Below are 114,134 nucleotides of genomic sequence, written 5' to 3' on the forward strand. Positions count from 1 at the left end.
TGTCCGAGCTGAGCCGTGGGTCGTGGAGCAGGGCGACGATCTCCCGGTAGGTGCTCACGACATAGCTCCCGTCCTCCACCCGTACCACGGGTGTCTTGCGCAGCTCGGCGTAGAGCGGGTACGGGTCGGCGCGGTGGGAGTAGTCAAGGATCTGCTGCCAGATGCTGGTCTGCGACATGGGTGCATCTCCCGCAACTCGGAGGTCCGGACGTGCAGTGGCTCGGGCAGGGGTCACAGGTACGTTCTGCGGATCAAGGTGGCCCGCCGCTCGCTGGGCCCGTGACCGGTCACCACGACGGTGGCGTGAGGGGTGGGCCTGTCGGGGACCTCGGCCGCGACCGGCCGTGCGTCGGTGGGCTGGTCGGTGGTGCGGAAGGACGGCGGGAACGGCGCCGCCCGGTCGATCAACCCCGCGTAGAACTCCAGCCACTTGGACTGGTTGAAGCCGACCGCGGCGGTGATGCGCCCGTGGTAGCCGTAGACGGCGACGAACCTGCGCTGGGCCACCGATCCCTGGGCGATGACGAGCTGGTCGGCGTAGGTCGGAACGCCGACCGATTTGATCTCGGTGCCGAACTGGGTCGACCAGAACTCCGGCAGTGCCAGGTGCGGCCATCGTTCGCCCTCGGCGCTGATCATGTTGTGTGCGGCGATCTGCGCCTGGGCGACGGCGTTGCCCCAGTGCTCCAGGGAGAGGTACTGGTAGTCGTAGACGGGGTGCGGGCAGCGGGCCACGTCGCCCGCGACGAACACATCGTCGGTGACGATGCCGTTGACGTCGACAGCGCGGCAGCCCGCATCGCACGCCACACCCCATACACCTGCCGCCAGTCCCGAGCCTTCCAGCCATTCGACGTTGCGGACGCTGCCGAGCGCGGCCACCGCCACGTCGACGTCCAGGACGCTGCCGTCGGACAGCCGGGCCTGCCGCAGCCGCCCGGCCCCATCGCCTTCCAGCGCCTCGACCTGAACCCCGCACCGCAGATCGACCCCGTGGTCACGCTGCATCTGCGCCGCGACGCCGCCGATCACCGCGCCCAGCGCCCCGACCAGCGGGGTCGAGCCCCGCTCCGCGACCGTCACCGGCACATCCAGCTCACGGCAGGCGGAGGCGATCTCACAGCCGGTGAAGCCGCCACCGATGACCAGCACCCGGCCGGGTCGTGCTTCCAGCCGCTGCCGCAGCCCTTCCGCGTCGGCCGGGGTGTGCAGCACGAACAGTCCGTCGAGCCCGGCCTCTGCCTCGTTCGGCCACGGGCGGGCCCGCACCCCGGTGGCGATGAGCAACCGGTCGAACCCCACCCTCTCGCCGTCGGCCAGAACCACCTGCTTGTCGCCCAGGTCAAGCCCCGTGGCCGCGACCCCCAACCGCCAGTGTGCGTCGAGCTCCTCGCGGCGGGGAAGTACGGTCCGACGCGCATCAACCTGCCCCATGAGGGCCTGTTTGGACAGCGGCGGCCGGTCATAGGGGGGATCAGGCTCGTCCCCGATCACGGTCAGCGAGCCGGTGAAGCCCTCGCGGCGCAGCGTGAAGCCGGCCCGCAGCCCAGCCAGTGATGCCCCGACAATGACGATGCGCCGCGTACGTTTGAACGCCTCCTCGGAGCCGGGAACGGGCACGTGAGCCGCAGGCCCGGGCTGCCGGTGCCCGGCGTCCTCACGGTCGAGGAAGATGGCCTGGACCGGGCAGGCAGCCGCTGCTCGCGCGATCTTCTCCCGCTGCGCGTCGTCCGGATCCGGGTCGTACAGCAGCGCCTCGTCTCCGCGTATCGCGAACACATCCGGCGCGGCAAAAGCACACTGGGCGTATCCCTGGCACCGCGTAAGATCCACGACGATCTTCATGTGGACGCCCCTTCCGACACCCTGCGGGTCGGCTGCTTCGTCCCACGTCCTCGCACGGACGCCGCCAGGTCTGCTCTTTCAGTGGATCACGGCACACCCGAGACCGCATCCCGCCGCAGACCGGCAGTCACGTTCCGTAGTCGTTGCGCACCAATCCCGGATTTGCGTATCCAGTGCGGATCGAGCACCGGCAAAGCGCATCAGATCGCGGACCCTGCACCGGCCGCACCGGGCGTGCGCGCATCGCCTACTTGCCGTCGATGCCGATGATCGTGCCGAACGGGTCGCGGAGCTGCGCGATGCGCCGGCCCGGCTCGATCGTCAGGGGGCCGCGGTGGTGCTCGCAGCCGGCGGCCAGCAACCGCTCCCGGACTCCGTCGACGTCGTCCACGCTCCAGTACACGACCGGACTGCCGCCTCTCGGGTTGCGCGCGTCGTCGGCGGGGTGGAAGCCGAACTCGACTCCGTCGGTCTCCACCCAGGCGTAGACCGCGCCCGTGTCGCTGACATCGACCTGCACAGGGACGTCGAGCAGTTCGCCGTACCACCGCGCGGAAGCCTCGGGGCTGTCCGCGAAAACCATCACGGTACGTACGCCTTTGAACATGATCCACCCCCAAAAGGGCTCACCCTACGGTGTGCACACCGGGAGGGCATGGGGCGTCCGCGGTCGATCTCGCCGGGCGCGCGTTCGCGCCGGTGTACGGCGGAGCGCCGCGGCCTCCGGTGCGGGCTTCGAGCGCCCCCGTTTCCGCCTGTCTGCGCAGGTCGCAGCCGTGCCAGGCTGCTGGTGATCAGGGAGCAGAACCCTGATCACCGTCAGGAAATGAGGTTTCCGTCATGAAACGCTTCACCGCGCTCGCCGTCACCTCGATCGCCTTGGCCCTGGGATTCGGCGCCGGACCCGCCACCGCCGGTGCCGCCGAGAATTCCGCCGTCGAGAGCGCCAGGGCCTCCTACAGCTGCAGCCCCGGCTACTTCTGTATCTACAGCGACTGGAACGGAGGTGGTACCCGCTGCCAGTGGTCGGACAAGAAGCGGGCGAACACCGCCGACGACTGCTCCTTCATCCAGCGGGGCCAGAACGTCCGCTCCGTGTGGAACGCGACCGGGCACCGCGTTCAGTACTACACCCAGACCAACTACAACGCCCGGGTCGGATCCACCCCTGCCGGAAACGGCGGCAACCTCCAGGGGAGCTACCAGATCCGCTCCTTCAAGCCCCAGTAGGGGAGACAGTGCGAGAGCCCTTCCCGGCCGGTGGCCGGGAAGGGCTCCTGGGCTCCTGGGCGTCTGCGGTCGGACGATCGGCGCGGGCGTGCTGAGCATCACCCTGGACAGCTTCGGTGACCGCCGGGTAACTTTCAACCAGGACTGAGCAAGCGCTTAGCCAGTCCGGCCGAAACCCGCCCGAAGCTGACCAAGGAGGCACCCCCGTGCGCCGTACGGTATTCAACGAGGACCACGAGGCGTTCCGGGAGACCATCCGCGCCTTCATCGAGGCAGAGGTCGCCCCCGTCTACGACGAGTGGTTCGCGGCCGGCCAGGTGCCCCGCGACTTCTACTACAAGCTCGCCGAGCTGGGCATATTCGGCATCGAGGTGCCGGAGGAGTTCGGCGGCGCCGGGGTCGAGTCCTTCAAGTTCGAGGCGATCATCTCCGAGGAGTGCGCCCGCGCAGCCGTCAACTTCGGCGGTTCCGGCGTGCACGTGCTGCTCTGCCTTCCGTACCTCAAGGCCTACGCCACCGATGAGCAGAAGAAGCGCTGGCTGCCGGACTTCGTCACCGGCAAGTCGATGTACGCCATCGCCATGACCGAGCCGGGCACCGGTTCCGACCTGGCCGGCATGAAGACCACGGCCAAGCTCTCCGAGGACGGCACGCACTACATCCTCAACGGCGCCAAGACGTTCATCACCGGTGGCGTCCACGCCGACCGTGTGATCGTCTGCGCCCGTACGGACGCGCCCAAGGCCGATGACCGCCGGCACGGCATCTCGCTCCTCGTCGTCGACACCAAGGCCGAGGGCTACTCGGTCGGCCGCAAGCTCGACAAGCTGGGCCTGCGTACCTCCGACACCGCCGAGCTCGCCTTCGTCGACGTCAAGGTGCCGGTCGAGGACCTCCTCGGCGAGGAGAACAAGGGCTTCTCCTACCTCGGCCAGAACCTGCCGCAGGAGCGCCTCGGCATCGCCGTCGGCGCGTACTCCCAGGCCAAGGCCGCCGTCCGGTTCGCCCAGCAGTATGTCTCGGAGCGCACCGTCTTCGGCAAGACCGTCGCGTCGTTCCAGAACACCAAGTTCGAGCTGGCCGCCTGCCAGGCCGAGGTGGACGCAGCCGAGGCCGTCGTCGACCGCGCCATCGAGGCCCACGACGCCGGTGAACTCACCGCCGCCGAGGCCGCGTCCGCGAAGCTGTTCTGCACCGAGGTCGCACACCGCGTGATCGACAAGTGCCTCCAGCTGCACGGCGGCTACGGCTACATGAACGAGTACCCGATCGCCCGCCTGTACGCGGACAACCGGGTCAACCGCATCTACGGCGGCACCAGCGAGGTCATGAAGTCGATCATCGCCAAGTCCATGGGCCTGTAAGAGCGGCTACGTTCCCTCCATGAGCTCAGCACTTGACTCCCTGCTCGATCTGCTCGACCTGGAGCAGATCGAGCGGGACATCTTCCGGGGTACGAGCCGTTCGGCGGTCGTGCCCCGCGTCTTCGGCGGCCAGGTCGCGGCCCAGGCCCTGGTCGCCGCAGGCCGTACCGTCCCGGCCGACTTTCCCCGAGCTCTCGGCTCCGCTCGAGCAGGGGAGACCCCATCCGCCCACTCCCTGCACTCGTACTTCCTGCGGATGGGCGACCCGGGTGCGCCGATCGTCTACAGCGTCGACCGCATCCGTGACGGCCGGTCCTTCACCACCCGCCGGGTCGTCGCCGTCCAGCACGGCCAGCCGATCTTCCATCTCTCGGCGTCCTTCCAGACGTACGAGGAGGGCCTGGAGCACCAGGCGGACATGCCGTCCGCCCCGGACCCGGAGACGCTGCCCACGGCCGCGCAGATGCTGCCCCTGTACGCGGACCGCTTCAGCGACCCGGGTGTCGTGGACCGGCTGATCGAGGCGCGGGCCGCGGTCGACCTGCGGTACGTGGACGCCCCGCCCTTCGGCACGGTCGGCGAGCCGCGCGAGCCCCGCTCCCAGGTGTGGTTCCGCACCAACGGCAAGCTCGCGGACGACCCGCTGCTGCATGTCTGCATGGCGACGTACGTCTCCGACATGACGCTGCTCGACTCGGTACTCCTCGCCCATGGGCGCGGGGGCTGGGCGGTCGGCGATGTGGTCGGGGCGAGCCTGGACCACGCGATGTGGTTCCACCGCCCCTTCCGGGCCGACGAATGGCTGCTGTACGACCAGGAGTCGCCGTCGGCGTCCGGCGGGCGCGGGCTCGGCCAGGCCCGTATCTACACGCAGGACGGCCGGCTGGCGATCACTGTCATCCAGGAGGGCGTGGTCCGCGTCCCCCGGGACTGACACATCCCCCGGGGCCGAACAGGCCACGGACCGTCAATTCGGACATACTCCCCACCATGAGCGACGAGAAAACTGGTGGTGGGGGGTCCATGTTCACGGTCGTCGTCGCGGCGGCCGCCAATCTCGGCATCGCCGTGGCGAAGGCCGTCGCCGGACTGATCAGCGGATCGAGCGCGATGCTCTCCGAGGCGGCGCACTCGGTCGCCGACACGGTCACCGAGCTGATGCTGTTCACCGCCCTGAAACGCAGTGAGAAGCCCGCCGACGAGGAACACCCGCTGGGCTACGGCCCCGAGCGCTACATCTGGGCGATGCTCGCCTCCGTGGCCACGTTCGTCGGCGGTGCGGTCTTCTCCGTCTACGACGGAGTCCACACCCTCGCGACGGGCGAGGAGCTCGGCGATCCGCTCGTCTCGTACATCGTGCTCGGCGTGGCCTTCCTGCTGGAGGGCTACTCGTTGCGTACCGGGCTCCGGCAGGTCCGCGGCGAGGCCGCTCGGCTGGGGGCGCCCGCCACCCACTACTTCCGTCACACCCCCGACACCGCGGTCAAGGCCGTGGTGATGGAGGACTCGGCGGCACTGGCCGGTCTGCTACTCGCCGCGGGCGGGCTGCTCGGCGGCCAGCTGACCGGCTCCGGGGTCTGGGACGGCATCGCGTCGATCCTGATCGGTGTGCTGCTGGTGTACGTCGCCTGGGTGCTCGGCCGGTCCAACGCCCAACTGCTGATCGGCCGGCCGGTGCCGCAGGCGATGCGTGCCGGTATCCGCGAGGAACTGCTCTCCGTCCCGCACATCATCGGCGTACTGGAACTCACCACGCTGATCCAGGGCCCGACCGAGATCCTGATCGCCGCGAAGATCGACTTCCGGGACGTGTCGAGCGCGGAGCAGATCGAGTGGGCCTGCGAGGAGGCCGAGGAGCAGCTGCGGGAGCGGTATCCGTCGATCCGCCGGGTCTATCTGGACCCGACGCCGGGGCTGGGCCAGCGGCGCCCGGCAGCCGGTTCGCGCCCGCCCGGCGCATGAGCACCGGGCCTCAGATCCGCAGATCCACCGGCCTCAGATCAGCCCCGCCGCGTCCAGCAGATAGTCCGTCAGCGGGTCGTAGAACCGCGGGTCCAGCACATGGTCGTCCAGCGGTACGGCCACCTGGAGCGTCCCCTCCGCCTCGCCGAGAAACAGCGCCGGGTCGTTGCAGTCCGCGTACCCCACCGCGTCCAGCCCGCGCTGCGCCGCGCACCCCGCCCACCCGTGGTCGGCGACCACCAGGTCCGGCAGCGGCCGGCCCTCCCGCTCCAGACCGTTCAGGATCGCGGCCATCGGGGCGGGCGAGTGCGTGTGCCAGAGCGTCGCGCCGCGCTCCTGCACCGCGACGTCCGCGAACTGGAACACCATGCCCTCGTCGGCCACCAGCCCCGAGGGAATCCGTACGATCTCGCATCCGGCCGCCCGCAGCGCCTGCGCGGTCTGCCGGTGCACATCGAGGAGTCCGCCCGGGTGCCCGGTCGCGAACAGCACCCGCTCCGCCCCCGCCGCCGCCTTCCGCAGCCGTGCCGCCATCCGCTCCAGGGCGTCGACCGTCAGCTCCGGGTCGATGGTGTCCTGCCCGAACCGGTGCTCCGGGTCGTCGCTGACCCCGCAGCGCTCGGCCATCACGGCCAGCACATCCTGCTCGTCGCGCCACCGGTCCCCGAGCTCCAGGCCCAGCCAGTAGTGCCGGTCGCCGTTGGCGAGCTTGCGGTAGTGGGAGAGGTTGTTGTCGCGGGGTGTGGCGACGTCTCCGGCGATACGCGTACGGACGAGATGTTCGACGAGGGCGGCACGGCTGGGTATCGGCATGAACCCATTGTGCCGTCAGGTGTGCGCAGTGTGCCGGGTGTCTTGCACGACGGACGGGCCGGCCGCTGGGCGAAACGCACGGACCGGCCCGCCGGCGCCTCAGGGAAGCCGGGTCGAGTACGTGATCTTCTTGAGATGGTAGTACTGGGCGACGCACTGCCCCGGCCACAGCTTCTTGCCGTGATTGCCGAACGGTTCCCCCATTCCGCTGACCGATACCGGTGTGTACGGGAGCACTTGGGCACCGCGCGCCGCCTGGGTCCTCAGTGAGCGGTCCTGGCGGTCCCAGCGCTGGGCGCGCACGTCCATCTTCTGCCCCAGCTGGAGCAGCGGGACGGCGAGGCCGACACAGGCCACGGCGCATACGACACCGGCGGCCACCGCCGTCGCCGCGCGGATCCCCCACCTGCGGGCGCGCAACGCCCGTCCCAGCAGGGCGCCGACACTGACCAGGAGCATCACGAACAGCAGGAGGAAGTCGCCCCAGATACGCGGCGCGTACATCACGCTCGCCCCGAAGGCGGGGTAGGCGATGACGGTGCAGAGGTATCCGGAGACCAGGAAGGCGAGAAACCCGACGAGGACCGCGCGGAGGGGCCTGCGCCGCAGGGACCCGTCCGGCCCGCCCGTTCCCTGCTCGCCACCGCGTACCAGCAGGCCCAGCAGTACGCCGACGGCGACCGCTCCCAGGTACTGCCAGGTCGTGAAGATCACCCCCAGGATGTGCTCGAACGCCCGCAGTGCCGTGGTCAGTGCCTCCGGGCCGAACGCGGAGGCACTGTCGGCGCCGAACCGTTCACGCCGGGCGCGTGCGCCGGGCGACATGTACAGGATGGCCGATCCCACCGCGACCCCGGCGAAGGCGAACGCGCACCAGATGCGCGCATGGGTCCGGCCGGCCCCGGGAAGGGCCCAGCAGCTGATCAGCAGCGCGGCGGCGAGCACGACGAACGCGACGACCGCCGTCTCCTCCGACAGCGTGCCGATGAAGGCTCCGGCCACGAATGCGATGCCCACCGCGAAGTCGCGTCCCCGGCCGGTCCGTGCGCGCAGCAGGGGAATCACGGCGGCGCAGGCCAGTACCGGTGCGACGGTGTGCGACACGGAGGAGGCGGGCCAGTAGAACGTCTTGTACGTGTTGGACGTCGCGAGAAGGAAGACTGCCGCCATCATCGCCGCCACCAGCAGCGCGAGCCCGCGCGGCCCGGTCAGTCCGGCCCTCTTGAGCGCCGAGGCGGTCAGCAGCCAGAGGAAGCCCAGCATGAGCACCCCGCTGACGAGGGCGAACCACCGGTGGCCCGCGACGCCGAAGGACCCGTACGCGACGACCAGCAGCGCGTTGGCCACGCGTCCGTTGTCGTGGAAGAAGAACTTCGCGATCATTCCGGAGGCGCCCTCGTCGCGTACGACCGGGAGGAAGCACCAGTCGTCCCCTCCCGGGCGGACCAGGCGGCCGATCCAGAAGGCCGCGCCGAGCAGGGCGAGCGGCAGCAGGGTGAGGGCCGCCGTCCAGATCGCCGCCCACCGCCGTGCGGGGCCCGGGCGGGCCTCCGGCTGGGGGGGCTCCTCGCTCTCCGACTGTGTGCCGGCGGTTTTCGACGTGTCCGCGGTCATGTGCACTGGTGCCCTTCGTACGTTGCTCGCGTCTTGCGCGCCGAGTGGTTCAGGCGGTGTGGGGTCAAGGTGTGGTGTGTCCTGCACTGCTCTCGGCCAGGCCGGCGCGTTGCCGGGCCAGGGCGGCGCCTGAGTCGATGGCCCAGCGGGCGAGCAGGAACGAGAAGGGGGTGGCGAGGATTCCCGCCGCCACGGCGGCGATGTTCTTTTCCATGCCCAGCCTGCTCACGCCGAGGTAGAGCAGAGCACCGGTGAGCACGAGATTGACGACACTCGACAGGGGATACCGGACGAAGGCGCGCCAGGTCGGCTTCGTACGGCAGGTGATGTACGAGTTGAGCAGGAACGATCCCACGATGCTGACCGCATATCCGAGGACATGCGCGACCAGATAGGGGATCCAGGTGTTCAGCGAGGCGTACACCGCCAGATACACCGCCGTATTGACGATTCCGAGCATCGCGAAAATGACGAACTGGCGTACGGTGCGCGACCTGGCGGCCCCGAGCGCGGTCGCCCCGGCGTGCCCCGCCATCGGTGTCTCGACCACGGGCGAAGCGGTATGGGCCTCGTCCGGCTCATCGGCTGGAATATCGACCGGGAGAACATTCGGGGATTCATTCGTTTCGCGCACCACGTAATGCGGACGGCGTTTCGACTCGCTGTAGATGCGTCCCACGTATTCACCGATGATGCCGAGCGTGGCGAGCTGGATGCCGCCGAGCGCCACGACGGCGGTCAGCAGGGTGGTGTAGCCGGGTACGGCGACACCGTGGAGAACGACGCCGGTGATGATCCACAGGGCGTATCCCAGTGCCGCCAGCGCGAGCGCGAGGCCGGCGTGGATGGCCAGGCGCAGTGGGCGGCTGTTGAAGGAGATCAGTCCGTCGATCCCGTAGTTGAGCAGATGTCTGCCGCCCCACTTCGAACTCCCGGCCGCGCGCTGGATGTTCCGGTAGGTGAAACTGACGGTGTCGAAGCCGATCCAGGAGAAGATCCCCTTGGAGAACCGGTTGGTCTCGGGCAGCGCGAGCACGGCGTCCACGGCGGTGCGCGACAGCAGCCTGAAGTCGCCCTCGCCATCGACGAGCTCGACGTCCATGCACCGGCCCATGGCCCGGTAGTAGGCGGCGCCGAGAAAGGTACGCAGGGCACCTTCACCCGCCCGGTCCCGCCTCGCGACGACCTGGTCGTACCCGCGCCGCCGCAACTCCAGCATGCGGGGCAGCAGTTCGGGCGGGTGCTGGAGGTCGGCGTCCATGAGGACGACGTCGTCACCGCGGGACATGCGCAGCCCCGCGAGCATGGCGGCCTCCTTGCCGAAATTGCGGCTGAAGGAGGTGTAACGGACCCGTCGGTCCGCGGTGGCGAGCGATCTGATCCGGGCCCTGGTCCGGTCGCTGCTGCCGTCGTCGACATAACAGATCTCGAAGGTCCGCCGAGTCGGTTCGAGGGCGGAGATCAACGCACGGTGAAATGCCTCGATCACCTCATCCTCATTGAAGCAGGGGACAACGATCGAAACCTGACATGTTTTCATTTAATTTCCCCATCAGGCGTGGGTGAGACAGCTCAAACCATATGCCTGGGGATCACCGCGACACTCCGACCCGTGGAGCTTCACCGAGGAAAAGGAAAGGGAATTTAAGGAACCATCTCTTCCCCGTCGCATAAATTCATATATTCGAAGGCCGACCAGAAATTACGACGCGCCTACCGACGCGCGGACACACACCCACCTCCGACACTCCCTACGCGCGGGCCGCCGCCTCGAACGCCCCGCGCGCCAGCCGGTGCAGCAGCGCCGCCGTGTCCGCGCGGTCCGGCTGCGCGCCGGGGCGGCCCAGGTGCGGGGTCGAGTTCAACAGGCCGAAGACGGCATGAACGGCGGCGCGGGCCTCATGCTCGGGCAGGTCCGGATACAGCTCGCGGACCACCTCCACCCACACCTCGACGTACTGCCGCTGGAGCTGGCGGACCCGCTTGCGGTCGGCGTCCCGGAGGCGGTCCAGCTCGCGGTCATGGAGGGTGATCAGGGGGCGGTCGTCGAGGGCGAAGTCGATATGGCCCTCGATGAGCGCGTCGAGCAGGGCCTGCGGGGAGCCGTCACCGCAGGCCGCGTCCTCCGACACGCGCAGCTGCCCGCCCGCCAGCAGCCGCTCGCTGATGCCGACCAGCAGCTCGGCGAGCATCGCGTCCTTGCCGGGGAAGTGCCGGTAGAGGCCGGGGCCGCTGATACCGACGGCGGCACCTATCTCGTCGACGCCGACACCATGGAAGCCGCGCTCGGCAAAGAGGCGGGCAGCCTCCTTGAGGATCTGCTCGCGGCGGGTGGGGGCGTCCGTCCTGGTGGTCATGGATTCGATTCTAGACAGTCGGGTTAGCGAACGTTAACCGGAGCGCATCGTTGCCCTGCGACGGCAGACCCTGGGTGTGCGCCATCGAAAACCGAAGACTGGCTGTTTCGTGAAAGCGAACATTGTTCGCCCAGCTCAGGATCGGTTCGAGGTGCTGCTGACGGTTGGCGCATGATGACCGCCGTGGAGAGCACGGTCGAGAGAATCAAGGTCTGGTTCCGGTTCGTTCCCCGCGAAGGATGGTTCCCCCAGGACACGGAGGGCTTGTGGGCGACGAAGCTCGGTGCCGGCACGGCCCGTGTGCAGAACGCCCGGAGTTCGCTGTCACAGGACACACATGTCAACGTTCATGGACCGCCGCCTTCGAGGGCCGCGCCCACAGCGTCACCGCACGCAGCAGCCACTCCACGGGCCCGAGCCGGTGGCGCCGCATCAGCCACCCGCTGAGCGCGAGCTGGCAGGCGTACAGCACGAGCGCCCCGCCGACCGCCGCCGCCGCGCCCGTGCGGCCGTACAGCCCCAGCCCGTACCCGGAGAAGACGAGGGCCATGACGAGGGACTGGGTCAGGTAGTTGGTCAGCGCCATCCGCCCGGCGGGCGCGAGGACCCGGGCCGTCGCGGCGCCGCTCGGCGTGGTGAACCACAGCAGCAGCCCCGTGGCGTACGCGGCCGAGAGCGCCGGGGCCGCGGCCAGACCGACTGTCAGGCCGAACAGTTCCCAGCGCTCCGGCAGCGGCCCCGCGATCCCCGCCGCGGAGAAGACCGCCCCGGGGACTCCGATGGCGAGACCTGTCAGACAGATGCGGCGCAGCCGCGCCCGGTCGGCGAGCGCGGCTGCGCCGAGCCACTGCCGCCGGCCGGCCACGAACCCCACGAGGAAGGCGGCGACGACAAACCCGCCCATCAGCGGAAGGGCTGCCATGGTGTCGGGCAGTGCCCTGATGTTGGCTCCGACGACCTCGGTGAAGCCGCCCCTGTAGGCGGTGGTCAGCTCGGCCTTCACTGCGGCGGATTCGCTCAGGTCACCGGGATCGAACAGCGCGGCGCCCAGACCGACCAGCAGCAGGAACCCGGCGGCGGCGCCGTACACCCAGAGCGCCGCCCGCCAGGCCTTGGCGGGCCCGGCGTTCCGGGCGGCGAGCAGGACCAGTCCGCACACGGCATACATCATGAGGATGTCGCCGGTGTAGAGCAGCACCGCGTGCGCGAGCCCGAGCACGAGCAGTCCGGCCAGCCGCCGTGACATCCGGGGCACAAAGCGCGCCCCGGCGCGGACGGCCGAGTCCATCTGCAGGGTGAAGCTGTAGCCGAAGAGGAAGGAGAAGAGCAGGTAGAACTTCGACTGCGCGAGGAGAACGACCAGCCATTCCACGGCCCCGTCCGCCGCGTGCACATGCGCGAGCCCACCCCTGACGCCCGGAGGTCCGGCCGTCGTCAGGAGGTTCACGACCAGGATCCCGGCGAGCGCGAACCCGCGCAGGGCGTCCACTTCGAGGATGCGCGGCCTCCCGGTCACTCCCCCGGCCGTCCCCCCGCCCACTCTTCGCACCGACTGTGAGCGCGACTGCGACTGCTGCGTCATCTGCTGGTTTCCCCCACCCGGCCGGTCGTCGGCCGTCACACACCCCCCGGCCATGACAACCGGCGCCGCTCCGGGTCGGGGAGCGGCGCCGGTCATTATTCCGGTCCCGCCGCGCGCCCTGCCCCCTGCGGGACGTACGTGACCGATACCTGTCGAAACCACTGCGGGCGCCGACCGAGGGACCTGGACAAGATTGTTAGCGGTCGTTAACCTGAAGACAGACGTTAACGCTCATTAACCACTGCGGTACGGGCAAGGGGGCTCGACACGATGCAGCAGGCACCGGTGCTGGCGAGCGCGGCCGATCCCGCCTCCGAGGCCTGGCAGGCCAACGAGGCGGCGCATCACGCGCTCGCCGACGAGCTGCGCAAGCGGCTCGCCACGGCCAGGCTCGGCGGGGGTGAGAAGGCCCGCGCCCGGCATGTGGCGCGCGGCAAGCTGCTGCCCAGGGACCGGGTGGACACCCTGCTCGATCCGGGTTCGCCCTTCCTGGAGCTGGCCCCGCTGGCGGCCGAGGGGCTGTACGGGGGCGCCGCCCCGGCGGCCGGGGTGATCGCGGGGATCGGCCGGGTCAGCGGCCGGGAGTGCGTGATCGTCGCCAATGACGCGACCGTCAAGGGCGGCACGTACTACCCGATGACCGTGAAGAAGCACCTCCGCGCCCAGGAAGTGGCGCTGGAGAACCGGCTCCCCTGCCTGTATCTCGTCGACTCGGGCGGCGCGTTCCTGCCGATGCAGGACGAGGTCTTCCCCGACCGGGAACACTTCGGGCGGATCTTCTACAACCAGGCCCGGATGTCGGGGGCCGGTATTCCGCAGATCGCGGCGGTGCTGGGCTCGTGCACGGCGGGCGGGGCGTACGTCCCCGCGATGAGCGACGAGGCCGTGATCGTCCGCAACCAGGGCACGATCTTCCTGGGCGGTCCGCCGCTGGTGAAGGCCGCGACCGGCGAGGTCGTGACGGCCGAGGAGCTGGGCGGCGGCGAGGTGCATTCCCGTACGTCGGGGGTGACCGACCATCTCGCCGAGGACGACGCGCACGCGCTGCGGATCGTGCGGAACATCGTGGCCACGCTGCCGGAGCGCGGCGCGCTTCCGTGGTCGGTGCAGCCGGCCGAGGAGCCGAAGGTCGATCCCGCCGGGCTGTACGGCGCCGTCCCGGTCGATTCACGGACGCCGTACGACGTGCGGGAGGTGATCGCCCGGGTGGTGGACGCCTCCCGGTTCGCCGAGTTCAAGGCGGAGTACGGGACGACGCTGATCACCGGCTTCGCCCGTATCCACGGCCACCCGGTCGGGATCGTCGCCAACAACGGCATCCTGTTCTCCGAGTCCGCCCAGAAGGGCGCCCACTTCATCGAGCTGTGCGACCAGCGCGGTATCCCGCTGGTCTTCCTGCAGAACATCTCGGGCTTCATGGTGGGGCGGGACTACGAGGCCGGCGGCATCGCCAAGCACGGCGCCAAGATGGTGACGGCCGTCGCCTGCACCCGCGTACCGAAGCTGACCGTCGTGGTCGGCGGGTCGTACGGGGCGGGCAACTACTCGATGTGCGGACGGGCTTATTCGCCGCGCTTCCTGTGGATGTGGCCCAACGCGAAGATCTCCGTCATGGGCGGCGAGCAGGCCGCGTCCGTCCTCGCGACGGTCAAGCGCGACCAGCTGGGCGACGACTGGAGCGCGGCGGACGAGGAGACCTTCAAGGCCCCGATCCGCGAGCAGTACGAGACCCAGGGCAATGCCTATTACGCCACGGCCCGGCTCTGGGACGACGGTGTGATCGACCCGATGGAGACCCGGCAGGTGCTGGGGCTCGCTCTGACCGCGTGCGCCAACGCCCCGCTGGGTGAACCCGGCTTCGGCGTCTTCCGGATGTGAGGAACAGATGACGATGTTCGACACCGTTCTTGTCGCCAACCGCGGCGAGATCGCGGTACGTGTCATCCGTACGCTGCGCGAGCTCGGCGTCCGCTCGGTCGCCGTCTTCAGCGACGCGGACGCGGACGCCCGGCATGTACGGGAGGCCGACACGGCGGTACGGATCGGGCCCGCGCCCGCCTCGATGAGCTATCTGAGCGTGCCCGCGCTGCTGGACGCGGCCCGCCGCACCGGCGCGCAGGCCGTCCACCCCGGGTACGGATTCCTCGCCGAGAACGCGGGCTTCGCGCAGGCGTGCGCGGAGGCGGGGCTGGCCTTCATCGGTCCGCCCGCCCAGGCCATCTCGCTGATGGGCGACAAGATCCGGGCCAAGGAGACGGTCGCGGCGGCCGGGGTTCCGGTGGTGCCGGGCTCGTCCGGGAGCGGGCTCACCGATGCCCAGCTGGACACCGCCGCCCGCGAGATCGGCACACCGGTGCTGCTGAAGCCCTCGGCGGGCGGCGGCGGCAAGGGCATGCGGCTGGTGCGCGACGAGGCGCTGCTCGCGGACGAGATCGCGGCCGCCCGGCGTGAGGCACGGGCCTCGTTCGGCGACGACACGCTGCTGGTGGAGCGGTGGATCGACCGGCCCCGGCACATCGAGATCCAGGTGCTGGCGGACGCCCACGGCAACGTGGTCCACCTCGGTGAGCGCGAGTGCTCGCTCCAGCGCCGCCACCAGAAGATCATCGAGGAGGCGCCGTCCGTCCTGCTCGACGAGGAGACCCGGGCGGCGATGGGCGAGGCGGCCGTCCAGGCGGCCCGCAGTTGCGGATACGTGGGCGCGGGCACGGTGGAGTTCATCGTCCCGGGCAACGACCCCGCCTCGTACTACTTCATGGAGATGAACACCCGCCTCCAGGTCGAACACCCCGTCACCGAGCTGATCACCGGCCTGGACCTGGTGGAGTGGCAGCTGAGGGTCGCGGCGGGCGAGCAACTCCCGTACGAGCAGCAGGACATCAGGCTCACCGGCCATGCGATCGAGGCCCGGATCTGCGCGGAGGACCCGTTCCGCGGTTTCCTGCCGTCCGGCGGCACGGTGCTCGCACTGCACGAGCCGCAGGGCAACGGCGTACGGACGGACTCCGGGCTCGGCGCGGGCGGTGAGGTCGGCAGCCTGTACGACCCGATGCTGTCGAAGGTCATCGCATACGGCCCCGACCGCGCCGTCGCCCTGCGCCGGCTGCGTGCGGCGCTCGCGGACACGGTGATCCTCGGCGTCCCGACGAACGCCGGCTTCCTGCGCCGGCTGCTCGCCCACCCGGCGGTGGTCGCGGGCGATCTGGACACCGGCCTGGTGGAGCGCGAGGTGGCCGGGCTGGTGCCGGAGGGGGTGCCGGAGGAGGTGTACGCGGCGGCGGCGCTGCTGCGGCAGGGCGTACCGGCGTCCGCGCCCCCCGCAACCGCCCCGGGATGGGTGGACCCGTTCTCCGTGGCGAACGGCTGGCGGCTGGGCGGCACCCCGGCCCGGACGGTGCGCGACTTCCGGCTGCCGGGTCATGACCCGGTGCAGGTGTCACTGCGCTCCTGCCCGGCGGGCACCGAGCTGACGTTCGGCCACGTCGGGGAGGGCGCACAGCCACCGGAGCCCGCGACGGGTGCCTGCGGACCGCTGGCTCCGATGCCCGGCAGCAAGGAGACGGCCAGGCTGATCGAGCTGTCCCCGCACCGCCTCACGCTCGAACTCGCCGGTGTCACCCACACGTTCACCCACGCCGCATCCCCGGACGGGACCTGGCTGGGCCGCGACGGCGACACCTGGCACGTACAGGATCACGACCCCGTGGAGGCGTCGTTGGCCGGCGCCGCCCGTTCCGGGGCGGACACGCTCGCCGCGCCCATGCCCGGGACCGTCACGGTCGTGAAGGTGGCGGTCGGGGACGAGGTCGTGGCCGGCCAGAGCCTGCTCGTCGTCGAGGCGATGAAGATGGAGCACGTCATCTCCGCCCCGCACGCCGGGACCGTGACCGAGCTGGATGTCACCGCCGGTGCCACGGTCGCCATGGACCAGATCCTGGCCGTGGTGACCCCCGCGGCCGAACCCGGGGAGGACGCATGACCACCGCCCGCACCCTGCCCATGACGGCGCCCGCACCGGATCTGCCCGCCCGGGTACGCATCCATGAGGTCGGCGCCCGCGACGGCCTGCAGAACGAGAAGGCCGTCGTACCGACCGAAGTGAAGGCGGAGTTCATCCACCGCCTCGCCGCGTCGGGCCTGACCACCATCGAGGCGACGAGCTTCGTGCACCCGAAGTGGGTGCCCCAACTGGCCGACGCGGAGGACCTGTTCCCCCGTCTCGGCGACATCGGGGGCGTCGCCCTGCCCGTACTCGTACCGAACGAGCGCGGCCTGGACCGGGCCCTGGCGCTCGGCGCCCGCAGTGTCGCCGTGTTCGGCTCGGCGACCGAGACGTTCGCCGCACGCAATCTCAACCGCACCGTCGACGAGTCGCTCGCCATGTTCGAGCCGGTCGTCGCCCGGGCCAAGGCCGACAAGGTGCATGTCCGCGGCTATCTGTCGATGTGCTTCGGCGACCCGTGGGAAGGGCCCGTCCCGGTCCACCAGGTCGTCCGCGTGGCCAAGGCGCTGATGGATCTCGGCTGCGACGAACTCTCCCTCGGCGACACCATCGGCGTCGCCACGCCCGGCCATGTGCAGGACCTGCTCTCCGAGCTGAACGAAGAGGGCGTGCACACCGACACCATCGGCGTGCACTTCCACGACACGTACGGGCAGGCCCTCTCCAACACCCTCGCCGCGCTCCAGCACGGTGTCACCACCGTGGACGCCTCCGCGGGCGGCCTCGGCGGCTGCCCGTACGCGAAGAGCGCGACCGGAAATCTCGCCACCGAAGACCTCGTGTGGATGCTCGACGGCCTCGGCATCGAAACCGGGGTCGACCTCGACGCGCTCACCGCCACCAGCGTGTGGCTCGCCGAACAGCTGGGCCGGCCCAGCCCGTCCCGTACCGTCCGCGCGCTCTCGATGCGATAAACACCCCCACAAGGAGTGATCCCTGCCATGTCCCTGGACCACCGGCTGACCGCCGAGCACGAGGAACTGCGTCGCACCGTCGAGGAGTTCGCGCACGATGTGATCGCGCCGAAGATCGGCGACTTCTACGAGCGCCATGAGTTCCCGTACGAGATCGTGCAGGAGATGGGACGGATGGGCCTGTTCGGGCTGCCGTTCCCGGAGGAGTACGGCGGCATGGGCGGCGACTACCTCGCCCTCGGGATCGCCCTGGAGGAGCTGGCCCGGGTCGACTCGTCCGTGGCGATCACCCTGGAGGCCGGGGTCTCGCTCGGCGCGATGCCCGTCTACCACTTCGGCACGGAGGAGCAGAAGCAGCAGTGGCTGCCGAAGCTCTGCTCGGGCGAGGCGCTCGGCGCGTTCGGCCTGACCGAGCCGGACGCCGGCTCGGACGCGGGCGGCACCCGCACGACGGCGGTGCGCGACGAGGCCACGGGCGAGTGGGTGATCAACGGCTCCAAGTGCTTCATCACCAACTCCGGTACGGACATCACGGAACTGGTCACCGTCACGGCGGTGACCGGCCGCAAGGAGAACGGCGCCCCGCTCATCTCCTCGATCATCGTGCCGTCCGGCACCCCCGGTTTCACGGTCGCCGCCCCGTACTCCAAGGTCGGCTGGAACGCCTCGGACACCCGCGAACTGTCCTTCGCCGACGTCCGCGTACCCCTGGAGAACCTGCTGGGCGAGGAGGGCCGCGGCTACGCCCAGTTCCTGCGCATCCTGGACGAGGGCCGGATCGCCATCGCCGCCCTGTCCACGGGCCTGGCGCAGGGCTGTGTGGACGAGTCGGTGAAGTACGCCAAGGAGCGCCACGCCTTCGGCAGGCCGATCGGCGCCAACCAGGCCATCCAGTTCAAGATCGCGGACATGGAGATGCGGGCCCACATGGCCCGCATCGGCTGGCGCGACGCGGCGTCGCGCCTGGTGGCGGGCGAACCGTTCAAGAAGGAGGCGGCGATCGCGAAGCTGTACTCGTCGACGGTCGCGGTGGACAACGCCCGCGAGGCGACCCAGATCCACGGCGGCTACGGCTTCATGAACGAGTACCCGGTGGCCAGGATGTGGCGCGACTCCAAGATCCTGGAGATCGGCGAGGGCACGAGCGAGGTGCAGCGGATGCTGATCGCGAGGGAGTTGGGGCTGCCGGCCTGACGGGACGCTCCGGAGCGCCCCGTCCCGCCGTGTTCGTCGACCAGTGGCTGCGTGAGCTGCCGCTGGTCGACGCGTCGGCGTCCCGGACTCGGCGGGCAGGTCGGGATCCGGGCCGCCGCGGCCCCTCGGCCCGGCATGCTCGGCGGGCGGCCGGCACCCCGGGGTCGGAACGCGGATCACCCGGCTGCGCTGCCCGGTCGTCGTCAGCGACGCCGGGTGGGCGATCAGCTCGTCGCGCCCGGCCACTCCTCGCGGAGCATTCCGAACAGCACGGTGTCGTACCGCTTACCCGCCACCAGCACGGTGGCCCGGCGTCGGCCCTCCTCGCGGAAGCCCGCCTTGGTGAAGGCGCGGACGGCCCGCTCGTTGCCGCTCCAGGTGTCCAGCTCGATCCGGTGCAGTCCGAAGACCCCGAACAGGTGCCCCACCAGCAGCCGCAGTGCGTCGGAGCCGTGGCCGCGGCCCCAGCGGTCCCGCTCGCCGATGGTGATGCCGACGGTGACCAGCCCGGTGAACGGGTCCAGGTCCCGGTAGTCCGCCATGCCGATCACCGTCCCGTCGGCCAGGTCCTCGACCGTGAAGACGGCCGACTCCCTCGGGATCAGCCTCAGCATCGTCTCGAAGGACATTTCGACGGCCTCCGCGGTGACCGGGCCGAAGCAGGGGTCGCCGCCGGTGGCCCAGTGCACGACCTCCGGATCGTTGCGCCACCGGAGATGATGCTCGGCATCGTCCGCCCGCAGTGCCCGCAGTTTTACCAACTTGCCCTCGATCATGCACAGATCATAGATGAGCTGCCGGCGTTGATGATCTTGAGCCCGGTGGGTGGCATCACGGTTCGGTGGATCAGTAGCGATGGCCGGGCCAATGCGGGTCCTCCCAGCGGTCGGAGCCGGTGAGGCCGAGCAGTCGTATGCGGTGGAGCAGTTCATCGGATACACCGTGGGCGGCGAGCCGGGCGCGGGCGTGGCCGACCAGCCAGGCCGTCAGTTCTGTGCATTTCTCCTCCTCGTTCTCCCATGCATCCCAAGGGAGTTCGTCCCCGAGCAGGTCGCGCTCCCACTGGGCGGCGGCTTCGGCGAAGTGATGGTCGGCCGGGGTGCCGGTCTGCGTTTCCCAGTGGGCGAGCCACGGGCTAAGCGTGCCTGATGCCTCGACGTTCAGCGCGAGGAGCTCGTGGGCGGGGACGGCGGGGGCCGGATCGGTGAGCGTGTGGGCCCACCAGGCGTGGAGGAACTCCCTTACCGCTGCGGCCTGATCGTCGGGCCACTGCTGCCAGTGACCGCGGGCGAACGAGCGGCCGACGTCATCCGCGCCGAAGAAGGGTTCGATGTGGCCGTCGACGAGGGCCCTGGCGAACTGGGGCAGGATCCGGCGCAGCACGGAGGGGTGGTCGCTCCAGTCGGGAGCCCGCCAGGTGCGCTGCAGGAGGTCGGGGTCCAGCTCCTTGTCCGGCACCTTGAGCTGAGCGAGCTCCTGTGCGCTGCCCCAGTGGCATTCGCAGTTGTGCTCGTCGGGATGGGCGGTCATCCCCTGGAAGGTGATGGCCAGGCCGTCCAGTGCGGCGTCGAGGCGAAATCGTGCGGGGTGTGGGGCAGGCTGTGTCATGAGCGTTCGCCTTCGGGACTCCGGGGGCGTGCGCCGGCCGAAGATTGCCACGTTACCGGGCCTGGCCGACCGTCGCGGCGGGGCGGGGCGCAATTCGTTCGACAGGGCGCAGGCCCGAGCGGCAGAGTCCGTACATGAAGCCGCAGCACTGGCCCCTGTACGGGCTCCGCCTCCGCACGCCCCGCCTGGAACTCCGTCTTCCGGACCTGGAGTTGCTGGACGATCTCGCATCGGTCGCCGCCGACGGGGTTCACACGCCGGACCGTATGCCGTTCACGATCCCCTGGACCGACGCGTCACCCGCCGAGTGCGGCAAGGCCGTGTTCCAGCATGTGCTGGCCACCGTCGCCGATTGGTCCGTACGGGACTGGGCGCTGAGCCTCGTCGTGCTGCACGAGGGCAAGGTGGTCGGGCGGCAGGACGTGATGGCGAAGGACTTCGCCGTGACCGGTGAGGTCAGCACCGGTTCGTGGCTGGGCCTCGCCCACCAGGGTCGGGGCATCGGCACCGAGATGCGGGCCGCGGCCCTGCATCTCGCCTTCGCCGGTCTCGGGGCCCGGACCGCGGTCTCGGCCGCGATGACCGACAACCCGCGTTCGCTGGGTGTCTCGCGCCGGCTCGGCTATCTGCCGGACGGGCTGGAGGTCGCGGCGGTACGGGGCGCGCCCGTCACTCTGCAGCGGCTGCGGCTGGACCGGGCGCGTTGGGAGGAGTACCGGGCCGTCGAGGTCACCGTCGAGGGACTCGACGACTGCCGGGAGGAGTTCGGGACATGACGCTTCTGGTGCATACCTTCGTCTACGACGAGCAGGGGAAGTCGCATCTTCTCGACGACCCCGAGGACGGCAGCAACATGGCCGGGACCGAGGTCTGCCGGACCACGCTGTGGGGGTCGGAGACCGCACGGGCGCTCGGCGCCCGGTTCTTCCCGGAGCTGGCCACCGGTGATCTGTACGTGGAGCCGGAGGACATCGAGGACTTCCTCGCCGAGTGCGAGCTGCTGCACCGGAACGCCGCAACGCTCGCCGGAGGCGGCGACGAACGGCGGGACTACGTCGCGGCCCGGCTCGCCAACATCAGCGCCGCCGCCCTGCGGGCCCGGGCCGTGGGTGGCGGGGTCCTCGTCTGGTGAGCGGCCGGGGGCACTCTCGAATGTTCGATGAGGTTAGGCTAACCTTCCTTCGAACGTACCGGCGGCCGGTTCCCGGCTTCGCTTCCGGTTCCTGGGAGGAGCCCCCGCATGACGACGTCCGTCGCACCCCCCATCGCCCCCTTCCGGTTCTTCGGCCTGACCGTCCTGCGGACCCGGCGACTCGGACCCTCCATGCTCCGGATCACCTTCGGCGGCCCGGGACTCGACGGCTTCGCCGCCGGAGGACGCGATCAGAGCCTGTCGCTGTTCCTGCCGCACCCCGGCCAGCCGGAACCAATCGTTCCGGTCGATGAGGACGGCAATTGGTTCGCCGCCTGGCGCGCCCTTCCGGACAACGTACGGGCCGTCATGCGCTCGTACACCGTGCGCGCCCAGCGCCGCACGCCCGACGGGGCGACCGAGATCGACATCGACTTCGCGCTGCACGAGGACGGCGGGCCCGCCTGCCGCTGGGCCGCCGCCGCAGCCCCCGGCGATCCGCTCAAGGCGCTGGGCCCGGCCGTCGAGGACAACACGGCCGTCCGCTTCCGCCCTCCACAGGACACCGACTGGGTGCTGATCTGGGCCGACGAGACCGCACTGCCCGCCGCATCCGCCGCCCTGGAGTGGCTGCCGGCCGGAATGAAGGCCCGGGTCTGGCTGGAGGTCCAGCACACCGAGGACCGCCAGGCCCTCAACACCGCCGCCAAGGCCTGGATCACCTGGCTCGTACGGGACAAGGGCGCACCCACCGCCGTGGAGGCCGTCCGGGCGGCCGAGTTGCCCGAGGGAACGCCGTACGTCTGGATCGCGGGTGAGTCGTCACACATGCGGGCGCTGCGCCGCCATCTCGTACAGGAGCGCCGATTCGACCGCAGGCGCGTGACGTTCGTCGGGTACTGGCGTCGCGGAATGAGCGAGGAGCAGCTGCGCGAGGCGGCGGATACCGCCGCGGGCGAGTAGGACCGCCGACCGGCCGCCGCGGACGTCCAGGCCGGCAGCGCCGGACCGCAGGCCGGAAGCGGCCACCCCGTACGCGCAAATCAGACAACCTCTGCATCCCTCGGAGGGCGAGGAACAACCCGACGTGAAGTTAGGTTAGGCTAACCTTACTTCGACATCGGGTCCTCGCCCCTCCTTCTGTCCTGAGGACCGATGAAGTTTCCCCGCATCCGGGAGGACCCCTTCATGCGTTCGCACCTGCTCAACGACACGACCGCGGAGCATTACCGGCGCTCCGTGACCGCAGGAGTCGAACGGGTCGCAGCCAAACTCGCCGCCACAGACCGGCCGTTCACCGGAATCTCCGTCGACGAGCTCACTCCCGTCGTTGACGCGATCGATCTGGACCGGCCACTGGGCGATACGTCCGCCGCCCTCGACGAGCTCGACAGCGTCTACCTCCGTGACGCCGTCTACTTCCATCACCCCCGCTACCTGGGCCACCTCAACTGCCCGGTGGTCATCCCCGCCGTCCTCGGCGAAGCCGTTCTCTCGGCCGTCAACTCCTCCCTGGACACCTGGGACCAGAGCGCCGGCGGCACCCTGATCGAGCGCCGCCTGATCAACTGGACCGCGGCCCGGATCGGCCTCGGACCGGCCGCGGACGGAATCTTCACCAGCGGCGGTACGCAGTCCAATCTGCAGGCCCTGCTGCTCGCCCGGGAAGAGGCCAAGACGCCGCCGCACCACTTCACCCGGCTGCGCATCTTCACCTCCGAATGCAGCCACTTCAGCGTGCAGAAGTCGGCGAAACTCCTCGGCCTCGGCCCGGACTCGGTCGTCCCCGTCCCCGTCGACCACAACAAGCGCATGCAGACCGTGGCACTGGCCCGCGCGCTGGAGCAGTGCTTCGCCGAAGGCGCCGTCCCGGTGGCCGTCGTCGCCACCGCGGGCACCACCGACTTCGGTTCCATCGACCCCCTGCCCGAAATCGCCGCGCTCTGCCAGCAGTTCTCCACCTGGCTGCATGTCGACGCCGCGTACGGCTGCGGGCTGCTGGCCTCCCTCGATCGCCGCCACCTCCTCGACGGCATCGAGCACGCCGACTCGGTCACCGTGGACTACCACAAGTCCTTCTTCCAGCCGGTGAGTTCGTCCGCCCTGCTGGTCCGCGACCGGGCCACGCTGCGCCATGCCACGTACCACGCCGAGTACCTCAACCCGCAGCGGATGGCCGCCGAACGCATCCCCAACCAGGTGGACAAGTCGCTGCAGACCACTCGCAGATTCGACGCCCTGAAACTGTGGATGACGCTGCGTGTGATGGGTGCGGACGGTATCGGCCAGCTCTTCGACGAGGTCTGCGACCTGGCCGCCGAGGGCTGGCAACTGCTCGCCGCCGACCCGCGCTTCGACGTCGTCGTCGAGCCTCAGCTGTCCACCCTGGTGTTCCGCTACATCCCGTCCGGCATCACCGCGCCCACCGAGATCGACCGGGCCAATCTCCATGCCCGCAAGGCCCTCTTCGCCTCCGGCGAGGCCGTCGTCGCCGGTACGAAGGTCGGCGGCCGCCAGTACCTGAAGTTCACCCTGCTCAACCCCGAAACGACCGCGCAGGACATCGCCGCGGTACTCGACCTGATCTCCGGCCACGCCGAGCAGTACCTGGGAGACTCCCTTGACCGCGCATCCTGAACCCCATGACTTCATCGGCATCGGGCTCGGTCCGTTCAATCTCGGGCTGGCCTGTCTGACCGAGCCGATCGACGAGCTGAACGGGGTGTTCCTGGAGTCCAAGCCGGACTTCGAGTGGCACTCCGGGATGTTCCTCGAAGGAGCCCACCTCCAGACGCCGTTCATGTCGGACCTGGTCACGATGGCCGACCCGACCTCGCCGTACTCTTTCCTGAACTATCTGAAGGAACGCGGGCGGCTGTACTCCTTCTACATACGGGAGAACTTCTACCCGCTGCGGACCGAGTACAACGACTACTGCCGCTGGGCCGCCGCCCAACTCAGCAGCGTCCGTTTCAGCGAGACCGTCGAGTCGGTCACGTACGACGAGGGCACCGCGCTCTACACCGTCCGTACCGTCACAGGCAGCGTCTTCCGGGCCCCACGGCTCGTGCTCGGCACCGGCACTCCCCCGTACATCCCGGACGCCTGCCAGGACCTGGGCGGCGACTATCTGCACAACTCCCGCTACCTGGACGGAAAAGCGGCTCTCCAGGCGAAGAAGTCCATCACCCTCGTCGGCAGTGGGCAGAGCGCGGCCGAGATCTACTACGACCTGCTCTCCGAGATCGATGTGCACGGCTACCGGCTGAACTGGGTGACGCGCTCGCCGCGGTTCTTCCCGCTGGAGTACACCAAGCTGACGCTGGAGATGACCTCCCCGGAGTACATCGACTACTTCCACACACTGCCCGAGGAGACCCGCTACCGGCTGGAGTCCGGGCAGAAGGGCCTCTTCAAGGGCATCGACGGCGAGCTGATCGACGCGATCTTCGACCTGCTCTACCAGAAGAACCTGCCCGGTCCCACCCCGACCCGGCTCCTCACCAACTCATCTCTGAACAGCGTGAGTTACGAGGAGAGCAGCGGTACGTACACGCTGGGGCTGCACCAGGAGGAGCAGGGCAAGGACTACACCCTCACCACCGAGGGCCTGATCCTCGCCACCGGTTACCGGTACACCCCGCCGGCCTTCCTTCATCCGATCACCGACCGCCTGCGGCACGACAGCCGCGGCCGCTTCGACGTGGCCCGCAACTACTCCATCGACACCACCGGGCACGGCGTCTTCCTGCAGAACGCGGGCACGCACACCCACTCGATCACCTCGCCCGACCTGGGCATGGGTGCCTACCGCAACGCGTACATCATCGGCGAACTGCTCGGCCGTGAGTACTACCCGGTCGAGAAGTCCATAGCCTTCCAGGAGTTCGCCGTATGACCACCGACCTCGGCACCTTCACCACCCGCCCACTGGACCCCCTCGCCGACGCCGAGCTGGTGCACGGCTGGGTCACCCACCCCAAGGCCTCCTTCTGGCTGATGGGCGACGCCAAGCTCCAGGACGTGGAGCGGGAGTACATGGCGATCGCCGCCCACCCGCACCACGACGCCTTCATCGGGCTGCACAACGGGGAGCCCGCCTTCCTGATGGAGCGGTACGACCCCACCGAGGTCGAGCTCAAGGGGCTGCACGAGGCCGAGCCCGGCGACATCGGGATGCACTTCCTGGTCGCCCCGACCGACACCCCGCTGCACGGCTTCACGCTCGGCGTGATCACCGCCGTGATGGAGGCGCTGTTCGCCGACCCGTCCGTGCGCCGGGTCGTCGTCGAACCCGATGTACGCAACAGCGCGGTGCACGCCCTCAACAAGGCGGTCGGCTTCGAAGTGCTGGGCGAGATAGCCAAGCCGGAGAAGAACGCCCTGCTCAGCGCCTGCACCCGCGAGCAGTTCGAGGCCGCGCGCGAAGGAGCCGCCCGATGACCCCGACCACCGACGCCGTCGCCCACCTCACCCCCGAGCGCTGGGCCACCGCCAACCGGCTGCTGATCCGCAAGGCGCTCGCCGAGTTCAGCCACGAGCGGCTGCTGACCCCCGCACCGCTCGGCGGCGACCGCTACTCGGTGCGCAGCGACGACGCGGCGACCGAGTACCGCTTCACCGCCCGGATCTTCGCCCTCGACCACTGGCAGGTCGAGGCCGACTCGATCACCCGCCACCGGCACGGCAGCGAACTGCCGCTGGACGCAGGTGAGTTCTTTGTCGAGCTGCGCTCCACGCTCGGCCTCTCGGCGGAGGTCCTCCCGGTCTACCTGGAGGAGATCTCCTCCACCCTGGCCGGCACCGCGTACAAGCTGACCAAGCCGCCCGTCACCTCCGCCGAGCTGGTCCGGGCCGGGTTCCAGGCGATCGAGACCGGCATGACCGAGGGCCACCCCTGCTTCGTCGCCAACAACGGGCGGCTCGGCTTCGGTGTGGACGAGTACCGGGCGTACGCCCCCGAGACGGCGGCCGGGATCCGGCTGGTCTGGCTCGCCGCCCGTCGCGACCGCGCCACCTTCACAGCAGGCACCGGGCTCGACTACGAGACGCTGATCGGGGGCGAGCTGGACGAGGAGACCCGCGCCCGGTTCGCGGCCACGATGTCCGGTCTCGGGCTCGACCTCGACGACTACCTGCTGATCCCCGTCCACCCCTGGCAGTGGTGGAACAAGCTGGCCGTCACCTTCGCCGGGGAGCTCGCGCAGCAGCATCTGGTCTGCCTGGGCGAGGGCGACGACGCGTACCTGGCGCAGCAGTCCATCCGTACCTTCTTCAACACCAGCGCCCCGGACCGACATTACGTCAAAACGGCGCTGTCCGTCCTCAACATGGGCTTCATGCGCGGGCTCTCCGCCGCGTACATGGAGGCCACCCCCGCGATCAACGACTGGCTGGCCGAGCTGATCGAGCGCGACGAACTGCTGCGCGAGGCCCGCTTCTCGATCATCCGGGAGCGGGCGGCCATCGGCTACCACCACCGGACGTACGAGGCGGCCACCGCCAAGGGCTCCCCGTATCTGAAAATGCTCGCCGCGCTGTGGCGGGAGAGCCCCGTCCCCGGCCTGGCCCCCGGCGAGCGGGTCGCGACCATGGCCTCGCTGCTCCACACCGACCACGAGGGCAGCTCCGTGGCCGGCGCGCTGATCGCCGAGTCGGGGCTGGACGCCGCAGTGTGGCTGCGCCACTACCTGGACGCGTACCTGGTGCCGGTGCTGCACAGCTTCTACGCGTACGACCTGGTGTTCATGCCGCACGGCGAGAACGTCATCCTGGTCGTCGAGGACGGGGTCGTACGGCGCACGGTCTTCAAGGACATCGCCGAGGAGATCGCGGTCATGGACCCGGACGCGGTGCTGCCGCCGCAGGTCGAGCGGATCCGGGCCGAGGTTCCCGAGGACATGAAACTGCTCTCGGTCCTCACCGATGTCTTCGACTGCTTCCTGCGCTTCCTTGGCGCGGGGCTGGCGAGCGAGGGCGTACTCGACGAGGAGACGTTCTGGCGGACGACCGCCGAATGCGTCACCGGGTACCAGGAATCGGTGCCGTATCTCGCCGACAAGTTCAAGCAGTACGACATGTTCACGGAGGAGTTCGCGCTGTCCTGCCTGAACCGGCTGCAGCTGCGGAACAACAAGCAGATGGTCGATCTGACCGATCCTTCGGGGGCACTGCAGCTGATCGGCACGTTGAAGAACCCGATCGCACGGTTCTAGTGCGGTGACTGTCCCCGATCGCCGGACGGGCTCGAAAACCAAGCCCGTCCGGCGACTGAGGACATCTGGCGGGGCCGTCCGGCGACGGAGGACATCTGGCGATCCCGTCCGGCGACCGGGAACACAACAGTCGCCGGACGGCCCCGGTCAGCTCATTCCGCGGCCCAGGGAACCTGCGGCGCCCGGTAGTAGTTGACGCCGAGCGCCGAGAGCCTCGGCCCCTGCGCGCCCAGCCGCACCTTGTACGCGTCCCAGTCGTGCGTGGACGCGGGCGACCATCCCAGCTCCGCCACCCCGGGCAGCCTGGGGAACGCCATCTGTTCGATCTCGTCGCTGTTGGTCAGGGTCTCCGACCAGAGCGGCGCCTCGACGCCGAGGATCGAAGCCTCCGGGGCGCCGTCCAGGTACGTCGCCGGGTTCCAGTCGTACGAGCGCTGGACGGAGACGTAACCGGCCCAGGCCAGGCCCAGCTCGGTGTCCTTGTCGTACTTCATGTCGAGGTAGCTCCGGTCCGCCGGGGACAGCACCAGCTTCGTGCCGTTCACGGCGGCGTCCGCCACCTGCTTGCGCTCGGCCGCGCCCGTCTGGTCGTAACCCCAGTACTGGGCGACCGCGCCCTTCACCGGCGTGCCCCCGGTCAGCTGATGCCAGCCGATCACGGTCTTGCCGTACTTGCCGACGATGGCCTGCGCCTTGTCCATGAAGGCCACATAGTCCTCGTGGCTGGTGGAGTGCGCCTCGTCGCCGCCGATGTGGAGGTACTTGCCGGGGGTGAGCGCGGCCAGCTCACGGACCACGTCGTCCACGAAGTCGTACGTGACGGCCTTCGGGACGCAGAGCGAGCTGAAGCCGACATCGGTACCGGTGTAGAGCGGCGGCGCGACGCCGTCGCAGTTCAGCTCCGCGTACGAGGCGAGCGCCGCGTTGGTGTGGCCGGGCAGGTCGATCTCCGGCACGACCTCCAGATAGCGGGACGAGGCGTACCGGACGATCTCCTTGTAGTCGTTCTTCGTGTAGTAGCCGCCGACTCCCCCGCCGACCTCCGTCTGCCCGCCGTACGTGGCGAGCCGCGGCCAGGAGTCGATGGCGATCCGCCAGCCCTGGTCGTCGGAGAGATGCAGATGGAGCTTGTTCATCTTGTACAGGGCGAGCTGGTCGATGTAGCGCTTGACCTCGGCGACGGAGAAGAAGTGCCGGGAGACGTCCAGCATCGCGCTCCGGTACGCATAGCGCGGCGCGTCCTCGACCGTGCCGCCCGCGACCTTCCACGGGCCCTTCTGACGGCTGTTCTTCTCCACGTGGCCCGGGAGCAGCTGACGCAGCGTCTGGACGCCGTGGAAGAGCCCTGCGGGGTTGCGTGCGGTGATGGTGACGGAGCCGGGGCTCGACTTCAGGGAGTAGCCCTCGGCGCCCGACCCGCTGTCGTGGGAGTCGAGCCGGAGCCGGATGCCGTCGCCGCCACGGCCGGTGACCGGCAGGGCGTACCCGGTGGACGGGCGCAGCACGCCCGCCAGATAGTCGCCGATCTTCCGGGCCTCGCGGGAGCCGTCCTCGACGCGGATCCTGGTGTCCGCGGTGATGGTGTACGGAGAACCGCCGGGCTTCGCCTCGGCGGGGGCGGGCACTATCTGCCCGAGCGGACGTGGCGAGGCGGCGGCCGGGCCGCTGCTCGCCGCCTGTCCTTCCGGCGCTGCGCCGACGCTGGAGATACCGGCCGCTGTGACGAGCAGCAGCGAGCCGAGAAGACGGGGAAGGGCGGTGCGCTGTGTCCTGTGCAGTCTCACAAGCCGGGTCCCTTTCGACGGGTTCACACCTGTGGATCTCCTGAGCAACGAACCATCACCATGCGTATCGCCAGTCCCACGCACGGTCAAGGTGTAGACCACTTCCCCGTTATGCGGCTGCGAGAATCTGCCCCATGGCGGAAATAATCCAGCGCGACGGAACGTGGACCTTCGACGGCGAGACAGTGCGGATCGTGCCCGGCCGCGGGAAGGGTATTCATCCGCTCCGGCAGGAACTGGGTGAGTGCGTGGTCCCGCTCCGGGCACTGGCGGGCATCGCCTTCGAACCGGACCGCAAGGGCGGTCGGCTTCGGCTGCGGCTGCGCGACGGCGCCTGTCCGGTCCTGCGCGCTGCGGACGGCAGGCTCAAGGACGCCGCGGATCCGTACCGGCTGTCGGTGGAAAAGGACCGCAGCGGAGTAGCGGAGTACTTCGTCGGCGAGGTGCGCGGCGCCCTGCTGATCGAGCAGGTGCCCGCCGGGCCGGTGGACGGCTTCCTGTTGCCGGGACCCGCGGTGCCGGTCGCCGGGGGCGGCGGGGACGGCACGGCCTCGTTCGACGGGGAGGTCATCCGCCTCACCTGGAACTGGAAGGCCAAGGAGGTCAAGAGCACGGGCGGTCCGGTCGCCTTCCCGGTGTCGGAGGTGACCGGGGTGCACTGGCTGCCCGCCATCGGTCTGGAGAACGGGCATCTGCGCTTCGTACGGGGCGAGGGCGGGGACAGGGCTACGGGCCCGGCTCCGGCGGCCGAGTTCGACCCGTACTCACTGGATCTGTGGGGGCTGTCCAAGAAGGAGTACACGGCGGTACTGGTCGCGGCGGCGGTACTGGTCCGGCTGCCGGGTGCGGCGGGGGCGGAGACAGCGGCCGCCGCCGAAAGCGCCCGGCCCGCACAGAACCCGGCCCCGGCCGCACCAGCGGCACCCGTCCCCGCACCTGCCGCCGACGATCACGACGTACTGCTGCGCCGGCTGCGGGAGCTCGGCGAGCTGCATCAGGCGGGGATCCTCACCGACGACGAGTTCACCGCTGCCAAACAGGCCGTCCTGAAGCGTCTCTGAGCGCGTCCCGATGCCCTCCTCGACCGCCCCGGGGTCCGTCCGAGAGCGTAATCACACCCACCCCTGCCCGATATCGGGCAGAATTGTTGCGTAAGTGCTCCGTTCGCCGCAATATCTACGAGTGCTCGAACGCCGCTCGTCGCATGACGACCTCATTGATCACCTGGTGCGCAGCACCGCGCTCCAGCGCGGTGAAGCCGCCCGGGTGATTCTCGACGTGCTGGCGTACTTCGACGAGACGACCGACGACTTCGTCCGCCGCCGCCACCGCGAACTGCAGTCCGGCGGCCTGGTGAACACGGAGATCTTCGAGCGGATCGCGGCCGAGCTGCCGCACCGGGCGGTCGCGCCGCCGGAGCTCTCGCTCCGCCAGCTGCGACGCATCGTCTACGGCTGAGGAACAGGCAGCAACGGGTAGCAACGGGCACCACAGGTACGTCGATGGAGGGGCAGAGACTTTATGTGCGGAATCGTCGGATATATCGGGAAGCGTGATGTGGCTCCGCTGCTGCTGGAAGGGCTGCAGCGGCTGGAGTACCGGGGTTACGACTCCGCGGGCATCGTCATCACCGGAAAGGCGTCGGCCGGGAAGCCCGCCGCCCTGAAGATGGTCAAGGCGAAGGGCCGGGTCCGCGAGCTGGAGGCCCGCATCCCCAAGCGTTTCACCGGCACCACCGGTATCGCCCACACCCGCTGGGCCACCCACGGCGCCCCGAGCGACGAGAACGCGCACCCGCACCTGGACGCCGACAACAAGGTCGCCGTCGTCCACAACGGCATCATCGACAACGCCTCCGAGCTCCGTGCGAAGCTCGTCGCCGACGGTGTCGTCTTCCTCTCCGAGACCGACACCGAGGTACTGGTCCACCTGATCGCCCGCGCCCAGGCGGACACCCTGGAGGAGAAGGTCCGCGAGGCCCTGCGCTCGGTCGAGGGCACGTACGGCATCGCCGTCATGCACGCCGACTTCAACGACCGCATCGTGGTCGCCCGCAACGGCTCCCCGGTCGTGCTCGGCATCGGCGAGAAGGAGATGTTCGTCGCCTCCGACGTCGCCGCGCTGGTCGCCCACACCCGCCAGGTCGTCACCCTCGACGACGGCGAGATGGCCACCCTCAAGGCCGACGACTTCCGTACGTACACGACGGAGGGCTCGTCCACGACGGCCACGCCGACCACCGTGGAGTGGGAGGCCGAGTCGTACGACATGGGCGGCCACGACACGTACATGCACAAGGAGATCTCCGAGCAGGCGGACGCCGTCGACCGGGTGCTCCGCGGCCGGATCGACGACCGTTTCTCCACCGTGCACCTCGGCGGTCTGAACCTGGACGCCCGTGAGGCGCGTGGGGTCCGCCGGATCAAGATCCTGGGCTGCGGCACCTCGTACCACGCGGGTCAGATCGGCGCGCAGCTGATCGAGGAGCTGGCCCGTATCCCCGCGGACGCCGAGCCCGCCTCCGAGTTCCGCTACCGCAACCCGGTCGTCGACCCCGACACCCTGTATGTCGCGGTCTCCCAGTCCGGTGAGACGTACGACGTGCTGGCCGCCGTCCAGGAGCTCAAGCGCAAGGGCGCCCGGGTCCTCGGTGTGGTCAATGTGGTCGGCTCGGCGATCGCCCGGGAGGCCGACGGCGGTACGTACGTCCACGCCGGCCCCGAGGTCTGTGTCGTCTCCACCAAGTGCTTCACGAACACGGTCGTCGCGTTCGCGCTGCTCGCCCTGCACCTGGGCCGGATCCGGGATCTGTCGGTCGCCGACGGCAAGCGGATCATCGAGGGCCTGCGCAGGCTGCCCGCCCAGATCACCGAGATCCTCGAGAACGAGGACGAGATCAAGAAGCTGGCGGCGGAGTACGCGGACGCCAAGTCGATGATGTTCATCGGCCGGGTGCGCGGCTACCCCGTCGCCCGTGAGGCCTCGCTGAAGCTCAAGGAGGTCTCGTACATCCACGCCGAGGCCTACCCCGCCTCCGAGCTGAAGCACGGCCCGCTGGCGCTGATCGAGCCCGCGATGCCGACGGTCGCGATCGTGCCGGACGACGATCTGCTGGAGAAGAACCGCGCCGCGATGGAGGAGATCAAGGCCCGTAGCGGCCGCATCCTCGCCGTCGCACACCAGGTGCAGGAGAAGGCCGACCACACCATCGTCGTACCGAAGAACGAGAACGAGCTGGACCCGATCCTGATGGGCATCCCGCTCCAGCTCTTCGCGTACCACACGGCACTGGCCATGGGCCGTGACATCGACAAGCCGCGCAACCTGGCGAAGTCCGTCACCGTCGAGTAGGCATCCCTGCACGGGCTGTGCCCGGAGCAGAGCGGCCCCGTACCCACCGCCACCGTGGGTACGGGGCCGCTCCCGTGGGGGCCGGTGCCTCCCGTAGCGCCGCACCGGCCCGGTCGCTGCCTCAGCCGGTGGCCGTCACCCCTCGGCCGGCAGCACGCCCCGGCAGCGCCGTGGGCCAGTTGGCCAGCGCCGCCGTCGCCCCGTACCAGGCGGCGAGTCCGGACACCGCGGCAAGCCAGCCGCCCGCCTTGGCCAGGCTCCCGCTGTCCGCGAACTGCCCGACGCCCAGGAGCAGAAGCCCCAGGAACAGCAGTGCGTACGTCCCCCGGGCGAGCAGACCGCCACCGGCCGCGCCGAGGGTCAGGCTGAGCGCGAACAGGGCCCAGAGCAGCAGGAACAGCCCTGCCGCATGGCTGGAGACATGCGCGTCGGCGCCGGTGCCCCAGGTGAACCAGAAGGCGCCGAGCCCGACGAAGGCCGTGCCGGTGAAGCCGCTTCCCGCGCGGAACTCCAGGAGTCCGGCGACGAACAGGGCGATACCGCCGACATACAGCGCGAGCGAGACGGCGTCGGCCGCCGTCACACCGTCCACGACCCCGGTGTGACCGATTCCGAACGCCAACAGGGTGAGTCCCAGGGCGAGGTGGCCGAGGGTAGAGGTGCTGGTGCTTCCCGCAGAGACGTCATTGTCCACGGCGGGCTCCCTTCACATGCAGTGGTCCTGCTTCCCAGTGACCCTTATGTACCCTTCACAAGCGCACAATCCACCTCTACGCATCGGTAGATTGCCGGTTTTCACAGGCGAGTTGACGCCACGTCGGCTGCTGGGTCCGGTCCCGGTGACAGGGGTGACGGCAGGGGCGTCCGGGACGGGGAACGCTCAGGGGATGACGACGACCGGGCGCTGTGCGCGCCGCGCGAGGCGCCCCGCCACCGAGCCGAAGATGCGGCCGACGATGCCGTGCGTGGAGCCGACGACGATGGCGTCGGCCGAGTACTCCCGGCCGACCTCCTCCAGCTCATGACAGATGTCCCCGCCGCGCTCGACGAGCACCCAGGGAACCTCGGAGAGGTAGTCCGCGCAGGCGAGCTCCAGGCCGAGCACCTCGGTGCGATGGTCGGGCACGTCGACGAAGACGGGCGGCTCGCAGCCTGCCCAGACGGTGGTCGGCAGCCGATTGGCGACATGGACGATGATCAGGCCGGAACCTGATCTTCGGGCCATGCCGATGGCGTATGCGAGGGCACGCTCACTGGAGGTCGAGCCGTCGAAGCCGACCACGACCCCATGCCGGAAGGCGGGATCGCAGGAATGACGTGTTTCTTCGGCCGCCTGCGGGTCCGACGCGGGGTCGGCCACCTGCTTGCGGTCGGCGGGTTCAGGGATTTCGTGACCGGCCATCGGTGTCTCGGCGAAGAGAGTCCTCGTGAGGAGAGTGACTTGGGGAAGGTGCGTCAGCGGGCGGTGTTGCGGTGTCCGGGAATCATCTTCCCAACCCCTTACCCCCAAGGGTACGGCGCCACTCCTCCACTGCCCAGACCCGCGCAAAGCGCGTGCGACGTTGCACGGAGCATGCCCGAGGCGGACCCGTATGGCAATGCCGGTTGTGCTGTACATCGACGCTGCCGGGCCGGACCGACTCCCCTCAGTGACCGGGCGGGGCCGTATCCGTCACCCGCTGCACGGCGCACCCGGACCGCCGCGCCCCCGGGATCGATCACCACACCGCCGCACCCCTGGGATGGATCACCACTCCGCCGCCGACCGCCGGCCCGGCGGTCCACTCCCAGGAGTCACGCGGTACCCGCCCCGACCCCTCCGCCCCGTCCGGAGCCCTCCGCCCGGCCGGCGGACCGATACCGGCCCGCCGGTCGGGATCCCGCCGCCCGCCGGCACCACCGCGTGATTCCGTACGATCGGCCGTCCGACCTGCCGAGGGGCGCAAAGAAGTGGCCGCCCATCGGGGTTGTGCGCCGGTCGACTGACCGAATCACGTATGCACAACCATCTATTTTCAGCCAACTTCACACCCCTGTCGCTTCCTTGCCGAATTGGCCGATCAACCCCCTTGCCACCAGGCAAGAAGAGACCGCGCGGTACGCTTCTACCCGATAGGGACGGGCCATCAAGGCGAGGCGCACTTCCCAGCACGGCCGCCGAGTGAAACCCTTCGTGATCGAATGCTTCCCGCCAAGTTGCCTTGTCGACATAACGCTGGTTGGTGAACTTGTCACGCCGGCACCACGGGACGCAGTAGATTCGATCTTGAGTACCGAAGACGGGGGTCTCGTGCAGGACCGAGGGGAAAAGTGCAGGAGCGACAGGCCCGTAAGGACCAGGAAGACGCGAACACCGAGGGGGGCTTAGCGTCATGAGCCAGGACTCCGCCGCCGCAACGGAGGCTGTACGGAAGCTCAGTGGACGACGACGACGAGAAGTCGTCGCCGTACTGCTGTTCAGCGGCGGCCCCATCTTCGAGAGCTCGATCCCGCTCTCCGTGTTCGGAATCGACCGCCAGGACGCGGGAGTTCCGCGCTACCGACTCCTCGTCTGTGGCGGGGAAGAGGGACCGCTGCGGACCACCGGGGGACTCGAACTGACCGCGCCCTACGGGCTGGAGGCGATCAGCAGGGCAGGCACCGTCGTGGTGCCCGCCTGGCGCTCGATCACCTCACCACCGCCCGTGGAGGCACTGGACGCGCTGCGCCGCGCCCATGAAGAAGGGGCCCGCATCGTCGGGCTGTGCACCGGCGCGTTCGTGCTCGCCGCCGCCGGCCTGCTGGACGGCCGCCCGGCGACCACACACTGGATGTACGCACCGACGCTGGCCAAGCGCTATCCGTCGGTGCATGTCGATCCGCGTGAGCTCTTCGTCGACGACGGCGATGTGCTCACCTCCGCCGGGACGGCGGCCGGGATCGACCTCTGTCTGCACATAGTCCGCACGGACCACGGCACGGAGGCCGCCGGGGCACTGGCCCGCCGGCTCGTCGTGCCGCCGCGGCGCAGTGGCGGCCAGGAGCGCTATCTCGACAGGTCTTTACCTGAGGAGATCGGCTCCGACCCGCTCGCAGAGGTCGTGGCCTGGGCGCTGGAGCATCTCCACGAGCAGTTCGACGTGGAGACGCTGGCCGCGCGCGCCTACATGAGCAGGCGGACCTTTGACCGGAGGTTCCGCTCGCTCACCGGCAGCGCACCGCTCCAGTGGCTGATCACCCAGCGGGTGCTGCAGGCACAGCGACTGCTGGAGACGTCCGAGTACTCGGTCGACGAGGTCGCGGGCCGCTGCGGCTTCCGTTCGCCGGTCGCGCTGCGCGGACACTTCCGGCGCCAGCTGGGCTCTTCCCCCGCCGCGTACCGGGCCGCCTACCGGGCCCGTCGTCCGCAGGGTGGTGGTGCGGAGGCATCCGCCGCGGCGATCGATCCGATCGTGCCCGCGCAGGGCACCTCGGCGGGCCGGCGTGCCACGGCTGCGGCCACCCCACCGGGTCCGCATGTCGTCACGTCGGCGACGGTCGGGGCGGGGCAGCCGGAGCACGGGAAACCGGGCCCCGACGCGTACGCCTCCGGGCGCCCGACCCTGCCGGGTCAACGGAGTGCCCCGTAGGGTGGGGCCATGAACGACCGCATGGTGTGGATCGACTGCGAGATGACCGGGCTCTCGTTGACGGAAGACGCACTCATCGAGGTGGCCGCGCTGGTCACCGACTCGGAGTTGAACGTGCTCGGCGAAGGGGTGGACATCGTGATCCGCCCGCCGGACGCGGCCCTGGAGACGATGCCCGAGGTGGTGCGCCAGATGCACACCGCCTCGGGTCTCCTCGACGAGCTGGCCGGGGGCACCACCCTGGCCGACGCCGAGGCCCAGGTGCTGGCCTATGTCCGCGAGCATGTGAAGGAGCCCGGCAAGGCCCCGCTCTGCGGGAACTCGGTCTCCACCGACCGCGGCTTCCTGGCACGGGACATGTCGACCCTGGAGGGCTACCTCCACTACCGGATCGTCGATGTGTCCTCGGTCAAGGAGCTGGCGCGCCGCTGGTACCCGAGGGCGTACTTCAACAGTCCGGACAAGAACGGCAACCACCGGGCGCTCGCGGACATCCGTGACTCCATCACGGAGCTGCGCTACTACCGCGAGGCGATCTTCGTGCCGCAGCCCGGGCCGGACTCGGAGCGCGCCAAGGCGATCGCGGCACGTGTCGCGCCGCCCACGCCGTAGGACATTGTGAAGCCGCTGGTCATGGGCCTTTCGGGGGCCGGGATCAGCGGCTGAACAACTGGGGCGCGAGCACCCTCTCGGACCCTGTACACTTTTTCTCGGCCGGTCAGAAAAAGACCGGGCATGGTGGGTATAGCTCAGATGGTAGAGCACCTGGTTGTGGTCCAGGATGTCGCGGGTTCGAGTCCCGTTACTCACCCTGAAGGGAAGGGCCCCGGTCGTCGACCGGGGCCCTTCTCGTGTCTGAGCCACCCTCACCGGGCGGTCATGTGACGGCCGTCACGAGGAGTCGCGGACGATCAGTTCCGTGGGGAGCACGATCTGCGGACGCTCCTGGTTCTCGCCCGCGATCTCCTGGAGCAGTACGCGGGCCATCGTGCGGCCCATCTCCTCGATCGGCTGGCGCACGCTGGTGAGCGCCGGGTCCATGTGACGGGCCACGGCCGAGTCGTCGAAGCCGATGAGGGCCACATCGTCCGGGATGCGCCGGCCGGCTTCACGGAGCACCTGGCGGGCCCCTGCGGCCATGACGTCGGAGGCGGCGAAGACCGCGTCGACGTCGGGGCGCCGGGCCAGCAGGTCCCGCATGGCCTGTGCGCCGCCCTCCTCCGTGAAGTCGGCGGGGGCTACCAGCTGCTCGTCCGGTCCGAGACCGGCCGCGGAGACCGCCTTGCGGTAGCCGTCGAGGCGGCGCCGGGCACCGTAGACATCGAGGCGCCCGGTGATCGTGGCGATGGAGCGGCGGCCCCGGGAAATCAGATGGTCGACGGCTGCGCGGGCGCCCTCGAAGTTGTCCGAGTCGACCGCGGCGAGCGGTTCGGAGGCTGATCTGCGGCCGCTCATCACGGCCGGCATGCCGAGCTGCTCCAGCAGGTCCGGCAGCGGGTCGTCGGCGTGGACGGAGACCAGCAGCACGCCGTCGACGCGGTGCGCGGTCAGATACTGGGCCAGCCGCCGGCGCTCGCGGTCGCTGCCGACCAGGGTGAGCAGCAGCTGCATGTCGGTGTCGGCGAGCGCCGCGCCGACACCGCGGACGATGTCGGAGAAGTACGGCTCGGCGAAGAAGCGGGTCTCCGGCTCGGGCACGACGAGGGCGATGGCGTCGGTACGGTTCCCGGCGAGCGCGCGGGCCGCGCGATTGGGTACGTACCCCAGTTCGGCGACGGCCGCCTCCACCGCCTCGCGGGTGTGCGCGCTGACCCGTGGGGAGCCGTTGATGACCCGCGAGGCCGTGCCGCGTCCCACCCCCGCCCGTGCCGCGACCTCTTCGAGCGTGGGCCGCCCGCCGCTCCGTACTCGCGCTGCCGTCATGGCTGCCTCCCGTTCGCGGTCAATTTCTCACAGTCGGATAACCGAACCAAGTCCTGGTGCTGGATCCCTTGACACTCGTCCGTGCCCGGCGGCCTCCCGGCAGCGTCAGAAATGGGAGCGCTCCCATACTACGGGTGTGCCGAACCGGGTTCCGTGGCCCCCGGCGCCGGGCGGAAAGGACGGAGACCCGGCACGGACGGCCGGGTCTCGGGAGGGGGGGTGTGCAGGTCAGCCGAGGCCGGTGACCGGGGGCAGTGCGTGGCGGCGGATGACGTCGGCGTACCAGCGGGCGCTCGCCTTGGGGATGCGGCGCTGGGTGGCGTAGTCGACGTAGACGGCACCGAAGCGCTTGGAGTACCCGTACGCCCACTCGAAGTTGTCCATCAGGGACCAGAGGAAGTAGCCGCGCACGTCCGCCCCGTCGGCCACGGCCCGCTGTACGGCGTCGAGGTGGCCGCGCAGGTACTCGATCCGCTCGGGGTCCTCCACCAGGCCCTCGGGCGAGACGTAGTCGTCGAAGGCCGCACCGTTCTCGGTGACCATCAGCGGCACGCCGGGGTGCTCCCGGGCGACGTCGATGAGCAGGTTGTACAGCCCGTCGGGGTCGATCGCCCAGTTCATCGCGGTGCGCTTCTTGCCCTCGGAGAGGTGGAAGGCGACATGCTCGGAGCCGGGCCACGGGGAGTGGTCGCTGTTGCCGTGACCGTCGTCGCGCGAGTTGCCGGAACCGCTCGCGGGCGTGGAGACCAGCGTCGGTGTGTAGTAGTTGACGCCCAGGACGTCGATCGGACGGGAGATGGCGGCCAGGTCGCCGTCGTGGACCAGCTTCGACCAGTCGACCAGGTGCGAGGTGTCGGCGATCAGGTCCTCGGGGTACGCGCCGTGCAGCATCGGGCCGGTGAAGACCCGGTTGCCCACCGCGTCGATCCGGCGGGCGGCGTCCGCGTCGGCCGCGCTGTCGGTCAGCGGGCGGACCTGGTGGAGGTTGAGAGTGACCGAGGTCTGCGCGGCAGCGGGGAGCCGGTCGCGCAGGACCTCGATCGCCCGGCCGTGCGCGAGGTTGAGGTGGTGGGCCGCGCGCAGGGCGGATGCCGGCTCGGTGCGGCCGGGGGCGTGCACGCCGGAGCCGTAACCGAGAAAGGCCGAGCACCACGGCTCGTTGAAGGTGGTCCAGGTGGAGACGCGGTCGCCGAGGGCGCCGGCCATGATGGCGGCGTAGTCGGCGAAGCGCTCGGCGGTCACCCGCTGGGGCCAGCCGCCGGCGTCCTCCAGCTCCTGCGGCAGGTCCCAGTGGTAGAGGGTGGCGACGGGCGCGATGCCCGCTTCGAGGAGCTCGTCGACGAGCCTGCGGTAGAAGTCCAGTCCGCGTTCGACGGCGGGGCCGCGGCCGGTGGGCTGCACCCGGGACCAGGAGACGGAGAAGCGGTAGGCCTTCAGGCCGAGCTGCTTCATCAGCGCCACGTCGTCGCGGTAGCGGTGGTAGTGGTCGGCGGCGATGTCTCCGGTGTCACCGTTGCGGACCTTGCCCGGGGTGCGGCTGAAGGTGTCCCAGATGGAAGGGGTGCGGCCGTCCTCGGCAGCGGCGCCCTCGACCTGGTAGGCGGCGGTGGCCGCCCCCCAGACGAAACCGGTCGGAAAGTCCGCTGCCTCGGGCGCCTGCTTCGGGGCGATGTCGGGTCGTACAGCAGTCATGCGGGAGCGCTCCCAGGGATGGACGAACAGGGGCAGGTAGGTGGAGCTCCGGGGGGCCCGTACGGCCTGCGGTCAGGGAACAGGCCGTACGGGGAGTCCGGGGAGAGGCGGGAAGTCGGGTGACGCGGTGTCACCCCTTGACGGCGCCGGACATGATCCCTCCGACGATCTGCTTGCCGAAGATCACGAAGACCAGGAGCAGCGGCAGTGTGCTGATCAGCGCACCGGCCATCACGATGCTCTGGTCGGGGGTGTAGGAGGCGCTCAGCTGGCCGAGGGCCACCTGGAGCGTGGGGTTCTGCTGATTGAGGGCGAGGTAGGGCCAGAAGAAGTCGTTCCACGCCTGTACGAAGGTGAGCATCCCCAGCACCATCATCGCGGGGCGGGCCACCGGGAGCACCACGCTGCGCACGATGCGGAAGTTGTTCGCACCGTCGACCTTGGCGGCCTCGATGAGTTCGTAGGGCAGCGCCTCGCTCAGGTACTGGCGCATGAAGAACACCCCGAACGCGCTCACCAGGGTCGGGAAGATCACCGACTCCAGCTTTCCGCCCCAGCCGATGTCGGACATCATCATGAACAACGGGACGACGCTGAGCTGCGGCGGGATCGTGAGCGTGGCGATGACCGCGGTCATCAGCCCGCCGCGGCCCCTGAAGCGCATCTTGGCGAAGGCGTAGCCGGCCAGGGTGCAGAAGAAGAGCGTCGCCGCCGTGATGCAGCCGGAGACGATGACGCTGTTGACGATCGCCTTGCCGAGGTGCGCCTGGCTCCAGGCGGCGTCGAGGTTGTGCATCAGCCGCCCGCCGGGCAGGAACGGCGGTGTGGTGGCGAGCACTTCGTCCTGGGTGTGGGACGCGGCCACCAGGGTCCAGTAGAGCGGCAGGAGCGAGCCGATGCCGACGACGGCCAGGGCGATGTAGGTGAACGGGCCGCCCTGCAACTGCTTGCCTGCGCCCGGCCTGAAGCGGGTCGGGCGCCGCGTCGCCCGGTGGGCCGGCTGCGGGAGGCCGCGTTCCGGGGCTTTGGTGGGGCTGGTCATGGTCATGGAAATCGCTCCCGGTCAGACCGCGGATTTGCGTACGAAGCGGCCGATGAGCCAGTTGACCGCGGCGATGATCAGCAGGAGGGCGAGCATCGCCCAGGCCACTGCGGCGGCCGGACCGAGGTGCCCGAGATTCCAGCCGTAGTTGTAGAGGTAGACGCTGAGCGTCTCGTACTGATTCTCGTTGCCGCCGGTGGCTCCGAGAGTGCCGCCCTCCAGCAGCAGGGGCTCACCGAACAGCTGCATGGAGCCGATGGTCGAGATGACGATCGTGAAGAGGATCGTGGGCCGCAGAGAGGGGATGGTCACCTTGCGGAACTGCTGCCAGCGCGATGCGCCGTCCAGCGATGCGGCCTCGTACAGATCGGTCGGTACGGCCTGCATGGCGGCCAGGTAGATCAGGGTGTTGTAGCCCGTCCAGCGCCAGATCACGATGACGGAGATCGCGATCTTCGACGTCCAGTGGCCGTTGGCCCAGTTCGTGTCACCGAAGCCGACGAAATGCAGCACCCAGTTCAGCAGACCGCCGTCGGCCCGGAAGACCAGGGCGAAGACGAGGGCCGCGGAGGCCACCGAGGTGGCGTACGGGGTGAGGATGACCGTCCGCCAGAAGGTGCTGGCCCGCAGCCGGTAGTTCAGCAGGTGGGCCAGGCCGAGCGCGACCAGCAGCTGCGGGACCGTCGACATGACCCCGATCAGGAAGGTGTTGCTGACGGCCGTCCAGAATTCGGAGTCGTGCAGGATCTTGTCGAAGTTGTCCCAGCCGACCCACTCCATCTGGTCCAGGCCGGTCATCTCCACCCGGTGCAGGGCGATCCATCCGGTGTACAGCAGCGGATAGAGCCCGAAGGCGCCGAAGACGAGGAAGAACGGGGCTATGTAGGCGAACGGCGAAGCCTTGTCGTCGAACCGCCACAGCCGGCTCCGCCATGTCTGCCGACGGGAATCCGCCGGTGTCTGCTGGGAACCGCCGGGTGGCGGGGCGTATGCGTCCCGGGTGGGAGTCGAGGTGGCCACGGGCGGGAGTCCTTCCCTGCGTTGCTGAGTTGCCGGGTGCGTCGGGTTGCCCGGACAAGGGACTGCGCGCGTGCCGGTGCGGGCGGCTCCTGAGGGCCGCCCGCACCGGCGACGGTCAGCCGATCGCCTTGTCGATCGCGTTGGTCGCCGCCTTCCACGCGTCGTCAGGGCTGGTGCCGCGCTGCTCCATGTTGTTGATCTGGGTGGAGATGGTGTCCTTGATGACGCCGTCCTTCGGGCCAAGCACCGTCTCGGGGATGGACTTGGCCTCGTCGGCGTAGATCTGGCCGATCGGCGCGTCGTTGAAGTAAGCCAGCTTCGCGCTCTTCACGTCGGGCAGTTCGTACGCGCCCTTGTTGGACGGGAAGCTACCGATCGCCTTGAAGACGGCGGCCTGCTGCTCGGGGGCGGTCAGCCACTTGACGAGCTCGGTGGCCTCGTCGACGTTCTTGCCCTTCTTGGGCACGGAGAGGAACGAGCCGCCCCAGTTGGCGGCGGTCGAACCGGGTGCGGTGGTGATGTCCCACTTGCCCTTGTTGGCCTCGCCGGCGTTGGTCGAGATCTGACCGGCCATCCACGCGGGGCAGGCCACGGTGGCGACGGTGCCCTTGCGCAGGGCGGCGACCCACGGGTCGTTGAACTGGGCGAGGCCCTGCGTCAGCTTCTTGTCCGCGGCCTCGGCGGCCAGGTCCCAGCCCTGCTTGACGCTGGGGCTGTCCTTGTAGATCGCCTTGCCGCTCTCGTCGTAGTACTGCTTCGCGTTCGAGCTCACCACGGCGTTGAACATCGCGCTCGCGGAGTCCATGAAGAACGTGCCCTTGGGCGCGTTCTTCTTGTACTCCTCACCGAGCTTGAGGTAGTCCTCCCAGCCTCCGGCGACCTTCGTGGCGACCTCCGCGCGGTCGGTCGGCAGGCCGGCCTTCTTGAACAGGTCGGTGTTGTAGCAGAGGGACATCGGACCGATGTCGGTGCCCGCGCCGATCACCGCACCGCCGGATGTGGTGGCCTGCTTCTCCTTCCAGGACACCCAGTCGTCGACATTGATCACCTTGCTGAGGTCGGCGAAGTCGTCCGCCTTCGTGTCGACGATCTCCTTGATCCGGCCGACCTCGATGCCCTGGACGTCGGCGAGACCACTGCCCGAGTTCAGCTGCTGGAGCAGCTTGGGGTAGTAGACCTTCTCGTCGGCGGTGACGTCTTCCTTGACCGTGATGTTCGGGTGCAGCTCGTGGTACTTGGCGAAGAGACCGGCTTCCTTGTAGCCGAACTGCCCGAAGTCGGCGACGGTCAGCGTGATCTTCCCGTTCGCATCGGAGCCCGTGTTGTCCGATGAATCCGAATCGCTGCTGCAGCCGGTCAGCAACAGGGCCGAGGCTGTCAGGCCCGTGGTGGCCAGAACCGCGACTCTGCGGCTCCGGCCGGCGACGGTGCGGGTGATACGCATTCCACTACTCCTTGTTCCAGGGTGGGACTGGCGTTATGACTGCGTGGCATACGCACTGGTGAGTGCGGGTGCCGACTGGTCCAGGGGGGAGAACACGGGCAGTGCCGTTCGAGCGGGAAACCCCGCACGATATGGGAGCGCTCCCATGCGTCGATGTCGGAAGGTTCCTGCCTTGAAGGGGTGGGTGTCAAGAGTTGAAGACGCTTCCGTTGCCCGAGCGTGTCCTGCAAGTCACGAGACCGTGTCCGACCCGAGTCTTGCCATATCCCGCGGGCATCGGCCAAGGACTCAAGGCATTCCGAAAAAGCGCAGGTCAAGGGGGTACCGGCGAAGGATCGCCGCGCCGGTCACCCCGAGCCGCCACGCCCGCGCCACATTTCCGCCCGCCTCCGGGAGCGGTCCCCGTCATCCCCGCTTCACGCCCGACCGCCCGCCGGAATGTGAACGGGACATCGCGCGATGGGGGCGCTCGGGGGCGTATGCGCGTTCTTCCTCCGAAGCCGACGGCCGTACCCCACGCCCCGCCACGGGTACGCCGGGGGCGACGGGAAGGAAGGGCCGGGGCCGCCGGGTCTACGCCGCCCGCAGCCGGGCCGGCGTGGACTCCAGTTCGGTCAGCGCGGCCCGGCCCGCCGACTCCGCGTCGCCGGCCACGACGGCCCGCACCAGTGCGTCATGGGTCGCGTCGCCGTGGTGCGGGTCCCTGCGGCGCAGGCCGAACAACTCCACGAGTTCGATGAGGCCCTGCCTCAGCGCGGGGGCGTACTCACCGAAGAGATCGGTGAGTACGGGGTTGTGGGCCGCGACCACCACGGCCCGGTGCAGGGCGATGTCCGCGTCGACGAACTCGGCGCCTCCCCCGGCCCCCGCCGCCCGCCGCGCGGTGAGCGCCTCATCGAGGGCGGCCAGGTCCTCGTCCGTACGGCGCCGCGCGGCCGGCCGGGCGGCCTGGACCTCGATCAGCATGCGTACTTCGTAGACATCGGCGACCGAGGCCCTGCGCAGCCGGGCCGGCCAGTCCTCCGTCACCTGGTCGGCGATGACGAAGAAAGAGGGCGCACCCCGGCCGGATGTGGGGGTGTGGGGGGGCCGGCCGGGATGCGCGGGGGGTGGTGGTCCGTGGACGCCGGGCGGTTACTTGTACGCGCCGAACGCCTTCGTGAACGCCAGCGGCTCCTGGGCGATGGAGCTGCACGACGCGTCGGCGCTCGGCTGCGGCCCGCCCGCGCACTCCTTGTCGCGGGTGCCCGACCACATCGCCAGCCGGCCGAGCCCCTTCTGCCCGGCGAACTCCACCAGTTGCGTGGCGTCCTCGACCTTGAAGATCTCGGTGCTGACGTCGTTGACGCCGATCATCGGTGTGACGGCGACGGCCTTCCACGCGGCGGCGTCCGAGAGCCCGAGCACGCCCTTGATCTGGGCCTGCGTGGCGGTGGCCGCCTGGATCGCGTACGTACCCATGTCACCGCTGTACGAGGCGCCGTAGTCCATCGCCATGATGTTGACGGCGCCGACCTCGACGCCGTTCTTCTTGGCGTCGGCGATCAGGTCGACGCCCGGCTGGGTCAGTCCCTCGGGCATGACCGGCAGGGTGAAGGAGACGTCCAGGCCGGGGTGGGACTTCTGGAGCTGGGCGATGGCCTGGGAGCGGCGGGAGTTGGCCGCCGTGTCGGGCAGTGCGCCGCCCTCGATGTCGAAGTCGACCTTGGTGAGCTTGTACGTGTCGATGACCTTGCCGTACGCCGCGGCGAGGTCGGACGCGGAGGAGCATTGCAGTGCCAGTTCGGAACCGGCCGCGCCGCCGAAGGAGACCCGGACGTCGCCGCCCTCGGCGCGCAGTGCGCCGATCCGGGAGGCGACCTGGTCGTCGCCGAGTGCGGTGACACCGCCCCAGAGCGGGGTGCAGCTGCCCCCGGCGGTGATGAAGGCGAGGTTGAACTCCTTCACACCGGTCTTGGTGACGGTGTCGAGAAGGTCGTAGGCCGGGTAGAGCGAGGTGTCGACGTACGGGGCGAAGCCCGCGCCGCTCGCCGAACCGCCGCCGCTGCCACCGGTCTCGGTGGGGGTGGGCGTGGGGGTCGCCGTGGCGGTTCCGGTCGGCTGCGGCGTCGGGGAGGCGGTGGCCGTGGAGGTGGGGGTGGGTATGGGGGTTGCGGTCTCGGTGGGGCGGCCGCTGGGTTCCGGCGTGGCGCCGGTGTCGGCGGAACACTTGGCATCGTTGACGAGACAGCCGGTCGGGTCGGCCGCCGTGCCGTCCGAGGTGGTGACGAAGCCGATGGTGACCGACTTGCCGGGCGCCAGCCCTGTGTCCCAGCTCGCGGGCTTCACGGTGACATGGCTGCCGCTGACGGTGTGTTCACCGTTCCAGAGCGAGCTGAGCTTCGTGCCCGCGGGCAGATCGAATTCGAGCGTCCAGTCCGACTGCGCCTGATCGGTGTCATTGGTGACGACGTACTGCCCGGTGTAGCCACCGGTCCAGCCGCTGGTCCTGGTGTACGCGGCACGCACGGAAGCGGCCTGGGCCGTGCCGGTGAGGGCGAAGACCGCCCCGCCGATCACGGCCGCGGCGACGACCGCGCCGATCGCCTTGGTCCTGGTGCTCGCCGTGCGCCGGTGCGTACTGGTGCCCATCGCGTGCCTGCCTCTGTCCTACGGGAGTGGGGATGCGTGAGCACGCTAGCGGCAGCCGATCCGACAAATGGCGCTCTTCGGACCCGAGTTGACGTTCTTAGGATTGCCTTAAGGGGCGCATCGGTGCTGGTTAAAGGTTCGGGCCTGCCCCGGACCGGAATCGGAGCGCTGCGTTCCGACGGATCACTCCGCGTCGCTGCCGCCCCACCCGGTGACCGCGCCGGCCCCGCTCCGGCCGCTGCCCGTCGAGGCCGATCCAGATGCGTACCTCCGTACCGCCGAGCACCGAGCGGCCGATCCGCACATCGCCGCCGGTGGACTCCGCGACCCGGCGGACTATGTCGAGGCCGAGCCCGGTGGAGCCCACCGGGCCCCGTGCCCCTCCCCCACCACTTCCGCCGCGCGCCAGCGCCGCCTCGGCGTCCGCTATGCCGCCGCCCGCGTCCGAGACCAGCACGATCACCGCGTCGCCGCTGTGGTGCACATCGACGGCGAAGGAGGTGCCCTCGGGGGTGTGCCGGAAGACATTGCCGAGCAACGCGTCGAGGGCGGCGGCAAGTTCGGGCCGGGCGACCGGGATGCGTACCGTACGGTCCACTCCCGCCAGGCGCACCTCGCGGCCCTCGTCCTCGGCGAGCGCCGACCAGAAGTCCATCCGCTCCCGGATCACTTCGGAGACGTCGCAGCCGGCCCCGGGCCCGCCGTTCAGGCCCTGGGTCTGCGGGCGCTGTTCGCGGGCGGTCCTGATGATGGTGTCGACCTCGCGCTCCAGCTGCTCGACCGCGGCGCGGGTCTGCTCGGCGGCCGGACCCTCGCCGAGCGAGGCGGCGTTGAGCCGGAGCACGGTGAGCGGGGTGCGCAGCCGGTGCGAGAGGTCGGCGGCCAGTTCACGTTCGTTGGCGAGGAGCTGGACGACCTGGTCGGCCATGGAGTTGAACGCGACGGCGGCGGACCGCAGTTCGGTCGGCCCCTCCTCGCGGACCCTGGTCCCCAGCTTGCCCTCCCCGAGGTCGTGGGCGGCGCCCGCGAGCCGTCTGGCGGGCTGCACCATCCGTACGCCGAGCCGGTCGGCGACCGCGACGGACCCGACGATCAGCGCGATGCCGACGCCCGCCAGCATCAGCCAGGCGGTGGTGACACCGTTGGAGACCTCGTCCTCGGGCACGAACACCTCGACGACGGCGATGTCCCCGGAGCCGAGCGCGGTCGGCTGGAGCAGCGCGGAGCCGCCCGTCACCTCGCTGATCGAGGCGCGCCCCGATTTCCGTACGGTCTCCAGGTCCTTGCGGGTGGCGCGCCGGGTGCCGATCTCCACCGGCCGGCTGTCGGGCTCCTCGGCGGCGGGGATGTGCACGGCCATCCGGCCCGCGCCGCCCGGCTCGGTGGTGAGCACGGCCGTTTCGAGTTCGGTGCGGTCGGTGGTGATGGAGAGGGTCGGACCGATCGTGGCGGCCTGCCGCTCGGCGTCGGAGAAGGCGCGGTCGCGGGCCATCTCCTTGATGACGAGACCGAGCGGCACGGCGAAGGCGACCGCGACCATCGCGGTGACGGCCAGACAGACCTTGACCAGGGCCCATCTCATGCGGACGGCCCCGGGGCGGGCGGCTGCAGCTTCACGCCGACGCCGCGCAGGGTGTGCAGATAGCGCGGCCTGGCGGCCGTCTCGCCCAGCTTCCTGCGCAGCCAGGAGAGATGGACGTCGATGGTCTGGTCGTCGCCGTAGGACTGCTGCCAGACCTCGGCCAGGAGCTCCTTGCGCGGGACGACGACTCCGGGCCGCCCGGCGAGGAAGGTCAGCAGGTCGAACTCGCGGCGGGTGAGGTCGAGTGCGGCGCCGTCCAGTTCGGCCTGGCGGCGCAGCGGATCGATGGAGAGCCCGCCGACCCGGATGATGCGCGGCGGCGGAGCCTCGCCCCCGGCGGCGCGCGAGCGGCGCAGCACGGCGGCCATCCGCGCGGACAGGTGCTCCACCGAGAACGGCTTGGTCAGATAGTCGTCGGCGCCGTCGTTCAGCAGCCGGACGATCTCGCTCTCGTCGTCCCGCGCCGTCGCGATGATCACGGGTACGTCGGTGATGCCGCGGAGCATCTTCAGCGCCTCGCCACCATCGAGATCGGGCAGGCCGAGATCGAGGATGACCACGTCGAAGCGGAAATGGGCGACCTCGCGCAGCGCTTCGAGCGCGGTGCCGACACTCCGTACCGTGTGGGAGGCCTCGGTCAGGTGCCGGATGAGGGCGGATCGTACGAACTGGTCGTCCTCGACCACGAGCACACTTGGCATGGGCGGCACCGTACGCCATCCGGAGGCCCGCGGTCCTGCCCCTGGGGGACCGGGACAGCACCGGGCTCGGTGGTGCAGGATGTGCCGGATGCAACGAGGACTCGTACACGCGCTCGCGTGGTCGCTCGCCACCGGGGCGGCGGTCACGCTGTCGTGGTGGGGTGTGCACACGGTGATGGCGGGCACGGCTTACGACCCGCCGCGCGCCGTGCCGATCTCGGCGAGCGCCCGGGGCGGCCAGGACCCCACGGACGGACTGTCCTCCTCGACGCAGCGCCCCGAACCGTCACGGTCGCCGCCGGCCGCCACCACCACTCCCCGTACCGCCCCGAAACCGTCCACGCCCCCGCCCCGGCAGCCGTCCCACACCCCGGCGGACAACAGCCCCTCGCCCGCCCGCTCCGCCCCGCGTCAGGGCACGGTGAAGAGTTACGGGACGGACGGCGGCCGGGTCGTCTTCGAACTCGGCAAGGACTGGGCGAAACTGGTCTCGGCGACACCGGCGCCGGACTGGTCGATGCAGGTCTGGACGAACTCGACCTGGATCCGGGTGAACTTCAGCCGGGACAACGGCACGACGGTGTCGGTCTTCTGCACCTGGAACGACCATCCGCCGCAGGTCGAGATCGTGTAGGCCCGGGCGTGCCGACGCCACGACTGTGATCAGTCGACGGGAGGGCGGTGCGTCGCCTTCGCCTCAGCCACGAATTCCGACCGGGCGTCGTTGCCAAACCTCAGAGCAGGGCCGAAGTCGTTCTTGCTGTCCCTTGGTTCGGGGGTGGTCGGTCATGCCGGGGCACGCTTGCTGACGGATCTTGCCGATGCCACTGGGCTGACCACCGCGTGCTCTACCCCGCTCGAGCCACTTCGGCCGCGCGGGACCTGCCATGATCCGGGACAAATCGCGAGCGACCCCGCGCAACGACAGCGACCCGCGCCCTTGGCAGTAGGGTGCGGGCCGCAAAGCCGGCCGGGTGAGGCGGAGGTGCGTGTCCTTGTCACCCCGTCCTGTCAGCCATCCGCCACCTGATGGGGTTGACCGGGCGGCAGAGGTTTGATCACTCCTGGTAGTTGAGGTTGTTGCCTACCAGGAACTCGGGATAGCCGAACCGTTTCCCGAGTGCGATGAACGCGTCGCGGCTGTTCTTGTCGATCTCCACGAAGTACGCCTTCATGGCACGCAGGAACAGTCGGTAGCCGAGGTCCGCGCAGGCTTGGGTGACAACCTGCTCCAGCGACGGCACCAGACCCGGCAGCGGAGATCCGTATTTGGGGATGGTGACCGCGCGTGTCAGGTCGTTCGCGACCGGGCGGATCACCTGGAGGACAGCCTGTCGCAGGCCCTCGTCCGTCACGGGCCGGGGCGGCGACGGAACGAACGCGGGGTGGCTGCGGCGGACCGCCGCCAGCCAGGCATCTTCGATCCTCCGCAGCCAGGTACGAGCGTCCATGCCGTGCCCGGCAGGGTCGAAGCACCCGTGTGTGGCGCCGAGCCACACGGTGCGGATGGTCTCGTCCGGCAGCGTGGACTCGGACAGACGCCGTACGTCCTGTCCGAGTTGGCACGCGTGCGACCGGTCGAAATCCTCGACCGCCGTCTCCGGCAGTTCCAGCCAGAACTCGACCGGCCCGCCCTTGGGAAGGTGACGCTCAGCGTCTTCCGGGGAGAGTGCGACCGGGATGTCCCACTTCGAGGTCACCCAGGTCAGCCCGATGTCCTCGACGTAGATGTCTTCGAGGTACTCGTACTCCGTGCCTTCTTCGTCGTTTTCTGTCATGGTCAATTGTCCAGGTAGGCGGTGTAGACGACGAACTTGTCCATGTGCGGCTTCCCCACGTACTTCAGCTGGATGACCACGGTGTTTCCGGCGGGAACTCCCTGCGGCCCGTTCTTCAACCACTTCTTCCCGAGGGAGCCCTGGTCCTTGAGGGTCCAGCGGATCGTCTTCAGGTCCCTCTTCGGGTCGAAGCCAATCTTCTTTCCGATCCTCTGGGCCTGCTTGGTCTTCCATCGGCGTCGTACTTGCCGTCCTCCCGGTCCCGCAGGTGCAGGTTCAGCGTGGTGTCAATGCTTTCCGCCCACGTGTACAGAGCGGCGACGAGGTCGTCGGACAGCGCCAGGGCGGCGGCGGGATCATCCGGGAAAAAGTCCCCGAATCCGTCGGAGCGCAGCGGACCGAACTTGTACTCGCCCTCGACCGTGATGTCGACCGGGTGCGGGGGCGTGCCGTGGCTGTCGCGCTCCCAGTGCAGGCGATCGCAGCCCCAGCACACCCACTTCGCCGTCCTGTGGCGCTCGTCCCAGTAGCGCACCGCGCATGACGGCCCGAGATGCCTGGCCAGTCGCTGGGCGGCCGACAGGCCCTGCTTTGCTCGCTTGCGCAGGTCCGGGCGGGAGTCGAAACCCCCCGGCCGACACACAAAGGCTCTGAACTCCGTCGGCCCGGAACGATGTTGTCGGTCCTTGGTACCCCGGCCGAGACCTTCAGCGCCCTCCTATCCGAAGGCCGACGGCGGTGGCGCCGGTGACGGCCTCGCGTCCGCGTCGCTCACCGCTGCCGCGCCTCCGGTGAAGTCGGCGAGGGCACGTCCGTGTTCGACGCGTCCGGGGTGCGGGTCGGTCGCGACCCGGCGGGTCAGCTCCGCGACCTTCAGCGGCCGATCCGAGGCGAGCAGCACGGCGTTGCCGAAGCGGCGGCCGCGCCACACGGTCGGGTCGGCGGCGAGCGCCAGTTCGGGGAAGACCGTGGCCGCGGTGGCGATCTGGCCGCGGAGGTGGGTCAGCGGCGGACCGTCCGCGAGGTTGGCCACGTAACTCCCGCCGGGCTTCAGGACCCGGCGGACCTCGGCGAGGAACTCGGTGCTGGTGAGGTGTGCGGGGGTACGGGCCCCGCTGAAGACATCGGCGATGACGAGATCCGCCCAGCCGTCCTGGATCTTCCCGAGCCCGGCGCGGGCATCGGTGGCCCGGACCCGGATCCTGGCCTGCGGGTCCAGCGGCAGCTCCCGGCGGACCAGCTGGACGAGTGCGGCGTCCACCTCGACGATCTGCTGGGTGGAGCGGGGCCGGGTCGCGGCGATGTAGCGGGCGAGCGTGAAGGCGCCGCCGCCCAGGTGCACCACGTGCAGGGGCTGTTGCGGAGGCGCGACCAGGTCGGCGATGTGGCCGATCCTGCGCTGGTACTCGAAGGAGAGATACGTGGGGTCGTCGAGGTCCACGTGGGACTGGGGGGCGCCGTCGAGCGTCAGCGTCCAGGCGTGCGGGCGCTCCCGGTCGGGCACCAGCTCGGCGAGACCGCCGTCCACCGGTTCGGCGAGCGGCTCCGTTCTGCGCCCGGCGCCGCCGCGCCCGGCCCCGCGTTCGGTCCTGCCGTCGGCCTTGCGGTCGGACCGCTTACGGGCGCCCGCACCTCCGCTCGACGCTCCTCGACGTGCCACTGCTGCTCGTGCCTGCTCACTGCTCATCGCTCCGGGCCGGTACGGAACCGGCCGCGCCGGGGAAATCCGGCCACCGGCCCATTATGGGCGCGGGCGGGGAGCCCGCGGTCAGCAGCAGTTGTCGGCCGCCTCGATCAGCCGGGCCGCCTGGTCAAGAGCGGCCCGCAGCACGGCCGGGTCGGTGACCGGGGCGTCCTCCTCGGGCGGCAGCAGCCAGCCGCTGCCGGTGACGGGCGGCTCGGCGGGGATGCGCAGGCCGCGGCCGTCGGTCTTCGTACAGGCGCTGCCCGGTACGTCCCACGCCTCGGCGGTCCCCGAAGGCACCAGGAAGCCGAGGGTGTCGCAGGCGCCGTCGTGCAGGACCGGGCCGACGGCTTCCTGGTCGGCGCCCCGGCGCAGGATGTCCACGGCCTCCAGTCCCTGGCGGGCCGGGACGGTCACCAGGTCGCAAGGTACGGCGCCGTGGTCCTCCGTGGGCGCGGCGGGCGCCGTGGCACCCGTTGCGGCCTGGGTTGTCGCAGTGGTCCGCGAGCCGGTCTCCGTGCCGATGTGCAACAAGGGACCTCTCCTCTCATCGCCGGGCGGAGCCGGAATCCGTCTCCACGTGGACCAACGCGCCGACGACGTCAAGGGCTACGGTGCCACGCCGCCGCAAAGGGTGGCAGTTCATGGCGGATCACGGGCGAGATATCCCTTTTGTCAGCAAACGCTGAGTGTGCGGCCCGTCACAGCAGGTACGTTCTTGCTCCGCCGGGATACCGGAAGCAGGAGCCCGGCTGCACCAGAGAGGGCTCAGCCATGGTGTCGACAGGGGCAGTTCCCAACCTCGCCTTCCGGCGGCTGCGCGGACCGCGCTCCGCCGGGGAGTTCGCTGCCGCGGTACGCAGGTCTGCCCGCGCGATCGGCGAGCAGGTCGCGTGCGACGCCCGGTACATCGGACGCGTGGAGTCCGGCGAGATCCGCTGCCCCAACTACGCGTACGAGCGGGTCTTCCTGCACATGTTCCCCGGGACGACCCTGGCGGACCTGGGCTTCTCGCCGCGCGAAACGGTACGCGGCCGGGGAGCGCGGACCACTGCCGAAACTCCACCGCCCCCTACGCTCCACAGCGACACCGACGAGGAGAGCGACGTGCTGCGTCGCGTATTCATGACGAGCGGCACCACCACGATGGCGGCCGCAACCCTGGGTCTCGGCCTCGGCGGCACATCCGCCGATGCCGCCACCCTGCCCGACCGGCACCGGGTCGGCGAGGCCGAGGTGAGCGCCGTCGAGAAGGCGGTACGGCAGATCCGGCTGCTCGACGACCGGCACGGCGGTGACGGCCTGTACCGCAGGGCGTCCCAGCCGCTGCGGGCGGCGTACGCGCTGCTCGACTCCGGGACCGCCACCAAGCGCTCCACGGCCGACCGGCTGCATGCCGGGGCGGGCGAACTGGCCATCTCGGTGGGCTGGCTGGCCCATGACTCGGGCCGGTTCGAGGACGCCCGCTCGCACTATGCGGAGGCGCTGGCCACGGCGCGGGTCGCGGGTGACGCGGCGCTGGAGGCGCATGCGTTCTGCAATGCGTCGTTCCTGGCCAGGGATACGGGGCGGCCCCGTGAGTCCGTGCGCGCGGCCGAGGCCGGGCAGCGGGCGGCGCAGCCGCTGGGCTCACCGCGGCTGCTGGCACTGCTGGCACTGCGGGAGGCGGGGGGCCGGGCGGGGCTCGGAGACCGTACGGGCTGCGAACGGGCGATCGGCCTGGCGCACACCGCGTTCGGGCGCGGGCCGTCCGACGCCGATCCGGAGTGGATGACCTTCTTCCGGGAGGCGGAGCTGGAGATGCTGGAGGCGCAGTGCTGGTCGGCGCTGGGCGACTGGTCGCGGGCGGCCCGCCATGCGCGTCGGGCGACGCAGCTCCAGGACCCGCACTTCACCCGGAACCTGGCGCTGTACCGGGCCGAGCTGACCACGGACCTGGCCCGGGCCGGCCGGGCCGCGGAGGCGGCGACGGCGGGCCACCAGGTGCTGGACCTGCTGGACCGCGTCCAGTCGTCCCGCATCCGGGCGATACTGGCGGGGGCGGCGGGGGTACTGGCGCCGCAGCGGGGCGCGGCGGAGGTACGGGGGTTCCTGGAGCGGTACGCGGAGGTCTCGGATGCGGGGGCGTAGGGGGTCACCGGGCGCCCCCGCATTCCACGCACCCCGCACCACATGACCGGTTCCGTCCTCGATCGCCGGACGGACTGAATCTTGCGGCACCGGTCGCCGCCTCACCGGTTCCGTCCTCAAACGCCGGACGGGCTGATTTTGCCCGACGGGCCGGGCTTGCCTGACGAGCCCGGTTTGCCTGGCAGGCCGGATTTGCCTGACGAGCCAGGTTTGCCTGACGAGCCGGGCTTACCTGGCAGGCCAGGTTTACCTGACAAGCCCGGCTTGCCTGGCAGGCCGGTTTCCACCGCCCGCCGGCAAAATCAAGCACGCCCGCAAAACCAAGCCCGTCCGGCGTTTGAGGACGGAACCCTCGGGCCGGACCGGGACGCCAAAACCGATCGGCCCGGCACAATCAAGCCCGTCCGGCGATTGAGGACGGAACCCTTGCCCCGGACCGGGGCGCCGAATAAAGCCCGTCCGGCGATTGAGGACCCCGCTGCCGGGCCGGCAGGGACTACCCGTCCAGGTGGCCCGTGTCGTTCCAGCGTTCTATCGCGGGCGCCCCGTACGCCCACCCCAGCACCGACAGCGACGTCGGATCGAGCCGGATGCGCGCGGCGAACGACACGTCCTCGCCCAGCCACCGCGCCCCCAGCGCCCGCAGGATGTGGCCGTGGGCGAAGACCAGGACGTCGCGGTCGGCCGAGCGGGCCCAGTCGACGATCTCGTCGGCGCGGGCGGACAGTTCGGCCAGGGTCTCCCCCTCCGGCACCCCGTCACGCCAGATGAACCAGTCGGGACGGATCGCCTTGATCTGTGCCGGAGTCATCCCCTCGTACGCCCCGTAGTCCCACTCCATCAGCGCGTCCCACGGCTCGGCCCGGTCCGCGAAACCCGCGATGTCGCAGGTCTCCTTGGCCCGCAGCAGCGGACTGGTGCGGACTTCCAGGCCCGGCAGGTCCGACCACGGCTTGCGGTGCAGCCGCTCACCGAGGAGCTTGGCGCCCGCACGGCCGGTGTCGAGCAGCGGGATGTCCGTCCTGCCGGTGTGATTACCGTTGACGGACCATTCCGTCTGGCCGTGCCGGGCGAGCAGGATACGCGGTGCCATGACGGCTCTCCCTGAAACTGAGATCTGAAACCGGGGATCGAGTCAGAATGGATCGTCCGGTTTTCCCATCATCGCGCACACGATCGAGAGGCAACCTGCGGGGCCGAACCGGCGTCCCACTCTGCGCGGAGAAATCTGTGCACACACGGGGCACCCGACAAGGACCCCCGGGGGAATCGCGGCCGATCTGCACCGTACGGTTGAACGCCCGCCGTCGGTCGCATGAACATATGATGGAGAGCTTCCGGATGCAGCATGCCAGCACCGCGCCCGTGCCGCGCCCGCGGCCCCGTTGGTGGACCGAGCTGCCGCTGCTGGCCCTGGTGTACGCAGCGTACTCGGCGGGCCGGCTGGTGGCGCGCGGCGACGTATCCACGGCCGTCGATCACGGTCTGCGCATCCTGCACCTGGAGAAGACGCTCCACATCAACTTCGAGCACCCGCTCAACCGGCTGCTGACCGCCCACTCCTCGATAGGCATACCCGCCGACTTCGCGTACGCGTCCCTGCACTATCTGGTCACCCCGGCCGTTCTGATCTGGCTCTTCCGCCGCCGCCAGGCCGTGTACCGCAGGGCCCGCACCTGGCTGATGACTTCCACACTGCTCGGCCTGATCGGCTTCACGCTGATGCCGACCTGCCCGCCCCGGCTGCTCCACGCCACTCACGGCTTCGTCGACACGATGGCGCAGTACAGCTCGTACGGGTGGTGGGGCACCGAGGCAAGTGCCCCGCGCGGCATGGGCGGAATGACGAACCAGTACGCGGCGATGCCGAGCCTGCACGTCGGCTGGGCACTCTGGTGCGGAATCCTGCTGTGGCGTCACGGCCGGCACCCGCTCGTACGGGCCGCGGGCGTCGCGTACCCCCTGGTCACCACGTTCGTGGTGATGGGCACGGCCAACCACTACTTCCTCGACGCGGTCGCGGGCGCTGCCGTGATGGGCGTCGGAGCCCTGCTGGCCGGACCGGTGATGCGTATCGCCGACGGGGTCAGGGACCGGCTCGCGGCTCGCTTCCCACGGTTCGCCGGGGCCACGAAGTCCCCGATTGTCAGTGCCGGATGCAAGACTTCGGCGGGTGAGCGAATCCCTGGCCAGCGGACCACCTCCGCAGATTCCACCGGTGCCGCAGCATCGGCCGACGCAGACGCCTCGGCCGGTCGCGCACCCCGGGCCGACGCCGCTGCCCCCGCAGGTGCGGGAGCAGCGGGGGACGACACTCCGGCAGCGGCTCGCTGAGCTGCGCGGCCCGGCTGTCGCACCGCGTCCGCTGGATGCCCGCGCGCTGGCTGCCCTCGCCGCCAACCCCGGCTGCCGGCGCCGCGCCCTGCTGGACGGCGCCGGGGTGGACAAGGCCGCGCTGGCCACGGCGCTCGGTTCACCGGCCCCCTTCGGCCAGTCGCAGTTCGCTCTCGTCCGGGGCAATGTCTTCGAGGCCAAGGTCAAGGCCGACGGCGGTACGGAGCTGATGCAGCTGCTGTACGAGCGCCTCGGCGGTGGCGCAGGGGCGCCGCGCGAGGTCCTGGTGCCCGATCTGACCGCGGCCGGTCCCGAGGGCCGCGCGGCGCGTACGGCGCTGGCGCTGCGGGAGGCGACCGAGGCGGGCGGCTGGGCGCTGCTGGACCACCCGATGCTGGCCCTGGAGGTGGCGGGCTCCCCCACCTATCTGGAGCCGGACGCGGTGGCGGTGCACCCCGACGGCACCTGGACGGTCGTCGAGATCAAGTCCTTCCCCATGATCGACGGTTCCGCCGACGCGGCGAAGGTCGGTGCGGCGGCCCGGCAGTCCGCCGTCTACGTACTGGCGCTGGAGCGGATCGCGAAACTGACCGAGGGCGCGGAGGTCGGCCACCGGGTGCTGCTGGTCTGCCCGAAGGACTTCTCCAATCTGCCCACCGCCTCGGTCGTCGACGTACGCAAGCAGCGTGCGGTCACCCGGCGCCAGCTGACCAGGCTGACCCGGATCGAGGACATCGCGGCGGCCCTGCCCGAGGGCACCACCTTCGATCCGGAGTGCTCCCCTCAGCAGCTGGACGCGGCGGTCGAGTCGGTCGGCGCGGCGTATGCCCCGGAGTGCCTGGCCGCTTGTGAGCTGGCCTTCCACTGCCGGGCGAAGGCCCGGGCGGCCGGTGCGGTGGAGGCGCTGGGGCGGAGTGTGCGGGGCGAGCTCGGCGGGCTGACGACAGTGGGTGCGGTGCTGGCCGCCGCCGCGGGCAAGGAGGGCGATCCGGCGGATCCGACGGTCGCGGCCCTGCGGCGTGCGGCGGCGCTGCGTGCCGAGGCGCTGGAGGGCAGTGCGGCATGTCGCTGATCAGCACCCTGGCCCGGCTGGAGGCCGTGGAGAGCGGCCGCGCGCAGCCGATGACGACGGTCCTGCACCGCCATCTCACCGACCGGCCGCTCGTCCTGGTGCCGCTGACCACCGCCGGTGAGGCGGGCGCCCCGCTGGGTGCGCTCGTCGGGACCGATCGGGAGGCGCCCCGGCTGCTGGCGGTTTCGCAGCCGCGCGACCGGGATCTGCGGTTCGCGTTCCTCGCCGAGCTGGCCGAGGCGGTGCTGCCGCACATCGAGGCGCACGAGGATGTCGTCGAGCCCGCCGAGCGCAATGAGACCGATCCGGAGACCGGGAAGAAGGTCAAGGTCGAGGTCGAGCTGTGCGCGGACGCACCGCAGTTGATCGTGCCGAGCCGCGCGGGCATCGATTTCGTACGGCTGCTCGGCCGCTCCATGCGGTTCCGGCGCACGGCCGAGGACGATCCCGACACCCCGTACCCCGCCCCCGCCCGCGTTCCGCTGCTGGGCCGCTGGCTGACGCACTACGGGGAGCGGGCCAGGGTGCCGGGCTCCTCGCTGCTGCTGGCCACGACCGATCTGCTGAACCGGCACTGGGCGACCGGGCAGAGCAGCCTGGAGGATCAGCATCTGGGTGCGCTGCTGGCCTGGATCGATGCCCCGCCGGGCGAGTCCGGGGCGCGGGCGGCGCTCCGTGCGGAGCTGGAGCGGGACGGCGAGGGACAGCTGCTGTGCCCGCCGGCCGGTCCGGCCACGGACCCGGCGTTCGACAACCGGCTGCTGGCGCCCGCCATCGAGAAGTACGACCGGGCGCGCACCTCGCTCGCGGCGGCCGAGGACGGTCTGGCGGCCGATGCCCGGCTCGCCGAACTGACCGCCGCCGAGCGGGAGATCAGGGCGTTGCTGGCCGGGGTGATGCGGCCGGCCTGGGATGCGGTGTGGCGGGGGCTCGATCTGCTGAAGGAGCTGCCCCAGGGGTCTCGGGCGGAGGACCGCTGGACGAGGGACCGCTGGTCGTTCACCGGTCACCGGGACCGGGTGCGGTCCGGTGAGCCCCCGCAGCCGCGCCGGGACGATGCGGTGACGGCGGCGCAGAAGCTGGCCTCGCGCGAGACGGCGCAGGCCCAGCTGGAGGCGCAGGAAGCGCTGGACGATCCGCTGGTGCTGGCCGGGCGGCGGCTGGCCGGTGAGGCGTTCGTCGGCGACGTGACGGAGGTGGTGATGGCGTACAGCGAGTCGAAGCGCCCGTCCCCGCGCCCGCTGGTCACGTTCCGCACGGACGAGCGCCCGCATCTCGGCGAGCGCACCAAGGTGTACCGCTCGCTGGACGGCAAGCCGCAGACCGCCGAGTTCGTGGAGTACGCCGCACAGCCGGAGGACGGGAGCGCGCCCCTGCTGGTGCTGCGGATCACCGACCGGATGGGCCGGAGCAAGGAGCCGGCCCCGGGTTCGGTGCCCGAACCGGGCGACCGGATCGCCTGGACGCTGTTCGAGCACGATCAGCGCGGCGGCCCGAAGCTGCCGGACCCCGAGGAGACGCCCTGGACGCACGGCGGCCCACCGGGCGCCACTGCCGGGCACGCCGAGAGCCCCGATCCCGTGACCGCGGAGGACCTTCTGTGACGGCCGTATTCGACCCGGGCGCGGCGGCGGGACGGGCCACCGCCCAGATCCTGGACGACACGCTGAACGGCACGGCCCGCGGCATCGTGGTCGACTCCCCGCCGGGGGCGGGCAAGTCGACGCTCGTGGTGCGCGCCGCGCTCGAACTCGCGGCCGCCGGACGCCCGTTGATGGTGGTTGCGCAGACCAACGCACAGGTCGACGACCTGGTGGTGCGGCTGGCCGAGAAGGACCCGGGGCTGCCGGTCGGCCGGTTGCACAGCAATGACTCCGACCCGTACGACAAGGTGCTGGACGGTCTGGCCAACGTACGGAAGTCGGCAAAGGCGGCGGATCTGGCCGGACTTGACGTCGTCATCTCGACGGCGGCCAAGTGGGCGCATGTGAAGAACGTCGAGCCGTGGGGGCACGCGATCGTCGACGAGGCGTACCAGATGCGTTCGGATGCGCTGCTGGCCGTCGCGGGTCTCTTCGAACGGGCGTTGTTCGTCGGCGATCCGGGCCAGTTGGACCCGTTCTCGATCGTCGGTGCGGACCAGTGGGCGGGGCTGTCGTACGACCCGTCGGCGAGCGCGGTCTCCACGCTGCTCGCGCACAATCCCCAACTGCCGCAGCACCGGCTGCCGGTGTCGTGGCGGCTGCCCGCCTCCGCCGCGCCGCTCGTCTCGGACGCGTTCTACCCGTACACCCCGTTCCGCAGCGGTACGGACCACGGCGACCGGCGGCTGTCGTTCGGCGTCGCGTCCGACGGCTCGGCGTCGGACCGGGTGCTGGACGAGGCCGCGGAGTCCGGCTGGGGCCTGCTCGAACTCCCGGCCCGGCACACCCCGCGCACCGACCCGGAGGCGGTACGGGCGGTGGCCCTGGTCGTCCGCCGGCTCCTCGACCGGGGCGGCGCGGCGACGAGCGAGCGCTCCCCCGATCCGGTCCCCGTGACGGCGGACCGGGTCGCGGTCGGCACCGCCCATCGCGACCAGGCGGCGGCGGTACGGGCGGCGCTCGCGGAGCTGGGTGTGACGGGCGTGGCGGTGGACACGGCGAACCGGCTCCAGGGCCGCGAGTTCGATGTGACGGTGGTCCTGCACCCGCTGTCCGGCCGCCCGGACGCCACGGCGTTCCATCTGGAGACGGGCCGGCTGTGCGTACTGGCCTCGCGCCACCGGCATGCGTGCATCGTGGTGTGCCGGGCGGGCGTCGCGGAGCTGCTGGACGAGCACCCGTCGACGGAACCGGTGCAGCTGGGGGTCACGGTGAAGTTCCCGGACGGCTGGGAGGCGAACCACGCGGTGCTGGCGCATCTGGCGGAGCACCGGGTGCGGTGGGAGGCGTGACGGCGCCCGGTCGCGGAACGCCGGACAGCCCACTTGCGCGACGTTGGACAATGGAGGGTGGCCGTCGGGCCCACCGAAGGAGGAAACACCACATGGCACAACCCGAGCGGAACGAGCAGCAGCGGCTGCGCCCCGCGCCCCTGCTCTTCGAGCCGTCGGCGGCAGTCGCCGATCCTGAGCACTTCTTCGACCTGGAGTCGATGGACGATCCGAAGGAGATGCTGTCCCGCGCCACCGAGCTGACCCTGGCGTTCCGTGCCGCGACCGACCGTGCGGTCGAGTTCCAGGCGATCGCCGCCGCCCAGCTCGCCGATCCGCGCCGGTTCGACCGGCTGACGACCGCGGACATCGCGCAGCGTGCGGAGTGGACCGAGGACTATGCCAAGAAGATGGTCGAGTTCGGCCGGAGTCTGCTGGGCGGCTCCACGCCCTGACCGCCGTACCGGCCCCGACCCGATCAGCACACCGGTCCCACCGGGCCTGCCACCGGCCCCGACCCGCCATCGCACCGGACCATCCGGACCGCCCGTCCGCACCAGGTCCTGACACCGGGTACAACCAGTGGCATATGCCCGAGCGCAAGATACTCCTCCCCACCCCAACCTGTCCCGGTTTCCGGCAACTCTCGGAATCCGCTTGATCACTCCCGGTAGACATGGGCACATGAGCGCATGGCTGCCAGACGAAACGACCCTTCATCACGGCGACGGCCCCCACCACAGCGCCGACATCTTCGCTCTCCTGCGCGACCGGGCCGCGAACCAGACGGCTCAGGTCACGGCGGCCGGTGCCGCCTGGCTCGCCGGCGCCACGGCCTATCCGCGCAGCACGCTGGCCCAGTGGGAGGCCCACCCCTCCTCACCCGGGGTACTGCCGTGCGGTTCGGCCTTCGACGTGGTGAATGTGCCCACCCTCTTCGGGCGCCGGATGCTGGAGCACCTGTGGGCGGACGGCCCCGGCTCCGGACCCGTCGCCACCCACCGCGGACGGATGCTGCTCTTCGCCTCCCCCGGCACCGCCCAGCGGCTGCCGTCGCTGCTCGACTGGGAGGAGTGGGGCGGCGGTCTCGAACCGCGGACCGGCACGGACCCGCAGGGACGCGACAGCGGCGACGGCAAGGTCCCGCCGCTGCTCTGCCACGGCACCGGGGACGCGGTGACCGTACCGCCCCTGACCTGTGCCTCATCCACCCCAGGGCCCCGCTGGGTGGTCGCCCCCGACACCCGCAGCCCCTGGCTGCCGGGGCCGGACGTACTGCTCTGGGCCTGCGTACGGGTCACCAGGTCGACGCCCTCGTCGGCGACCCGGAATTCGATTTTTCCTCCCGCCGATCAGGATGCTAATGTCTACGACGTCAGCAGGCGCCGCTAGCTCAGTTGGTTAGAGCAGCTGACTCTTAATCAGCGGGTCCGGGGTTCGAGTCCCTGGCGGCGCACAGACGGAAGAAGCCCCCTCGCGAAAGCGAGGGGGCTTCTTCGTGTTCGCGGGAGGCCTGCGTCGAGGGGCTTTCCGTGTTCGCGGGAGCCTACGTTCCCGTGGTGATCCGGACCGTCCAGGCGCCCGACGGTGTCCGGTCGGCGACCTCGATCCTGGCGTGCGCGCCGGGGATGCTGTACGTCTCGCCGACCCGCAGCGGGGCGTCCGCGAGCGGTGCGTAGACGGACCGGTCCCAGCAGGCGTCGGAGCGGGGGTGGGTGTCGATGACCTCGACCGGGCCGCCGCCGGACGGGGTTCCGTTTCGTACCCGGTAGAGCAGGACACCTTCGGTGCAGGTCGTCCGGTCGTTGCCGGTGGCGCTGCGGGCCTCGATGGCCACCGCACTTCCCTCACCGGTCCTGATCACTGCGAGCCGGGTGCCGATGGAGGCACCGGGCACGGGCACCGCGGCCATCGGCTCCAGGGTGACGTCCCGGCTGCGCTGGACGCACACCACCTGTCTGCGGTCCAGCCAGCCCAGCTTCCACTTGTGCCAGCCGAAGAGGTCCGGTGCGAGTCCGAACTGGCTGCCCATCACGTCCCAGTCGCCGACATAGGTGTCCCAGTCGCCCTTGCCGTCGGACGGCCGGTGGTAGAGGTCCGGCAGGTCGAAGACGTGCCCGGTCTCGTGGGCCAGCACGTTGTGGTCCGGCGGGTGCTGTTCGAAGACGGTGACGATGCGCCGGATGTCCGTACCGTCGGCGTGCAGCGGCTGGTCGAAGTTGACGACCTTGGTGGCGTCGGAGTCGACGCCCGGGGCGTCCGGGTCGGCGACCAGGTAGACGATGCCGAACCGGGAGAAGTCGACCTTCGGGTCGGCCACGGCGATGGCGTCGCGCAGATAGGCACTGCGCCGCTCGTTGTTCCAGTCGCGCTGTATGCCGTACCAGCCGGACGCCTTGGGCATCTGGATCCACTGCTGCAGCGGGCGCGGGCGCAGGGTGAACTTCCCGTACGAGGCGCGCTGGAAGAACTGGGTGGTGGCGGGGAAGTAGTCGGCGGTGAGCTCCCTGGGGGTGACGGCGGGGCGGTGGTCCGGGAAGGAGACAAAGATCATGACCGCGTCGAGGGAGTGGTCGGGGCGAGGGTAGGCGTCGTTCCAGTCCCCCACACCGAGCGAGTGGTGCACCTCGGTCCGGGGCAGCGCGCACGGACCCGCTTCGCCGGTGGCGGCCACGGCGGGCCCGGCGACGAGGGAGGTGGCAGCGAGCGCCAGCAGAGAAGTCACGGCCGCGGCCACACCGCGCAGGCTCGGCCTCTCCACTCCCCCGGTTCTGTGCTGACGCGGCACATCTACCTCCGGGTGCGAGCTGCGGTCACCCACCCACCCTGTGATGATTTACGGCTTTCGTCCTGTTGAGCTGCCCCAGTCGAGTCAGCGACCGGCCGAGGCATTCACCCTCACGGACAGTCATAATTGATCACCAGGACATCGCGAGAGAACGGAACCGCTCAGAAACGATCAGTCGCGGGCAAATCGGATCGGCGCGCGACTGGCCCAAGTGGGGCGAACGCGGGGCGCGGAGGGGTCGGGCGCTGGAACGGCCGACGCACCAGCCTCTATGCTTCACCAGGCTTTCCCGCGTGGTTTCCGCCTCCGACAACGGCGTCCCCACGCGGCGGGCCAGTCCGGCCACACCTGTTCAGGACAGAACTGCACGGCGGGAGCGAACGGTGAGCGGAACCTCCGAAGGGCCGAGGCCCGCGGCGGGCACACCCCCCCATTACGCAGGACCGTCGGTCACGGAGCGTCATCCTCCGTGGCCTCCTGCCGGAGAGCCCCCTGCCGGAGCCGAAGGGTCCGAGCCGCACGGCTACCGGGCCGCCTTCCGGGCCGCCACGCTCCCGATGGCCGTCGTCGACCACGAGGGCCTGGTCGTCGCCGCCAATGACGCCCTCGGCGGCCTCCTCGGCTTCTCCGCCGCGGCACTGACCACACAGTCGGCAGCCGATCTGCTCGACCTCGTGGCGGACGGCCGCACCTGGCACGCGTACCGCGAGGTGCTGCACCGGCGGCGCTCACGGTTCCGCTGCACCCGCAGGCTCAAGCACCCCGACGGGCGCTCGATGTGGGCCGAGATCACCGTCGTGCCGATGCCCGAACCGGAGGCCGGCCGGGCCGACGGCCCCGGGCCCGGCCGGGTGCTGCTCTCCGTCGCGGACATCAGCGACCGGCGTGAGCTGCAGAAGCGGCTGCGCCACCTCCAGATGCACGACCCGGTGACCCGGCTGCCCAACCGGACACTGTTCTTCGAACGGCTCTCGGCCGTCCTGGAGACACCCCCGTACCAGGACGACAGTGCCCCCGGACACGGCCGGATCGGGCTCTGTTATCTCGATCTCGACGGCTTCAAGGCCGTCAACGACACGATGGGCCACCGGATCGGCGACCGGCTGCTCGCCGCCGTCGCCGCGCGGCTCACCGACTGTGCGGCCCAGGACGGCCCGCACCGCCCCGGTTCCCATCTCGTGGCGCGCCTGGGCGGCGACGAGTTCGCGATCCTGGTCGAGGACTCAGCCGGTACGCAGCAGCTCACCGACCTGGCCCGCACGGTCCTCGCCGCGCTGCAGAAGCCCTTCGACCTGGGCGGGCAGCGGCTGGCCGTCTCGGCCTCGATCGGAGTGGTGGAACGGACCGTGGCCGGCACCTCGGCCACCGGCCTGATGCAGGCCGCCGACACCACGCTGTACTGGGCGAAGGCGGACGGCAAGGACCGCTGGACGGTCTTCGACCCGGAGCGCAACGCCCACCGGATGACCCGGCAGACGCTCTCCTCCAATCTGCGGCCCGCCGTCGAACGCGGCGAGTTCACCATCGAGTACCAGCCGCTGGTCGGCATGGCCGACGGAGTCGTACGCGGCGTGGAGGCGCTGGTCCGCTGGAACCACCCGCAGTTCGGCCTGCTCTCGCCGAATCGGTTCGTCGCGATCGCCGAGGAGGACGGCTCGATCGTCCAGCTCGGCCGGTGGGTGCTGCGGTCCGCCTGCCGCCAGGCCCGGCGCTGGCAGCTCGACCACCCGGCCGAACCGCCGCTGTTCATCAGCGTCAATGTCGCCGTACGGCAGGTCTGGGACTCCGACCTGGTCACCGATGTCGCGGAGATCCTTGCCGAGACCGGCCTCGATCCCGGACTGCTGCAGCTGGAGCTGACCGAGTCCGCCGTGATGGGCTCGGCGGGCCGCCCGCTCCAGGCCCTCCAGTCGCTCAGCGAAATGGGCGTGCGCATCGCCATCGACGACTTCGGGACCGGCTACTCGAACCTGGCCTATCTGAGTCGGCTGCCGGTCTCCGTACTCAAGCTGGACGGCTCGTTCGTACGCGGCTTCCGCTACGACGAGGGCGACCGCCCGAGCCCCGCCGACGAGACGATCGTCGAGGCGATGGTGGAACTGGCACACCGCCTGGGCCTGACCGTCACCGCGGAGTGCGTGGAGACGGCAGGCCAGGCGGAACGGCTGCGCAGGATCGGCTGCGACACCGGACAGGGCTGGCTGTACTCACGCGCGGTGGCCCCGGAGCGGATCGCCGAGCTGATCGGCAGCGGGAAACTGAAGGTCTGAACCCCGGTGTTCTGAATCCCGGTGTCCCGGGACCCCGGCGGCCGGTGTCAGGCCGCCGGCAGCCCGTACGCGTCCGCGATCAGTTCGTAGCTTCGCAGCCGGGCCTCGCCGCCGTGTGCGTTGGCGGTGATCATCAGTTCGTCGGCGCCGGTGCGCTTGGCCAGGTCGTCGAGGCCCGTACGGACCTCGTCCGCCGTGCCGTGGACGATGTTGACCAGCCAGCTGTCGACGAACTCGCGCTCCATGGGGCTGAAGGCGTACGCCTCCGCCTCCTCGGGTGTCGGGACCAGGCCGGGGCGGCCGGTGCGCAGGCGGACCATGGACAGGGCGCCGGAGAGCACCTGACGGCGGGCCTCGCGTTCGTCGTCGGCGGCCAGGGCCGAGACGCCGATCAAGGCGTACGGGGCGTCGAGCACCGCGGACGGCCGGAACGACTCCCGGTACAGGTCCAGGGCCGGCACCGTGTTCTGGGCCGAGAAGTGGTGGGCGAAGGCGAACGGCAGGCCGAGTACGCCGGCCAGCCGGGCGCTGAAGCCGGAGGAGCCGAGCAGCCAGACCGGCGGGCGGGCCGGAGACTGGACCCCGCCCTCGGCGGTGGCCTGGACCGGGCCGGGGACCGCGTGGATACGGGCGTAGGGGTGGCCGTCGGGGAAGTCGTCGTCCAGGAACCGGGTCAGCTCGGCGAGCTGCTCCGGGAAGTCGTCGGCACCTTCGTTGAGGCGGTCCGTGCGGCGCAGGGCGGCCGCCGTCGCGCCGTCGGTGCCGGGGGCGCGCCCGAGGCCGAGGTCGATGCGGCCGGGGGCCATGGCCTCCAGGGTGCCGAACTGTTCGGCGATGACGAGCGGTGCGTGGTTGGGCAGCATCACGCCGCCGGAGCCGAGCCTGATGCGCTCGGTCCGTGCGGCGAGGTGGGCCAGGATCACGGCCGGTGAGGAGGAGGCGACGCCGGGCATGGAGTGGTGTTCTGCGACCCAGTAGCGGTGGAATCCGCGGCGCTCGGCGAGCTGTGCGATGTCCACGCTGGTACGCAGCGCCTGGGTGGCGGTGCGGCCCTGGCCCACGGTGACCAGGTCCAGCACGGAGAGCGGAACGGTGGCCGTTCCCTCCGTCTTGCCACGGATCTCGTCGGCTCGAATCTCGTCCACGTCCTGGCCCTCTCCGGTGATGCGCATACGTCCGGATCAGCACAACAGGAGGTGGTCTCCGTTTATTCCCCCGCCTCACCGGCTGTCGCGTTGCCCAGCGACTGTCCCGTGACTCACCGACTGTCGCGTGGCTCAACGGCTGTCCCTCGGCTCACCAGCCGGGCTTTCCGGGCCACCCCTTCTTCCCGCTCCGTGCGCGCTCCCGGCCCTCGCCCCATGTGGCCACCGGGGCCGGGGGCGCCTCGCGCTCGGCGAAGATCTTGCCGAGCCTCGGGGACCAGGCCCGGCGGTCCGCCAGCCGCAGCCCCTCCCTGACCGTCACCTGGTTCCCGGTGAGGACCGGCTTGCCGAGGAGTTCCTCCAGCTCCGCCACGTGCGAGGCAGCGTGCAGGGCCGTGTCGGGCAGCAGCATCACATCCGCCTCCGGCCGGTCCGCGGCCTTGACGAGTTCCTTCACCTTGTCCAGGTCCCAGGCGGCGGCCTCGGCGGCGGAGGCGAGGCCGGCGGCGTGGGTGGCGGCCACCTCGATGCCCGCGGACCGGAGAAAGGCGGTGAACAGTGCGGCGATGTGCTCGGGATAGGTCGTGGCGACGGCGACATGGTCGGCGCCCAGCTCCCGTACCGCATGGACGAAGCCGAAGGAGGTGCTGGAGGCGGGCACGCCGGCCGCCCGGGCCAGGGCGGCGGTCTGTTCATGGGCACCCTCCCAGCCGTACAGGAAACTGCCGCCGCTGCTCGCCCACACGACGGACTCGACACCGGCGCGCTGCAGCTCCGCCACCCCGGCGGCCAGGCGCTCGGGCGCGCCGGTCCGTACCAGCGCGTCGATCCCGTAGGCGTCCTCGTCGACGTCGGTGTGGTTCACGACCAGTCTGACGGCGTCGAGCAGGATCTCCATCCGCGGGAAGTCGTCCTCCGCGAAGTGATGGCCCGGGTAGAGAAAGCCGAGGGTCGTCATGTCCGCCCTTCCTGTTCCTGCGGGTGCCTGGACGGGGTGTCCGGGGGCCGGGGCGGGTCCGAGGAGGCACCAGCCACGACCGTTTTCGCCCGTCTCTCCCCAGTATTCCCCCATCCGTCGCCACCCCCACTGCGACCTGTTGACGAAGCCGGGTGCGGGTGCGAGCGTGGTCAATCCGCACATCTCAGACGCAGCGGAGCGACCGTCTCTCATGCCAGAGCCCACCCTGCTCGTCCTGGACACCGACCCGTCGCCGCGTCTCGGCCGGCTGACCGGCCGGGCCGCCGTCCGGTACACGGACGAGGCCGGACTCGCCGCACAGCTCCCGGCAGCCGACGTACTGCTGGTGTGGGACTTCACCTCCGACGCGGTACGGGCCGCCTGGCCCGGTGACGGACCGCGCCCGGCATGGGTGCATACGGCGAGCGCGGGCGTGGACCGGCTGCTCTGCCCGGAGCTGGCGGCCTCCGACACGGTGGTGACCAATGCGCGGGGCATCTTCGAGCGGCCGGTCGCCGAGTATGTGACGGGCCTGGTGCTGGCGTTCGCCAAGGACCTCCCGGGCACGCTGGAGCTCCAGCACCGGCGGCTGTGGCGCCACAGGGAGAGCACACAGCTCGCGGGCAGCCGTGCGGTGGTCGTCGGTGCGGGCCCGATCGGGCGGGAGATCACCCGGCTGCTGATCGCCCTCGGGGTCCAGGTGGCGCTGGTGGGACGTCGCGCGCGGCGCACCATCCACGGCGTGGCGGATCTGGACCGGCTGGCCTCCATGGCCGACTGGGTGATCTGCGCAGCGCCGCTGACGGAGTCGACCCGCGGCATGTTCGACGCGCGGTTCTTCGGGCTGATGCAGCCGTCGGCCCGCTTCATCAATGTGGGGCGCGGCCCGCTGGTCGTCGAGGACGATCTGGTCGCCGCGCTGCGCAAGCGCTGGATCGCGGGCGCGGCGCTCGATGTGTTCGAGCAGGAGCCGCTGGGGCCGCAGAGCCCGCTCTGGGACGTACAGGATCTGATCGTGTCACCGCACATGAGCGGTGACACGGCGGGCTGGCGGGACCGGCTGGGCGAGCAGTTCGTGGAGATGTACGAACTCTGGGCGACCGGGGAGCCCTTGCCGAACGTGGTGGACAAGCAGCGCGGGTACGTTCCCGTCCGGGACCGGGGCGAGTGACCCCAACGAGCCCGGCCCGACGGTCACTTCACCCACCCATTACGGACATCTCCGCATGACAGTCAGTCATGGAGCCGTGCATGCAGGGGAATACGCGCTGCGCATCCGCCGTCGCACTCCGCCCGCAATGGGACACGGAAAGGTCACCCTCCGGCCACTGTTCGATTACATGCGGCCTCTTCCTGCATAGACGTACGGGATCGGGCAGGCGCTCCCCCTGTCCGGACTGTTCGACCCTTCCAGGAGATTGCGAACCATGGCTGACTTCCCGAACCTGTCCCGCCGGGGCTTTCTCAACCGATCGGCGGCCGTGGGCGGCCTGCTCGTCGTTCCCGGTCTGCTCTCCGCGTGCAGCAAGACCGACGCCGGTTCCGCGGACGGTGCGGGGGCGCTCGACAAGCTCCGCAAGCAGGGCTTCGTCCGGGTCGCGTACGCCAATGAGGCCCCGTACGGCTATCTGGAGGGCAAGCAGCTCAAGGGCGAGGCGCCCACCCTGCACCGGGAGATCTTCAAGGCGCTCGGCGTCGACGAACTGAAGCCCACGCTCTCCGAGTGGGACGGTCTGGTCCCCGGGCTGCAGGCGGGCAAGTACGACGTGGTCAGCGCCGGGATGGCGATCACGCCGGAGCGCTGCGCCAACGCCGTCTTCTCCGAGCCCGAGTTCATCTCGCCCACCGCGCTGATGGTGAAGAAGGGCAATCCGAAGAAGGTCACCGACCTGGCGTCGGCGAAGGCCGCCGGGATCACCGTCGGTGTGATGTCGGGTGCCGTCGAGGGCTCGTACGCCGAGGGCGCCGGCATCTCCAAGGACAGGATCAAGTCGCTGCAGAAGCCGCAGGACGGCGCCGACGCGGTCAAGGGCGGCCGGATCGACGCGTTCCTGCTCACCGGCATCTCGCTGCGCTGGCTCGCGAAGACGAACCCCGGCACCGAGGTCACCGAGGCCTTCCTGCCGGAGCTCGACGGCAAGAAGCAGTACAGCCCCGGCGGCGCGGTCTTCCGCAAGGGCAACGAGGATCTGCGGGACGCCTTCAACCGCGAGCTGAAGAAGATCGTCTCGGACAGCTCGCGCTATGTGGGCCTGCTCCAGGAGTACGGCTTCGGGGCCACCGAGCTCCCGCCGGCCACCCTGAAGACGGCCGATCTGTGCAAGGGCTGACAGGGACGGAACGCACCGCATGAGTGATTTCTTCTCCGCCTTCTTCGACGATCTGCCGCAATTGCGCTCGGGACTGTGGGTGACCCTCCAGGCCACCGTCCTGGGCGCGCTGCTCGCCCTGCTCCTGTCGTTCGTCCTCGGCCTGATGTCGGTCAGCCGGCTGCTGGTGCTGCGCGGTGTGTCCCGCGTGGTCGTGGAGTTCTTCCGCGGCACCTCGCTCTACATCCAGCTGTTCTGGCTCTACTACGCGATGCCGCCGCTGACGGGATACGAACTGACGCCGCTGCTCTGCGGTGTCGTCGCCTTCGGCCTCAACTACGGGGCGTACGGCTCCGAGGTGGTGCGCGGGGCGATCAACTCCGTACCGCGCGCCCAGTACGAGGCGGCCGTCGCGCTGAGCATGACGCCGCTGCACCGGATGCGGAAGGTGATCCTTCCGCAGGCCTGGGTGCAGATGATCCCGTCCTTCACCAATCTGCTGATCCAGCTGCTGAAGTGCACCCCGCTGCTGTGGCTGATCTCCGCGGCCGACCTGATGACCGTGATCCAGCAGCTGCGCGACCGTACCGGTGAGACGCTCACCGCGTATGTGACCCTGCTGGTCGTCTACTTCGTCCTGGCCTACGCGCTGACCCTGCTGATGAATCTGCTGGAGCGGAGCGCCAAGCGGCGGCTCGGTCTGCAGACCGGTGCGGGCTCGCTGCTGCGCAGCCGCAGCGCCACGGAAGCCGTCGCGTCGACGGCCGGAGGTGCCCGGTGAACGGCAACGGCTTCGACTGGAACGCCGCCCGGGACGTCCTTCCCCTGGTACTCGAAGGTTTCGAGGTCACGCTGCTCGCGACCGCACTCGGCACGCTCGTCGCCGCGGTCCTCGGGCTCGCCATCGCGGTCGCCGGACGGGCCCCGAGCAGGCTCGTGACGGTGCCGGTGCGGGTCGTGATGGAGTTCATCCGCTCCACTCCGCTGCTCGTCCAACTGGTCGGCGCAGCCGCCGTGTTCTCCTCGGTGGAGCCGCTGACGATCGGCATCGTGGTGCTGGGCATCCACTACGCCACGTACACCTCCGAGGTGTACCGCGCCGGGATCGACGGTGTACCGAAGGGCCAGTGGGAGGCCTGCCGGGCGCTCTCGCTCTCCCCGCGGCGGACCTGGCAGGCCGTGATCCTGCCGCAGGCGGTGCGCAATGTGCTGCCCGCCCTCGGCAACTACGCGATCTCGATGTTCAAGGAGACTCCGTTCCTCGCCGTGATCACGGTGCAGGAGATGGTCTTCGAGGCCCGTAAGTACGGCGCCGACCACTTCGCGTACACCGAGGCATTCACGCTCGCCGGACTGGTCTTCCTGGTCGCGAGCTACCCCACCTCGCTGCTGATGAGAAAGCTGGAGAAGCGCCTTGGCCACTGAACCCCTCCCCCTGCAGAAGATGGCGCCCGCGGCTCCCGAGGACATCGCACCGGTTCCCGCGGCCTCAAAGACCGGCCATCCACTGGTCCGCTTCGACAACGTCGTGAAGCAGTACGGCGACCATGTCGTCCTGGACCGGCTGGACTTCTCGGTGCGGCGCGGCGAACACGTCACCCTGATCGGGCCCAGCGGCTCGGGCAAGACCACCATCCTGCGGCTGCTGATGACGCTGGAGAAGGTCAGCGACGGGGTGATCTGGGTCGACGGCGACCCGCTGTCGCACATCAAGGCGCCCGACGGCTCGCTGAGGCCGGCGCCGGAGAAGCATCTGCGCGAGGCCCGGAAGAAGATCGGCATGGTCTTCCAGCAGTTCAACCTCTTCCCGAACATGAAGGTGCTGCAGAACATCACCGAGGCCCCGGTCAGTGTGCTGGGCATGGACCGCGACGAGGCGGAGACCCGCGCCCGTGAGCTGCTCGACCTGGTGGGACTCTCGGGGAAGATCGACGCACACCCCTCCCAGCTCTCCGGCGGCCAGCAGCAACGGGTGGCGATCGCCCGCGCGCTGGCGATGCGGCCGGAGATCCTGCTGCTGGACGAGGTGACGTCCGCGCTCGACCCGGAGCTGGTGGCGGGCGTGCTGGAGCTGCTGAGCGACATCGCCAGGAACACCGACATCACCATGCTCTGCGTGACCCACGAGATGAACTTCGCCCGGGACGTCTCGGAGACGGTACTGATGTTCGATGCTGGACGCGTGGTCGAGTCGGGATCACCGGAAAAAATCTTCACCGATCCCGCACACGAACGTACGCGCGAGTTCCTCACCGCGGTGCTGTGACCTCGCCACTCGTCGTACGCCAATGACGTTGGCATATGCCAGACGGGTGCGCCCCAGCTTACGGCGCCGGGGCGCCCCAACAAGTCGCCAACAGCCGCCCCGGGATGGGCTCTTGACGACTATCGTGAGGGCAGAGCTTGCGGTCACAACCTGGTGGGGGGAAACCGTGACGTTGAAGCCCGAACCGACCGCACCGTTCCATTCGGTGCAGTACGCCCTTCGTGTTCTCGAAACGGTCTCCAAGCACGGCAACGGTGTGACGGACACCCAGATCTCCCGGGAGACGGGACTGCCCATCGGGCATCTCACCTCTTTGCTGTTGACGCTGCGCCGCGAGGGATACGTCGAGCAGGTCACCGACGGCGCGTATGTCATCGGCTCCTCACTGCTGCTCCTCGGCTCCGGCGCGGCCCGCAGACAGGCCCTGGAGACCAAACTCCAGCAGTTGCTTGCACAGCTGCGCGATTCGGTCGGCGCGGCGGTCTACATCAGCCGGTACGTCGACGGCGAGATCCGCGTCACGCAGTACGCCGACGGCCCCCACACCCCCGCGGTCAACGAGTGGGTGGACTTCCGGTCCTCCGCGCATGCCTCGGCGGTCGGCAAGTGTCTGCTGGCCCAGCTCGACCAGAACGGCCGCCGCGACCATCTCTCGCGCCACAAGACGGCCCGGCTCACGTCGCGGACGATCACCAACGAGAAGGTGCTCTTCTCCAAGCTGGACAGCCAGCCGGCGACGGTCCCGGTGCTCGACCTCCAGGAGTACGCGGTCGGCACGGTGTGCGCGGCGGTACCGCTGACGGCCGGCTCGTCGGCGGGATGCCTGGCACTGTCCCTGCCGGTCGAGGATGCGCATCGCCTGCGCGCGGCGGCGGCCACGCTGAATCGGCGGGCGGCGCCCGTGCTTCTGTCGCTGGCGCTCTAGAGGTGGGGGTCCGGCTGGGCCCACCGGGGTGCCCCGGAACGGCTTGTCCTCAATCTCCCCCATGGCCTTAAGGGCACGGGGGATCCCGACGGGCTTGATTTTGCCGACCTGGTGCGATTTGCCGAGATTGACCGATTTGCCGGATAACGGCCATTTGCCCAGCTGTCATCGACATCCCTCGGGAGCAGGTATTATTTTCGAGTCAGCAGGCGCCGCTAGCTCAGTTGGTTAGAGCAGCTGACTCTTAATCAGCGGGTCCGGGGTTCGAGTCCCTGGCGGCGCACAGACAACGCACTGGGCGGTTCACGTACACACGTGAACCGCCCAGTGCGTTTTTTGCTGCCCATCGAGATGTACGAACGTTTTACACATTCGTACTAGACAACTGTTTTAAACGCTCGTACATTTCCTGGCATGACGAACGCCACGAGCACCACCGCCGAGCGCGGCCACCTCGCCGGTCGCCGGGAATGGACCGCCTTCGTGGTCCTCCTGCTGCCCCTTCTCCTCGTCTCGATGGACGTCTCCGTCCTCTTCTTCGCGATCCCGTCCATCGACCGGGACCTCGCACCCAGCGCCACCCAGCAGCTCTGGATCTTCGATGTGTATGCCTTCGCCCTGGCCGGGCTGCTCATCACGATGGGCTCGCTCGGCGACCGGATCGGCCGCCGCAAGCTGCTGCTTCTGGGGGCGTTCGCGTTCAGTGCCGCGTCCGTCGCCGCCGCGTACTCCACCAGTCCCGAGATGCTGATCGCGGCCCGCGCCCTGCTCGGGGTCGGCGGTGCGACGCTGATGCCGTCGACGATGGGTCTCGTACGGAACATGTTCCGCGACGAGCGGCAGCGCGGCCGGGCCGTCGGCATCTGGTCGGGTGCCATGGCCGGCGGGATCGCGCTCGGCTCGGTGCTCAGCGGGGTCATGCTGCAGCACTTCTGGTGGGGCTCGGTCTTTCTGATCAATGTGCCGGCGATGGTGCTGCTGCTGGTCCTGGTGCCGGTGCTGGTCCCGGAGTTCAAGGACCCGGACCCCGGTCGGTTCGACTTCCTGAGCGTGCCGCTGTCGATGGGGGCCGTGCTGCCCGTCGTCTACGGGGTCAAGGAGAGCGCCGCCCATGGGTTCGATCCGACGAACGGGCTGATCATCGCCGCCGGGCTCCTTGCCGGCTGGTTCTTCGTCCGCCGCCAGCGCAGCCGCGGTGACGCGATGATCGGCCGGGAACTGTTCCGCGACCGCGGCTTCGCGGCGGGAATCGGGCTGAACGCGCTGGCCGCCTTCGCAATGATGGGCTCCGCGTTCTTCACCACGCAGTACCTGCAGTCGGTGCTCGGCATGGGCACGATGGAGGCCGCGCTGTGGAGCATGGCCCCGTCACTGGCGGTGGGAGCCGCGGCCCCGACGGCCACGGCGATCGCCCAGCGGACCGACCGTACGCGAGTCATCTGCGCGGGCTTCGTGATCGCCGCCGCCGGTTTCGCCGTCCTCGCCCTGACCGGTACGGACTCGCTGTGGCTGCTGCTCGGCGGCTGCGCCGTGATGAGCTGCGGAATCGTCACCGTGATGGCGCTGGTCTCGGACCTGGCGCTGTCCACCGCCCCGCCGGAGAAGGCGAGTTCGGCGGCCTCGCTGCTGGAGACCGGGCAGGAGTTCGGCGGTGCGATGGGGATGGCCCTGCTGGGTGCGGTGGCCACGGCGGTCTACACCGCGGACATGCCGGGCTCGGCACCGGAGGCCGCTCGCAAGACGCTGCCGGGCGCGGTGGCCACGGGGGACGATTCGCTGATCTCGGTCGGGAGAGAGGCCTTCGTGCACAGCATGCAGTACGCCTCGGTGGCGGGGACCGCGCTGTTGCTGGCGGGTGCGGTACTGGCCGTGACGCTGCTGCGGCGGAGGTCCGTGGCAGCGGTGCGGGAGGAGCCGGCCCTGACGAATTAGTGCGGGCCCGCCCGCCTCGCCGTCTTGTCCTCGATCTCCCCCATAGCCTTGAGGGCATGGGAGGGTCCCCCTCGACGGGCTTGAAGGTCAAGCCCGTCCGGTGATTGAGGACAAGGCGCGGCAACCCCGTGTGCCTCGTACTCGCTCAGCAGGGCGCCCAGTTGTACGTCGTCCAACGCTTCGTACCCGCCCCCGGTACCGTTCCACCACACAGGATCCCCGCACCAGAACCCCTCGCTGCGCAGCCCCACCCGGTGCACCTTGTTCGTCGCCGTCACCGGCATCGCCGGAACGATGCGCACGAAGCGGGGGGTCATCTTCGTACCCAGGTCCGTCTGCGTCCCGAGGAACGCGGCGAAGGCGGACGGGTCGAAGGCGGCCCCCTCCCGCATCGCGAGCGCCGCCATCACCTGGTCCCCGGCGACCGGGTCCGGCACCGCGTACACCGCCACGGCCGCCACGTCCTCCCAGCGCGCCAGGATGTTCTCGATCACCGCGGCGGCCAGGTTCTCACTGTCCACCCGCAGCCGGTCGTCCGTACGGCCTGCGAAGTACAGGAAGCCGTCGGCGTCGCGGAAGAAGAGGTCCCCGGTCCAGTACCAGCCGCCGCGCACCCGGTCCGCGTCCGCCGCCTCGTTGCGCCAGTAGCCCTCGAAGGGTGTACGGCCCCGGTTGACCAACTCCCCTATCGCATCGGCCCCGTTGGTCAGCCTTCCGGACGTGTCGAAGACCGCGGCGGCCCGCTCCTCGCCGGTCTCCGGGTCGACGACCGCGAGATCGTCGTGCACCGCCGCCTTCCCGATCGCGCGCTCCGGGGTGTCCGGTGTCCGCTGGATCGCCGCGCCGCCCTCGGAGGAGCCGTAGCCCTCGACCAGCCGCACCCCGAACCGCTCCCGGAAGCGGGCCGCGTCCACCGCACCGGCCTCGGTGCCGAAGCCGAGCCGCAGCGGGTGCTCGCGGTCGTCGGGGCGCTCGGGGGTGGCCAGCAGATACTGCACGGCACGGCCGACATAGGTGAAGTACGTCGCCCCGTGCGCCCGTACGTCGTCGAGGAAACCGGAGGCCGAGAAGCGGCGGCGCAGCGCAACCGCGGCCCCGCCGGCCAGCGCGGGCGCCCAGTCGGCGATCACCGCGTTGCCGTGGAACATCGGCATGCAGATGTAGTGGACGTCCTCGCGCCGGACGCCGAAGTGGTCGACGAGGGACTGTCCGGCCGCCGCCAGCCGTCCCTGGGAGCAGATCGCGGCCTTGGGTGCGCCGGTCGAGCCCGAGGTGAAATAGAGCAGCATCCGGGTTCCGGGTCCGACTTCGGCCAGGACCGTGTCGCCCGGTTTCGCTCCGGCGTACGGGGCGAGCAGCCCGGCGTACGCATCGGCGTCGGTGACCAGCACCCGTACGCCCGGAAGATCCAGGCCGTCGAGCAGCGGCAGATGCGCGCGTTCGGTGACCAGGACGCGGCAGTCGGTGTGCAGGATGTCGCGGGCCAGCTCCGCGCCGCGCCGGGTGGGGTTGATACCGGCGACGGCGACCCCGGCCAGGGCCGCCGCGCTCAACCAGAGAGGAAATTCCGGGGTGTTGTCCAGCAGCACCCCGAGGTGCGGTTCACTGCCCGCCGGCAGCAGATCCGCCAGGAGCGCGGCCCGTGCGGCAGCGCCGGAGGCGACCTGGTGATGACTGAGGACGGTGTCCTCACATCTCAGTCCGGGCCGGTGGTCGCCCCATTGGCGCTGTACGAGCTCCGCGACGGTGCCTGCGCTCCCCATGGCGCCGCACGGTAACCGACTACACGTCAGAACTGAACATCGGAGCACGCATAGAACGCGTTCGCCGTGTCCGCGATGGTCCAGACGCTCAGGATGATGTGCTTCCCGGTCTTCTGGGTGGGGATGGTGCCCTGCTGGGTCAGGGTCGCCGGGGGCTGCTGACCGCCGTACGGCACTGTCATGAAGGGCTGCGGCTCCAGGTCGGACCTGGTGAGGGGCTTGGTGGGGTCCCAGCCGTTCTTGGTGATGTAGTAGCGGAAGTCCGTCGTCGCGTGGCGCGCGGTGAACTGCCAGCGGAAGCTGAAGCCCTGGCCCGCGGTGACATTGGTGGCGGGCCAGTTGCCGCCGCGCGGGTCGTCGAGCTGGGCGAACTCGGAGTGACCGCCGGAGCAGATCTGGCCGTCGGCCGGACCTGCCGCCGGGAAGCCCTTGGGGCCCTCGACGCTCTGCGGCTCCCACTGGATGTTGCCGCAGTCCGTCACCGTGCCGTTGGCGCAGAGCTTCTGGCGGCTGATGGGGTTGTCGGTGTAGCCGTGACTGCCGGCACTGCTCGTCGCGAACATCGAGACGCCCGCTATCGCCAGGCCGACTACGGCCGCACTTGCCCTTTTACGCATTGCTGTCGCTCCTCAAGAACGTGGGGGAGGTTCCATGAGTCCTGCTGCGCGCACATGCTGCGGTCTAGACCAAGCCTTAGATTATTGACGAGACATGAACATGTCCAGACCAATGGGAGTTGGATTCCGCTTCGCCGCGGGAGCGTCCCCCGAGGCCCTCAGGCACCCTCCCCGCCACTGCGTCCGGTGTAGAAGGCCACCGTCAAGTCCTTGACCAGCGACTTCCGTTCGTAGTCGTCCAGCTCCACGAGCCCCCGCGCGGTCAGCCGGTTGACAGTGTCGTCCACCGCGTCAACCACCGAAGTCAGCACACTGTCACGGTGCTTGGCGTCGATGGCGGCGATCCGGCGACGCTGCATGGCCGCAGCGATCTCCGGCGCGTACTCGATTCCGGTCGGCTGCGCCGAGTACACCTCGATGCCGACGGGCTCGCAGTCCGCCTTCAGCATCCGGGTCAGCGCATCACCGACCGCCTCCGCGTTGCGCAGGGTGTGCGCGTCCTCGTGGAAGGCGTCGGCGGGCAGCTGCGAGAGGACCCGGGCCATTGCCGCCTCGACCTGCTCGCGCAGATACGCCTCGTGGTCCGCGACCCCGAGCGCCGCCCGTGCGGTGTCCTTGATCCGCCAGACGACGAGGACAACGACGCGCAGCGCCGTACCGTTGGCGTCCACGGCGGGGAGCGGTTCGCTGCGCCAGTGCCGCAGGCGTACGTCGACCCGGCGACGCAGCAGCAGCGGACTGATCCACATCAGCCCGGTCCGCCGCACACTCCCCCGGTACTCGCCGAACAGCGTCAGCACCCAGGCGTACCCGACCCGTCCGCGGCTCAGACCGCCGAGCGCGAAGAGCACCGCTGTCACCAGCGCGGCGAGCGCCGCCCAGGCGCCGAGACCGATCCCGTCGTAGGGACGCGCGCCGATCCCGAACCGGGCGAGCGCGGCGGCGGGCAGCGCGCCGACCCACCAGAGGACAGCGCCACCGGCGGCGATCCCGGCCGGCCCGGCGAGCAGCGCCACCCAGGCGGGCAGCGCGGGCCCCGAACGTTCCGCAAGCCATGGATCACCGACCGGTGCCGGCCGCGTCGAAGGCTGCACCTGCGGCCCCTTCGGCACGGGCGGCCGCCGCACCCCCGCCGCCGGCTGGTCAGCGCCGGTCCCCCGCCGCACCACACCGGCGGGGAGCGCGGCCGCGTCGGTGTCCTCGGGGTCCTCACGGAAGAGCAGGTGTACGGGGATGGTGGCGGTCTGCTCATTGGCGATGACCGAGTGATGACGCCTGGCCCCCCACGGGGCGTCACCGGCCTGCCCGGCCCCGTCGCCCCCGGCGACGGGGAGGGAGTCGAAGACGGCGTCGGGGGCGACGGGGTGCGAGGGCGGGGGTGGGGACGGAGGCGGAGGCGGGGACGGGGGCCGGGCGTCGGAACCGGACCCGGTGCGGTGGCCGGCCAGGGCCGAGACGGGCGCGACGACGTCCGGCACCGGGTCCTGGACAGGTGCGGTGCCTGGCGCCGCTACCGGAACAGGCACGACGTCCGGCACCGGGTCCGGGACGGTTGCGGTGCCCGGCGCCTCTGCCGGAACAGACACGACGTCCGGCACCGGGTCCGGGACAGGTGCGGTGCCCGGCACCGCTACCGGAACAGACACGACGTCCGGCACCGGGTCCGGGACAGGTGCGGTGCCCGGCACCGCTACCGGAACAGACACGACGTCCGGCACCGGGTCCGGGACAGGTGCGGTGCCCGGCACCGCTACCGGAACAGACACGACGTCCGGCACCAGGTCCTGGACAGGTGCGGTGCCTGGCGCCGCTACCGGAACAGGCACGACGTCCGGCACCGGGTCCGGGACGGTTGCGGTGCCCGGCACCGCTGCCGGGACCGATACCGAGGCCGAGGTCGCGCCGAGGGTCGCGGAGTCCATGCCCTCACCCGGGACCAGATCGAGCACAAGGTCGACCACCGACTCCGGACCGGCACCCGGCTCCACGCCCGAGGCGAACCCCGGACCCGCCCCAGGGCCCACACCGTTCCCCGAACCCGAACCCGAATCCGAGCCCTGGCCCACGCCGTTCGCCGAACCCGAAACCGACCCCGAGCTCGAAGCCGAACCCGGGCCCACGCCGTTCGCCGAACCCGGGCCCGAAACCGAACCCGGGCCCCCCGCCCCGTCGTGCGCCTTCACCCGGTCCGGACCCCACGCCCGCACCGGCATCTGCGCCTGCTCCCGTGACCGCTCCCGTTCCCGCTCCTGCTCCTGCTCCTGCTCCTGCTCCCGTGACCGCTCCCGTTCCCGCTCCCCTTCCCGTTCCCTCCCGTTCTCCGGGGTTCCGGAGCTGTCCGACACCGTGGATCCCATTCCCGCCTCCGTCATGTCCGTTTTGTCACGCGAAGAGTCGCCGCCAGGTCTCCGGACCGGGGTAGCCGTCGGCCGCTCCGTCCCGCCAGCCCTGGGCCCGCTGGAAAGCCTCGACATTGCGCCGGTCCGCCTCGGTCCACCGGGGCCCCGGTCCCGACAGGTAGTGCTTGCCGTATCCCTTCTTCACCAACTGCTTGCCGAGCTTGTCGATATGGCTGTTTGACCGACCGGGCCGGAAATAGCCCCGCCCGGGGAACTTCGAAGCCGAGTTCGAACCACCCTGGCCGCTTCCGGCGGCGGGGATGCCGCGGCCCGTCCCATTGACCAGGAGATGCCAGGTGTCGGGGCCGGGGATGCCGTCCGCCTCCTTGCCCTTCCAGCCCTGGGCCTTCTGGAACGCCCGGGTCGCGCGCCGGTCGGCGTCGCCCCAGCCCGGCCCGGGGCCGACCTTGTAGAAGCGCTTGCCGCCCCGGTCCACGAGCATCTTCCCGAGCTGGGTGACGTACTTGTTGCTGGTGCCGGGGCCGAACTTCCCGGCGCCGGGGAACGCCGTCGTCGACAGACCGCCCCCGCTGCCACTGCTTCCGCTGCTGCCGCTGCTGCCGCTGCCGAGACCCTTGTAGCGGTACGCGACGTAGTTGCCGGAGTTGGTCCAGTACGCCATGGGCGTCGTCTGCTTGCGGGTGTGCGGCTTCGTCTGCTCGTACGCCGTGTAGTGGGTGTGCGTGTAGTCGGTCCAGCCGCCGAAGATCGTGACGTGCGAGCCCTTCGAGGGGTTGGCCGGATTGTGGAAGAGCAGGATGTCGCCGGGCTGCAGCTTCTCCCGCGTGATCCGCTGCCCGTACTTGGCGAGGCTGCCGGTCCACTCGTTGCCGGTCAGGTTCCAGGCCATCGACACATAGCCGGAGCAGTCCTGCCGGTAACCGTCGGGCCAGTACTTGCTCATGCTGTACGGAACCTGCGCGGACACCCACTTCTTCGCGCGGTTGATGATCGCGGCCCGGCTGGTCTTGCGCAGCGTGGTCCCGGTGGACGAGGGCGGCCCCGAGGCCCCCGTGCCCTGCAGCGGCCCCGGCCCGCCCTGCGGACTGTCCGGATCCGGGTCGGCCGGGGTGAGCGGGTCGCCATCGTCTGCCGGAGTCTCCGGGTCCGCCGGGTCCTCCGGGTCCGCCAAATCCAGCGGGTCCACCGGGTCCGCCGGGTCCGCCGACACCGTCGTCTTGTCCGTACGAGCGGCTCCGGTCGCCTCCGTCGCCCGGTCGCCCGGCGTGCTCGCCGCCTCGGCCGCGCCGGCGCCCAGCACCACTCCGGCCGCGGTGACCAGCACCAGCGCGCGGCGCGCGCCATGTGCGGCCGGATGACCTCCGTACCGCATGGGCAAGGCACTGGCGGCGGTGCGCCGTTGTGCGGCGCACCCCGCACAGGTGCAGTCGCTGGCGGGTACGTACTCCTCGAAAGCCGGCACAGTCATGCGATTCCCCTCCGCACTCGTCAAGATCTTTGGGCGCATCTGCACGGGGGCCAGTGTCTCAACTCTCCTGACATATCGCATTTTGACGGACAGAAGAGAAAAAACGACCATCCGACAGGCCGTGATGGGGCGGGAAATGGTCAGGAGCACATCTCACCTTCGGGTAGAGTTCTCCAGGTCAGCAGGCGCCGCTAGCTCAGTTGGTTAGAGCAGCTGACTCTTAATCAGCGGGTCCGGGGTTCGAGTCCCTGGCGGCGCACGCAGAGTCAAGGCCCCCTCACTACACGTGAGGGGGCCTTGTTCGTTCATGAACCAGACCCCCTCGAATACGCCTCCGCGCACCCTCTCGGCAAGGGTTCCGCAAATCGTACGTATGACTGGTAACCCACCCGTTTCACCCTTGCGATCGGGACCGGGGTCGGACAACCTGTCTAGAGGTCATCAGTTCCAACCAGGCTGATGGGCCGTGCAGTTGGGGGATGCAGAGGAGGAAGTTCCGGTTGTCCGCTACGTGGGGTGGGGGCCCCGCTCAGGGACAGATGTCGGGGAGGCATCAGACAGCCGGAAGGGCGCCGTTCCGTGTCTGAGCGGAAGGCGGCCCGCCATTGATGTCGTCCGCGACGACCGACGGGGAATCGCCGTGGCCGAGACGACCGACCAGTCACGCACTGACCATGCGTGCAGGGGGATGGCCCATGACGTCGACGCCGACAGGCGCCCGGCAGCAGAACAACGACCCTTCCCGGACCGCTCAGCTCCGGATACCGGCGCAGCCGAGAACCGGGGAACAACGACGGCGCCCGAAGAATGCGTTGCCCCGTTACGACTACGAGCACTACAGCCGGCTCGCCGGGCCACTGACCCGGCCCGATCCGGGCCGACCGTACCGGGTGCAGTACCGCTCGCTGCTCTCGCAGGAACCGCACAGAATCCGCGCGGCGCTCCTGCTGGGCGCCGCGCCCCTCGTCTCGCTCGGCCTGTTCGCCTGGCTCATGCAGCCGGATCACTGGACGCGGCGCGACCCGGACCTCAAGAACGACACGCTGCTGGTCCTCGACATCGTCATGCTGGTCTCGATCGGCCTGATCGAGCTCTTCCGCACACTGAACGTCCTGTCGAACGCGCACGCGACGCTGGTCGCACGCGACCCGGTCCCGGTCGTGCCGGAGACCGGCACCCGGGTCGCCTTCCTCACCTCCTTCGTCCCGGGCAAGGAGCCTCTGGCCATGGTGACGAGGACCCTCGAAGCCGCGGTCCGCATCCGGCACCGCGGGATGGTGCACGTCTGGCTGCTCGACGAGGGCGACGACCCGGCGGTGAAGGAGGTCTGCGCCCGGCTCGGGGTGCACCACTTCACCCGCAAGGGCGTCGCGCACTGGAACCGGGCCGAGGGCACGCACCGCGCGAGGACCAAGCACGGCAACTACAACGCCTGGCTGGACGCGCACGGCGGCGAGTACGACTTCTTCGCCTCCGTCGACACCGATCACGTACCGCTGCCCAACTATCTGGAGCGGATGCTCGGCTACTTCCGCGACCCGGACGTCGGCTTCGTCATCGGCCCGCAGGTCTACGGCAACTACGACACCTTCGTCACGAAGGCCGCCGAGTCCCAGCAGTTCCTCTTCCACGCGCTGATCCAGCGCGCGGGCAACCGCTACGGCGCCCCGATGTTCGTCGGCACCAGCAACGCGGTGCGGATCTCGGCCCTCAAGCAGATCGGCGGTCTGTACGACTCGATCACCGAGGACATGGCGACCGGCTTCGAGATGCACCGCGCCCGCAATCCGCGGACCGGCCGCAAGTGGCGCTCGGTCTACACCCCGGACGTGCTGGCCGTCGGCGAGGGCCCGACCGCGTGGACGGACTTCTTCACCCAGCAGCTGCGCTGGTCGCGGGGGACGTACGAGACGATCATCAAGCAGTACTGGAGAGGAATCGGGACGCTCCCCCTCGGCAAACTCTTCAACTACACCATGATGATCATCTTCTACCCGATGTCCGCCCTGAACTGGATCCTCGCGGCGCTGAGTTGTGCGCTGTTCCTGGGGATGGGCGCCTCGGGTGTGCAGATCGACCCGACCGTCTGGATGATGCTGTACGGCAATGCCTCGGCGCTCCAGATCGGCCTGTACATCTGGAACCGGCGGCACAATGTCTCGCCGCACGAGCCCGAGGGCTCCGGTGGTCTGGCCGGCATGATGATGTCCGCGTTCTCCGCCCCGATCTACGCACGCTCACTGCTGGATGCCGTGCTGCGCCGCAAGAGCTCGTTCGTGGTGACGCCCAAGGGCGACTCGTCCAGTCCGGACACCCTCTTCGGCACCTTCCGGACCCACCTCTTCTTCATCCTGGTCTTCGGCGGCTCCATAGCCGCCTCCTTCGTACTCGGACACAGCCATCCGGCGATGCTCACCTGGGCCGCCATGGCGTTGTTGATCACCGCGGCGCCGATCTTCGGCTGGCGGTACACCGTCCGCACGGAAAGGGGACGTGAGCGATGAAGTACCGTCCGAGCCTCCGTACCCGCCGCATGGCGATCACTACGGCGGCGGTTCTGGCACTCTCGGGAGCGAACGGGCCGTGGGTGTACCGCTTCAGCACCGAGCACTACCACGAGTACAAGATCAACAAGCCGGACTACAAGGCCGCGAACGGCCACTGGGACTTCCTGGACATCCCTTCCGAGTACCGGATCAATACGATCCACGCGGCGCTGCTGCACACCGGCAAGGTGCTGCTCGTCGCGGGCTCCGGCAACAACCGGAAGAACTTCGACGCGAAGAGCTTCCGTTCGGTGCTGTGGAACCCGAAGACCGATGAATTCAAGAACGTACCCACACCCAAGGACATGTTCTGCTCGGGTCACACCCAGCTGCCCGACGGCAAGCTGCTCATAGCCGGCGGCACCAGGCGTTACGAGAAACTCAAGGGCGATGTCACCAAGGCCGGCGGCCTGATGATCGTCCACAACGAAGACCCGGACAAGCCGATCACTCTGCCCGCCGGCACCCGGTTCACGGGCGGTGCGAACGGTAGGACGTTCGTCTCCAAGGACCCGGTGCTGATCGAGAGGGCCACCAAGGTCTTCGACCGGAGGACCGGCGCGTTCCTGCGCAACGACGCCGGCCTCGGCCGGATCTATGTCGAGGCACAGAAATCCGGTACGAAGTACGAGACGGGCACCGAGGACAACTACCGGATCGCGGGCCTGACCGGCTCCGATGCCCGGAACGTGTACGGAATCGCGCAGAAGCTCGCCCTCGACAAGAAGGACTTCCAGGGCATCCGGGAAGCCTTCGAGTTCGACCCGGTGGCGGAGAAGTACCTCACCGTCGACCCGATGAACGAGGCTCGCTGGTACCCGACACTGACCACCCTCCAGGACGGCAGGGTCCTCGCCCTCTCCGGGTTGGACGAGATCGGGCAGATCGTTCCCGGCAAGGACGAGATCTACGACCCGAAGACCAGGAAGTGGCAGTACACCGGCATCATCCGGAAGTTCCCCACGTACCCCTCGGTCTTCCTGCTGAACGACGGGAAGCTCTTCTACTCCGGTTCGAACGCCGGATACGGCCCCGCCGATGTCGGCCGCGAGCCCGGCATCTGGGACCTGGCGACGAACAGTTTCAGGAAGATCCCCGGTCTGAGCGACGCCGACGAGATGGAGACCTCGGCGACGGTACGGCTGCCCCCGGCCCAGGACGAGAAGTTCATGGTCATCGGCGGTGGCGGGGTCGGCGAGTCCGACAGGTCGAGTGCGAAGTCACGCCTGATCGACCTGAAGGATCCCGCCCCGAGGTTCCGGGACGGCGCCTCGCTGGAGGAAGGCACCCGTTATCCGAGCGCCTCCCTGCTCCCCGACGACTCGCTGCTGGTCACCGGTGGCTCGGGCGACTACCGCGGGCGTGGCGGGTCGAATGTGCTGCAGGCCCGGCTGTACGACCCGGGGACGGACACGTACAAGCGGGTCGCCGACCCGGCGGTGGGCCGCAACTACCACTCGGGGTCCGTACTCCTTCCCGACGGCCGTGTCATGATCTTCGGCTCGGACTCGCTCTACGCGGACCGGGCGAACACCCGGCCGGGCGTCTTCGAGCAGCGCATCGAGATCTACACCCCGCCGTATCTGTACCGCGATTCGCGTCCTGAGCTGACGGCCGGTCCGAAGAGCATCCGGCGCGGCAGTACGGGCAGGTTCACGACGGCGCACGGGTCGAGGATCACTTCGGCGAAGCTGATGCGGCCGAGTGCGGTCACCCATGTCACGGACACCGACCAGCGGTCGGTGGCGCTGGGCCTGAAGAGGACGCCGGGCGGGATCACGGTGACGGTGCCGGGGAACCGGGCGTTGGTGCCGTCGGGGTGGTACATGCTGTTCGTGACGGACGGCGGGGGGATGCCGTCCGAGGGGATGTGGGTCGAGGTTCCGTAGGTACGGGTTTCGGGGCGGGGCGTCCGGTGATTCGGGGCGCCCCACACCCTGTGCGTGAGGCTCCCCGCACCGTGCTCGCCCTATTTCGGCGCCACCTATTTCGTCGCCCGGGCCAGCCCCAGCGCGTACTCGGGCCACCAATCGCCCGCCTTCGGGCCGCCCTTGCAGTCGCCGTCGGACTCGCCGGGCCGCTTGACCCAGAGATACGCGTCGACCAGTTCGTCCCCCGTGTCGGTCGTCGGCGTCTCGCCGAGCGCGCGGCCGGGCGGGTTGCACCAGTTCTCCTCGGGCGCGCCCCCGCTGTACGGGCCGTTGCCGTTGCGGCTGGTGTCGATGACGAACGGCTTGTCGCCGATCTTCGCCGAGAGCCGCTTACCGAAGTCCGTACTGGCCGCCGTGGTCTGGAAGTTGGAGACATTGACGGCGAATCCGTCGGCCGCCCCGATGCCCGCCCGCCGGAGCGGCTGGAAGAGCGCGTCGGGGGTGCGCCAGCCGGCGTTGCCGGCGTCCATGTAGACGCGCGTGTCCGGCTGCTGCTCAAGCCGCTCGACGGCCCCCTTCAGCAGGTCGTACCGCTCTTCGTGGAACTCCTGCGGCGTGCACCCGTCGACCATGTGCAGCAGCGCGTCCGGCTCCAGGATCACCGTGGCGCGCCGGTCACCGATGCCCTTGGCGACGTTCTCCAGCCAGGCCCGGTACGCATGGCCGTCGGCGGCGCCGCCCTTGGAGAACTGCCCGCAGTCGCGGTGCGGGATGTTGTAGAGGACCAGCAGCGCTTCCCGGCCGGCCTTCCCGGCCGCCTCCGTGAAGCCCTTCACCTCGGCCTCCGGATTGTCCGGGCCGATCCACTCCCCGACGGGCTGCCGCGCGATCTTCTCGATCAGGCCGGCATTCTCGCCGTCGCCGCCCTCGGTGTACGCGGCGACCTGCCTGGCCGCCTTCCCGTCCGGGTTGACCCAGTACGGGTCGCTGCCCCGGGGCCGCTGAGCGATGACACCGGAGTCCTTTCCCGCGCCGCCGGAGCCGGACGAGGAGGAGCACCCCGCGAGCAGCAGAACGGCCCCCACCGCGGCCACCGCACTCGCCCGCCTCATGCCCGACCGGCCGTTGTAACTGCCGTACATCCACTCCCCCTCGGGTGCGACGGCGGTGCACTGCCGCGTCCCCTTCATCCTGGCACAGGGCTTCTGTCCACTCCCCCGGAAGCCGAGAGTGACCGATTACCGACGGTGCGTCAGAAAAGCGCTGGGCCAGGGCGGTTCGCCGCCCTAGAGTGTCGGGCACGGTCCGCCCCCTGGCCTCCCGTGTCGGCGCCGGCTACTCCCGCAGCCGGCCACCGCGGTCGAGGACCGGCCCGGCCGGCGCCCCGGGGGAAACGGGCTGCCGGCCGGGCCGGATACCGGCGTCATCAGACGCTGTCGCTCCCCCCGGACTTCTCGCCGGTCAGGTAGGCGGAGACGACCACATTCGCGTCGTACGACTGCGAGGCCCGGTCGTAGGTGCCGCCGCAGGTGATCAGGCGGAGTTCCGCGCGGCCGTTCTTGCGGGGGCCGTAGGCCTTGTCGGCGTTGAAGCGTTCCCGGGTGAAGACCTGGACGTCGTCGATGGTGAATTCGGCGACCGTGCCGTCCGCGCGGGTCACCTCGACCTTGGCGCCGGGGCGGGCCGCGCTGAGCCCGTAGAAGACGGCCTGTCTGGTCTCGGTGTCGACGTGGCCGACGAAGAGGGCGGGGCCCTTCGCGCCGGGCTCGGTGCCGTCGCCGTACCAGCCGACGGTCTGGGGAGTGTCGAACGGCGGTGGTTCGATCGCCCCGTCCTTGTCCAGGCCACGGGCGACCACGGGCGCCTTGATGCCGATCGACGGGATCTCGACCCGCTTCGGCGCGGCGCCCTCGATCGGGTCGTGCGGCGGGGGAAGCGGGACGCCGAGCGGGCGCCCCACCGCGGCGATGTCGCCGGTGGTCGGGGCGGAGCTGGCGCCGGAGCCGTCGGTGATGTCGCGGCCCCAGAGCCACAGGCCCGTCAGCAGGACGGCCCAGGCCACTCCGGTGAGCAGCCTGCCGCGGCCCTCGGGGCGGTCGGGGTCGGACATGTCAGTCCTCGGCCGGGCGGCGACGGCGCACGCTGCGGAACGCAACGGCGACGACCGCGACGGCGGCCAGGGCCAGACCGATCACCGCTTGCACGGTGCCGGGGCCGTCCTGATGGGCTTCCTGGTCGGTGAGGACGGCGGTGCCGCCGCCTCCCGCGCGGACCGGGGCGAGGGGCGTGGGCTGGTCACGGTCGATGACGGTGACCGTGCCGGACGTCTTGGTGCCTTTGTCGTCCGCGCAGACGATCTGGATGTCGTAGTCGCCCGGGGAGGCGTCCGAGCTGATCCGGGCCTGCGCGAAGAGGCCCCCGTCCGCGGCGGGCGAGAAGCGCGCCTCGGAGACGAAGACATCGGAGTTGCCCTTGGCTTCTTTGCCCCCGCAGGCGTCCAGTCGCAGGGCCACCTCGCCGCCCGGGGCGGCGGAGGGCGGGGTCACCGAGAGGGTGGCGTGTGAGCCTGAGCCCGTCTGGCCGGACCCGGGGTCCGAGTCGGAGTCGGCCAGTGCGGCGGAAGCCGGCACCAGGGTCGCCGCGACGACCGCGGCGGCACAGAACGTGAGGGGTATCGAACGCATCGTGAACCTCCTTATGGAAGGTTCACGCCTGCACCGGCTTTTCGCATCCGCAGGAGCACGGGGGCGGACCGGCAAGGACCGCCCGGTGCCCTCCCCCGCCCCCGTCGGGCCGGTGCCCCGCCGGGCTCAGCCCGCGTCGATGAGGTCGACCAGATCGGCGATGGAATCGACGACCGTGGACGGCCGGAAGGGGTACTTGTCGATGTCGGCGACCGTGGTGAGCCCGGTGAGGACCAGGAACGTCTGCATCCCCGCCTCCAGGCCGGCCAGCACATCGGTGTCCATCCGGTCGCCGATCATGGCGCTGGACTCGGAGTGGGCGCCGATCGCGTTGAGCCCGGTGCGCATCATCAGCGGGTTGGGTTTGCCCGCGAAGTACGGGGCCTTGCCGGTGGCCTTGGTGATGAGGGCGGCGACGGACCCGGTGGCGGGCAGCGGGCCCTCGGCGGACGGCCCGGTCTCGTCCGGGTTGGTGCAGATGAAGCGGGCGCCGCCGTTTATCAGCCGGATCGCCTTGGTGAGCGCCTCGAAGCTGTACGTACGGGTCTCGCCGAGGACCACGTAGTCCGGTTCGTGGTCGGTGAGGACGTAGCCGATGTCGTGCAGGGCGGTGGTGAGCCCGGCCTCGCCGATGACGTACGCCGTGCCGCCGGGCCGCTGGTCGTCCAGGAACTGCGCGGTGGCCAGGGCGGAGGTCCAGATGTTCTCCACGGGCACGTCGAGACCCATGCGCTGCAGGCGGGCGTGGAGGTCACGGGCGGTGTAGATCGAGTTGTTCGTGAGGACCAGGAAGGGCAGCCCCGAGTCACGCAACCGCTTGATGAAGGCATCCGCCCCGGGGATCGGCGTCCCCTCATGGATCAGGACTCCGTCCATGTCGGTGAGCCAGGATGAGATCGGCTTGCGCTCTGCCATGTGGGACTCCTGCCGTACGCCGTGTGCGGGGACGCCGGCGGCACCGCGTTGTGCAGCGCCGACATCCCCGATTTTAGGCCGTCCGTTCAGCCGGCCGGTACAGCCGGAACGCCCGGTACCGAATCACCCGGTGGCGGATCACCGGTACCTGATCACCCGCGGCCGCCCCCGAGACGGACCAGACCCGTTACCTTCACGCGATGATCCGCCGAAATCCCGCTTCCTCAAGGTGAATCGCCGGCCGGCGGTCAGCTGCCGGTGGCCGACTTCCAGGCTTCGACGTACGTGTCCAGGTTGGTGCCGATGTCCGACCAGTCGGGCTCGAAGACCTCCACGCCGTCGATCAGCTTGGCGAGCTCGATGGCGTTGGCGTCGGTGGCCTCGACGTCCTTGCGGGCGGAGAAGCCGCCGCCGACCGCGCTGACGTCCTTCTGGGCCTGCTCGGAGAGCATGAAGTCGAGCAGCTTCTTGCCGTTGGCGCTGTGCGGGGCCTTGTCGACCAGGCCCGCCGCGTACGGCAGAGCGAAGGTGGTGGGCTTGCCGCCCGCCTTCGCGGGGAACCAGATGCCGAGGTTCGGCATGTCCTTGGACTGTGCGTAGTTCATCTGGACGTCGCCGTTGGCGGCGAGCAGTTCACCCTTGTCGACCTTGGGGGCGAGCTTGCCGGTGGAGGCGGACGGGCCGACGTTGTTGGCCTGGAGCTTCTTCAGGTACTCCATCGCCGGCTCCTTGCCGCCGAAGTCGTGCATGGCCTTGATGAGTACGGCCGTGCCGTCACCGGCGACTCCGGGGGTGGAGTACTGGATCTTGTTCTTGAACTTTCCGTCGAGCAGCTCCTCCCAGGTGGTGGGCGCCGCCTTCAGCTCCTTCTTGTTGTGGATGAAGCCGAAGTAGTTGTTGACGACGGAGGTCCACTTGGAGTCGGATGCCTTGTCGGCGCCGTCGACCTGGTCGGAGCCGGCCGGCGCGTATGCCGTCAGGAGACCCTTGCTGTCGGCCTGCTGGATGAACGGCGGCAGGGTGACCAGCACATCGGCCTGGGTGTTGGACTTCTCGCGGACGGCACGCTGCACCATCTCGCCGGAGCCGCCCTCCACGTACTTGACCTTGATGCCGGTCTTCTTCTCGAAGTCCTTGAACACCTTGTCGTACCAGCCGTCGCCGTTCTCGCCCTTGAGGCCGTCGGCGCTGTAGACGGTGACGACCTTCTCGTCGGAGGCGGCCGAGGAGCCGCCGCAGGCGGAGAGAGTGGCGGCGAGGGCGAGGCAGCCGGTGACGGCGGCTATGGGCTTGAGGTGGTTCTTGCGCATGGCAGTCGTATCTCCTGGATGTCGGCCGGAAGCCGGCCGGAGTCAGTACGGGGTGTCGGCAGATCGACGGATCGATGGATCAGCGGTACGAGGCCCTGGTGCGGATACGGGAGACGCCGAGCAGCACGAGCAGCGTCGTCCCCATCAGGACCACGGCGACGGCCGCTCCGGTGAACAGCGAGCCACGGTCGGTGGCCGCGAAGATCTGCACCGGGAGCGGTGTCCAGTCCGGCGGGTAGAGCATCATCGTGGCGCTCAACTCGCCCATGGACAGCGCGAAGCAGAGCCCTGCGGCCGCCGTGAGGGCCGGCAGCAGGAGCGGCAGCTTGATGCGCCACAGGACGTAACCGGGCCGGGCGCCGAGACTGGCCGCCGCCTGTTCGTACATCGGGTCGAGACGCACTATTGCGGCCGAAACCGACGAATAGGCAAACGCGGTGACAAGAATCGTGTGCGCCAGGATCACGATCCAGCGCGTCCCGTTGAGCAGCATCGGCGGTTTGCTGAACGCGACGAGCACGGCGAGGCCGACGACGACGGACGGCACGGCGACCGGCAGCATGAACAGCGCGTCCAGGAACCTCCTGCCGCGCCTGCGCAGCGAGGCGGCGGCGAGCGCGGCCCAGGAGCCGATGGTGAGGGCGAGCAGACTGGCGCTGACGGCGGTGATCAGGCTGGTGGTCAGGGCCTGGAGGGAGTCGCCGCCGGTCGCGGCCGCGTAGTGCTCGGTGGTCGGCCCCGAGGGGAACGCGCCGGACCAGTTGGTGGTGAACGACGCGGCGAGGACGACCAGCAGCGGCACCGCGAACAGCGGGACGAAGAGCACGAAGAACACGGCCCGGGCGGCCCACTTCCCCGTACGGCTATGCACCAACACGACGGCTCACCATCCGATACAGGCTGTAGAGACCCACGGAGATCGCGATGTTGACGACGGCGACGACACAGGCGGCCGGGTAGTCGGACTCCAGGATCGCCTTGCTGTAGACGAGCATCGGCAGGGTCGTGACCCCTTTCGCCCCGGTGAACAGCACGATGCCGAACTCGTTGAGACACATCACGAGGACGAGGCTGCCGCCCGCGGCGAGCGCGGGAAGCGCCTCGGGCAGGATCACCTGCCGCACGATCCGGGCCGGCTTCGCGCCCAGCGAGGACGCCACCTCCAGCTGCGCGGTGTCGAGCTGCGAGAACGCGGCGAGCAGCGGGCGCATCACGAACGGGGTGAAGTACGTGACCTCGGCGAGCAGCACGCCCCACGGGGTGGTGAGGAAGTCGAAGGGCCCGCTCGACGCCCCGGTGACGTCCGTCCAGAGGCCGTTGGCCATGCCGGCATTGCCGTAGATGAACAGCAGGGCGAGCGTGATCAGGAACGACGGGAAGGAGAGGAAGACGTCGATGAACTTGGCGACCGCCCTGCCTCCGGGGAACGGCACGAACGCGATGACCATGGCCAGGACAAAACCCAGCACCAGACATCCGGCCGTCGAACCGACCGCGAGCCAGACGGTGGTCGTCAGCGCGGAACGGAACGACTCGGAGGCGAACACGTCACCGTACGGGGCGAGCGAGGTGCCGCCCTCGTCCGGGCTGACGGACTGCTGAACGACGAGGGCCAGCGGGTAGAGGAAGACGAGCGCGAGAACGGCGACGGGCGGCAGCGCCCAGACGAAGCGGGGGATGCGGCGGGCGCCCGCCTGTTGCTGGTCCGGGCCCTCGATCGGCTTGCGCGGGCCGGCAATCGGGCCTGTCCGGCGCTTGAGGACGGAGCGGCTGCCGGACGGTCCCGGACGAACGTCCGCGGTCGCTGCGCTAGGCATGCGCCCCTCCCCCGGTTCCCGCTGCCGTGCCCGCAGGCAGCAGCACCGCGTCCTCCGCAGCAAAGTGCAACGTCACCGTGTCACCGAGCGCCGGTGTCTCACGCAGCTCGCGAAGATCCGCCTTGACCCGGTGTCCGTCGACGTCGACGTACAGCCGGTGTGTGGAGCCCCGCCACTGGACCTCGGCGATGGTGCCGCTCAGTGCGTTGGGCCCGTCGCCGAGACCGACCAGGTGGGGCCGGACGCACAGGGTGGCGGTGGCACCGCCGGCCACTTCGCCGGTCGGTACGTCGAGCGCGCGCCCCGCGAAGTCGACGGTGTCCGCGCCGTCGGCGACGGTGACCGGCAGCAGGTTCGCGTTGCCGACGAACGACGCGGTGAACTCCGTACGCGGACGGCGGTACAGCTCCTGCGGGGTGCCGCAGTCCTGCAGCCGCGCCTTGTCCATGACCGCGATCCGGTCGGCGAGGGTGAGCGCCTCGACCTGGTCGTGGGTGACGTACAGGATGGAGACGTCCGGCAACTCCCGGTGCAGACGCGCCAGTTCGGCGAGCATTCCGGAGCGCAGCTGGGCGTCGAGCGCGGAGAGCGGTTCGTCGAGCAGGAGGACGCCGGGGCGGATGGCGAGCGCGCGGGCGATGGCGACGCGCTGCTGCTGGCCGCCGGAGAGTTCGCGCGGGTAGCGCTCGGCGTAGGCGGCCATGCCGACGAGTTCGAGGGCCTCGGCGACCCGCGCGGGGATCTCGGCCTTCGCGACCTTGCGGGCCTTGAGCCCGAAGGCGACGTTGTCCTGGACCCGCATGTGCGGGAAGAGGGCGTACTGCTGGACGACCATGCCGATGCCGCGCTTGTGCGGCGGCAGTCCGGTGACATCGCGGTCGCCGAGGTACACCCGGCCCGAGGCGGGCTGGACGAATCCGGCGACGGCGCGCAGGGCGGTGGTCTTGCCGGACCCGGAGGGCCCGAGCAGCGCCATGACCTCGCCGGGTTCGACGGTCAGATCGAGCCGGTCGAGGACGGTGTTCCCGCCGTACGTGACGCTGACCCGATCGAAGCGGATCCCGCCGGTCATGCTTCCGCCCGGGCGATGAGGTCCGGCAGCTCGGCGACCGAGTCGAGCACCTGCGTGGCCCCGTGGCGGGTCAGTTGGTCCTTGTCGTGGGCGCCGGTGAGCACGCCCGCGACGAGCCCGGCCCCGGAGCGTACGCCGCTGAGCATGTCGTACGAGGTGTCGCCCGCGACGACGATCTGCTGGACGCCGTCGACGGCGCCGGTGCGCAGGAACGCGGCGAGGACCATGTCGGGGTAGGGGCGGCCGCGACCGCCCGCGTCGGCCGGGCAGAGGGTCAGGGCGACCAGGTCCTGCCAGCCGAGCGCGGCCAGGATGGCGTCCTGGGTGGTGCGGGCGAAGCCGGTGGACAGGACCACGGTCCGTCCTTCGCCCTTGAGTCGCTCGATGGCCTCGCGGGCGCCGGGGATCGGCGCGATACGGCCGCCGTCGACCAGTTCCCCGTACGCCTCTTCGAAGGCGGTGTTGGCCTGCTGGGCCTTGGCCTCGTCACCGAAGAGGTGGCGGAAGACGGAGATCTTGGACTCGCCCATGGTGGCGCGTACGTAGTCGAGCTTCTCGGCGTGGTCGGTGGAGCCGGGCTGCACGCCGAGGCGCTCGGCCGCGGCGGAGAACGCCTGCTCGACGAGGCCGCCGTCGGCGACGGTGGTGCCGGCCATGTCGAGGACGATCAGATTCAGCTTGGCGTTGTGGGTCAACTTCTTCACCAGCCCAGTTCGTTGGCGGTCGTTTCGGCGATGGCGGGCGAGCAGGTCATGCCGCGGCCGCCCGGTCCGGTGACCAGCCAGACGCCGTCTCGCACCTGCTGGCGGTGGACGACCCGGCTGGTGTCGGTGCACTGGGCGTAGACCCCGGCCCAGCGGTGGCGGATCCTCGGCAGTGGGCGGCCGAGGAAGGATTCGACGACTCCGGTGAGGTGCTCGTACGGCTCCTCGACGGTGTCGAAGGAGAAGGGGTGCTCGTACTCGTGGGTGTCGCCGATGGTCAGTCCGCCGTCGCGGCGCTGCACCATCAGGAGCTGCATCCTGTGCTCGGCGGCGGTGGGCGCCTGCGCCTGCTCGGCGTTGAGGGCGTCCAGCGCCTCGCTCCGGTACGCCGGGTAGTAGCGGAAGCTGTCGGCGTCGGCGACGGAGGTGGTGAGCGGCTCGCCGAGCGGGTCGGTCTGCATCATCTGGAGGCGGACGCGGCGCACCGGCAGATCGGGGCCGGCCAGTTCGCGGACGAGTCCGCCGAGCCAGGCACCGGTGGCCAGGATCACGGCGTCACCGGTGTGCACATCGCCGTGGTCGTCACGGACGGAAGCGGTACCCACCACCTCGCGGACCTCACGCCCACCGAGGTACGTATACCGCCCGGACTTCAACAGCTCCTGCTTCAGCACAAGTTGGGCGGTGCGCGGCTCGACCGCCGCATCCCGCTCGCACCACAGGGCGGCGGTGAAGTCACCGCGCAGCGCGGGGTTGATCGCGCGGGCCTCGTCGGCGGTGAGCAGCTTGTAGCCGCGGGCCGCCGCGTCCGGGCGGGCGACGGCCGCCTCCGCGACGGCTGTCTCCAGCTCGGTACGGAGCGGGGTGAGCGAGCCGCAGGGCCGGAACCCGAGGCCGGGGACCCGGGCCCCGATGCCCTCCCACAGCTCACGGGCGCGCAGCGCGGTCTCCAGCTCTTCGCCACCGGCCCGGCCGCTGACCCATATCTGTCCGAAATTGCGGAGCGATGCCCCGCGCGCCTCACTCTCGCGCTCGATCTGTACGACCTCGTGGCCGCGGTTCACTGCGTGCCAGGCGTGCATGGTTCCCACCACGCCGGCTCCTACGACGATGACTCTCACGACGGCTACGCTCCTCGGGGCCGGTGACCCGTACGGATCGATACGGCAACGGGAGGGTGAACTGGACCCCAAGCTTGGACTAGACCCGTTATCTTCTCGTTATGCATTCCGGTGGGGAACCCCGTACGCGCGCCGTCGGGTCTACGTCAGGGCACCGCACGGCTCCCTGGAGCCGAAGGCCGCTCAGCGCCCGCCCTGCGCGCCCAGGTGTGCGGTGAAGGAGAACCTGTCCCCACGGAAGAGGGTCCGTACGCGCTCCAGCGGCTGCCCGCCCGTATCGCGCGAGATCCGGTGGATCAGCAGCATGGGCAGTGCGGGCGGCGTACCGATGAGCAGCGCCTCGCGCGGCGTCGCGAGCACGGTCTCGATCCGCTCGTCCGCATCGCCGAAAGGGATCCCGAGCCGGTCGCGCAAGTAGGCGTAGAAGGACGAGTCGGGGTCGAACTCCGTGTCCAGGTCCGGTACGCGGGCGACGGAGACGTACGTGCTCTCCAGGCCGACCCGGTCGTCGTCGGCGAGCAGCACCCGCTCCAGGTGCCAGACCGGTTCGCCGCGCCCGACCCCGATGTCGGCGGCCAGCGCCTCGGGGCAGGGGAACCGCTCCAGACCGATGAGGTGACGGCCGGGTGTACGGCCCTGGCGGCGTACGCCCTCCGTATAGCTCGCCAGCGAGAGCGGCTGCTCCAGCTTGGGGCCCGCGACGACGGTGCCGCGCCCCTGGCGGGCGAGCCGTCCCTCCAGCAGGAGCTCGCGCAGCGCCTGGCGCACCGTCTCGCGCGAGACTTCGTAGCGCTCGGCGAGATCGCGTTCGGTGGGCAGCATGCCGCCCTCGCCCAACTCCTCTATGAGGAGCGAGACATGAGCCTTGACGGCGTAGTACTTGGGGATACGGCCGTGCTCCGGGATGCCGGAACGGATCGGTGCGCCAGGTGTCTGGTCGTGCGGGTAGTCCACGGCCCGATGGTGGCAGACGGACATGAACGCTGGTGAACGGGCGGTTCAGTGGCGGCGGCGCAGGCGGCGGGACCAGACCACTATGGCCCCGCCACCGATCAGGAACCCGGCAACGGTGATGCCGGGGTGCGGAACGCGGGCCGAGCCGGTTGCGGCCAGCTCGGGGAGGCCGGGGAGTTCGCTCTCGGCAGGGGTCCGGCCGGGGGCGAGCGGCCGGTCCGGAGTGTCACCGGTGCCGGTGCCGGTGCCGGTATCGGCGGGGGAGGTGGCACTGGGGCGGGCGCCGTCGGGAAGGGCGTCGCGGGGAGTGTCGCCGACCTCTCCGACCTCTCCGACCTCTCCGGTCTCGTCGATCCTGCTGGTCTCGTCGGTCTCGTCGGTCCCGCCGGTCTCTTCACCGTCGTTGTCCTCGACGACGGTGAAGGGGTAGTCGTCGGACTCGCCGACCCAGGCCCCGTCGTCCTTCCCGGTCCCGCCGCTCGCCGCGTGCTCCCGCTGGACGATCGCGGCGTTGGCGGTGATCCGGCCCGGGCTGGTGTCCGAGGTGAACGCCATCCGGACCTCAACGGTGACGGTACGGCCCGCGGGGACGGTGAAGCCGTCGAAGGAGTCGGCGCCGTCGCCGCCGAAGACGCCGATGTGTTCGTCCTGGTCGGTGGTCTCCCAGATGACGCGGTGCTCCACATCGGGGCGGGTCTGGTCGGAGAACTCCAGCTGGATCTGGTCGGAGGCCAGCTTCCGGTCCTCGTCGGTGAGGACCAGCACCGGATGGATGGCCCGGCACGACTCGGTGGTGGTGTTGGTGAGGTCCAGGTACCAGGTTCCGTAGCCGCCGCCGGATGCGTAGGTTTCCGGGCCGCCGTGGATACGAGTGCTGATCGGGAAGTCGCTCGCCTCCGGATCACCGCAGGCGGGCTGCTGGTCTGCGGTGGTGGAGTCGGGCTTGGAGACCGGGGCGGCCGAAGATGCGGCGGAGGCGGGTGCGGCGGAGGCGCCTCCGAGGACGACGGGAACCACACTCGCCGCCGCCAGCCCGAGCGCGAGCCCGTGCCGCGTCCGCCCGGGGAGCGGGGGCGAGTGCGGGGGCGGCGAGGGAGGTGGCGCGGGAGTGGTGGATACGGGGATGGAGGCGGCGGAGGACAACAGAGGGACGGATACGGGGCCGGCCGTGGGAATGGATGCAGGGGTGGGCGCGGAAGGCCTGCCGGACGGGGGCGGTGTGGGGGGCATGTGGGGGGCACCCTTCGCTGCTCGCGAAACGGTCGGCTCGCCCCGTGCGCCGGAGTTCACCGGTTCTGGGCCGCGACGCTGCCACGCGCGCGCGAGGCGCCCGGCACCGACATGCCGGAGGGCCGCCCGGCCGGCGGCCGGGATCCGCTCGATCAGCCGAGTCGCGCGCCCCGCCGCCGCGCTATCGCCCGCGGCCGCCGGGCGGACGCGGGACCGAACCCGCGGCCCTCGGCCGCCGGGGCGGACGCGGGACCCAAGCCGAACCCGCCCCTCAACCGCCAGGCACGCACCGGACCCAAACCGAACCCGCCACCCTCAACCGCCAGGCACGCACGGGACCAGGACCGCATCCTCGTCCCGTGCCTCCGCTCACCCCCCGTCCGCGCCCCCGTCCGCGCCTCCGACCCGCCCGAACAGCGGGGCCAGGACCAGCTGCGCGGCCCCCTCCGCGACCGGCCGGTCCCCTCCCCCAGCGGCGGTGACCGGCACCGGCGCGTCGATGCCGCCCAGCCGGGCGCGCTCGTCGATCACGGCGCGGACACCTCGTACGTACGCATCGGGATCGGCGGCGACGGTACGGCCGCCCAGCATCACCCGGTCGATGTCGAGCAGCCCGACGAGGTTGGCGGCGCCGGTCCCCAGAACGCGTGCGGCCTCCGCGACATCGCCACGGGCGACGGCGGCGAGACAGAGCGCCTCGATGCAGCCGCGCCCCCCGCAGCTGCACACCGGCCCGTCCAGCTGGACGGTCTGGTGTCCGAACTCACCGGCCCCGGTACGGGCCCCGCGATGCAGCCCCCCGCCGAGGACCAGCCCGGCGCCGAGCCCGGTACCGAGGTGCAGGTACGCGAAGTCGCCCGCGCCCGCCGCGCGCAGGGCGAGGCCCAGGGCGGCGGCGTTGGTGTCCTTGTCGACGACGACGGGCAGCCCGGTCCGCGCGGCGAGCGCGTCCCGCAACGGATAGCCGTCCCACTGCGGAAACCCGGTGACGCGGTGCAGCACCCCGCCCCGGTGGTCGAGCGGCCCCGGCACCGCCACGCCGACCCCGAGCACCGGCAGGTCCACGGGCTGCGCGCCCCCGTCCCGTACCGCCGCACCCCTGCACGCCGCCGCGCCCCCGTCCCGTACCGCCGCGACCGCGTACGCCGCCACCGCGACCACCTCGTCCGCCGGGGCGCCGAAGTCCAGCGGGGCGGTGCGGCCGGCGGTGACCACGCCGGCCAGGTTGACGAGCACCACCGTCAGCTCGTCGCGGTCCAGGTGCATGCCGACCGCGTACCCGGCGTCCGGCACCAGCCGCAGCACCGTGCGCGGCTTGCCTCCGGTGGAGGCGCGGTGGCCCGCCTCGGTCGCCAGGCCCTCGGCCCGCAGCCGGGCGGTGATCTTGCTGACGGCCTGCGGGGTGAGCCCCGTGCGCTCGGCGAGTTCGAGCCTGCTGATGCCGCGCTCACCCGCCACCCGCAGCAGATCCAGCACCAGCGCCGCATTGTGGCTCCGCAGCGTCGGCAGGTTGGCGCCGCTATTACTCCTGTTCACAGCCCCATTGTCCCTGTCGCTTGCACTTTGGCAACAGCGTTGCTTAAGTGACAGACATGACTGGCAACGCGACTCACGAGACGCCCGGGCTGTCCGAGACCCCCCTGCGCGTCGGACTCGTCGGCTACGGCCTGGCGGGTTCCGTCTTCCACGCCCCGCTGATCGCCGCGACCGAGGGCCTCGCCCTCGACACGATCGTCACCTCGAACGAGGAGCGGCGGTCGCAGGCGCGCGCCGAGTTCCCCGGCGTACGGTTCGCCGCGTCGCCGGAAGAGCTGTGGGAGCGCGCGGACGAGCTCGATCTGATCGTGATCGCGTCGCCGAACAAGACCCATGTCCCGATCGCGACCGCCGCACTCAAGGCCGGTCTACCGGTCGTCGTGGACAAGCCGATCGCCGGTACGGCCGCCGAGGCGCGGGAGCTCGCGGCCCTCGCCGAGGAGCGCGGGCTGCTGCTCTCGGTCTTCCAGAACCGCCGCTGGGACAACGACTTCCTCACTCTCGCCCGCCTGATCGCGGACGGTGAGCTGGGGGATGTGCAGCGCTTCGAGTCCCGTTTCGAGCGGTGGCGCCCGCAGCCGAAGGGCGGCTGGCGCGAGTCGGGCGACCCGCAGGAGATCGGCGGGCTGCTGTACGACCTGGGCAGCCATGTCGTCGACCAGGCGCTCGTCCTGTTCGGACCGGCGGTACAGGTGTACGCGGAGTCCGATGTACGCCGCCCCGGCGCCGCCGCCGACGACGACACGTTCCTCGCGATCACCCATGCGAACGGGGTCCGCTCGCATCTGTACGTCAGTGCCACCACGGCCCAGCTCGGCCCGCGCTTCCGGGTGCTCGGCTCGACGGCCGGCTATGTGAAGTACGGCCTCGACCCGCAGGAGGCCGACCTGCGCGCGGGCGCGCGTCCGGCGGCGGGCGGGCCGTGGGGCGAGGAGCCCGAGGAGCTGTGGGGCCGGATCGGATCGGGCGAGTCCCCGCTGACGGGCGGCGGCACCCCGGTCCGTACGCTGCCGGGCGACTACCCCGCGTACTACGCGGCGGTCACCGACGCACTGCGCGGAAAGGGCGACAATCCAGTGACCGCCCTCCAGGCCGCCGCGGCCCTGGACGTACTGGAGGCCGCGCGCCGCTCGGCCCGCGAGGGCATCACCGTGTCCCTGCCCGCCGCGACCCCGTCCGCCTCCGCCGATACCGATACCGAGGAGCAGACCGTATGAACCCCACCGCTCCGACCATCTCCGAGCTCATCGCTCAGGAACGCCGACTGACGCTGCCGCATTTCAGCTACGACGACGCGTACGCGCTCGGCGGCCTGCTCGTCTCGATGGCCCGGGAAAGGCACGCCCCGATCGCGATCGACATCCGCCGCGGCGGACAGCAGATGTTCCACGCCGCGCTGCCGGGATCGAGCGCGGACAACGACGCCTGGATCGACCGCAAGCGCAAGGTCGTGGAACGGTACGGCGAGAGCTCGTACCTGGTCGGATCCCGGTTCCGGGCGAAGGGGACGACGTTCGACGACGCCTCGCGCCTGGACCCGGACACGTACGCCGCGCACGGCGGTTCGTTCCCGATCGCGGTCGAGGGCGCGGGCGTCATCGGCTCGGTGACGGTCTCGGGCCTGCCCCAGGCGGAGGACCACGCCCTGGTGGTCGAGGCACTGGAACATTTCGCGACGATGATCGGTGCGTGACGCGTCGGAGGGGTGGGGCTCCGCTGACGCGGCACCCCACCCCTCCGACGTTTGCATCAGGCGCTCATCGACCGCCCCAGGGCCACACCCTCAAGCCCAGGCCGGCTAGAACAGGCTCACGCCGGCCAATCAAGGCCGCATCGGCCAATCAAGCCCAGGGCCGGCCAAATCAAGCCCGTCCGGCGATTGAGGACATCTTTTCAGCCCGTCCGGCGCTTGAGGACGAAACGACCACCCGGACGCCCCGGGCAAACCGCCCCGCCCGAACCACCACCGCTACGCGTCCTTCAGCTCCTGCCGCTGCCGCCCCAGCCCCGCGATCTCCAGCTCCACGACATCCCCCGCCCTCAGATACGGCTTGGGCTCGGGCTGCCCCAGAGCGACCCCCGCCGGTGTCCCGGTGTTGATCACATCGCCCGGGTACAGCGTCATGAAGTGGCTGAGATACCGGACCACCTCGCCCACCGGGAAGATCTGGTCGGCCGTCGTGCCGTCCTGCTTCAGTTCGCCGTTGACCCAGAGCTTCAGCGGCAGCGCCTGCGGGTCGGCGATCTCGTCCGCCGTCACCAGCCACGGCCCCAGCGGGTTGAACGTCTCGCAGTTCTTGCCCTTGTCCCAGGTGCCGCCGCGCTCGATCTGGAACTCGCGCTCGGAGACGTCGTGCGCCGTCGCGTACCCGGCGACATGCGCGAGCCCCTCCTCTGCGGACTCCAGATAACGGGCGGTACGCCCGATGACGACCGCGAGCTCGACCTCCCAGTCGGTCTTGACGCTGCCGCGCGGCACCAGCACCGTGTCGTCGGGCCCGACGACGGTGTCCGGCGCCTTGAAGAACAGGATCGGCTCGGTGGGAATCTCCGCGCCGGTCTCGGCGGCGTGGTCGTGGTAGTTCAGCCCGATGCACACGATCTTGCCGATCCGGGCGAGCGGCGGCCCGACCCGGAGCCCCTCGGCGTCGAGTTCCGGCAGCTCGCCGGGCGCGGCCGCGGCGGCCCGTACCCGGGCGAGCGCGGACTCGTCGGCGAGCAGCGCACTGTCGATGTCGGTGACGATTCCCGACAGGTCACGCAGGGTTCCGCTCTCGTCCAGCAGTGCCGGTCGTTCCGCGCCTGCCGTACCCACACGAAGCAGCTTCAACGGTCTTTCTCCCCTTGGTCGAGATCGGGCCCGTCGGATGGGTGGCGGCCATCGCAGGCTTGTCCGATCGTCCAAGACATCCGATCACTCCGCAAGACCCTGTTCACACACTGGACCGGCGCACTCGCTGCCCCGATTACGCCACGGTGGCCATGGCGGCACCCGCGGCCGGCATGTCGCGGTACAGGGCTGCTCGCTCGATCGCGGTCCAGGTGGTGCTCGTGACGATGTAGAGCGCGGCGGCGAGCGGCACGTACGCCACCGAGATGAGCGTGAAGAAGGACATCAGCGGCATCAGCTTCGTCATCGCGCCCATGCCCGGCATCGGCTGTCCGTCGGGCCCGGTGGTCGGCGTGGCGGGGGCGGCGGCAAGCTGACGCTTCGTACGCCGGAAGTTGAACGTGGCCACCACGGCGACGATCGCGAACAGGCCGAGGTAGACCACGCCCTGCGCCCCGAACAGCCCGCCGTGTGCGAGCGCGTCGTGCCAGCGCTCGCCGAGCGGGGCGCCGAAGAGCTGGTGGCCGAGCAGCGCGTTGGGGTCGCCGCCGATCTTCTGGCTGGAGAAGAGGTGGTAGAGGAGGAAGAAGGCGGGCATCTGCAGCAGGCTGGGCAGGCAGCCGGAGAGCGGCGAGACCTTCTCCTCCTTGTGCAGTTCCATGAGCGCCTTCTGCATGCGGTCGGGGTTCTTGCCGTGCTTCTTGCGCAGTTCGGCGATCTGCGGCTGGAGCCTGGTGCGGGCTTTCTGCCCGCGCGCCGCGGCCCGCGACAGGGGGTGCACGGCGAGCCGCACGAGTGCCGTGAACAGCACGATCGCGGCGGCGGTGGACGCGGTCTGGAAGAGCGGGTGCAGCACATCGGCCAGCGCGCCGACCAGTGCGGCGAATGCGGACATGAAGACGGACATGGGTGAGCCCTCCGGGGGTCTCGTCGTGCCGGGAAGAAGAACGAACTCGGCATGACGAACCGCGAGGGGTGCAGGGATGCAGGGTGCAGGGGCACAGGGAGTGCCTACTGCTGCGTGACTGCGTGAGCCCCTACGCGGCCGTCGGGAGGGCGCGGCCGGGGGCTCGGGGGCGTCGGCGCCCCTTGGCGTCCGGGTCTCGCTGCGGCAGGAACGCGGTGCGTTTCTCCCGGTCGCGCATGGCCGTACGGACCCGGGTGCGGGGCACGGGGACGGCGCAGCGGGCACTGATGACCGAGGCGGCGACGAGCGCGGAGCCGGCGGCCGCGGTGGCGGCGAGCGCGACGGCGGCGGAGAGGCTGCCGCCTTCGGCGAGGAGGACTTCGGTGATGAGGAAGAGCAGCAGCCCGGCAGGGCGGAGCAGCCGGGCGAGGCCACCGCGCAGACGGTTCACGTCACCGCTCATCGGCTCCTCCCTTCTTCCCCTTCGCGGCCGGTCGGCCTGTCGGCCGGGCTCACTCATGCGCGACGTTCGCGCATGCGTGCGTGCGTTCGGCTCTTCAGCCGTTATACACGATGAGTCCGACATACCCGTCCGCGCTCAGGGGCGATCGGTCTCCAGCGGCCGCAGCAGTCGGTGCGGCGCCAGCAGGGCGCGGCTGACCGGATCGGCGGGGTCCGGGTCGAGTCCGTCGCCCGGCCGCATCTCGACATCCGCGGGCGGAACGGGCCGTGCGCAGGCCGGGCATTCGCCGTACGTGCCCAGTTCCGTACCGCAGGAGGCGTGGACGAAGACGCGCGTCGGCCGGGTGCCGGGAATGTGGTCGCGCCCCCACACCCCGAGGGTGCGGACGACCGGCCAGAGGCCCTGGCCGCTGTCGGTGAGGACGTACTCGTCGCGCGGCGGCGAATCCTGGTAGCGGCGCTTCTCCAGGACGCCCGCCTCGATGAGCGACTGGAGCCGGGTGGCCGGCACGGTGGCCTCCTGGCGCTGGTGGCGACGGTCAGTGTCCTGTTCCTGCGGGAGCGCCGCTGAGCTCCGGCTCGTCCTCCCTCTCCCTCTCCTCCGGAGACCCGATCTCGTCCCGCGCGAGCACCTCGCTGTCCGGTCGGTCGTCGCGCTCGCGCGGGCCCGCGTACGTCACGGCGAGCGCGACGACGAGGTTGGCGCCGAGCGCCACGATGCCCGCGTTCACCCCCCACACCGGATCGTTCTCCGTGAACACGAACCCGCACACCACGCCCACGCCGACGACCAGCCCGCTCATCGCCCCGAGCAGGGTCAGCCGCCGCCACATCAGCCCCAGCAGCACCATGGGGAGCAGCTGCGCCATCCCCTCGTACGAGATGAGGGAGAGCCGTACGAGGGTGTTCGGCGCGGTGTACGTGAGCACGAGCGCGATCACACCCGCGACCACCACGACGGTCTGCGCGGCGCCCTTCTGCCGCCGCTCCCACCGCGGCACGAGCGACAGCACACTGCGCCCCCACATCGTTCCGATGACCAGCATGAAGACGGCCATCGGCACGATCGACGACAGCGCGGCGGCCACACCGATGATGCCGACCGCCCAGGCAGGCAGCGAGTCCACGACGAGCTTGAAGAGCGCCAGGTTGGACTCGGCGCCGACGAGCCCCGGCACGACGAAGAGGGCCGCCATGCCGAGCAGCATCGGCACGAAGAGCAGCACGTTGTAGGCGGGCAGCCACATCGCGTTGCGGCGCAGTACGTCGGCGTTCTTCGCGCCGAGATAGCCGGCGACGGTCGTCGGGAAGATCACCACGGTGAGGGAGTTGAGGAACGAGGTGGTGATGAACCATGCCTGTCCGAGCCCGCTGTCCCCGTGCCCGGGGAAGGTCAGCCACTGGCTCTTCTCGGTGACGATCCGGTCGAGGAAGGGCCCGTATCCGTCGAAGTAGTGGACCGGTACGTAGATGGCGAGGAAGCCGAGCGTGGCGATCACGAGGATGTCCTTGAGGACGGACACCCACGCGCTGCCGCGCAGCCCGCTCACCACGACGAAGCCGGTCGTGACGGCGAAGGCTATGAAGTAGGCCCAGTTCAGGCTGATGGCACCGTAGGAGATGGTCGATACGACCACGCCCATGCCGGTGATCTGGAGCTGGATGTACGGCAGCAGGAAGACGGTCGCGAGGACGGCGACCAGCGCACCGAGCCAGGGCCGTCCGAAGCGGTGCGCCACCATGTCGGTGATCCCGACGAGCCCGTGCTTGCGCGCGTACGCCCAGAGCATCGGCCCGACGACGTAGCCGAGGGCGTAACCGCAGGACATGTACGCCACCACGTAGAGCACGGGCGCCCCGTAGTTGTAGCCCCATCCCGCGGCGCCCAGGTAGCTGAAGCTGGTGTAGCCCTCGCCGGCCATCAGCACCCAGATGAACACGGTCCCGAGACTGCGCCCGCCCACGGACCACTCCGCGAGCCCGCCGCCCTCGCCGCTCCCTCTGCGCCGCCCGCGCATCGCGAGCAGCCCGAGGGCGACGGTGAAGACCATGAAGACCCCGAAGACGGAGGTCGCGACCGTGGCGTTCACCGGCGGTCCCCCCGCCGGGTCAGCCATACGGCGAAGGGTGTCAGCAAAGTCGCCCCGAGCAGCCATACGAAGAGGAACGGCAGTCCGAGAACCACGGGACGGACCCGGTTCACGAACGGCAGCACCCCCAGGTACAGCACGTAGGGGACCAGCAACCACAACAACTGCGGACGTCGTCTGAGCACGTCAGGGAACCTTAGTGCGGCACCGGTGCGGCACCGCTACCGCGCCCGGACACCCGTCAGCTTCCCCCATACGACAAGCCGGTAACGGGAGGTGAATTCGGGCGTGCACGTAGTGAGCGTCACATAGGAACCGGCCGCGCTGTACCCGGCGTACGGCTTCACATTGCTGCGCGGGACGGCCGCGATGACACCGCTGTCACGGGCGCTGGTCTGCCCGAGCGTCCGGTCGACGGTGTACGTGTAGACGGCGTCCCGGGTCTCGACACTGATCCGGTCACCGCGCCGCAACCGGTTGATGTACCGGAAGGGCTCGCCGTGCGTGTTGCGATGCCCGGCGAGCGCGAAGTTCCCCGCCTGCCCGGGCTGCGCGGTGCGCGGGTAGTGCCCGACGTACCCCTTGTCGAGGACGCCGCGCTTGCTGATGCCCTGGGCGACGGGGGCGGTGAGCCCGAGCCGCGGGATACGGATGACGGCGTACGCCTGGTCCCAGCGGGGCGCCGGGGGTGCGGTGCGGCCCCCGGACGAACGCCCGCCGGAAGCGCCGGGACCGGACCGACGGCCGCTCCCCGTACGGTCTTCTCCTCCCCCTCCCCCTCCCCCGGCCACGACGTCACTGCCGCCGCCCCCGTCCGCTTCCCCCCACTCCCTCTGAAGGGCCTGCACCTTGTGCCCGGCGTCGGCGCGGGCCTGCCGGTTGGTCCACCACAGCTGATGAACGACGAGCAACAACAGGACGACGCCGAAGGTCACCACCACCTCGGCGCCCGTCCAGAGCCCGCGCGCGGCGACCCTGCGCCCTCGCGAGTTCCGCTGCACCACTACCGGTATCCGCTCCCGCACGGCCCGCACGATAGGGCCATGTCCCGTAACTCTCCAGGGCTGGAACAACCCTCCGCCCAGGTGCCGTACAGCAGTACGGTGTGGTTCATGCGCCCCGACACGCCTGCTGACCACATCACCGAAGCCGAGCGCCTGCTGCGCACCGCGGCGCAGTACCCCGAGGACCGCGAGCCGCTGCTTCTGCAGGCCGCGGCCCATCTGGAACTCGCCGGCGACCGCGCACGCGCCACCACCCTCTACGACGAACTGCTCGGCTCCCCCGGCCTCGACCACCCGCACCTGGTCAAGGCCCTGAACGCGGCCAACCTGTGGGAGTACGGCCACGAGGCCGAGGCCCGCGCGATCATCGACGGCATCCGTACCGCGGGCCCGCTCGACCCGGCACCCTGGGAGATCGCGGCCGAGACCCTCGAATCGCACGACGAGCTGGAAGCGGCCCACGACTACTTCACGACCGCGCTGACGCTCCTCCTGACGCCGGGCGAGGAGGTCCCTTACGCCACGCAGTCGCTGCTGATCGGCCGCCACCGTGTGCGCAGGCTGATGGGCGGCGAGCACGACGTCTGGGACGAGCTGGCCGACACCGTCCACGCGGCCGCCGTCCCGCTGGACGAGCTGCACGACCCGAAGCGCCTGTGGGCGCTGGGCTCCTCGGACCCGGGCGAGCTCCGGGCCGAGATCACCCGCCTCCGCGCCGAACTGGGCACGTACCGCACCGCGCTGTCCCGCCCGTTCCCGGTGGCGGTGCTGCACTGGCCGGCCACCGAACTCGACGAACTCCTCAACGCGTACCCGAACCTGCGCAGCGAGTACCCCTCCCGCGCCGACCACCTGGCCCGCCTGGAGGCCGCACTCCGGGACCTCCACCAGGCCGGCACCCCGAACCTCGGCATCGTGACGGGCACGGTCCCGTCGTACGAGGCCTTCGCCGCCTCGGAAGCCACGTCCCCGGCCGACCCGGACCTCCTCCCCCAGTACGCCACCATCCTCGCCGCCCGCGGCCGAGCGGTCCCCTGGCCCCCGGCCCGCAGCGCACCCTGCTGGTGCGGCTCGGGCCGGGCGTACCGGGAGTGCCACGGGACGGAGTGACGGCCCCGGCCGATCGGGGGCCCGGCCACGGCAGGGCCCCCGGTCGCAGGCCCACGTCCCTTCCCGCCAAGGCAGGACCCCCCGGCCTCAGTCCCCGTACGCTTCCCCCGTGCCCGAACTCCAGCGTCTCCGCGCCGATCACGCCCCGGCCCTGCTCGCGTTCGAGCGGGAGAACCGCGCCTTCTTCGCCGCATCGGTACCGGATCGCGGCGACGACTACTTCGCCCACTTCGAAGCCCGGCACGCCGCGCTGCTCGCCGAACAGGCCGCGGGAGTCTGCCACTTCCACGTCCTGGTGGACACGGATTCCAACGGTGAGGGCGAGATCATGGGCCGGTTCAACCTGGTCGATGTCGCGGACGGCTCCGCCGAACTGGGCTTCCGTATAGCCGAAAAGGCCACCCACTGCGGCCTGGCCACGGCCACAGTCCTCCAACTCTGCACCCTGGCCGCTACCGAGTACGGCCTGACCACACTGCGCGCGGCAGCCACCCTCGACAACACGGCCTCACGCGCGGTCCTGACCCGCACGGGGTTCGTCCCGACCGGTGAGGAACTCCTGCTGAATGACCACCCGGGGCTCGGTTACGTACGGAGCACGACGGGCGAGGTCCGAGGGAGCGCCGAGCTCTGAGGAACGCGGGAGCGAGCGCGGGATGTGTCGGTGTCGCGCGGCGGACGAAACCTGTTCTGGCGGAACCCGGCTGTGGTCAGATTCCGGATCCCTCGGCCGGACGGACCGCGACCGCGTCGATCTCGAAGAGCATCCCGGGCAGCGCGAGCGAAGCGACCCCGCTGAGCGTCTGGGCGGGCAGACGGTCGGCCCAGGCGCCGTGCAGCGCCTTGCCGAGGATCTCCAGCTTCTCCAGGTCATGGTCGACGATGTAGGTGCCGAGCCGTACGACATGTTCGAAGCCGAGACCGACACCGGCGAGCGCGATGCGCAGGTTGCCGAAGGACCGCTCGACCTGTGCGGCAAAGTCGCCGGGCACGACCTGGCCGGTGTCGTCGGAGGCGTACTGCCCACCGATGAACACCAGCTCGCCGGGTGCGGAAGCGGCATGGCTGTAACCGAAGGGGGTGGGATCGTGCAGCCCGGCAGAGTTGGTGATGGTTCGGTTGTCGCTCATGTGTGGCGATTCCTTCAAGTGTGGTGTTTCCACCCGGTCCGGTGAAGCTCCCCCAGCGGAGTGGACACTCGGTCTCTACGCTGCGAGGGCGTTGTCGTGACTCTACTTGAGGCGCTTCGTGCGGGTTTTGGCAGCCGCGCGTGGAGTGCAGCCGTCGGCGGTCGCAGTGCACTTCGACGAAGCGGAAGACGTCGGCCCGGGCCTCTTCCCGGCTGAGCCGGAAGGGAGTCGAATCCTTCAGCTGATATCGCCCTCGCGCCGGCCTGGATCGCGCTGTCGAATCTGCTGATCATCCGCCCAAACCAGCCGGGATGGGCTGGCCACGGCCACCGTCCGCCAGATCTGCACCCTGGCCGCTACCGAGTACGACCTGACCACGCTGCGCGCAGCAGCCGCCCTCGACAACACGGCCTCACGCACGATCCTGACCCGCACAGAGTTCGTCCCCACCGGAGAAGAACTCCCGCTGGGCGACCGCCCGGCGCTCGGTTACGTACGGAGCACGACGGGCGAGGGCTGAGGGGGGGCTGCCGACCCACGGTATCTGGCGACAAAACCTGCCCAGGCCTGGCGCTCGGCTGGGAAGCCCCAGCCGAGCGCCTGTCCAGTCGACTCGCAGTCCAATCAATCAAACTATGTGTGAACGACTCCCGGAATCCGCCCGATCGGTAGGGCCTTCCCGGCAGCCGCCACCAGCTACTTCAGCGAATCCTCGATGGCTTGGAAGATGTCCGAGTCCGTCTCCTTCTGCCAGTCAGGCAGGTCCGGCCAGTCGGCCACATATCCCGGCTTCGGCTCTTCGAAGTGCTTGAACATCTGCGCCGTCCAGGAGGTCGCGACGAAGCGCCCCTTCTGCTCGCGAGACAGCCGGGAGGCGTAGCCCGCGCTCAGGTCGAGGAGTTGCCGCACCTGCTCATACACAGCGCCCGCAGCCTGACGTTCCCATTCCGGAGTCTCCTCCCACGGCGTCACGTATCCGGCTTTCGGTTCACCGGGGAAGTGCTTCTTCACCCCAGAGATCCATGCCTCCCGGAACACCCGCGCACCTTCGGTCTCCGACACGCCAACCCCTCTCGTCACGTCGCAGTCAAGGCGCCGATCTCGGCCGCCAGCTCGCTCACACGGCTGTCTCGGTCGATGGAGCCGAGCTCGGACCGCAGGGATTGGAGTCTACGGGCGACGTATCCAGACCTGGACTCTTGTGCCAGACGCAGAGCTTCACGGGCATAGGTGATTACCTGATCCGGATCCTTACGCTTCGCCCCGATGGCTGCGAGATCCGTCAGGACAGAACCTCGGCGCCGGTAAGACTGCCCCTTGGCAAGTGCCGTGAGCTTGAGTGCGCTCCGCAGCGCTTCCTCGGCAAGATCGAGACGGCCGAGCTGTACGTAGCGGGCGCCTCGCTCCTCAGTCAGTCGAGAACCGTCGAAGCGAAGCCATCCCCCGTTGCGGTCAGCTCCTGGTAGCTCTGCAACCTTCTGGGCTTCGTCGAGGGCCCGTTCACAGGCGACAAGGTCATGCAAACCGGCGAACGCCTCGGCTTGGACGGAGGCGACCCAATGGCGCGTAGAAAGAGCGCTGTCTCCGCGAGTGGCTACTCGCTTCGCGGCCGAGAGGGTATCCGCAGCCTCCTTGTACCGCTGCTGATACAGGTCGACGTACGCGTGTCTCACAAGGGCGCAGGCCCATAGGTCGAACGATCCCGCTTCCTTGCTTGCTGACGCGGCCAGAGTGTACGAGGCGGCAGCCTCGGTGTAGCTGTTGCCGTCGAACGCTAGCTCCCCTGCGAGCTGGAACAGGTCACCGGCAGCGCTGCACAGACCTCTGAGCCCAACTCCAGAGGTACTTCTCAATTCCCCGTTCAGCACCGCGAGCTGCTCGTGAACAAGCGGGGAGACGGCGCCCTTGGATCGTGCAAGTTGATACACCTGCCACAGGTGCTCATTCATCCGCTCGAAAGCGCCAATGGAACCGTTCTCGGCCTCTTCGGCCAGGGCTTCAGTCTCATCGAACGGCAGGGAGGCAAGCGCGCCTGCCACAGCAACGAGGCGCAGAAACTCGCGTCGGATCATCTCGTTGGTATCCCCCGAGCCGTAGAGGTCGCTGGCAGGCGGCCTTCCTGCCCCCTGGGGGGTTGCCTGCGAGTGGATCAGCAGAGCGTCGAGTTCAGCAAGGTCAAGTTGAAGCAGTTCGCTGACCTTGAGTCGTGCATGTGCTTGTAGTTCAGATGCACCACGTTCCCAACGGCTGACCGTTGTGCGGTCGACACCGAGTGCATGGGCCAATGATTCCTGACTGTAGCCCATGAGTTTTCGCCGCTCGGCCAGCCCCATTACGGTTTCCTCCCTCGCTCCACCTCATCCCTGCCAGGTGATGCACCCCCGGTGCATGGGACGTGCATCAAGACTGCCGCACGGATGCCGTGGATTACTCCAAGTCGAAGCGGTTCTCTAGACATTGACAGCAAGACAACCGATCGAGATTGACAAGGGGTGCGGGCATGGAGACGAAGACCATCACGCCTCAAGGGGAATCGGACCAGACTCCACCCCTCCCTCCGGACGCCGATCGGGCGGAGCGCGAAGTCCAGCGCGCCTTCACTCTCCAACTGGGCACCGCGACCCGCACCGACATAGACGAGTGCACCACCCGTCTCCTCGGCCTCATTCCCGTCTTTGTCTCCGAAGTTCTCGACGGCGACCAGGGTACCGAGACACACGCATTCCACCTGGAGACCGACCAGTTGGTCAGCGCCCCACCTCGCCCTGATGCGCCGGTGTACGAGGCGTACTCCTACGTACGTGCCTTGGCCCGAGTGCTGCGGAAACTTGTCGCCATATGTCGAGAGCAGTGTTCCGGCACCGCCACGACCAAGCCCTCGGCCGAACCAACTGAGCAGGCATGAGCGAGCACTCCCGACAGATCGCCTACGTCGTGTGCCTTGCCGCCGTCAGCGGCTCACTCGTCTTGGCGTTGTGGCGCGAATGACGAACAGACGGCGCTTGTACGACTGGCGGAAACGGGCGGGCGCGCTCCTTCGCCTGTGCATCGAGGTCCGCGCTGTTCGCGCCGACGCTCTGGCTACTCAGAGGCAGTAGGCCCCAGACCCCGCCCCGAGTCCGCCTAAGGCTCCCCCGTGCCTTTGCCTCTCGGGGCGGAGAGCCCCCGCCCCGACTGGAGCCACCCCCGAAGAAGGACAGGCCGGTCGGGGCGGGGATCACAAGTCACCTCTGCAACTTGGCACGCACAGACTCCCGCCCGGCCGTCTCAACTTGGCAGTCGGCAGCCGGGCGGGTGCAAGTGCAAGACGGTGCGGAGACCGAATCTCCGCAGCATCAGCACCGGGAGGACTATCCCATGAACAGCAACCTCTACAGCCTGCCCGTCCCCGAGGCGGTCGCGTTCGACCGGTACTGCGGTGGCAACCTTGGCGGCTCCAACGAGACCTGCGTGGACTTCGCCGCCATTCCCGGCGCGGACTCCTCCTTCGCCATCCGCGACAGCAAGCCGGAGGGCACGGGAAGGGAGCTGCGCTTCACCGCGGCGGAGCTCGACACCTTCGCTACCGGATGGCTCAAGCGGCGGGGCCTGGCGGTCTAACCTGACCTCCTTCCCAGACCACACGGCACCGCAGATGCGGGCCGCCCAGGGATCCACCTGGGCGGCCCGTCACCTTCCCGAAGGGCACAAATGAGCTGGTCAGGACACTGGCACGGGTACGGTCCATGGACCGGCAGCAGAGACGCGTACGGTCAGGAAGTTCTGCGCCGTCCGCATGAAAACGCGACGAAGCACGCCGAGTTCCTAGCCTCGGCGCTGCCGCCTCTGATGACCGGCCACTGGCTACTGCGCCACCGCCAGACGGCGGCAGATCGCACCTGGACACGCGTCACCGACGCCGTGACATGGCTTCAGACGATGTACGAGTCGAACCCGCCCTTCGAGCGCGAAGACGGCATGCAGGCATACGTCTGCCTCGAACAGAAGGTCACCTACGCGATGGACGCCCTTCCGCGCGGGGTCGACGTCTGCTGGGTCCACTACACGAAGTCTTCGAGTTTGGTGTCCTGTTCGGTCGTCTGCTGCGCAAACCACCACCACCCCAACATCCTCTGCCCGCTGCCGCCCACCTGATCACCAGTGCCAAAGAGAGGACGACAATGTCGCTCAGTCTCTTACTCCCCGATGAGGGTGTGGCCACCCTCATGACCTCATGGCCGGACGAACCGTGTGTGTACGAACGCGGCACGACCGAGCTGGACCGCACGATCACACCTGAGCTCCTCGACCACTACATTGACACCGGCTGCGTACACGCCAGCGAAATCGCCCTCGTGAAGTCAGGCCCCTCATTACATCCCGACTGCCATCAAACCAAGGGGCGGACCGACCCGGCCAAGCTCCATAAGCACTACGCCGATGGCTACACCATCCGCCTCGGCAACCTCCAGCGTGTAATCCCGTTCCTGACGGACGCCTCCCACGCGATCCAGCACGAGACCGGCTACAGCAACTACCTGCACGCCTTCCTAACCCCGCCCGGCAGTCAGGGGCTGTTGCACCACTGGGACCAACAGATGGCCGTAATCGTGCAGATCTCGGGCGTTAAGCGATGGCAACTATGGCGCCCGGAGTACCCATCCCCGATGCGCGAATACCAGGAGTCCTTCCGCGTCTGGAACCCTGACTTCATCCCCAAGTGGGAAGCAGCCGGCCCCGATCTCGAAATCGACCTAAGACCAGGGCAGTCGCTGGTTCTGCCTCGGGGATGGGTACACAACCCTCACGCACTGGATTCCGATGAGCGCAGCATCCACCTCACGTTCGCCATCCGCGAGCGCACCGCGCTCTGGCTCACCGAGAAGCTCATCACCTCCGCGATCGAACAGCCGGAATTCCGCCGCGTCATCCTGCCCAGCAAGACGCGGGGGCCAGAACTGGCTCAGCAGCTGCGGCAAACCCGGACGGTCCTCGTGGAGTACCTCGAAGCACTCGACATAGACGAAATCGCCGACATCGTGTCCAAGGCCGCGGTTACCGAGCTGGAGTACACGACCTAGCTAACCCGCATTCCCACGTGGCCCAAACTCTGCCTAGATCTACGCCAACCGCCAGCGGCAGGCAGTTGGCCTCCTGGGCCTGGGCACTTCACCTGGCGCAAGAGCTCCTGTCCTGAACGGCTGGCTCCTGCCGCGCAATATCAAGCGTGGCCGACCGCTACGGTCATGGCATCGCCCAGTCGTCCGACGCGGAGTCCGTGACCGGGGAAGGTCGGATCGCTGCCCAGGTCTGCGATGGTCTCATCCAGGTCCGGAAGCGAGGACGCTTCGGGGGCGTCGGGAGCGACGCCTCAGCGGCATCGTTGACGCCGACGGAAGTTACCTTGAATTGATCACAACACCCTTCTGATCCCCCGCCCCAACACGGGCAGGCGCATGCAAGAGCGGCTTTGTCAGTTCCGCTTGATACAACTGCATACGTAGGTGGCGGGATGAGGGGGAATCGACCATGCCCAAC

At 70.0% G+C, this 114,134-nt stretch carries 101 protein-coding genes, 4 tRNA genes and 5 pseudogenes (2 of these 110 only partly in view); 53 read left to right on the top strand and 57 right to left on the bottom strand.

Features of this window, described 5'->3' with window-relative positions:
* The 3 genes from ACGFU7_RS07020 to ACGFU7_RS07030 all read right to left on the bottom strand — a co-directional run.
* A protein-coding gene (locus ACGFU7_RS07020) for a cytochrome P450 (protein WP_393693116.1) crosses the window boundary here: on the bottom strand, positions 1-178 show its start. The gene continues 1,124 nt to the left of window position 1, outside the view; 178 of the gene's 1,302 nt are visible here — the first part of the coding sequence; its start codon is at positions 176-178; its stop codon lies beyond the left edge, outside the window.
* Between the two features lie 53 nt (positions 179-231).
* Positions 232-1,845, bottom strand: coding sequence for an FAD-dependent oxidoreductase (locus ACGFU7_RS07025; protein ID WP_393693117.1), 1,614 nt, complete (start codon positions 1,843-1,845; stop codon positions 232-234).
* Between the two features lie 247 nt (positions 1,846-2,092).
* Complete coding sequence (locus tag ACGFU7_RS07030; RefSeq protein WP_393693119.1) at positions 2,093-2,452, bottom strand: VOC family protein; 360 nt, start codon at positions 2,450-2,452, stop codon at positions 2,093-2,095.
* Between the two features lie 233 nt (positions 2,453-2,685).
* Between ACGFU7_RS07030 and ACGFU7_RS07035 the strand changes: the two genes are divergently transcribed.
* The 4 genes from ACGFU7_RS07035 (at position 2,686) to ACGFU7_RS07050 (ending at position 6,401) form a co-directional block, all read left to right on the top strand.
* Positions 2,686-3,075 (top strand): peptidase inhibitor family I36 protein, encoded by a 390-nt coding sequence (locus tag ACGFU7_RS07035; protein WP_393693121.1) that lies wholly within the window; start codon positions 2,686-2,688, stop codon positions 3,073-3,075.
* Between the two features lie 206 nt (positions 3,076-3,281).
* A complete protein-coding gene (locus tag ACGFU7_RS07040) occupies positions 3,282-4,439 on the top strand; it encodes an acyl-CoA dehydrogenase family protein (RefSeq protein ID WP_393693123.1) in 1,158 nt (385 codons plus the stop codon).
* Between the two features lie 19 nt (positions 4,440-4,458).
* Positions 4,459-5,373, top strand: a complete 915-nt coding sequence (locus ACGFU7_RS07045; protein ID WP_393693125.1) for an acyl-CoA thioesterase — start codon at positions 4,459-4,461, stop codon at positions 5,371-5,373.
* Positions 5,374-5,429: 56 nt separating this feature from the next.
* A complete protein-coding gene (locus ACGFU7_RS07050) occupies positions 5,430-6,401 on the top strand; it encodes a cation diffusion facilitator family transporter (RefSeq protein WP_393693127.1) in 972 nt (323 codons plus the stop codon).
* 33 nt (positions 6,402-6,434) lie between these two features.
* Here ACGFU7_RS07050 and ACGFU7_RS07055 read toward each other — a convergent pair whose 3' ends face one another.
* From ACGFU7_RS07055 to ACGFU7_RS07070, 4 genes are all read right to left on the bottom strand, one after another.
* On the bottom strand, positions 6,435-7,214 hold the full coding sequence (locus tag ACGFU7_RS07055) for a phosphatase (RefSeq protein ID WP_393693129.1): 780 nt from the start codon (positions 7,212-7,214) through the stop codon (positions 6,435-6,437).
* Positions 7,215-7,313: 99 nt separating this feature from the next.
* Positions 7,314-8,828 carry a DUF6056 family protein gene (locus ACGFU7_RS07060; protein WP_393693131.1) on the bottom strand — a complete coding sequence of 505 codons (1,515 nt, stop codon included), beginning with the start codon at positions 8,826-8,828 and terminating at the stop codon, positions 7,314-7,316.
* A 64-nt stretch (positions 8,829-8,892) separates the two neighbouring features.
* Positions 8,893-10,368 carry a glycosyltransferase gene (locus tag ACGFU7_RS07065; protein WP_393693133.1) on the bottom strand — a complete coding sequence of 492 codons (1,476 nt, stop codon included), beginning with the start codon at positions 10,366-10,368 and terminating at the stop codon, positions 8,893-8,895.
* 211 nt (positions 10,369-10,579) lie between these two features.
* Positions 10,580-11,185: a TetR/AcrR family transcriptional regulator gene (locus ACGFU7_RS07070; protein WP_393693135.1), complete on the bottom strand. Its 606-nt coding sequence runs from the start codon at positions 11,183-11,185 to the stop codon at positions 10,580-10,582.
* Positions 11,186-11,287: 102 nt separating this feature from the next.
* Here ACGFU7_RS07070 and ACGFU7_RS07075 point away from each other — a divergent pair.
* Positions 11,288-11,494, top strand: a pseudogene (locus ACGFU7_RS07075) (hypothetical protein); the annotation flags it as partial.
* Between the two features lie 31 nt (positions 11,495-11,525).
* Here ACGFU7_RS07075 and ACGFU7_RS07080 read toward each other — a convergent pair.
* Positions 11,526-12,701, bottom strand: coding sequence for a DUF418 domain-containing protein (locus tag ACGFU7_RS07080; protein ID WP_393693137.1), 1,176 nt, complete (start codon positions 12,699-12,701; stop codon positions 11,526-11,528).
* A 336-nt stretch (positions 12,702-13,037) separates the two neighbouring features.
* Here ACGFU7_RS07080 and ACGFU7_RS07085 point away from each other — a divergent pair, with 336 nt between their 5' ends.
* Genes ACGFU7_RS07085 through ACGFU7_RS07100 form a run of 4 tightly spaced genes read left to right on the top strand, consistent with a single transcriptional unit; the run spans position 13,038 to position 18,878 of the window.
* Positions 13,038-14,645, top strand: a complete 1,608-nt coding sequence (locus ACGFU7_RS07085) for a carboxyl transferase domain-containing protein (RefSeq protein WP_393693139.1) — start codon at positions 13,038-13,040, stop codon at positions 14,643-14,645.
* Positions 14,646-14,652: 7 nt separating this feature from the next.
* Positions 14,653-16,746, top strand: a complete 2,094-nt coding sequence (locus tag ACGFU7_RS07090; RefSeq protein WP_393693141.1) for an acetyl-CoA carboxylase biotin carboxylase subunit — start codon at positions 14,653-14,655, stop codon at positions 16,744-16,746.
* Complete coding sequence (locus ACGFU7_RS07095) at positions 16,743-17,684, top strand: hydroxymethylglutaryl-CoA lyase (RefSeq protein WP_393693143.1); 942 nt, start codon at positions 16,743-16,745, stop codon at positions 17,682-17,684. The genes ACGFU7_RS07090 and ACGFU7_RS07095 overlap by 4 nt, the downstream gene beginning before the upstream one ends.
* 27 nt (positions 17,685-17,711) lie before the next feature.
* Positions 17,712-18,878, top strand: a complete 1,167-nt coding sequence (locus tag ACGFU7_RS07100) for an acyl-CoA dehydrogenase family protein (protein ID WP_393693145.1) — start codon at positions 17,712-17,714, stop codon at positions 18,876-18,878.
* A gap of 224 nt (positions 18,879-19,102) precedes the next feature.
* Here ACGFU7_RS07100 and ACGFU7_RS07105 read toward each other — a convergent pair whose 3' ends face one another.
* Together ACGFU7_RS07105 and ACGFU7_RS07110 are read right to left on the bottom strand one after the other, a co-directional pair.
* Positions 19,103-19,654 carry a GNAT family N-acetyltransferase gene (locus tag ACGFU7_RS07105; RefSeq protein WP_393693146.1) on the bottom strand — a complete coding sequence of 184 codons (552 nt, stop codon included), beginning with the start codon at positions 19,652-19,654 and terminating at the stop codon, positions 19,103-19,105.
* 70 nt (positions 19,655-19,724) lie between these two features.
* On the bottom strand, positions 19,725-20,486 hold the full coding sequence (locus ACGFU7_RS07110; protein WP_393693148.1) for a hypothetical protein: 762 nt from the start codon (positions 20,484-20,486) through the stop codon (positions 19,725-19,727).
* Positions 20,487-20,620: 134 nt separating this feature from the next.
* On the opposite strand from ACGFU7_RS07110, the gene ACGFU7_RS07115 reads away from it, so the two are divergent.
* The 7 genes from ACGFU7_RS07115 (at position 20,621) to ACGFU7_RS07145 (ending at position 27,833) form a co-directional block, all read left to right on the top strand.
* Entirely contained in the window at positions 20,621-21,262 is a 642-nt protein-coding gene (locus ACGFU7_RS07115) for a GNAT family N-acetyltransferase (protein WP_393693149.1), read from the top strand.
* A complete protein-coding gene (locus tag ACGFU7_RS07120; RefSeq protein ID WP_393693151.1) occupies positions 21,259-21,618 on the top strand; it encodes a hypothetical protein in 360 nt (119 codons plus the stop codon). The genes ACGFU7_RS07115 and ACGFU7_RS07120 overlap by 4 nt, the downstream gene beginning before the upstream one ends.
* A gap of 108 nt (positions 21,619-21,726) precedes the next feature.
* Entirely contained in the window at positions 21,727-22,581 is an 855-nt protein-coding gene (locus ACGFU7_RS07125) for a siderophore-interacting protein (protein WP_393693153.1), read from the top strand.
* A gap of 225 nt (positions 22,582-22,806) precedes the next feature.
* Complete coding sequence (locus ACGFU7_RS07130) at positions 22,807-24,255, top strand: pyridoxal phosphate-dependent decarboxylase family protein (RefSeq protein ID WP_393693155.1); 1,449 nt, start codon at positions 22,807-22,809, stop codon at positions 24,253-24,255.
* Positions 24,239-25,516 carry a lysine N(6)-hydroxylase/L-ornithine N(5)-oxygenase family protein gene (locus ACGFU7_RS07135; RefSeq protein ID WP_393693156.1) on the top strand — a complete coding sequence of 426 codons (1,278 nt, stop codon included), beginning with the start codon at positions 24,239-24,241 and terminating at the stop codon, positions 25,514-25,516. Before ACGFU7_RS07130 ends, ACGFU7_RS07135 begins: the two co-directional genes overlap by 17 nt.
* Positions 25,513-26,061 carry a GNAT family N-acetyltransferase gene (locus tag ACGFU7_RS07140; RefSeq protein ID WP_393693158.1) on the top strand — a complete coding sequence of 183 codons (549 nt, stop codon included), beginning with the start codon at positions 25,513-25,515 and terminating at the stop codon, positions 26,059-26,061. Before ACGFU7_RS07135 ends, ACGFU7_RS07140 begins: the two co-directional genes overlap by 4 nt.
* Positions 26,058-27,833, top strand: a complete 1,776-nt coding sequence (locus tag ACGFU7_RS07145) for an IucA/IucC family protein (RefSeq protein ID WP_393693160.1) — start codon at positions 26,058-26,060, stop codon at positions 27,831-27,833. Before ACGFU7_RS07140 ends, ACGFU7_RS07145 begins: the two co-directional genes overlap by 4 nt.
* Positions 27,834-27,985: 152 nt before the next feature.
* Here ACGFU7_RS07145 and ACGFU7_RS07150 read toward each other — a convergent pair whose 3' ends face one another.
* Positions 27,986-29,617: a beta-N-acetylhexosaminidase gene (locus tag ACGFU7_RS07150; RefSeq protein WP_393693162.1), complete on the bottom strand. Its 1,632-nt coding sequence runs from the start codon at positions 29,615-29,617 to the stop codon at positions 27,986-27,988.
* Between the two features lie 134 nt (positions 29,618-29,751).
* Between ACGFU7_RS07150 and ACGFU7_RS07155 the strand changes: the two genes are divergently transcribed.
* The 3 genes from ACGFU7_RS07155 to glmS all read left to right on the top strand — a co-directional run bounded on the left by ACGFU7_RS07155 (position 29,752) and on the right by glmS (position 32,968).
* Complete coding sequence (locus ACGFU7_RS07155) at positions 29,752-30,678, top strand: DUF4429 domain-containing protein (protein WP_393693164.1); 927 nt, start codon at positions 29,752-29,754, stop codon at positions 30,676-30,678.
* Between the two features lie 121 nt (positions 30,679-30,799).
* A complete protein-coding gene (locus ACGFU7_RS07160; protein WP_173313366.1) occupies positions 30,800-31,075 on the top strand; it encodes a hypothetical protein in 276 nt (91 codons plus the stop codon).
* Positions 31,076-31,138: 63 nt separating this feature from the next.
* A complete protein-coding gene (gene glmS / locus ACGFU7_RS07165) occupies positions 31,139-32,968 on the top strand; it encodes a glutamine--fructose-6-phosphate transaminase (isomerizing) (RefSeq protein ID WP_393693166.1) in 1,830 nt (609 codons plus the stop codon).
* 121 nt (positions 32,969-33,089) lie between these two features.
* Here the strand turns inward: glmS and ACGFU7_RS07170 are convergent, their stop codons facing one another.
* The gene (locus tag ACGFU7_RS07170; protein WP_393693168.1) at positions 33,090-33,662 is read right to left on the bottom strand and encodes an acetate uptake transporter; all 573 of its coding nucleotides are present in this window, start codon (positions 33,660-33,662) and stop codon (positions 33,090-33,092) included.
* 186 nt (positions 33,663-33,848) lie between these two features.
* The gene (locus ACGFU7_RS07175; protein ID WP_393693169.1) at positions 33,849-34,370 is read right to left on the bottom strand and encodes a universal stress protein; all 522 of its coding nucleotides are present in this window, start codon (positions 34,368-34,370) and stop codon (positions 33,849-33,851) included.
* A gap of 970 nt (positions 34,371-35,340) precedes the next feature.
* Between ACGFU7_RS07175 and ACGFU7_RS07180 the strand changes: the two genes are divergently transcribed.
* The 3 genes from ACGFU7_RS07180 to ACGFU7_RS07190 all read left to right on the top strand — a co-directional run bounded on the left by ACGFU7_RS07180 (position 35,341) and on the right by ACGFU7_RS07190 (position 37,387).
* A complete protein-coding gene (locus tag ACGFU7_RS07180) occupies positions 35,341-36,576 on the top strand; it encodes a helix-turn-helix domain-containing protein (RefSeq protein ID WP_393693171.1) in 1,236 nt (411 codons plus the stop codon).
* Positions 36,577-36,585: 9 nt separating this feature from the next.
* Positions 36,586-37,188, top strand: coding sequence for an oligoribonuclease (orn, locus tag ACGFU7_RS07185; RefSeq protein WP_393693173.1), 603 nt, complete (start codon positions 36,586-36,588; stop codon positions 37,186-37,188).
* 126 nt (positions 37,189-37,314) lie between these two features.
* A tRNA-His gene (locus ACGFU7_RS07190) sits at positions 37,315-37,387 on the top strand.
* Between the two features lie 80 nt (positions 37,388-37,467).
* Here the strand turns inward: ACGFU7_RS07190 and ACGFU7_RS07195 are convergent.
* From ACGFU7_RS07195 to ACGFU7_RS07235, 9 genes and pseudogenes are all read right to left on the bottom strand, one after another.
* Positions 37,468-38,499 (bottom strand): LacI family DNA-binding transcriptional regulator, encoded by a 1,032-nt coding sequence (locus ACGFU7_RS07195; RefSeq protein WP_393693175.1) that lies wholly within the window; start codon positions 38,497-38,499, stop codon positions 37,468-37,470.
* Between the two features lie 228 nt (positions 38,500-38,727).
* Positions 38,728-40,191 carry a GH1 family beta-glucosidase gene (locus ACGFU7_RS07200; RefSeq protein ID WP_393693177.1) on the bottom strand — a complete coding sequence of 488 codons (1,464 nt, stop codon included), beginning with the start codon at positions 40,189-40,191 and terminating at the stop codon, positions 38,728-38,730.
* Between the two features lie 130 nt (positions 40,192-40,321).
* Positions 40,322-41,239, bottom strand: a complete 918-nt coding sequence (locus tag ACGFU7_RS07205) for a carbohydrate ABC transporter permease (RefSeq protein WP_393693179.1) — start codon at positions 41,237-41,239, stop codon at positions 40,322-40,324.
* Positions 41,240-41,254: 15 nt separating this feature from the next.
* The gene (locus tag ACGFU7_RS07210) at positions 41,255-42,253 is read right to left on the bottom strand and encodes a carbohydrate ABC transporter permease (protein ID WP_393693181.1); all 999 of its coding nucleotides are present in this window, start codon (positions 42,251-42,253) and stop codon (positions 41,255-41,257) included.
* A 115-nt stretch (positions 42,254-42,368) separates the two neighbouring features.
* Positions 42,369-43,697, bottom strand: a complete 1,329-nt coding sequence (locus ACGFU7_RS07215) for an extracellular solute-binding protein (RefSeq protein WP_393693183.1) — start codon at positions 43,695-43,697, stop codon at positions 42,369-42,371.
* 573 nt (positions 43,698-44,270) lie between these two features.
* Positions 44,271-44,744: pseudogene (locus ACGFU7_RS07220) on the bottom strand (FadR/GntR family transcriptional regulator); the annotation flags it as partial.
* Between the two features lie 87 nt (positions 44,745-44,831).
* A complete protein-coding gene (locus ACGFU7_RS07225; RefSeq protein WP_393693185.1) occupies positions 44,832-46,328 on the bottom strand; it encodes a cellulose binding domain-containing protein in 1,497 nt (498 codons plus the stop codon).
* Positions 46,329-46,458: 130 nt separating this feature from the next.
* The gene (locus ACGFU7_RS07230; protein WP_393693187.1) at positions 46,459-47,910 is read right to left on the bottom strand and encodes an ATP-binding protein; all 1,452 of its coding nucleotides are present in this window, start codon (positions 47,908-47,910) and stop codon (positions 46,459-46,461) included.
* On the bottom strand, positions 47,907-48,611 hold the full coding sequence (locus ACGFU7_RS07235; RefSeq protein WP_393693189.1) for a response regulator transcription factor: 705 nt from the start codon (positions 48,609-48,611) through the stop codon (positions 47,907-47,909). The genes ACGFU7_RS07230 and ACGFU7_RS07235 overlap by 4 nt, the downstream gene beginning before the upstream one ends.
* An 88-nt stretch (positions 48,612-48,699) precedes the next feature.
* On the opposite strand from ACGFU7_RS07235, the gene ACGFU7_RS07240 reads away from it, so the two are divergent.
* Both ACGFU7_RS07240 and ACGFU7_RS07245 read left to right on the top strand, forming a co-directional pair.
* A complete protein-coding gene (locus ACGFU7_RS07240; RefSeq protein ID WP_393693191.1) occupies positions 48,700-49,245 on the top strand; it encodes a hypothetical protein in 546 nt (181 codons plus the stop codon).
* A gap of 90 nt (positions 49,246-49,335) precedes the next feature.
* Positions 49,336-49,530, top strand: a pseudogene (locus tag ACGFU7_RS07245) (hypothetical protein); the annotation flags it as partial.
* A gap of 139 nt (positions 49,531-49,669) precedes the next feature.
* Here ACGFU7_RS07245 and ACGFU7_RS07250 read toward each other — a convergent pair.
* From ACGFU7_RS07250 to ACGFU7_RS07265, 4 genes are all read right to left on the bottom strand, one after another.
* Complete coding sequence (locus ACGFU7_RS07250; RefSeq protein ID WP_393693193.1) at positions 49,670-50,389, bottom strand: hypothetical protein; 720 nt, start codon at positions 50,387-50,389, stop codon at positions 49,670-49,672.
* A gap of 169 nt (positions 50,390-50,558) precedes the next feature.
* Positions 50,559-51,032 (bottom strand): hypothetical protein, encoded by a 474-nt coding sequence (locus ACGFU7_RS07255; protein WP_393693195.1) that lies wholly within the window; start codon positions 51,030-51,032, stop codon positions 50,559-50,561.
* A 75-nt stretch (positions 51,033-51,107) separates the two neighbouring features.
* A complete protein-coding gene (locus ACGFU7_RS07260) occupies positions 51,108-52,049 on the bottom strand; it encodes a spermidine synthase (RefSeq protein WP_393693560.1) in 942 nt (313 codons plus the stop codon).
* Positions 52,050-52,157: 108 nt separating this feature from the next.
* Positions 52,158-52,607 (bottom strand): hypothetical protein, encoded by a 450-nt coding sequence (locus ACGFU7_RS07265; RefSeq protein ID WP_393693197.1) that lies wholly within the window; start codon positions 52,605-52,607, stop codon positions 52,158-52,160.
* Between the two features lie 240 nt (positions 52,608-52,847).
* Between ACGFU7_RS07265 and ACGFU7_RS07270 the strand changes: the two genes are divergently transcribed.
* Entirely contained in the window at positions 52,848-54,203 is a 1,356-nt protein-coding gene (locus ACGFU7_RS07270) for a tetratricopeptide repeat protein (protein WP_393693199.1), read from the top strand.
* Between the two features lie 496 nt (positions 54,204-54,699).
* Here the strand turns inward: ACGFU7_RS07270 and ACGFU7_RS07275 are convergent, their stop codons facing one another.
* Positions 54,700-55,296 (bottom strand): histidine phosphatase family protein, encoded by a 597-nt coding sequence (locus tag ACGFU7_RS07275; RefSeq protein ID WP_393693201.1) that lies wholly within the window; start codon positions 55,294-55,296, stop codon positions 54,700-54,702.
* 248 nt (positions 55,297-55,544) lie between these two features.
* Here ACGFU7_RS07275 and ACGFU7_RS07280 point away from each other — a divergent pair, with 248 nt between their 5' ends.
* The 7 genes from ACGFU7_RS07280 (at position 55,545) to ACGFU7_RS07310 (ending at position 61,979) form a co-directional block, all read left to right on the top strand.
* A complete protein-coding gene (locus tag ACGFU7_RS07280; protein ID WP_393693203.1) occupies positions 55,545-56,537 on the top strand; it encodes a phosphatase PAP2 family protein in 993 nt (330 codons plus the stop codon).
* Positions 56,422-57,609 (top strand): hypothetical protein, encoded by a 1,188-nt coding sequence (locus ACGFU7_RS07285; protein WP_393693205.1) that lies wholly within the window; start codon positions 56,422-56,424, stop codon positions 57,607-57,609. The genes ACGFU7_RS07280 and ACGFU7_RS07285 overlap by 116 nt, the downstream gene beginning before the upstream one ends.
* Complete coding sequence (locus ACGFU7_RS07290) at positions 57,600-59,213, top strand: hypothetical protein (RefSeq protein WP_393693207.1); 1,614 nt, start codon at positions 57,600-57,602, stop codon at positions 59,211-59,213. Before ACGFU7_RS07285 ends, ACGFU7_RS07290 begins: the two co-directional genes overlap by 10 nt.
* The gene (locus ACGFU7_RS07295) at positions 59,210-60,544 is read left to right on the top strand and encodes an AAA domain-containing protein (protein WP_393693209.1); all 1,335 of its coding nucleotides are present in this window, start codon (positions 59,210-59,212) and stop codon (positions 60,542-60,544) included. Before ACGFU7_RS07290 ends, ACGFU7_RS07295 begins: the two co-directional genes overlap by 4 nt.
* Positions 60,545-60,636: 92 nt before the next feature.
* Entirely contained in the window at positions 60,637-60,978 is a 342-nt protein-coding gene (locus ACGFU7_RS07300; protein WP_393693211.1) for a hypothetical protein, read from the top strand.
* Positions 60,979-61,207: 229 nt separating this feature from the next.
* The gene (locus ACGFU7_RS07305) at positions 61,208-61,915 is read left to right on the top strand and encodes a bifunctional DNA primase/polymerase (RefSeq protein WP_393693213.1); all 708 of its coding nucleotides are present in this window, start codon (positions 61,208-61,210) and stop codon (positions 61,913-61,915) included.
* A tRNA-Lys gene (locus tag ACGFU7_RS07310) sits at positions 61,906-61,979 on the top strand. The genes ACGFU7_RS07305 and ACGFU7_RS07310 overlap by 10 nt, the downstream gene beginning before the upstream one ends.
* A gap of 90 nt (positions 61,980-62,069) precedes the next feature.
* On the opposite strand, the gene ACGFU7_RS07315 is transcribed toward ACGFU7_RS07310, so the two are convergent.
* A complete protein-coding gene (locus ACGFU7_RS07315) occupies positions 62,070-63,284 on the bottom strand; it encodes a M6 family metalloprotease domain-containing protein (protein WP_393693214.1) in 1,215 nt (404 codons plus the stop codon).
* 410 nt (positions 63,285-63,694) lie between these two features.
* Here ACGFU7_RS07315 and ACGFU7_RS07320 point away from each other — a divergent pair, with 410 nt between their 5' ends.
* Positions 63,695-65,581, top strand: coding sequence for a putative bifunctional diguanylate cyclase/phosphodiesterase (locus ACGFU7_RS07320; RefSeq protein WP_393693216.1), 1,887 nt, complete (start codon positions 63,695-63,697; stop codon positions 65,579-65,581).
* A gap of 47 nt (positions 65,582-65,628) precedes the next feature.
* On the opposite strand, the gene ACGFU7_RS07325 is transcribed toward ACGFU7_RS07320, so the two are convergent.
* Positions 65,629-66,753: an LLM class flavin-dependent oxidoreductase gene (locus tag ACGFU7_RS07325; protein WP_393693218.1), complete on the bottom strand. Its 1,125-nt coding sequence runs from the start codon at positions 66,751-66,753 to the stop codon at positions 65,629-65,631.
* Between the two features lie 124 nt (positions 66,754-66,877).
* Positions 66,878-67,684 carry a decarboxylase gene (locus ACGFU7_RS07330; RefSeq protein ID WP_393693220.1) on the bottom strand — a complete coding sequence of 269 codons (807 nt, stop codon included), beginning with the start codon at positions 67,682-67,684 and terminating at the stop codon, positions 66,878-66,880.
* Positions 67,685-67,895: 211 nt separating this feature from the next.
* On the opposite strand from ACGFU7_RS07330, the gene ACGFU7_RS07335 reads away from it, so the two are divergent.
* The 8 genes from ACGFU7_RS07335 to ACGFU7_RS07370 all read left to right on the top strand — a co-directional run bounded on the left by ACGFU7_RS07335 (position 67,896) and on the right by ACGFU7_RS07370 (position 75,116).
* The gene (locus ACGFU7_RS07335; protein ID WP_393693222.1) at positions 67,896-68,855 is read left to right on the top strand and encodes a D-2-hydroxyacid dehydrogenase; all 960 of its coding nucleotides are present in this window, start codon (positions 67,896-67,898) and stop codon (positions 68,853-68,855) included.
* A gap of 256 nt (positions 68,856-69,111) precedes the next feature.
* The gene (gene ehuB / locus ACGFU7_RS07340) at positions 69,112-70,014 is read left to right on the top strand and encodes an ectoine/hydroxyectoine ABC transporter substrate-binding protein EhuB (protein ID WP_393693224.1); all 903 of its coding nucleotides are present in this window, start codon (positions 69,112-69,114) and stop codon (positions 70,012-70,014) included.
* A gap of 19 nt (positions 70,015-70,033) precedes the next feature.
* On the top strand, positions 70,034-70,774 hold the full coding sequence (gene ehuC, locus ACGFU7_RS07345) for an ectoine/hydroxyectoine ABC transporter permease subunit EhuC (RefSeq protein WP_393693225.1): 741 nt from the start codon (positions 70,034-70,036) through the stop codon (positions 70,772-70,774).
* Positions 70,771-71,418: an ectoine/hydroxyectoine ABC transporter permease subunit EhuD gene (gene ehuD / locus ACGFU7_RS07350; protein WP_393693226.1), complete on the top strand. Its 648-nt coding sequence runs from the start codon at positions 70,771-70,773 to the stop codon at positions 71,416-71,418. The genes ehuC and ehuD overlap by 4 nt, the downstream gene beginning before the upstream one ends.
* Positions 71,408-72,259, top strand: coding sequence for an ectoine/hydroxyectoine ABC transporter ATP-binding protein EhuA (gene ehuA / locus ACGFU7_RS07355; protein WP_393693228.1), 852 nt, complete (start codon positions 71,408-71,410; stop codon positions 72,257-72,259). The genes ehuD and ehuA overlap by 11 nt, the downstream gene beginning before the upstream one ends.
* Before the next feature lie 166 nt (positions 72,260-72,425).
* Positions 72,426-73,184, top strand: coding sequence for an IclR family transcriptional regulator C-terminal domain-containing protein (locus tag ACGFU7_RS07360; protein ID WP_393693230.1), 759 nt, complete (start codon positions 72,426-72,428; stop codon positions 73,182-73,184).
* Between the two features lie 209 nt (positions 73,185-73,393).
* Positions 73,394-73,467, top strand: a tRNA-Lys gene (locus tag ACGFU7_RS07365).
* A gap of 131 nt (positions 73,468-73,598) precedes the next feature.
* Positions 73,599-75,116, top strand: coding sequence for an MFS transporter (locus tag ACGFU7_RS07370; protein WP_393693231.1), 1,518 nt, complete (start codon positions 73,599-73,601; stop codon positions 75,114-75,116).
* Here ACGFU7_RS07370 and ACGFU7_RS07375 read toward each other — a convergent pair.
* The 4 genes from ACGFU7_RS07375 to ACGFU7_RS07390 form a co-directional block, all read right to left on the bottom strand.
* Positions 75,113-76,879: an AMP-binding protein gene (locus tag ACGFU7_RS07375; protein WP_393693233.1), complete on the bottom strand. Its 1,767-nt coding sequence runs from the start codon at positions 76,877-76,879 to the stop codon at positions 75,113-75,115. The genes ACGFU7_RS07370 and ACGFU7_RS07375 overlap by 4 nt on opposite strands.
* A 26-nt stretch (positions 76,880-76,905) precedes the next feature.
* Positions 76,906-77,496 (bottom strand): lytic polysaccharide monooxygenase, encoded by a 591-nt coding sequence (locus ACGFU7_RS07380; protein ID WP_393693235.1) that lies wholly within the window; start codon positions 77,494-77,496, stop codon positions 76,906-76,908.
* A gap of 158 nt (positions 77,497-77,654) precedes the next feature.
* Positions 77,655-79,853 (bottom strand): SPFH domain-containing protein, encoded by a 2,199-nt coding sequence (locus ACGFU7_RS07385; protein WP_393693236.1) that lies wholly within the window; start codon positions 79,851-79,853, stop codon positions 77,655-77,657.
* A 25-nt stretch (positions 79,854-79,878) separates the two neighbouring features.
* The gene (locus ACGFU7_RS07390) at positions 79,879-81,324 is read right to left on the bottom strand and encodes a peptidoglycan-binding protein (RefSeq protein WP_393693237.1); all 1,446 of its coding nucleotides are present in this window, start codon (positions 81,322-81,324) and stop codon (positions 79,879-79,881) included.
* Between the two features lie 185 nt (positions 81,325-81,509).
* Here ACGFU7_RS07390 and ACGFU7_RS07395 point away from each other — a divergent pair.
* The 3 genes and pseudogenes from ACGFU7_RS07395 (at position 81,510) to ACGFU7_RS07405 (ending at position 85,759) form a co-directional block, all read left to right on the top strand.
* A tRNA-Lys gene (locus ACGFU7_RS07395) sits at positions 81,510-81,583 on the top strand.
* A 436-nt stretch (positions 81,584-82,019) separates the two neighbouring features.
* Positions 82,020-83,825: pseudogene (locus ACGFU7_RS07400) on the top strand (glycosyltransferase family 2 protein); the annotation flags it as partial.
* Entirely contained in the window at positions 83,825-85,759 is a 1,935-nt protein-coding gene (locus ACGFU7_RS07405) for a galactose oxidase-like domain-containing protein (protein WP_393693239.1), read from the top strand. The pseudogene ACGFU7_RS07400 and the gene ACGFU7_RS07405, both read left to right, overlap by 1 nt.
* A 95-nt stretch (positions 85,760-85,854) precedes the next feature.
* Here the strand turns inward: ACGFU7_RS07405 and ACGFU7_RS07410 are convergent, their stop codons facing one another.
* The 13 genes from ACGFU7_RS07410 to ACGFU7_RS07470 form a co-directional block, all read right to left on the bottom strand.
* Positions 85,855-86,883: a glycoside hydrolase family 6 protein gene (locus tag ACGFU7_RS07410; RefSeq protein WP_393693562.1), complete on the bottom strand. Its 1,029-nt coding sequence runs from the start codon at positions 86,881-86,883 to the stop codon at positions 85,855-85,857.
* 284 nt (positions 86,884-87,167) lie between these two features.
* A complete protein-coding gene (locus ACGFU7_RS07415; RefSeq protein WP_393693241.1) occupies positions 87,168-87,851 on the bottom strand; it encodes a class F sortase in 684 nt (227 codons plus the stop codon).
* Between the two features lies 1 nt (position 87,852).
* Positions 87,853-88,425, bottom strand: coding sequence for a hypothetical protein (locus ACGFU7_RS07420; RefSeq protein WP_393693243.1), 573 nt, complete (start codon positions 88,423-88,425; stop codon positions 87,853-87,855).
* Positions 88,426-88,551: 126 nt separating this feature from the next.
* Positions 88,552-89,340 carry an HAD-IIA family hydrolase gene (locus ACGFU7_RS07425; RefSeq protein ID WP_393693244.1) on the bottom strand — a complete coding sequence of 263 codons (789 nt, stop codon included), beginning with the start codon at positions 89,338-89,340 and terminating at the stop codon, positions 88,552-88,554.
* 248 nt (positions 89,341-89,588) lie between these two features.
* The gene (locus ACGFU7_RS07430; protein ID WP_393693246.1) at positions 89,589-90,650 is read right to left on the bottom strand and encodes a 2-aminoethylphosphonate ABC transporter substrate-binding protein; all 1,062 of its coding nucleotides are present in this window, start codon (positions 90,648-90,650) and stop codon (positions 89,589-89,591) included.
* Between the two features lie 79 nt (positions 90,651-90,729).
* Positions 90,730-91,527, bottom strand: a complete 798-nt coding sequence (locus ACGFU7_RS07435; protein WP_393693248.1) for an ABC transporter permease — start codon at positions 91,525-91,527, stop codon at positions 90,730-90,732.
* Positions 91,514-92,467 (bottom strand): 2-aminoethylphosphonate ABC transporter permease subunit, encoded by a 954-nt coding sequence (locus ACGFU7_RS07440; RefSeq protein ID WP_393693250.1) that lies wholly within the window; start codon positions 92,465-92,467, stop codon positions 91,514-91,516. The genes ACGFU7_RS07435 and ACGFU7_RS07440 overlap by 14 nt, the downstream gene beginning before the upstream one ends.
* Positions 92,460-93,539 carry an ABC transporter ATP-binding protein gene (locus ACGFU7_RS07445; protein ID WP_393693252.1) on the bottom strand — a complete coding sequence of 360 codons (1,080 nt, stop codon included), beginning with the start codon at positions 93,537-93,539 and terminating at the stop codon, positions 92,460-92,462. The genes ACGFU7_RS07440 and ACGFU7_RS07445 overlap by 8 nt, the downstream gene beginning before the upstream one ends.
* Complete coding sequence (locus ACGFU7_RS07450; protein WP_393693254.1) at positions 93,536-94,243, bottom strand: phosphonatase-like hydrolase; 708 nt, start codon at positions 94,241-94,243, stop codon at positions 93,536-93,538. The genes ACGFU7_RS07445 and ACGFU7_RS07450 overlap by 4 nt, the downstream gene beginning before the upstream one ends.
* Positions 94,240-95,364: a TIGR03364 family FAD-dependent oxidoreductase gene (locus ACGFU7_RS07455; protein WP_393693256.1), complete on the bottom strand. Its 1,125-nt coding sequence runs from the start codon at positions 95,362-95,364 to the stop codon at positions 94,240-94,242. The genes ACGFU7_RS07450 and ACGFU7_RS07455 overlap by 4 nt, the downstream gene beginning before the upstream one ends.
* 183 nt (positions 95,365-95,547) lie before the next feature.
* Positions 95,548-96,318, bottom strand: a complete 771-nt coding sequence (locus tag ACGFU7_RS07460; protein WP_393693257.1) for a GntR family transcriptional regulator — start codon at positions 96,316-96,318, stop codon at positions 95,548-95,550.
* Between the two features lie 45 nt (positions 96,319-96,363).
* A complete protein-coding gene (locus ACGFU7_RS07465; RefSeq protein ID WP_393693259.1) occupies positions 96,364-97,461 on the bottom strand; it encodes a hypothetical protein in 1,098 nt (365 codons plus the stop codon).
* Positions 97,462-97,917: 456 nt separating this feature from the next.
* Positions 97,918-99,084: an ROK family protein gene (locus ACGFU7_RS07470; protein WP_393693261.1), complete on the bottom strand. Its 1,167-nt coding sequence runs from the start codon at positions 99,082-99,084 to the stop codon at positions 97,918-97,920.
* 56 nt (positions 99,085-99,140) lie between these two features.
* On the opposite strand from ACGFU7_RS07470, the gene ACGFU7_RS07475 reads away from it, so the two are divergent.
* Complete coding sequence (locus ACGFU7_RS07475) at positions 99,141-100,301, top strand: Gfo/Idh/MocA family oxidoreductase (RefSeq protein WP_393693564.1); 1,161 nt, start codon at positions 99,141-99,143, stop codon at positions 100,299-100,301.
* Positions 100,298-100,777: a heme-degrading domain-containing protein gene (locus ACGFU7_RS07480; protein WP_393693263.1), complete on the top strand. Its 480-nt coding sequence runs from the start codon at positions 100,298-100,300 to the stop codon at positions 100,775-100,777. Before ACGFU7_RS07475 ends, ACGFU7_RS07480 begins: the two co-directional genes overlap by 4 nt.
* A gap of 276 nt (positions 100,778-101,053) precedes the next feature.
* Here the strand turns inward: ACGFU7_RS07480 and ACGFU7_RS07485 are convergent, their stop codons facing one another.
* The 7 genes and pseudogenes from ACGFU7_RS07485 to ACGFU7_RS07515 all read right to left on the bottom strand — a co-directional run bounded on the left by ACGFU7_RS07485 (position 101,054) and on the right by ACGFU7_RS07515 (position 106,407).
* The gene (locus tag ACGFU7_RS07485; RefSeq protein WP_393693265.1) at positions 101,054-101,914 is read right to left on the bottom strand and encodes a fumarylacetoacetate hydrolase family protein; all 861 of its coding nucleotides are present in this window, start codon (positions 101,912-101,914) and stop codon (positions 101,054-101,056) included.
* A 136-nt stretch (positions 101,915-102,050) separates the two neighbouring features.
* Entirely contained in the window at positions 102,051-102,821 is a 771-nt protein-coding gene (locus ACGFU7_RS07490; RefSeq protein ID WP_393693267.1) for a YidC/Oxa1 family membrane protein insertase, read from the bottom strand.
* Positions 102,822-102,951: 130 nt separating this feature from the next.
* The gene (locus ACGFU7_RS07495) at positions 102,952-103,284 is read right to left on the bottom strand and encodes a DUF6412 domain-containing protein (RefSeq protein WP_393693269.1); all 333 of its coding nucleotides are present in this window, start codon (positions 103,282-103,284) and stop codon (positions 102,952-102,954) included.
* A gap of 135 nt (positions 103,285-103,419) precedes the next feature.
* A pseudogene (locus ACGFU7_RS07500) lies at positions 103,420-103,794 on the bottom strand (winged helix-turn-helix transcriptional regulator); the annotation flags it as partial.
* A gap of 28 nt (positions 103,795-103,822) precedes the next feature.
* Complete coding sequence (locus ACGFU7_RS07505; RefSeq protein ID WP_393693566.1) at positions 103,823-105,373, bottom strand: sodium:solute symporter; 1,551 nt, start codon at positions 105,371-105,373, stop codon at positions 103,823-103,825.
* Complete coding sequence (locus ACGFU7_RS07510) at positions 105,370-105,528, bottom strand: DUF3311 domain-containing protein (protein WP_393693568.1); 159 nt, start codon at positions 105,526-105,528, stop codon at positions 105,370-105,372. Before ACGFU7_RS07510 ends, ACGFU7_RS07505 begins: the two co-directional genes overlap by 4 nt.
* 66 nt (positions 105,529-105,594) lie before the next feature.
* Entirely contained in the window at positions 105,595-106,407 is an 813-nt protein-coding gene (locus ACGFU7_RS07515; protein WP_393693271.1) for a class E sortase, read from the bottom strand.
* Positions 106,408-106,485: 78 nt separating this feature from the next.
* Between ACGFU7_RS07515 and ACGFU7_RS07520 the strand changes: the two genes are divergently transcribed.
* Positions 106,486-107,487 carry an SEC-C metal-binding domain-containing protein gene (locus tag ACGFU7_RS07520; RefSeq protein ID WP_393693570.1) on the top strand — a complete coding sequence of 334 codons (1,002 nt, stop codon included), beginning with the start codon at positions 106,486-106,488 and terminating at the stop codon, positions 107,485-107,487.
* 109 nt (positions 107,488-107,596) lie between these two features.
* Positions 107,597-108,121 (top strand): GNAT family N-acetyltransferase, encoded by a 525-nt coding sequence (locus tag ACGFU7_RS07525; RefSeq protein WP_393693273.1) that lies wholly within the window; start codon positions 107,597-107,599, stop codon positions 108,119-108,121.
* Between the two features lie 76 nt (positions 108,122-108,197).
* Here the strand turns inward: ACGFU7_RS07525 and ACGFU7_RS07530 are convergent, their stop codons facing one another.
* From ACGFU7_RS07530 to ACGFU7_RS07540, 3 genes are all read right to left on the bottom strand, one after another.
* Positions 108,198-108,617 carry a RidA family protein gene (locus ACGFU7_RS07530; RefSeq protein WP_393693275.1) on the bottom strand — a complete coding sequence of 140 codons (420 nt, stop codon included), beginning with the start codon at positions 108,615-108,617 and terminating at the stop codon, positions 108,198-108,200.
* A 696-nt stretch (positions 108,618-109,313) separates the two neighbouring features.
* On the bottom strand, positions 109,314-109,679 hold the full coding sequence (locus ACGFU7_RS07535; protein WP_393693277.1) for a hypothetical protein: 366 nt from the start codon (positions 109,677-109,679) through the stop codon (positions 109,314-109,316).
* 14 nt (positions 109,680-109,693) lie between these two features.
* Complete coding sequence (locus ACGFU7_RS07540) at positions 109,694-110,950, bottom strand: helix-turn-helix transcriptional regulator (protein WP_393693279.1); 1,257 nt, start codon at positions 110,948-110,950, stop codon at positions 109,694-109,696.
* 167 nt (positions 110,951-111,117) lie between these two features.
* On the opposite strand from ACGFU7_RS07540, the gene ACGFU7_RS07545 reads away from it, so the two are divergent.
* The 5 genes from ACGFU7_RS07545 to ACGFU7_RS07565 form a co-directional block, all read left to right on the top strand.
* Entirely contained in the window at positions 111,118-111,522 is a 405-nt protein-coding gene (locus tag ACGFU7_RS07545) for a hypothetical protein (RefSeq protein WP_393693280.1), read from the top strand.
* Positions 111,523-111,974: 452 nt separating this feature from the next.
* Positions 111,975-112,217, top strand: coding sequence for a DUF397 domain-containing protein (locus ACGFU7_RS07550; RefSeq protein ID WP_393693282.1), 243 nt, complete (start codon positions 111,975-111,977; stop codon positions 112,215-112,217).
* A gap of 300 nt (positions 112,218-112,517) precedes the next feature.
* The gene (locus ACGFU7_RS07555; protein WP_393693284.1) at positions 112,518-112,751 is read left to right on the top strand and encodes a hypothetical protein; all 234 of its coding nucleotides are present in this window, start codon (positions 112,518-112,520) and stop codon (positions 112,749-112,751) included.
* 98 nt (positions 112,752-112,849) lie between these two features.
* On the top strand, positions 112,850-113,677 hold the full coding sequence (locus tag ACGFU7_RS07560; protein ID WP_393693286.1) for a JmjC domain-containing protein: 828 nt from the start codon (positions 112,850-112,852) through the stop codon (positions 113,675-113,677).
* Positions 113,678-114,125: 448 nt separating this feature from the next.
* Positions 114,126-114,134, top strand: partial view of a DUF3427 domain-containing protein gene (locus ACGFU7_RS07565; RefSeq protein ID WP_393693288.1) — the start only. It continues 3,132 nt past the right edge of the window; the window shows 9 of its 3,141 coding nt (coding positions 1-9); the start codon lies at positions 114,126-114,128; its stop codon lies off the right edge, out of view.

It is taken from the genome of Streptomyces sp. NPDC048473 (genome assembly GCF_043200155.1).
In the GTDB taxonomy this organism is placed as follows: Bacteria; Actinomycetota; Actinomycetes; order Streptomycetales; family Streptomycetaceae; genus Streptomyces.

Coding starts and splice junctions, on each gene's coding strand:
- ACGFU7_RS07205 (WP_393693179.1), bottom strand. CDS start 41,239: ATGACCATGACCAGCCCCACCAAAGCCCCGGAACGCGGCCTCCCGCAG.
- ACGFU7_RS07280 (WP_393693203.1), top strand. CDS start 55,545: ATGCAGCATGCCAGCACCGCGCCCGTGCCGCGCCCGCGGCCCCGTTGG.
- ACGFU7_RS07025 (WP_393693117.1), bottom strand. CDS start 1,845: ATGAAGATCGTCGTGGATCTTACGCGGTGCCAGGGATACGCCCAGTGT.
- glmS (WP_393693166.1), top strand. CDS start 31,139: ATGTGCGGAATCGTCGGATATATCGGGAAGCGTGATGTGGCTCCGCTG.
- ACGFU7_RS07125 (WP_393693153.1), top strand. CDS start 21,727: ATGACGACGTCCGTCGCACCCCCCATCGCCCCCTTCCGGTTCTTCGGC.
- ACGFU7_RS07530 (WP_393693275.1), bottom strand. CDS start 108,617: ATGAGCGACAACCGAACCATCACCAACTCTGCCGGGCTGCACGATCCC.
- ACGFU7_RS07415 (WP_393693241.1), bottom strand. CDS start 87,851: ATGTCCGACCCCGACCGCCCCGAGGGCCGCGGCAGGCTGCTCACCGGA.
- ehuB (WP_393693224.1), top strand. CDS start 69,112: ATGGCTGACTTCCCGAACCTGTCCCGCCGGGGCTTTCTCAACCGATCG.
- ACGFU7_RS07105 (WP_393693146.1), bottom strand. CDS start 19,654: ATGATCGAGGGCAAGTTGGTAAAACTGCGGGCACTGCGGGCGGACGAT.
- ACGFU7_RS07240 (WP_393693191.1), top strand. CDS start 48,700: ATGCAACGAGGACTCGTACACGCGCTCGCGTGGTCGCTCGCCACCGGG.
- ACGFU7_RS07155 (WP_393693164.1), top strand. CDS start 29,752: ATGGCGGAAATAATCCAGCGCGACGGAACGTGGACCTTCGACGGCGAG.
- ACGFU7_RS07140 (WP_393693158.1), top strand. CDS start 25,513: ATGACCACCGACCTCGGCACCTTCACCACCCGCCCACTGGACCCCCTC.
- ACGFU7_RS07050 (WP_393693127.1), top strand. CDS start 5,430: ATGAGCGACGAGAAAACTGGTGGTGGGGGGTCCATGTTCACGGTCGTC.
- ACGFU7_RS07330 (WP_393693220.1), bottom strand. CDS start 67,684: ATGACGACCCTCGGCTTTCTCTACCCGGGCCATCACTTCGCGGAGGAC.
- ACGFU7_RS07490 (WP_393693267.1), bottom strand. CDS start 102,821: ATGTCCGTCTTCATGTCCGCATTCGCCGCACTGGTCGGCGCGCTGGCC.
- ACGFU7_RS07060 (WP_393693131.1), bottom strand. CDS start 8,828: ATGACCGCGGACACGTCGAAAACCGCCGGCACACAGTCGGAGAGCGAG.
- ACGFU7_RS07495 (WP_393693269.1), bottom strand. CDS start 103,284: ATGAGCGGTGACGTGAACCGTCTGCGCGGTGGCCTCGCCCGGCTGCTC.
- ACGFU7_RS07110 (WP_393693148.1), bottom strand. CDS start 20,486: ATGACACAGCCTGCCCCACACCCCGCACGATTTCGCCTCGACGCCGCA.
- ACGFU7_RS07425 (WP_393693244.1), bottom strand. CDS start 89,340: ATGGCAGAGCGCAAGCCGATCTCATCCTGGCTCACCGACATGGACGGA.
- ACGFU7_RS07380 (WP_393693235.1), bottom strand. CDS start 77,496: ATGCGTAAAAGGGCAAGTGCGGCCGTAGTCGGCCTGGCGATAGCGGGC.
- ACGFU7_RS07475 (WP_393693564.1), top strand. CDS start 99,141: ATGACTGGCAACGCGACTCACGAGACGCCCGGGCTGTCCGAGACCCCC.
- ehuC (WP_393693225.1), top strand. CDS start 70,034: ATGAGTGATTTCTTCTCCGCCTTCTTCGACGATCTGCCGCAATTGCGC.
- ACGFU7_RS07070 (WP_393693135.1), bottom strand. CDS start 11,185: ATGACCACCAGGACGGACGCCCCCACCCGCCGCGAGCAGATCCTCAAG.
- ACGFU7_RS07065 (WP_393693133.1), bottom strand. CDS start 10,368: ATGAAAACATGTCAGGTTTCGATCGTTGTCCCCTGCTTCAATGAGGAT.
- ACGFU7_RS07325 (WP_393693218.1), bottom strand. CDS start 66,753: ATGCGCATCACCGGAGAGGGCCAGGACGTGGACGAGATTCGAGCCGAC.
- ACGFU7_RS07520 (WP_393693570.1), top strand. CDS start 106,486: ATGCGCCCCGACACGCCTGCTGACCACATCACCGAAGCCGAGCGCCTG.
- ACGFU7_RS07390 (WP_393693237.1), bottom strand. CDS start 81,324: ATGACTGTGCCGGCTTTCGAGGAGTACGTACCCGCCAGCGACTGCACC.
- ACGFU7_RS07200 (WP_393693177.1), bottom strand. CDS start 40,191: ATGACTGCTGTACGACCCGACATCGCCCCGAAGCAGGCGCCCGAGGCA.
- orn (WP_393693173.1), top strand. CDS start 36,586: ATGAACGACCGCATGGTGTGGATCGACTGCGAGATGACCGGGCTCTCG.
- ACGFU7_RS07430 (WP_393693246.1), bottom strand. CDS start 90,650: ATGCGCAAGAACCACCTCAAGCCCATAGCCGCCGTCACCGGCTGCCTC.
- ACGFU7_RS07120 (WP_393693151.1), top strand. CDS start 21,259: ATGACGCTTCTGGTGCATACCTTCGTCTACGACGAGCAGGGGAAGTCG.
- ACGFU7_RS07290 (WP_393693207.1), top strand. CDS start 57,600: ATGTCGCTGATCAGCACCCTGGCCCGGCTGGAGGCCGTGGAGAGCGGC.
- ACGFU7_RS07480 (WP_393693263.1), top strand. CDS start 100,298: ATGAACCCCACCGCTCCGACCATCTCCGAGCTCATCGCTCAGGAACGC.
- ACGFU7_RS07440 (WP_393693250.1), bottom strand. CDS start 92,467: ATGCCTAGCGCAGCGACCGCGGACGTTCGTCCGGGACCGTCCGGCAGC.
- ACGFU7_RS07385 (WP_393693236.1), bottom strand. CDS start 79,853: ATGGGATCCACGGTGTCGGACAGCTCCGGAACCCCGGAGAACGGGAGG.
- ACGFU7_RS07305 (WP_393693213.1), top strand. CDS start 61,208: ATGAGCGCATGGCTGCCAGACGAAACGACCCTTCATCACGGCGACGGC.
- ACGFU7_RS07405 (WP_393693239.1), top strand. CDS start 83,825: ATGAAGTACCGTCCGAGCCTCCGTACCCGCCGCATGGCGATCACTACG.
- ACGFU7_RS07335 (WP_393693222.1), top strand. CDS start 67,896: ATGCCAGAGCCCACCCTGCTCGTCCTGGACACCGACCCGTCGCCGCGT.
- ACGFU7_RS07540 (WP_393693279.1), bottom strand. CDS start 110,950: ATGGGGCTGGCCGAGCGGCGAAAACTCATGGGCTACAGTCAGGAATCA.
- ACGFU7_RS07030 (WP_393693119.1), bottom strand. CDS start 2,452: ATGTTCAAAGGCGTACGTACCGTGATGGTTTTCGCGGACAGCCCCGAG.
- ACGFU7_RS07300 (WP_393693211.1), top strand. CDS start 60,637: ATGGCACAACCCGAGCGGAACGAGCAGCAGCGGCTGCGCCCCGCGCCC.
- ACGFU7_RS07545 (WP_393693280.1), top strand. CDS start 111,118: ATGGAGACGAAGACCATCACGCCTCAAGGGGAATCGGACCAGACTCCA.
- ACGFU7_RS07370 (WP_393693231.1), top strand. CDS start 73,599: ATGACGAACGCCACGAGCACCACCGCCGAGCGCGGCCACCTCGCCGGT.
- ACGFU7_RS07115 (WP_393693149.1), top strand. CDS start 20,621: ATGAAGCCGCAGCACTGGCCCCTGTACGGGCTCCGCCTCCGCACGCCC.
- ACGFU7_RS07090 (WP_393693141.1), top strand. CDS start 14,653: ATGACGATGTTCGACACCGTTCTTGTCGCCAACCGCGGCGAGATCGCG.
- ACGFU7_RS07275 (WP_393693201.1), bottom strand. CDS start 55,296: ATGGCACCGCGTATCCTGCTCGCCCGGCACGGCCAGACGGAATGGTCC.
- ACGFU7_RS07100 (WP_393693145.1), top strand. CDS start 17,712: ATGTCCCTGGACCACCGGCTGACCGCCGAGCACGAGGAACTGCGTCGC.
- ACGFU7_RS07235 (WP_393693189.1), bottom strand. CDS start 48,611: ATGCCAAGTGTGCTCGTGGTCGAGGACGACCAGTTCGTACGATCCGCC.
- ACGFU7_RS07445 (WP_393693252.1), bottom strand. CDS start 93,539: ATGACCGGCGGGATCCGCTTCGATCGGGTCAGCGTCACGTACGGCGGG.
- ACGFU7_RS07045 (WP_393693125.1), top strand. CDS start 4,459: ATGAGCTCAGCACTTGACTCCCTGCTCGATCTGCTCGACCTGGAGCAG.
- ACGFU7_RS07250 (WP_393693193.1), bottom strand. CDS start 50,389: ATGACAGAAAACGACGAAGAAGGCACGGAGTACGAGTACCTCGAAGAC.
- ACGFU7_RS07085 (WP_393693139.1), top strand. CDS start 13,038: ATGCAGCAGGCACCGGTGCTGGCGAGCGCGGCCGATCCCGCCTCCGAG.
- ACGFU7_RS07145 (WP_393693160.1), top strand. CDS start 26,058: ATGACCCCGACCACCGACGCCGTCGCCCACCTCACCCCCGAGCGCTGG.
- ACGFU7_RS07175 (WP_393693169.1), bottom strand. CDS start 34,370: ATGGCCGGTCACGAAATCCCTGAACCCGCCGACCGCAAGCAGGTGGCC.
- ACGFU7_RS07095 (WP_393693143.1), top strand. CDS start 16,743: ATGACCACCGCCCGCACCCTGCCCATGACGGCGCCCGCACCGGATCTG.
- ACGFU7_RS07195 (WP_393693175.1), bottom strand. CDS start 38,499: ATGACGGCAGCGCGAGTACGGAGCGGCGGGCGGCCCACGCTCGAAGAG.
- ACGFU7_RS07055 (WP_393693129.1), bottom strand. CDS start 7,214: ATGCCGATACCCAGCCGTGCCGCCCTCGTCGAACATCTCGTCCGTACG.
- ACGFU7_RS07035 (WP_393693121.1), top strand. CDS start 2,686: ATGAAACGCTTCACCGCGCTCGCCGTCACCTCGATCGCCTTGGCCCTG.
- ACGFU7_RS07420 (WP_393693243.1), bottom strand. CDS start 88,425: ATGCGTTCGATACCCCTCACGTTCTGTGCCGCCGCGGTCGTCGCGGCG.
- ACGFU7_RS07410 (WP_393693562.1), bottom strand. CDS start 86,883: ATGTACGGCAGTTACAACGGCCGGTCGGGCATGAGGCGGGCGAGTGCG.
- ACGFU7_RS07270 (WP_393693199.1), top strand. CDS start 52,848: ATGGTGTCGACAGGGGCAGTTCCCAACCTCGCCTTCCGGCGGCTGCGC.
- ACGFU7_RS07550 (WP_393693282.1), top strand. CDS start 111,975: ATGAACAGCAACCTCTACAGCCTGCCCGTCCCCGAGGCGGTCGCGTTC.
- ACGFU7_RS07230 (WP_393693187.1), bottom strand. CDS start 47,910: ATGAGATGGGCCCTGGTCAAGGTCTGTCTGGCCGTCACCGCGATGGTC.
- ACGFU7_RS07215 (WP_393693183.1), bottom strand. CDS start 43,697: ATGCGTATCACCCGCACCGTCGCCGGCCGGAGCCGCAGAGTCGCGGTT.
- ACGFU7_RS07130 (WP_393693155.1), top strand. CDS start 22,807: ATGCGTTCGCACCTGCTCAACGACACGACCGCGGAGCATTACCGGCGC.
- ACGFU7_RS07375 (WP_393693233.1), bottom strand. CDS start 76,879: ATGGGGAGCGCAGGCACCGTCGCGGAGCTCGTACAGCGCCAATGGGGC.
- ACGFU7_RS07225 (WP_393693185.1), bottom strand. CDS start 46,328: ATGGGCACCAGTACGCACCGGCGCACGGCGAGCACCAGGACCAAGGCG.
- ACGFU7_RS07180 (WP_393693171.1), top strand. CDS start 35,341: ATGAGCCAGGACTCCGCCGCCGCAACGGAGGCTGTACGGAAGCTCAGT.